Genomic DNA, 87,228 nt, shown 5'->3' on the forward strand with positions numbered 1-87,228 from the left:
TAAGAATAACACACAGAGATATAAATAATCAGTAAGGCGGTTTGAAAGTTGGAGGACGTATCCTTTTCATACAGAGCAAAAGAAGAAATAATCAGCAAGATAAATTCAAAGCCAAAGGCTGACGTGTGCATGATGGGTATGCTCACGTACTGTAACTGCCTGTCAGATGATGAGATATCTTTTCTCACTGAAAACAAAGCGGTAGCAGACTTTTTCGTGTTGAACACCGGCAGGATAACCGGTAATGAAAACGCAGTGTTAGTCACAGAGCAGAAAAAGCGAAACGGCGTTGTGCTTTATGCTTTGGATATTCCTGAGCGTGAGGACAGGCTCACACTTCTTGACTATTTCAGAATGGATAAGAGCAGGCGTTTGGAAGAAGCTGACCTGCCTAAAGAGAAGTTTTATCCACAGCTCGTGGCAGGTATATTTCTTGCCTGCGGTTCGGTGAACAATCCTGAGAAAAAATATCATATGGAGTTCGTTATGCCAACGCTGGAGCTTTGCAATGATTTTGGTATGCTGCTTATAGATAATTACGATATCACTCCAAAGCACGTTGAACGTAAGAACGCACAGATAGTTTACATAAAAGAGTCTGAGAATATCATAGATATGCTTACTCTTATGGGTGCGCCTATGTGTTCGCTTGAACTTATGAACGTAAAAATGATGAAAGATATGCGCAACAAGATAAACCGAGCGGTGAACTGCGATAACGCCAATATAGAGAAGTCGCTGAAAGCAGCGGAAAAGCAGATAAGCGATATCGAGCTTATAGACGAGACAGTGGGGCTTTATTCTCTCCCTGATAATTTGCAGGAGATAGCTGAGCTTAGATATAATAATCCTGACTTCAATCTTAAAGATCTTGGTGCAGCCATAGATCCTCCTATCTCACGTTCGGGGGCAAACCACAGATTGCAGAAGATAGCAGAGATAGCTGACAGGATAAGAGTTGAAAAAGGTCTTGCACTGAAAGAGGAATAAAAATGCCTGAGTTTGTACATCTACATCTTCATAGTGAATATTCGCTCCTTGACGGCGCCTGCCGTATCAAGGAGCTTGTTTTGCGTGTAAAGGAGCTTGGACAGAAAGCCGTTGCGGTCACAGACCATGGAAATATGTTTGCGGCAGTGGAATTTTACAACGAATGTCTTGCTCAGGGCATAAAGCCTATAATAGGCTGTGAGGTGTATGTTGCACCAAGAACACGATTTGACAAGCTAGCGAAAATAGACAGTTCGCCTTACCACCTTGTGCTTCTGTGCGAAAACAACGAGGGTTATCAAAATCTTATAAAGCTTGTGTCGTCGGCATATACAGAGGGCTTTTACAGCAAACCGAGAGTAGATGTTGAATTGCTTGAAAAATATCATAATGGGCTTATCTGTCTGTCGGCTTGTCTTGCGGGTGAAATACCAAGAAAGCTTACCAATGGCGATTATGAGGGTGCGAAGCAGACCGCTCTTAAATATCGTGATATATTTGGCAGGGATAATTACTTTATAGAGCTTCAAAATCATAAGTTTGCAGACCAGCAGAGAATATTGCCTATGCTTATAAAGCTTTCACGAGAAACAGGAATACCGATGGTTTGCACCAATGACGCACACTATCTCAGACGTTCAGACGCTAATGCGCAACGTGTGCTAATGTGTATCTCAACAGGCACGACGCTAGACGACCCAAGCAGGCTTGAATTTCCGACAAACGAGTTTTATGTAAAGTCAGCAGAAGAAATGGCGGAGCTTTTTCCCTCTCAGCCTGAGTCGCTGGAGAATACAGTAAAGATAGCTGACAGATGTAATGTAAGCTTTGAGTTTGGCAAAACAAAGCTTCCGTATTTCCATATAGACGGTGTTTCAGATAACGAAAAGTTTCTTCGTGATATGTGCATGAAAGGGCTTTATAAACGTTATGAAAATCCTACAAAAGAGGCTTTGAAACGTGTTGACTATGAGCTTGACGTTATAACGAGAATGGGATATACTGACTATTATCTTATAGTATGGGATTTTGTTCACTATGCAAAGACCCACGGTATACCTGTTGGCTGCGGACGTGGTTCAGGTGCAGGAAGCCTTTGCGCTTATTGCATAGGCATAACGGGTATAGACCCGCTGAAATATGACCTGCTTTTTGAACGCTTTCTCAATCCTGAAAGAGTTTCTATGCCTGACTTCGATATAGATTTCTGCATGGAGGGCAGACAGCGTGTTATTGATTACGTTGTGGAAAAATACGGCTCTGACCATGTGGCGCAGATTGCGACCTTTGGCACGCTTGCGGCAAAGCAGGCAGTGAGAGATGTGGCAAGAGCAATGGGTCTGCCTTATCAGACAGGAGATATGCTTGCAAAGAAAATACCGAGAGGTCAGCCACTTAAATATTCCATAGAGAATATACCTGAGCTTAGTTCCCTTTATAAGACAGATATGAAGATACGACAACTTCTTGATATTGCCATGAGCGTCGAGGGTATGCCACGAAATGTATCTACCCACGCAGCAGGCGTTGTTATCACAAAAGAGCCGGTTGACTTTTACGTTCCTCTCTATTCTCGTGACGGACAAGTTTCCACACAGTATACAATGACAGTGCTTGAACGATTGGGACTTCTTAAAATTGATTTTCTCGGACTCCGCAACCTTACCATTATAGACCACTGCCGAAAGCAGGTGATAGAAACTCACCCTGATTTTGACTTGGAGAAGATACCTCTTGATGACAAGAAGGTATATGAAATGCTGTCACAGGGCAAAACGGAGGGCGTTTTCCAGTTTGAAAGTGCAGGAATGACGGCGACTGTCATGAAGCTTCGCCCTGAAAGATTAGAGGATCTCATTGCTGTTATCTCTCTTTACCGCCCAGGACCTATGGACTCGATTCCAACATATATCCGAAACCGCCATGAACCTGACAGGATAGTGTATAAGCACCCATTGCTCAAAGGCATACTTGAAGTGACATACGGCTGTATAGTTTATCAGGAGCAGGTAATGCAGATATTCCGCACGCTCGCAGGATATTCATACGGCAGAGCCGATATCGTAAGGCGTGCAATGGCTAAAAAGAAAGCGGCTGTTTTGGAAAACGAGCGAAAAGCATTTATCTACGGTGAGAAAGGGCAGTGCTGTGGTGCAGTGGCAAACGGTGTGCCAGCTAATGTAGCCAATGAGATATTTGACGAAATGACCTCTTTTGCAAGCTATGCCTTTAACAAATCCCATGCGGCGGCTTATGCAACTATCGCATATCAGACAGCGTATTTAAAATGTCATTTCTATAAAGAATACATGGCAGCACTTATGACTATCACGCTTCTTGACAGCACCGATAAGCTTTACGGATATATCGCAGATGTTGGCAAAAGCGGCGTTAAAATTTTGCCGCTGGATATAAATAAGAGCGAAAGTGGCTTTGTGGCAGAGCCTGAGGGAATACGTTTTGCGCTTCTTGCGGTTAAGTCGCTTGGCGAGGGGGCTATCGACAGGATAGTTTCTGAGCGTAAATTAGGTGGAGCGTTTCGTTCGCTTCAAGACTTTTGTACACGAGTTTCGGGCAGAGATATCCACCTGAGAACAGTGGAAGCACTTATAAAGAGTGGGGCTTTTGACGGTTTTGGATACACCAGACGTGAACATCTCAATGCCTGCGAGGACATAATGAAAAGCGTAACTCGGTCAGACGGAAGTGTGATTGAGGGTCAACTTGACTTGTTTGGCATGGGTGCTGCTTTGCCAATGGAAAAGAAGATAGAACGCTGCGGCGAGTTTGACGAACAGCAGCTTCTTGAATTTGAGCATGAAGCTCTTGGTATGTATATATCAGCCCACCCTATAGACCGCTTTGAGTGTGTGATTTCAGCCACAAGGTGCGTCACCTCTGCACAGCTCATAAAAGCCTGTACAGACGAGGGCGGAATGGCTGATAAACGTTTCGCTGATGGGGCGGAAGTAGACTATGCAGGAATGGTCAGGGGCAGAAAAATGCTAAAGACCAAAAAAGGCGATATGATGTGTTTTGTGGAGCTTGAAGACAAGTTCGGAACATTAGAGATAGTGGTTTTTCCGTCAGTTTTTCAAACTATGGGAGGCCTTATAAAAGACAGAGCGCTTCTACACGTCAAAGGCAAGATATCATGCAAAGAGGAAGAAGAACCTAAGATACTTGCGGATATGCTCGAGCCTGTCGATAGATTTTGCTCATTACAGCTTCAAAGGGATATTTGCGTAAGGCTTGTTTCAAGAGATGCAGAGGGCATAAAGGCTGTTAGAACTATAGCCGAGAAATATAGAGCACAGACTGGTTCAAAGTTTGCGGTATTTTTCAGCGATATACGCAAAATGACAGGCATAAAGTCTGTTCATGCTGTGAAAATGTGTCCTGAACTGCTTGTCGAACTAGAAAACAGACTGGGCGCTGAAAATGTGGTATTTATGGACAGAAAAGGAGAATAAAAATGGAGCCAAGAACATATAAGGTAACAAAAATTGACGGCGATTATGCACATCTTCTCAATGTGGACACAGGTGAAGATCTTCTTATGGCAAGAGCGCTTTTGCCTGACGAAACAGACGAGGGAACAATGCTTCACTGGGAAAATTTCATTTATACGGTAATAGAATAAGTGTATTTATGAAATTCTTGTGAAAAGTATGGAAATCTGCACAGGAATGTGATATACTATATTATTATCGTGTTATCACGAAAAAATTTTAGCGTGAAAACGCTTGAAGGAGTAATCAAATGGCTGTATCTTATAGTAGGGAAGAACTCGGCAGAGGGATATCTCTTACAAGAATATATGACAAGAAATTCAAGTCAAACTGCGTGAAGATAGCATTTATATCACCGCTGGACGAAAAAACAGCCTGCGTAAATGCAATGCTTCAAACAGTGCTTGTGACATCAAATGCGGAGATACCTTCACGAACAAAGCTTACATCTACACTCACAGGGCTTTACGGCTCAAGTATCGGCACCAACTGTGGTACCATAGGCGATTATCAGTCTGTCGGTCTGTCTGCGAGCTTTATCGGCGACGATTATACTATAGACGGCGAGGTAATATCCGTTCAGGTGGTAAGACAGCTTTTGAACTGTCTGCTCAGACCGCACCTTGTTGACGGAAAGTTCTGTGAGAAGTATTTTACTTTGAGAAAGCAGGAGCTTATCGACGCTATTGTTGCCACTGTCAATGACAAGCGTGGCTATGCACTTTTGCAGGCTAAAAAGCTTATCTTTGAAGGCGAGCCTGCGGCTGTGTCTGCAATCGGAACTGTGGAGCTTGCGGAGAAAATAACTCAGGAGGATTTGTTAAGACAGCATAAAAAGCTTCTTGAAAGTGCAAAGATAGAGATAACCATATCAGGCGGTGGAAACACTGTTGCGGCTGAAAATCTTATAAGAGATGAAATGGCTGCCCTCGAAAGAGTTTCGCCTGTGGAGAAGATAGACTACAGACACAATTCACCTGCAAAGGCAGAGCCTGTTTATAGAGAGCTTAAAATGCAGGTAAGCCAAAGCAAAATGGTCATGGCATTCAAGTCTGATTATGAGGATATCTACACCGCAAAGCTTTTCTGTATGCTTCTCGGAGCAACGCCTTTTTCAAAGCTTTTTGCGAATGTGAGAGAAAAGCTCAGCCTTTGCTATTATTGTTCCTCTGCATATGTCGACAGAAAGGGCACGCTTTTTATCGATAGTGGCGTTGAAAGCTGTAACATAGAAAAGGCAAAAAAAGCTATCGAAGAACAGCTCGAAGCCATATGTAATGGTGACTTTACAGATGAGGAGCTTGAAAACACAAAGAAATCTCTTTGCGGCGGCTTCAAGTCGAACTATGACAGCATATATGATATCATGGGTTGGTATGCAGCACAGAACACACGAAACACAGCTTTCACCCCTGAGGAGATAAACGAGCGGATAGCAAAGCTTACCCGTGAGGACATAATAAGCTGTGCAAAGACTTTTAAGCCTGATACTGTTTTCGTTATCAGGGGAGAGGAAAAGGAGGACTGTGATGAATAAGGAGATCGTAAAGAGCGAGCGACTGGGCGAGAGCTACAGCGTTTTTCATCACCCGTCAGGACTTGACGTGCTTGTGTGGAAAATGGAGGGCTTCACAACTACAGAAGCCATATTTGCCACAAAGTACGGCTCAATTTACAACTGTTTCAAGACCAAGGACAGCAAAGATTTCATCACTGTGCCTGAGGGCATAGCCCATTTTCTTGAGCATAAGCTTTTTGAAAACGAGGACACAGATGTTTTTGACTTATATGCAAAAACAGGTGCCAACGCAAATGCTTTCACGTCTTTTGATGAAACGGCATATACGTTCAGTTGCTCGGAAAACTGGGAGGATTCTCTTGAAATACTTCTTGACTTCGTTCAGAAGCCATATTTTACGGAGCAGTCTGTAGCTAAGGAGCAGGGAATAATCGGTCAGGAAATAAAAATGTGTGCAGATTCTCCTGAAAGACAGTGCTTTTATAATCTGCTGAGAGCAATGTATGTAAATCACCCTATAAAGATAGATATTGCAGGAACTGTTGATACTATTGCTGAGATAACCCCTGATCTTCTTTATAAGTGTTACTACACTTTCTATAATCTTCACAACATGGTCCTTGCCATTGCAGGAAATGTTGACGAGGATAAGGTCATGGAAATATGCGATAAAATGTTGAAGCCATGCGAGAATATGGAGCTTGAAACAAAGCTTCCTGATGAGCCTGAGAATGTAGCGCAGAAAAAGATATTTCAGAGCTTCCCTGTGGGTCTGCCGCTTTTTAATATCGGCTTCAAGTGCAAGCCTTATGAGGGCAGAGAACTTTTCAAAAAGGCTGGAACAGCTTCAGTTGCGCTTCATCTGCTTATAGGCTCGTCTTCGCCACTTTATAAACAGCTTTTTGATGACGGACTGATAAATTCGCAGTTCGGCGTGGAAGTTTTCACAAGCGGTGGCGTGTTCTCGCCAATAATTTCAGGCGAATCCCATGACCCCGAAGAGCTTTATCGCCGTTATCTAGCTGAGATAGAGCGTGTAAAGACAGAGGGCTTTGACAAGTCGCAGTTTGATATGATAAAGCGTTCTATGTACGGCGAAATAGTAAGAGGAATGAATAATCCTGAAAGAGCAGCAGATTATCTTGCAGAAAGCTATTTTGAAAACTCTGACGCTTTCTATGAAGCACAGGTTCTTGCAGAAATGACTGTGGAGGATTGCGAAAACGCCGTAAGAGAAATGTTCGACCCTGAAAAGTCGTCTATCTCCGTGGTGGATAATAAGTAGGTACTTTGAGCCATAGGCTTAGTGAAAGGAATGATAAATTTATGACAGCATTGCAGTTTCTTGCCGACTCTTCGGCAAATGACGCAATAAGGGAAAAACTCAGAGAGTTTCCAAACAGAGTTTATTTCCCCAATTTCGGAAAGGGTGACAATATCTTCAAAGAGGGTATTGATATCGACAGAGTGCTTTTTACAGTGCCAGGCACGAATTTCAAGATATATTGGTATGGTTTTTTAATAACCATCGGTATTCTTCTTGCGATGATATACGGCTTCAGAAGAATGAAGACCGTAGGCATCGACCCTGACAGAGCGACAGATGCCGTTATCGGCGGACTTATTGGAGCTATCTTTGGCGCAAGATTTTATTATATCATCTTTAATACAGAGGGCATGAAATTCTCAGAGTTTTTCGATATTCGTGACGGAGGTCTTGCTATCTACGGCGGACTTATCGGTGCGATACTTGTAGGTGGAATAATCGCAAAAATAAGAAAGCTGAAGCTTACTGCACTTCTTGACGTGGTCGCACCGTGCTTTCTTATCGGTCAGTGTATCGGACGCTGGGGCAACTTCTTCAATCAGGAGGCCTTCGGTGCGAATACAAAGCTTCCTTGGGGCATGATAAGCAACACCACAATGGAATATATCTCAAATCATTATGACGAGCTTGGCGGCAAAGTGTCGGCTCTTGACCCTATCCACCCATGCTTCCTTTATGAATCTATTTGGTGTCTTATTGGATTTATAATTCTGCATTTCTATCTTAAACACCGCAAGTTTGACGGCGAAGTATTCCTTATGTACACAGGCTTGTACGGTCTGGGAAGGTTTTTCATCGAGGGTCTGAGAACAGATTCGCTCTATCTTGGAAACATAAGAGTATCACAGCTTGTTGCAGGCACTTGTGTTCTTGCTTCACTTGTACTTATAATCGTGTTCAGAGGTATCACAAAGAGAAACAGCGACTATAAACTGTTCGTTGACACTGAGCTTTCAAAGGCACAGCTTGAGCAGTATAACAGCTATAATGATATGCAGCAGGAAAAGAAAGAGCTTAAACACAAGATAAAAGAGGCTAAGGATAAGGGCGAAAGCTTTATCGAGCTTCAAAAAGAATATGACGAAAAGTTCGGCAAGCAGGCTCAAAAAGACAAGCTTAAAGAAGCCGAGGAAAAGGACAAGGAGTCACACACCAAAGCCGAGACAGAGTATAAGTCTATCCTTGGTGACGATAACGACGAGGACAGCGAAGTAAAAGATACAGATGAAAAGGATACGGAGGAAGAATAAATGGGACAGATAATTGACGGCAAGGCAGTATCAGCCAAGGTCAAGGAAGAAATAAGACTTGAAACTGAGAAGCTTAAAGAGCAGGGCATAGAGATAGGTCTTGCAGTGGTCATCGTAGGTGATGACCCTGCTTCACAGGTCTATGTAAGAAACAAGGAAAAGGCTTGCGAAACTGTGGGCTTTAATTCATTCAAGTATGCTCTACCTGCGGAAACAACAGAAGAAGAGCTTCTCGACCTTGTCAAAAAGCTCAATGATGACGACAGAGTGGACGGAATACTCGTTCAACTCCCACTGCCAAAGCACCTTGACGATAAGGTGATAATAAATAACATCAGACCTGACAAGGACGTTGACGCTTTCCACCCTGTAAATGTGGGTAAAATAATGATAGGCGATTACAGTTTTCTTCCATGCACACCTGCCGGCGTTATGGAGCTTATCAAGTCAACAGGCACTGACATTGCAGGCAAGGAGTGCGTAGTGGTTGGCAGAAGCAATATCGTTGGTAAGCCACAGACTATGTTGTTGCTGCACAATAATGGCACTGTTACTATCTGCCATTCAAAGACAAAGAACCTCAAAGAGGTCTGCTCAAGAGCAGATATCCTGGTTGCGGCTGTTGGCAGACCAAAGATGATAACCGCTGATTATATCAAGGAGGGCGCAGTAGTTATCGACGTTGGTATGGATCGTGATGAAAACGGCAAGCTTTGCGGTGACGTTGATTTTGAAGACTGCAAGGATAAGGCTTCATTTATCACACCTGTTCCGGGCGGAGTTGGCCCTATGACCATTGCAATGCTTATGAGAAACACACTCACAGCAGGCAAGGCTCATCACGGCATAGAATAGTTGTAAAATTTCTGTTAAGACTATTTACAATTTGTCTGAAATAATGTATAATATATGAGTTGCTTACTGCAACATATCCATGCAACAGAATATGGGTCACGCCCGTAAGTGGGAAAGTTACCTGCCATATTCTTTTACATCGGAAATATTTTAACGAAAGAGGTACAAAAAAATGCTAAGAAAAGACGAAAAGACAGCTGTTATCGAAGCTAACAGAACTCACGAAACAGACACAGGTTCACCTGAGGTACAGATCGCTATCCTTACAAAGAGAATCAGCGACCTTACAGAACATCTTAAGACACACAAGAAGGACAACCACTCAAGAAGCGGTCTATTCAAGATGATCGGTAAGAGAAGAAATCTCCTCAACTACCTCAAGAAGAAGGATATCGAAAGATATAGAGCTACTATCGAAAAGCTGGGTATCCGTAAGTAATCATGTAACTGACATCAAGGCAGAGGCATTTATTGCCACTGCCTTTTGGTGTTTATTTGAACTGTTGGTGAAAGGTAACTTAGCATTAAACAGAATGTATGAAGCTCGTATGTCCTGTTTATTGCTAATGCTTTCACCATACAGAAAAAACTAAATTTCTAAAATGGAGGAAAGACAATGTTTGAGAATTTCAAAACTTTTGAAACGACATATGCAGGCAGACCTGTAGTAGTTGAAACAGGTAAGACCTGCGGACTTGCTAACGGCTCTTGCTGGGTAAGATACGGTGAAACGGTTGTAATGGCTAACGTTACAGCTTCCGCAAAGCCAAGAGAGGGTGTTGACTTTTTCCCTCTTTCAGTTGACTTTGAGGAGAAAATGTATGCAGTAGGCAGAATACCAGGTTCTTTCACAAAGAGAGAAGGCAAGGCTTCTGACAAGGCTATCCTTGCTTCAAGATGTGTAGACAGACCTATCAGACCTCTTTTCCCAAAGGATATGAGAAATGACGTTTCAGTTGTTATGACAGTTCTTTCTGTTGACCCTGACAACTCACCTGAGATCACAGGTATGATAGCTACATCTATTGCACTTTCTATCTCTGATATCCCTTGGAACGGACCTGTTGCTTCTATCAACGTAGGTTACGTTGACGGCGAGCTGGTGCTCAACCCAACTCTTGAGCAGAGAGCTAAGAACAGACTTAACCTTACTGTTGCAGGTTCAGCTGAAAAGATCGTTATGATCGAAGCAGGTGCTGACCAGATTCCTGATGACCTTATGCTCAAGGCTATCATGACAGGTCATGAAGAGATAAAGAAAATGGTAGCTTTCATCAACGATATCAAGGCTCAGATCGGTAAGCCTAAGTTCGAGTTTGAGTCAATGGAAGTTGACCACGATCTGTTCGACGCTGTTGAAGCAATGGTAGGCGAGCAGGTAAAGGTTGCTCTTGATACAGATGATAAGAATGTAAGAGACGCAAGACTCCAGCCAATAATTGACGCTGTTCATGAGAAGTTCGACGAGCAGTGCGAGGATAACACTGCTGTTCTTGACGAAGTTATGTATAAGCTCCAGAAGAAGATAGTTAGAAACTGGCTATATGAGGGCAAGCGTGTTGACGGCAGAGGTATAGACGAGATAAGACCACTTGCTGCTGAAGTTGGCGTTCTTCCAAGAGTACACGGTTCAGGTATCTTCACAAGAGGTCAGACACAGGTAATGACTATCGCAACACTTGGCCCTGTTTCAGACGCTCAGAAGCTTGACGGTATCGACGAGGAAACTTCCAAGAGATATATGCACCAGTACAATTTCCCTTCATATTCTGTTGGTGAAACAAGACCTTCAAGAGGTCCTGGAAGAAGAGAGATAGGTCACGGTGCACTTGCAGAGAGAGCACTCGTTCCGGTTATTCCTTCTGTTGAAGAGTTCCCATATGCTATCAGATGCGTATCTGAGGTGCTTTCTTCAAACGGTTCTACATCACAGGGTTCTATCTGTGGTTCTACACTTGCACTTATGGACGCAGGCGTTCCTATCAAAGAGCCTGTTGCAGGTATTTCATGCGGTCTTATCACTAAGGAGGACGGCAGCTGGATGACTATGGTAGACATTCAGGGTCTTGAGGACTTCTATGGCGATATGGACTTTAAGGTAGGCGGTACAAAGAATGGTATCACAGCTATTCAGGTGGATATCAAGGTAGACGGTCTGACACCTGAGATAATCGCAAGTGCTTTTGAAAAGACAAGAAAAGCAAGAATGTATATTCTTGATGAGATAATGCTCAAGGCTATCCCTGCTCCTCGTGCTGAGGTAAGCAAGTGGGCACCTAAGATGCTGGCAACAAAGGTACCGGTTGACAAGATCAGAGAAGTTATCGGTTCAGGCGGAAAGGTAATTCAGAAGATCTCTGCTGAGTGCGACGTTAAGATAGACATATCTGAGGACGGCAGCGTATTCGTTTCAGGTATCGATAAGGAAAAGGCTGAACAGGCAATCAATATCATCAATACTATCGCTAATGACCCTGAGATAGGTGCTATCTACAGAGGTAAGGTAGTAAAGATCATGAACTTTGGTGCTTTCGTTGAGATAGCTCCTGGTAAGGACGGACTTGTTCACATTTCTAAGCTTGATAAGTCAAGAGTAGAAAAGGTGGAGGACGTTGTTTCTGTTGGCGACGAGATCGTTGTTAAGGTAATGGAGATCGACGATCAGGGCAGGATCAATCTTTCAAGAAAAGACGCTCTTGCTGATATCGAAGCTAAGAAGAACGCTAAGTAATAAGTTTTTAAGAGCGGGCGGCTATGTGCTGTCCGCTTTTTTTTGTTGACAAAAAAGAAGAAGTATGTTAATATAAAAGTAATAAATTTTTATAGGGGGTATCTTTATGAGATGTACAGTATGTGGGTGCGATATTCTGCCTAACAGCATTTGCTGTCAGAATTGTGGCACAAGAGTTATTGAAATGACAGGGGTAAATTCGGCACAGCCGAGGTATGGCAATAGTTTCAATAATAGCTTCAACAATAGCTTTGACAATGGTCTTAACAGCAATGTGAGGGCAGTGGGAAAGAATATGTCTATAGGCAAAAAGGTGCTTATCCTTTTGCTGGCATTGTTTGTGGGCGCAGCTATCGGTTTTGGATATTGGTACTATCGCAATGTTTCAACCCATACCATTAGAGAGGAGAACTTTAGCGTTGAACTGCCAAGGTCACTTGAAAAGGAAACCACAATAGATTATGCGGCACAGAGCAGTGATGGAACTGTAAAAGCCAACGGAAAGTACGCCGATGCTGATAGCGATTTTCAGTATATGATCCTTGATTACTCTTCACTTGCCGGCGAAACAACGGATATTCTTACTGAGAAACTGTTTGTCACCTACATGAAGGGCAATTTGAAAAGTCAGTTTGGAAGCAGCTATAAAGAAGTGTATGCTAGTGGTAACAAGCTTAAAATGACCTATCGTGCAAAAACGGGCGACGAAGTTTATAACTATGCTTTATGCAAAAAGTCAGGTTATAAATATTATTGGTTTGTTTTTGGCTGTAAGGCTGATGAAAAGGATTTCTATGACCCGAAATTTGAAAAGTGGGCAAGCACTATCCATATCAATTAATACAAAATTTATAAAACCGATTTGTTAAATTATTGACATAATAAACAGCATATGTTAGAATAAGAATATAAATTATATGAGGGAGAAAAGAATATGAAATGTCCTATTTGTTCGGCAAAGATCAGTGATACTGACGCTTTTTGTCCTAATTGTGGATCGGCTGTGAAGTCTGAAACAAGCGGTTATATGGATTCTATCGACACATCAAACCTTGGTGAGAATGTTGGCTTTGGCAAGCGCAACACTACGGGTGCACAGCCTGTGAATGCAGTACCTCAGCAGAATTATGCTCAGGGTCAGCAGTCTTATGGTCAGCCACAGAACGGCTACGCTCAGCAGAGTTATCCGCCTCCGCAGAATGGCAATGCTCAAACTCCATACGGCAGTGCATATGAGCCTTATAAGATAGCGCCTGTTACATCTGCTAAAAAGGGTATACCAAAGCCTTTGATGACAGTTCTTGTGTTTATCCTTGCGTTCTTGGTGGCTTTTGGTGTGAGATATTTTTACAAAAACACAGCTACGAAAACATTGCAGGGTACGGGATATACAATGACCGCTCCTGCGGATATTGAGAAATCCAGCAGTAAAAATTTGTATGCCCTTGATAACTTCTCCAACAACGAGGTGGGCATAAACGCTGTTAAGCTCTCATATTCTGATTTGGCACTTTACGGCTATGGCAAGGGTGAATCTGCTTCTGATATCTTTGATTTTTTTCTTGAAAACGGCACAACTACTTTAAAAATAACAGGCAGGGATTCAAAATATATTTATTATACCCAGAGCATAGGAGATAAACATTATTACGGCATGAGTTCTATAACAGAAGGCAACGGTGGCTACTACATTTTTGATTTTCTCTGCGAGCAGAAAAATAAGTCAAAGTATGAAGATAAGTTCAAGGATTGGGCTGCTTCAGTTGAGATAAAGTAAATAATTCAAGCTGTCCTTCGGGGCAGCTTTTTTGTTTTGCATAAAAATCTTGCTTTTTTCGTCAAAAAGGTGTAAAATGAATCATATGACACAAAATCTGCTTTCCGCATAAAATGTACTAATAATATGTGGAGGTGATCTTGTGTTGAATCTTATACTTCTTCTGGCTCTTGTGCTGGCGGTCGTTATTTGGTTTTGGGTGAAATGGTATAAGGTGCGAAATGTTGGCAAGCGTGGAGGATATTTGCTTATCCCATGCAAAAAGAATACACATGAGCTTGAACATATGGTAAAAAGCTGTTATTGGGAGGAGTTTTTTCAGCCTGAATATTATGGAAGAGAAATAATCCTCGTTCAGCTTGACAAAAGCGAGATAAATTATGTTTCAAAACGTTTGGAACAGGATTATAGCATCGTTCACTGTGTTGATATAACTGAACTTGCAGATTTTATCAAGCGCAGAGAGCTGAAATGCCATGAAAAATAGATCATTCGGAGAATAATATGGAAGATTTAAAGACCCTCAAGGGTGAGGTTGACAGCATAATATTTAAAAGTGAGGACACAGGCTTCTGTGTGCTTATGCTTAACTGTGACAATGACCTTATCACAGTTGTTGGCGAAATGGGTGACGTTGAGGAGGGCGAAGATCTCGTTGTAACAGGGGAGTTCACTTCACATCAGAAGTTCGGTGAGCAGTTCAAAGTGCATATCTTTGAGCGTTCTTTGCCTACTACCTCTGCAGCGATCCAGCGTTATCTTGCAAGCGGTGCTATATCAGGCGTAGGACCTGTACTTGCAAAAAAGCTTGTGAACAAGTTCGGGGACGATACCCTTGACATAATAGAAAATACGCCCGACAGGCTCACGGAGATAGACGGGATAACAGTGAAAAAAGCGGAAAAAATATCTCAGGAGTTCAAAACCACTTTTGCCGCAAGGTCTCTTATGTCATATCTTAACAAATTCGAGATAGAAACTTCTTATGGCATAAAGGCGTGGAAGCGTTGGGGCAACACTGCCGAGCAGATCATAAAATCAAACCCTTATGTGCTTTGTATTCAGGGTGTCGATCTGTCATTTTCCCGTGCGGACGCAGTTGCGGCAAAGTCTGATATCCCTGCTGACAGCGAGTGCAGGATAAAGGCAGGTATTACATATATTCTAAGACAAAACGCTGACCAAGGTCATACCTGCCTGCCTTTAGACAGTCTTGTGAAAACAGCGGTGAGTTATCTTGATGTTGATGAAAAGCTTATAAAAAAAGTAATCGAGGATGAAACTGAGGAGGAAAACCTCTACTATTACGATAAGCAAGGCAGATGTTTTGTTATGCTTGCAGATTTTTACAAAGCTGAGGACTACATAGCAAGGCGACTTGCCATAATGAGGCAGATCTCTTATGACAATAAGATAGATTTTTCCGAAGTAATTGATCTTGAAGAGGAGAATAATGGCATACAATATGAAAAAATACAGCGTGAAGCCATAAATCTTGCACTGTCAAAGGGTTTTCTTGTGCTGACGGGAGGGCCGGGTACAGGAAAGACCACAACGCTCAACGCTATAATTTCTCTTTATCAGCAGCAAGGGCTTAACGTTATGATATGCGCACCAACAGGCAGAGCCGCCAAAAGGCTATCTGACCTTACGGGATTTGACGCAAAAACTATCCACAGGCTTCTTGAAGTGAAGCATACAAGCGGTGATACACTTGCGTTTATACATGATGAAAACAATCTTCTCGATTGTGACGCTTTGATAATCGACGAGATGTCAATGGTGGATTCCTGCCTTTTTGAAGCCGTTTTGAGAGCCATAAGCGTTACCTGCAAGCTCGTTCTGGTGGGGGACAGCGATCAGCTTCCGTCAGTAGGTGCAGGAAATGTGTTAAAGGATATTATTGACAGCGGAGTGATGTCTGTTGTAACACTAAAAGAGATTTTCAGACAGGCACAGGAGTCTGAGATTGTTATGAACGCCCATAAGATAGTAAACGGCGAGCATATCGACCTAGCCAGCAAGGACAAGGATTTCTTTTTTATGCAACGGCTTGAATACGGAGAACTTCAGGATCTTGTGGTGGAGCTTTGCAAAACAAGGCTGCCAAAAGCCTATGATTACTCGCCTATAGACGACATTCAGGTGCTTTCGCCTACACGTAAAGGTCCTGCGGGTACTGTGGAGCTAAACAAGCGTCTACAGCAGGAGCTTAATCCTCCTGCCGCAGGAAAATCAGAGGTCAAGACCCCTGTTTATACTTTCAGAAAAGGTGACAAGGTCATGCAGACCAAGAATGATTATGAAATTCTTTGGAAAAAGTATATAACCGAGGACAAGACCGAAAGTGGCGCAGGCATTTTTAACGGCGATATAGGCATAATAATTGCAGTGAACAAGATACTTAAAACTGTGACTATAGATTTTGAGGGCAGAATAGCTGTCTATGACAAGCAAATGCTAGATAATCTGGAGCTTGCCTATGCCATAACAGTGCATAAAAGCCAAGGTTCTGAGTTTGATGTTGTCATTCTCACTGTATTCGGTGGATTTGACAAGCTTTATTACAGAAATCTGCTTTATACGGCTGTGACAAGAGCCAAAAGAATGCTTATAATAGTTGGCTCGAAAAAGCGTGTTGATTTTATGATAGATAATAATAAACGCACTTTGAGGTATACTGCGCTTAAAAATATGCTAATGGAGCTTGTGGAGGGTGACGACAGTGGTCAGCAGACGCTTGATATATAAATTTCTGCTTGATTTTGTTTATCCTAATCGTTGTCCTATATGTGGAAGTTTTATAAAATGGGACGAGCTTTTGTGCAAAAATTGTGAATGTAAGCTGCCTTTTCATAAAGAAATATTGTGCGAAAAGTGCGGCAAGGATAAGTGCCTAGATCATGATTCACTACATTTTGATAGCATTTATACTCTTATGAGATATGAGGATATCTGCGTGAAAGCAATACATCAGCTTAAAGACGACAGACAGCTTAATTTTGCAGAATATTCTGCGAAGCTTCTGGGTAATATGCTCAGAGAAAATGGTATCTCACAGCAGGCGGATATCATCACATCAGTGCCAATGCACAGATCAAAACGCCGTAAAAGGGGATATGATCAGGCACAAAAGCTTGCACACTTTACGGCTATGGAGCTTGGGATAAGAGAAGATCATCGTCTGCTTGGACGGACAAGGGATACCGCAGAACAGCATACTTTGACTGCCGCTCAACGAAAAACTCATGCGGAGGATATTTATTATTCTCTAGCGAAACACGCTGATATAAAAGGTAAAAATGTCCTGCTATTTGATGATGTTTACACAACAGGTGCAACTCTCAATGTCTGTAGCAGGTTGTTAAAAGAGATGGGTGCTAAAAAGGTGTTTTGTGCAGCAATAGCCACAACGCTTCTTGATGAAAAGCATAAAGAATAAAACAGACCGCCTTCGGTATAATAATATCGGGAGGCGGTCTTTATGATAACTGAGGAACAGTTTGCGGCGATAAAAAGACTTATCGTGTCTGAAAACTGCATGATAGACAGGTTTGAGCATTATGTGAGTGAGATAAAAGAGCCGCAGCTAAAAGAAGATATGCAAAAGCTTACAGCGGCTTTGAAAAATCAGCGTTCAGGGTTGCTCACAAGTCTGGAGGATAACAATGGTAACTGACGGAAATATAATAAAAGAAGCAAGATTTTTTGTCAAGGCGTATTCAAAGGAGTTTTGTCAGACCTACAGTGATCTGTGCGGAAGTCCTTTTGCGGAGTGTATAAAAAGTGCGCTTGACGGTCAGCTTAGAATAGCAGAGAAGCTTGAAAGTCTTGAAAAAACATACTGTGACAAAACCAAGCTGCCAATTGCAGACAGTATTGATGTGAACAGATTTTTATATAAGAACAGGGAAGATATGAGGTAAAAAGTCCGCAGATGCTCGTCTGCGGACTTTTGTTATTTTGATATGTGTACGTCAAGTTGGTCGAATGGTATGGAAATGCCGTTTGCGTCAAAACGTTCTTTTGCTTCTTTGAGAAATTTGTATCGTATCTCCCAGTAAGCATCGGTCGGTATCCATACACGCATGATAAGGATTATAGCGCTTGCACCATGTTCGCAGACAGCCACAAGCGGCTTGTCAGGCTCGTTTATTACCCTTGGCTCATCATCAAGCATTTCTCTAAGAATAGCCATTGCCTTGTTGTGGTCGTCATTGTAGCTGATAGAGAATTTCAGTTCAAGGCGACGTTTGTCGTCAGCAGTTATATTCGTAATAGTCGATTGTGAAACAACTCCGTTTGGTATAAATATCATCTTATTCTCAAGGGTCTTTAGGGTGGTGTAAAGTATAGAGATAGCGTCAACAGTTCCCTCTGAGTCGCCTATTTTTACATAATCACCGCATTTAAAAGGCTTTGAAAAAAGTATGATAAAGCCGCCTGCGACGTTTGAAAGACTGTTTTGAAGAGCAAGACCGATAGCAAGACCTGCTGCACCGATAGTTGCGACTATTGAGGACATAGGTACTTGAAGTGCAGAAAGTGCCATTACTATTATTATAATAAGCAATACAGTGTGTACCACAGATGTGAGAAATTTATGTATAGTCACATCTGTTCGACGCATGCTCAAACCTTTGTGCATGACCTTCAAAACAAGCTTGTCAAGAAGTATTCCTAAGAGAAAAATAACAGCCGCCGCTATAAGATGTGGTGTAAATTCCTCAAGCCAATTCAAAAATTTCTCAGACAAAAAAATCATCTCCGTAACATTATTATGTAATGATATTATAACATCTTAACATGATATTTGCAAGTGTGCCCAATACATAAGTTTTTTTGCGTATTTATGCACTTTTATCAGAAATCATAACAAAAATAGGTGTTGACTTGGAGATAATTTTGTGAAAAAAATGTGGGAAAAAGTCTTGCTATTTGTGTGGCTTTGGTGTATAATAATATTAAGTTTTATTATACTTACAGTAAGGAGAATTTTTATGATCAATTTTCTTAACACTGCAGCTCAGATGGTTGCGGCAAAGAGTACGATCAGTCCTGATCAAAAAGATCTGGGTGCTGGAACTGTTGCCTCTGTCGTTATCACGGGTATAGTTGTGGTATTTATCGGACTTGTTCTGCTTATTCTGCTTGTGTCGATATACGGCAAGATATTTGACGTTATCAACAGCAGAGCTGCAAGAAAGGCTGAAGAGGCAAAAAAAGCTGCTGAAGCTGCAAAGGCTGTTGCTAAGCCAGAGCCAATAAAGGCTGCTGCTCCTGTTGTAGAAGACGGCATTGAAGAAGAAACAGTTGCTGTTATCATGGCCGCAATTTCGGCTATGAGCAGTGCAGAGGGCAAGAAGCTCGTTCTTAAGAGCGTTAAAACTGCCAAGCCTCAAAGACCTGCATGGTCTACAGCAGGCATAATAGACAATACAAGACCATTTTAGTGCAGTTGACGTGAAAGGAACGTGATAATAGATGTCAATAATTAATTCATTTCTTGATACCATGGCGTCTTTGGCGTCACAGTCGGGTTTTGCGGGTTTCCTCGTAGACGGCGGCTGGAAAAATATCGTAATGATACTTATTTCATTCGTATTTATGTATCTGGCTATTGCAAAGGGCTTTGAGCCACTTCTGCTTTTGCCTATCTCATTCGGTATGCTGCTTACAAACCTGCCATACGCTGAGATGTATCATCCAGACTTCTGGAACTATAAAACGGTCGCAGGCAATGACCACTATATAGATTATGGTCAGATACTTCAAAAGGGTGGTCTATTGGATATTCTTTACATGGGCGTTAAGCTTCAGATCTATCCACCACTCATATTCCTTGGAATCGGTGCTATGACAGACTTTGGTCCGCTGATCGCAAGCCCTAAGAGCTTTCTTATGGGTGCTGCTGCACAGGGCGGTATCTTCTTTACATTCATCGGTGCGGCTCTCTTTGGAATGAGTGCAGCTGAGTGTGGTTCTATCGCTATCATCGGCGGTGCTGATGGCCCTACATCTATCTATGTATCTTCAAGACTTCTTACCTCAAACAGTAATATCGGCGTTGGTACTATTGCACTTGCAGCTTATACATATATGGCTCTTGTTCCTATTATCCAGCCGCCTATCATGAAGGCTCTTACAACAAAGAAAGAGCGTTCAATAGTAATGGGTCAGCTAAGACCTGTTTCTAAGGTAGAAAAGCTTATTTTCCCTATCCTCGTAACTATCGTTATCTCACTCATGGTTCCTTCAGCAGCTCCACTGGTTGGTATGCTCATGTTTGGTAACCTTCTTAAAGAGAGTGGCGTCTGCGACAGACTTGTTAAGACTGCTCAGAATGAGCTTATGAACATCATCACAATCTTCCTTGGTGTAACAGTTGGTGCAACGACTCAGGCTGATAAGATCATGAACATTCAGTTTGCAGAAGTTATGGCACTTGGCGTTGTGGCGTTCTCGCTTGGTACAGCCTGCGGCGTACTTCTTGGTAAGCTTATGTATGTTCTTTCTGGTCACAAGATCAATCCTCTTATCGGTTCAGCAGGTGTATCTGCCGTTCCAATGGCAGCTCGTATCTCTCAGAAGGTCGGTCAGCAGGAAGTTCCTACAAACTATCTGTTGATGCACGCTATGGGTCCTAATGTTGCCGGCGTTATCGGTTCAGCCGTTGCTGCTGGTGTTCTTCTTACAATTGTAAGATAAGATCAGAAATTTTTCGGGACGATGAAAAGCATCGTCCCGATTTTTGTGTATAGTTTAGGAGTGTTGATATGTCAGAAAGTAAATTTTTCGCAGTGATATCCCGTATGAAATATATAAATCGTTGGGCACTTATGAGAAACACGATCAATGAGAATATTAGCGAGCATTCCCTTGAAGTTGCTTTTATCGCACATGTGCTTGCTCTTATCAGAAATAAGCGATTTGGCGGTAATGTTTCTCCTGAGAGATGTGCGCTGCTTGCTATGTATCATGATGTAACCGAGATAATCACAGGTGACTTGCCTACGCCTATAAAATATTACAGCCATGAGATAAAGGGCGCATATGATGAGATCGAGCAGAAAGCCAAAAATACTCTGGTGTCTTATCTTCCTGATGATCTGAAAGAGGACTTTGAGCCGCTTTTCTGTAAAACTCCACAGGAAGAAGAAGCATGGACTCTTGTTAAAGCGGCTGATAAGCTTTCTGCACTTATAAAGTGCCTTGAAGAAAGGCAAATGGGAAATACTGATTTTGCATCAGCTGAAAAATCTACACTTGAAGCTATTGTCGCAATGAATATTCCAGAAGCAAATGTTTTTCTTGATGAATTTATTCCAGCTTATACATTAACTCTTGACGAACAAGCTTGACAATGCCCCAGTGGTGTTGTATAATAGAAATTGAAATTATAGGACAATATTAAGTGGGAAAATATTGAATTAACGGAGGTTTTCAATTGGATATTATCGTTTCTGCGTCGCTGCTTGCCTGCGACTTTTCAAACCTTGCGTTCGAGATAAAGCGTGCTGAGGACGCTGGTGTTGACTGGATTCATTATGATGTCATGGACGGAATGTTTGTGAGAAATATAAGTTTTGGCGAACCGCTTTTGAAAAGTGTGGGCAAAAGCATAACTGTTCCAGTAGACGTTCATCTCATGATTTGTGATCCTATCAGATATATTGATAACTACGCAGATCTTGGAGCTGATCTTATAACTTTTCATTATGAGGCGGCTGATGATCCGCAAGCTGTTATTGACAAAATACATTCGAGAGGGATCAAGGCAGGAATCTCCATTAAGCCTGCAACACCTGTAAGTGCGATCCAGCCATTTCTTAAATCTGTTGATATGGTACTCGTTATGACAGTAAACCCAGGTTTTGGTGGTCAAAAGTTTATTCCTGACACTCTTGAAAAAATAAGCGAAGTGAGATATCTAATTGACCAGACGGAAAGGAATATTAGACTTCAGGTTGACGGTGGCGTAAATCTCGAAACTGCCGGTTTGCTTAAAGAATCGGGTGCAGACACTTTAGTAACGGGAACATACGCTTTTAAGGCAAACGATATGCCAGAGGCTGTTAAGCTTCTAAGAGAAATAGTTTAGTTTATCAAAAGGAGTACTGCTCAATAATGGGCTGTACTCCTTTATTTTGTTTATAATCACGTTGTCAGTAGCACAGGTTTTCAGTAAAGCTTTTTTCGCAACTGTTGAGCGTGCGTATCCTATGGTGAAGATTAGAGCATAACCACTAGGAAGCTGATACAGACTGCTTTTTATAATCTTTTCGGAGTATTTTTTGTGTATTTCAGTAGCTTTTGATATTAGCTCGTTTGGATCGTAGCTGATTATGGCAAGTTCAGTGGTGTGATGATTGTCGTTTTTAGGTAGTATAAAATATATGTTTATTGTTTCTTCACTTGTCAAAGCAACATCAACTTCAATATTTCCTTCGGATATTTTTAAAAGTCCTGTCTCCTTGAGTATAAACATGAGTTCAGATAAAAAATCTTTGCTTCTTTTGTTGCTTTTCTCAAAATCTTCAAAGGATATATTCATTATCCGCATATCCTTTTCGTTAAGAATAACTTTTATTTCATACTCTGACAGCCTTTTTATCTCCAAAACAAACACCCCTTATGTATAATGTAAGTCTGTGCTGTATCATTATACTCATAAGGGGTGATTTCTGTGAAAATTTGTTTATGAAAGCTGATCTGAAAGCTCAGCCCATTCGTCCATTTTCTGGTCAAGGGCGGTTTTGGCTTCTTCAAGCTCTTTGCATTTCTCGCTCATTTTGCTGTAGTCAGAAGCTATCTCAGGGTCAGATATGGCATTTTCAAGTTCAAATATCAGAACTTCTGTGTCTTCGATCTCCTTTTCAAGTTCTCTTATGCGGTTGCGTTTTTGAGCGTCAGCGGCACGCTGTTCCTTACTGCGATATTGTCTTGCTTTGTTTTCTTTGTACGCTTTTTCCTCTTCAGCACGCTTTATCTCTGCTTCGCTCTGCATCTTGAGCTGACGGGCAGCGTTCACCGCTTCGCTGTATGCGTCAAAGTTGCCCTCGTATGAGTTCACCTCGTCATGCTTTATCTCTATTATCCTGCTTGCTACCTTGTTGAGTAGATATCTGTCATGAGATACAAGGATTATCGTTCCACCAAACTCTGCCAAAGCGTCCTCCAGCACTTCTTTTGTGTTTAGGTCAAGGTGGTTTGTAGGCTCGTCAAGCACAAGTACATTTCCACGATTGAGAGCCATTATGGCAAAGCAAAGCTTCGCCCTTTCGCCACCGCTGAGAACAGAAATAGGCTTGAACACATTCTCGCCTGTAAGCAGAACTGCACCTAGCACGCTTCTTGCCTGTTGTTCTGATAATCTTGGATAGCGATCCATTATTTCTTCAAGCACTGTCTTACGAGGATCAAGTATAGCGTGTTCCTGTTCAAAATAGGATATCTTCACGTTTCCGCCCCAGCTTATATTCCCACCCTCGTGTGGAATAATGCCTTGGATAAGTTTCAGTATGGAAGTTTTTCCGATACCGTTCGCACCGATTATCGCAACGTGCTCTCCACGGCGAATGTTCATGGTAAGTGACTTTATAAGCTCCTTTTTGTCAGCACCCTCGCCAACGACCAGCGGACAGTCAACAACTCGCACTATATCCTTTGTTGGCTCAATATCATATTCAAGCTTTATCTTCGGCGGCTTTGAGTACATAAGCGGTTTGTCGATACGCTCGATACGGTCAAGCATATGCTGTCTTGACTTCGCCATTTTTGAGGTTGACGCCCTGACGAGATTTTTCGCCACATAGTCCTCAAGCTTTGCTATCTCTTTTTGCTGTGCCTCATATTCTTTGAGCTGACGCTCTGAGTTCATTTTCTTTTGCACAAGATAGGAGGAATAGTCCCCTCGATATGATGTGAGCCTGCCTTGTTCTATCTCACATATTCTCGTACAGACCTTGTTTAGAAAATATCTGTCGTGTGAAACTATGATTATTGCACCCTTGTAGCCTTTGAGATAGTCCTCTAACCACATGAGCGTTTCAAAATCAAGGTGGTTGGTAGGCTCGTCAAGTATAAGCAGATTAGGCTCTTCAAGAAGAAGCTTAGCCAGTGCAAGACGTGTTTTTTCACCGCCTGAAAGGGTAGAGATTACTCTGTCTGTAGGTGTTGAGCCAAAGCCCATGCCGTTAAGCACCTGCTTTATTTTTACATCTATCCTATAGCCGTCCCGAGCCTCAAAGTATGAAGAAAGCTCGGCATATTCGTGGCTTATACTGTCAATATCTCCGTCATCTGCCATTTTCTTTTCAAGGGCTTTCATTTTATCCAGTGTTTCAAGGAGGGGAGCGAAAGCGTTCTTCATTTCCTCACCTATGGTAAGTTCAGAATTAAGTCCGCTGTTCTGCCTTAAAAAGCCAATGGAAGCCTTGCCTGCGATATTCACAGAGCCTTGTCCCTCTGGTGTCTTGTCAAAGCCCTCACTGCCTGTAATGATATTAAGCAGGGTGGACTTTCCGCAGCCGTTCACGCCGATAAGACCAACGGCTTCTCTGTCTTCAACTGTGAAATTTATATCCTTGAGCAGTGCCTGCCCATTGAAATATTTGTAAAGATGTTCAACATTCAATAACATTGTATATTTCTCCTGTAACAATTATCAGAACTTATTATACACTATTTTCTTCTTGATTTCAACCTTTTTTATTTTATTGCCGCACTTATGCCATGCTTAATAAAAAAATATGAAAAAAGTGCGTAAAACTATGTACTTTTTGATCGAGATGTGGTATAATGAAAACAAGTCTATAATTTTAGTCTTGATAGGCTGATTATTTTATCCGAAAGGACGGGTGATGTTAGGGTTGGAGCAGAAGCTTTCTTTGTATGGTTTTAATAATCTAACCAAGACCCTTAGCTTTAACATATATGATGTATGTTATGCCAAAACTGAAAGAGAACAAAAGGAATATATTGCTTATATTGACGAGCAGTATAATTCAGAAAGACTTACGAAAATTCTTTGCGACGTTACTGAGATGATAGGCGCAAGGATACTTAATATATCAAAACAGGATTATGAGCCGCAGGGTGCGTCTGTGAACGTGCTTATTGCGGAGAAAGCCCTCGATGAGGACAGTATCGACCCTTCGTGCAATCAAGGAAAAATAGGCGGCGATGTGCCTGAAATGATACACGCTCACCTTGACAAAAGTCATGTAACTGTTCACACATTTCCTGAGTATCACCCGGACAACTCTATATCCACATTCCGAGTGGATATAGATGTTTCTACCTGCGGAACTATTTCTCCTCTGAACGCACTGAATTATCTTATCAGCAGCTTTGACTCTGATATCATCACTATTGACTACCGTGTAAGAGGATTTACCCGAGATGTTTTGGGAAAGAAGTTTTTTATTGACCATAAGATAACTTCTATTCAGGATTATATAGATAAAAATACGCTGACTAAATATGACGCAATAGACGTCAATGTTTATCAGTCAAATATTTTCCATACCAAGCTTCTCATTAAGGATATCGACTTGCAGAATTATCTTTTCAAGCAGGACGTATATGAGCTTACGCCGAAGCAAAGGCTTGACATAACAGATAGTCTGCGCCGTGAGATGATAGAGATATACAGCGGCATGAACATATACTGATAAGGTAGTGATAGATTTGAACTTAACACAGAATAATGCACCTGTGTATGAGGCTTTAAAAAAACATATGAGGAACAGAGTGGTGCGTCTTGACGTACCTGGTCACAAGGGCGGAAGAATGAATAAAGAGCTTCGTGACTTTTTGGGCGTGGATTGTCTGAAGTGCGATGTAAACTCCATGAAGCCACTTGACAACCTTTGTCACCCTGTTTCTGTGATAAAAGATGCTGAAATGCTTGCCGCTGAGGCTTTTGGTGCAAAGCACGCTTTCTTTATAGTAAATGGTACTACTGCTGCAGTACAGACGATGATATTTACAAGCTGTAAGGCAGGAGATAAGATAATAATGCCGAGAAACGTTCACAGAAGTGCTATCAATGCACTTGTTGTGTGCGGTGCTATACCTGTTTATGTAAACCCAGGCACAAACAAACAGCTTGGAATACCTCTTGGAATGTCCGTTAAGGACGTTGAAAAAGCTATCAAGGAAAATCCTGATGCAAAGGCTGTTTTGGTGAATAACCCGACTTATTACGGAATTTGCTCTGATATAAAAAGCATCGTCAAGCTTGCCCATGAGCATGGTATGTTGGTGCTTGCGGACGAAGCACATGGCACTCACCTTTATTTTGGTGAGGGTCTGCCTTGCTCTGCAATGGCGGCAGGAGCAGATATGGCGGCAGTTTCAATACACAAAACAGGCGGAAGCCTAACACAGTCATCGCTCCTTCTTTGTGCAGACACTGTTTCAGAGGGTTATGTAAGACAGATAATTAACCTCACTCAGACCACAAGCGGCTCTTATCTGCTTATGGTATCCCTTGACCTTGCAAGAAAAAATCTTGCGCTCAACGGCAAGGAGCTTTTTAAAAAGGCAGTTGACTATGCCGATTATGCAAGGGAAGAGATAAATAAGATAGGCGGCTATTACGCATTCGGTCGGGAGCTTGAAAACGGTGACGATATCTTCGCATTTGACAGCACAAAGCTTTCCGTTCACACAAGAGCCATGGGATTGGCAGGTGTTGAGGTCTATGACATTCTCCGTGACGATTACGACATTCAGATAGAGTTCGGTGATATCGGAAATATACTTGCTATAGTTTCCGCAGGAGATAGAGAGCTTGAGATAGAGCGTTTTATATCCGCACTTTCCGAAATTAAAAGGCTTTATTCAAAAGACCCGTCAGGAATGTTTGACCACGAATATATCAATCCTATCGTTGAGATACCGCCGCAGCAAGCTTTCTACAGCGAGAAAAAATCAGTGCCTATCGAAGAAAGCAACGGTATGATATGCGGAGAGTTTGTTATGTGCTATCCGCCGGGAATACCTATCCTTGCCCCTGGTGAGAAGATAACTTCCGACATACTTAATTATATCGCATACTGTAAAGAAAAGGGCTGTTTCCTTACAGGTACGGAGGATCTTGAGATAAACAACATAAACGTAGTGGTAAATTCATAGAGAGGAGATACATTTTATGGATCTTTGGTTTACTGAGAAACATACGGACGATGTTAATTTCACCATTCGTGTAAAAAAACAGCTGTATTCTAAAAAAAGCTACTATCAGGAAATAGACGTTTTTGACACATATGAGTTCGGCAGGGTATTGGTGCTTGACGGCTTTATAATGCTTACCGAAAAGGACGAGTTTATCTATCATGAAATGGTAACTGCAGTTCCTATGGCGGTCAATCCTGAGATAAAAAAGGTGCTTGTTATTGGTGCAGGCGACGGCGGAACTATCCGTGAGCTTTGCAGATATAACACTATTGAAAAGATAGATATGGTGGAGATAGATGAGCAGGTAGTAAATGTGTGCAAGGAGTATCTTCCACAGACAGCCTGTGCATTTGACGACCCTAGACTTACCCTCTATATTGAGGACGGTCTGAAATTCGTTCGCCGAAAGGAAAATGAATATGACCTTATTATAGTTGACTCCACCGACCCGTTTGGACCGGGAGAGGGACTTTTTACAAAAGAATTTTACGGCAACTGCTCAAAGGCGCTCACCGACTGCGGAATACTTATAAACCAACATGAAAGCACTTATTATGATTCCTATGTTGATATGGTAAAGCGCACACACAGAAGAATAGGCAGTGCGTTCCCAGTTTCAATGGTCTATCAGACGCATATACCTACCTATCCGTCGGGTCATTGGCTTTTCGGCTTTGCCTCGAAAAATCTTCACCCTATATATGACCTTAAGGCTGATGAGTGGAAAAAGTTCGGCATAAAGACAAGATATTATAACACAGAGCTTCACAAGGGCTGTTTCGCACTGCCGAATTACGTCCTTGATGTACTTGAGGACTGTGACTAAAGGAGAGAAGTATGGAAAAGAATGTTCATACCTTTATAGGCTGTGATTGTGAATATGATGACGCAAAGATAGTCCTTTTCGGCGCACCATATGACAGCACGACTTCGTTCAGACCGGGTACAAGATTTGCAAGCTCTGCAATGCGCAATGAGAGCTTCGGCATTGAGACTTATTCACCATATCAAGATAAGGACCTCCTTGATGTGAATGTGTTCGACAGCGGCGACCTTGAACTGCCATTTGGCAATCCTGAGGGCGCACTGAGGGATATCCAAAGCCGTACATCAGAAATACTTGATGACGGCAAAGTGCCTTGCATGATAGGTGGCGAACACCTTGTCACTCTCGGTGCGGTTAGAGCTGTGGCAGAGAAATATCCAGATCTGCATATCGTTCACTTTGACGCTCATGCCGATCTTAGGGACGATTACCTTGGCGTGAAAGAGTCACACGCCTGCGTGCTCCACAGATGTTGGGATATTGTGGGCGACGGAAAGATATATCAATTTGGCATTAGAAGCGGTGACAGGGACGAGTTCAGGTTTGCGAAAGAGCATACTTTTATGGAGAAGTTCGGCTTCTTCAGACTTGACAGCATAGTAAAAAAACTTCAGGGAAAGCCTGTTTACTTTACACTTGACCTTGATGTGCTTGATCCTTCAGAGTTTCCCGGCACTGGTACTCCAGAGGCAGGCGGAGTTACTTTTAAGGAGCTTATGTTCGCAGTGGAGGAAGTTGCAAAGCTCAATATCGTGGGTTTTGATGTGAACGAGCTTTCACCTGTGTACGATCAGACAGGACGCTCAACGGCACTTGCCTGCAAGTTGCTGAGAGAGATACTTTTGTATTTTTATAAATAAAAGGGGAAAACATGGGGCTATTTGATATTTTTAAGAAAAAGAATACTGACGTCAATGTGCAAAATGAATCAGTGGAGGAAACTTTAGACCACGAAACAGAACTTAAAGTTGCCGAGCAGGCACTTAAAGCTGTTGAGAAAAAGACGTTAACACCTTGCGTGAGGCTAGAACTTGTGGATAATAGACCCTCTATTTTTGAGAGCAAGGTTGGCGGAATGGGCTATGTTCCACATGACGGCACTATCCCAGAGGACAAAAAAGGCAGACAGTTAAGGCTGCTGGCTCAGATAGTTTGTTCGCAGGTGGTTGGTATCGAAGATTTTCCTAAAAGTGGACTTTTGCAGTTTTGGATATTAAATGATGATGTTTACGGAATGTCTTTTGATGATATTACTTGTCAAGATACGTTCAGAATAGTTTATCACAAGGATATCGACAATACCGTTACTGAGGAAGAAGTCAAAGCTAAGTTCAAGGAAAACGGACTTGACGGAGAGTACAGTATGCCTGTAAATGGCGAGTTTGGCTTGAAATTCACTTCAAGTGCTGATGTTATGAGCGAATCTGACGTAAGGTTTGAGAAGATGTTTTGTGAGTACTATAATGCTGCTCAATCGAAAAAGAAAATAAATTCTCTTATGGACATGGATATCGCTCCTGCTGACGAGATAGAGGCTTATGAGCAGAACTATCAGAACGCTTATGGTCATAAGATAGGCGGCTATCCTGCTTTTACGCAGTGGGACCCTCGTAAGGAAGATACCAAGTATGACTTTTTGCTTTTGCAGCTTGACAGCGAATTCGGCAATGGCGATGAGAAGATAATGTGGGGAGATGCAGGTATCTGCGGATTTTTCATAAACAGACAAAAGCTTAAAGATCTCGATTTTGATGATGTTATTTATAATTGGGATTGCGGTTGATAATAATTAATTCAGAAAGGAATGATCTAATATGTCAAGAGCATTGATAATCGGTGCAGGCGGAGTTGCAGGTGTAGTTATACACAAGTGCTGTCAGAACAGCGAGGTATTTACTGATATCTGTATCGCCAGCAGAACAAAGTCAAAGTGCGATAAATTCAAGGAGGAACTTCAGGATAAGACAAAGACAAATATCACAACTGCACAGGTGAACGCAGACAACGTGCCTGAGCTTGTGGCTCTCATGAAAGAATATAAGCCTGATATTTGTATCAACGTGGCTCTGCCTTATCAGGATCTTCACATCATGGACGCTTGCCTTGAATGTAAAGTAGATTATGTTGACACAGCGAACTATGAGCCAGAGGACACTGCAAAGTTTGAATATAAGTGGCAGTGGGCTTACAGAGAGAGATTTGAAAAGGCTGGTATCACAGCACTTCTCGGATCTGGCTTTGACCCAGGTGTAACAGGTGTTTTCTGTGCATATGCTCAGAAGCATTATTTTGATGAAATAAACTATATAGATATCCTCGACTGCAATGGAGGCGATCATGGCTATCCATTCGCAACGAACTTCAATCCTGAGATAAACATAAGAGAAGTTTCCGCAAAGGGTTCTTATATTCAGGACGGCAAGTGGGTAGAAACTGAGCCAATGGAGATAAAGAGAGTTTATAACTTCGATCAGGTGGGCGAAAAGGATATGTATCTTCTCCACCACGAAGAGCTTGAATCACTGGCGCTCAACATCAAGGGTATCAAGAGGATACGTTTCTTCATGACATTTGGTCAAAGCTATCTTACACATCTTAAGTGCCTTGAGGACGTGGGCATGACATCTATCGAGCCTATCGACTTTGAGGGCAAGAAGATAGTACCGCTACAGTTCCTTAAAGCAGTTCTTCCTGATCCAGCTTCACTCGGTCCAAGAACAAAGGGTAAGACAAATATCGGTTGTATCTTCCAGGGCAAAAAGGACGGCAAGGACAAGACATATTACGTTTACAACGTATGCGATCATCAGGAGTGCTATAAGGAAGTCGGTTCACAGGCTATCTCCTACACAACAGGCGTGCCTGCAATGATAGGCGCAATGATGATACTCACAGGCAAGTGGAAAAAGCCGGGCGTACACAATATAGAGGAGTTTGATCCGGATCCATTCATGGACGCACTTAACAAGTGGGGTCTGCCTTGGACAGAGAACTTTGATCCTGTTCTTGTTGACTAATAGGAGAACAAAAAATGAAGATCGAAGAAGCTTTTGCGAGATACCTCGGACAAGAGGTGCTTGTTTATACAGTTTCGCAGGGAGGCTCGCTTTCATCAGTTATAGACTGCACACTTGAAGAGATAGGCGATGGCTGGGTGAGAGTTACTCAGGGTGATGACAGAAACGAAAGTATCGTGAATACAGCCAATATCATCAGGATAAGAGAGTATCCACGAAACAAAAACGGCAAAAAGAAAATGGTTTTTGATTAAAGGTGACGAAAAGTGAAAACCAAAACAAAAAAAATGATAGCACCAGTTGTGATAGTTGCTTTGATATCTATTTATTATATAGCTATTGGCGTTATTTTTGCATATATGAATGGTGTTCCTATGCTTGCAAAGATAATTGCTCTGGTAGTTCCTGCCTTGCTGTCAGGCGTTGCGATAACGGTGCTTATTCAGCGTATAAAAGAAATAAAGAAAGGCGAAGATGATGATCTTAGTAAATACTGATTATATTTCCGGCAAAAAGCTTGAAATGCTTGGGCTTGTCAAAGGCTCAACTATCCAGACCAAAAATGTGGGCAAGGATATCATGCAGAGCTTTAAAAATCTTGTTGGCGGAGAACTTACAGCCTATAATGAGATGATGAATGATGCAAGAGCTCTTGCCACGAAGAGAATGGTGGTTGAAGCTGAACAAATGGGTGCTGATGCAGTAGTTAATATAAGATATGCTTCATCTGCTATTGCGGCAGGCGCGGCTGAGGTCATTGCATACGGAACAGCAGTAAAATTTATGGGGGACGAGTAAATGATATTGATGATAGACGATGTTAAAATGGTAAATGCTGATATGTTTTACCCATATGTCAGCAAGGCGCTTGCTCATGATATGGATTCTATAGCTAACGGCGACAAGCTTTATGAGAAGCTCTGTGAAGTCGAAGAGCCATTGGAAATAATGATACATGACTTTGACGATATTCCTGAGGAGAGTCTTGAATTTGCCAAGAGTGTTCTTAGTGTTTTTATGGACGCAAGAATGAAAAACAAAAATATTACAGTAAACTTTATCAACGATGGTTCATATAGATGAGCTGTGGAGGAAAAGAATGTTTGATATTTCTAAGGTGAAAACCCCTTGTTATGTTGTTGACGAAGCAAAGCTTCTAAAAAATCTGACTATCTTGGATAATGTCATGGAGAAAACGGGTTGTAAAATACTTTTGGCACAGAAAGCTTTTTCCATGTATAGCACATATCCTATGATATCACAGCACTTGAAAGGCACTACCGCAAGCGGATTGTATGAAGCTAAGCTAGGTAGGGAGGAGTTTGACGGAGAAGTTCATGTTTATTCTCCTGCATACACAGAAAAGGACATGAATGAGCTTGTTCAGATATGCGACCATATCGTGTTCAATTCACCAAAACAGTGGCACAAATTCAAGGGCATTGTTGAAAAAAGCGACAGGAAGATATCCTGCGGAATAAGGTGCAATCCTGAGTATTCGGAGATCGAAACGGATATCTATAATCCATGTTTCAAAAATTCAAGGCTCGGAACAACTTTAGATAATTTTGATGACAGTCTTATCGACGGCATAGATGGTCTGCATTTTCATACTATGTGTGAGCAAGGCTCTGATGTGCTAAAAAGAACGATACCACATATTGAGGAGAAGTTCGGCAAGTATCTTTACAATATGAAATGGATAAATCTTGGTGGTGGACATCACATAACCCGTGATGACTATGATTTAGATACTCTTATCGAGTGTGTGAATTATCTACATGACAAATATGGTATTCAGGTTTATCTTGAGCCTGGTGAAGCTGTGGCACTTAATGCAGGATATCTTGTTTCAGAGGTTATCGACACTGCAAAAAACGGCATGGATCTTGCTATCCTTGACGCATCAGCAGCCTGTCATATGCCTGACGTTCTGGAAATGCCTTACCGACCGAATATCATCGGTTCAGGGCAGGCAGACGAAAAGGCTTACACCTATCGTCTTGGCGGTCCAACCTGTCTTGCAGGTGATATAATCGGGGATTATTCCTTTGACGAGCCTCTTAAAGAGGGTGACAGGCTTGTTTTCTGTGATATGGCTATATATTCCATGTGTAAAAACAACACTTTCAACGGAATGCCTTTGCCGTCAATATATCTTCAAAAGCTTGACGGCGAGTTGGAGCTTATAAAAGAGTTCGGCTATGATGATTTTAAAATGAGATTATAAGAAAAAGCGGTCTGATTTTTGGTCAGATCGCTTTGTTTATGTTTTATTTATGTAAGGCAGTGTTTTTCGATTTCTTTCATAACGCTGTTGTCATTGTTTGAGCCTGTCATGAAATTTGCTACCTTTTTAATAGACTCATGAGCATTTGACATTGCAAAGCTGTAGTAAGAATTGTTGAGCATATCAACATCGTTAAGATAATCACCGAAAGCCATGGTTTCTTCATATCGTACTCCAATGCGGTTTTCTATGGTTCGCAGTGCAGTGCCTTTTGTTACGCCCTTATTCATTATATCTGTCCAGTATTTACCTGAAAGCTGCACATTGAAATTTTCACCGAAGCGTTCTTCAAGCTTGCTGTAGCCGTCATTTTCAATGCCGCTTTCTTCAAAAACGGCTATCTTGAAAACATCATCGTCAACAAGGGTGAGATCCTCCATCTTTACTTGATTTACATAGTATGAAGCTATTTCTTGGTGCTGACTATCATTTTTTGAGTTATGCCATGTGCCATTTTTTCCGCAAAGAAGGACTGTAAGTCCTAATTTCTCGCAAAATCTAACAGCTTCTTTAACGGTATCCTTTGGCAACACTGAAACCGAAAGAAGTTTTCCTTTATCAACAACATATGCACCATTGTCGCAAATAAATGTCATGTCGTCAAGATATTCTGAAAACTGTTTTTTTAGCGTGCAGTAGCTTCTGCCACTTGAAATAACAAATCTGATATTTTTATTAAACAGCCGTTTTACTATGTTGTCAAAATTTTTGGGAAGCTGCTTGTTATCGTCAAGCAAAGTGCCGTCCATGTCAGTTGCAATAAGTTTTATCATTGTTTTCCTCCGTGATCATTGTTATGCTCAGACATTCATATTATAATGTATTTCTATACTATTTTCAATTATTTTTGATTTTTGACAAAAAACTTTGTCGATTTTAATATATTTATTCCATATAAACAAAAGCACATTGAGATTATTGTACAGTTAAATTATTTGAACATACATAAAATGTAAATTGTTTTACGCGATTATTACAAAAGTGAAAAATAGCTGAAATTTCAGCTTAATTTGTTGACATTAAGGTTCAATGGGAGTAAAATATACTTTGTTCAAGGAATATTGCCTTTAAATTAGTTGGCTAGTTTGAGGAAAGTTTTGTGTATTTCACTGAAAAGGTTTTAATATGCTTGACTTTTATCAGAAAAAATTATACAATATTCTTTGCGACTGAATAAAGTAAATTGAAAAGGAGATATAAATGAATAAGGTCATAGCAAAGATCCGCAGCGGAATAGGCGGATATCTGAAAGATAACATCTTGTTTCTAACATTTGTATTTGCATCTGTTCTGAATGGATTTCTTCTTAGAGCATTTACTGTTAAGTTTAATTACAGCCAGATAAAACCGCTTATGGCTGACTTTGCGGTAATACTGCTGCTAGCTCTCATATCATATGTGTTCAAAAAGCCAAGAAAGCAGTTTGTCTATCTTTTGATACTGACAATAATTTTCTCTATACTTTGTACGGCAAACTCAATTTATTATACAAACTATAAATCATTCATCTCAGTGTCACTTGTTTCCACGGCATCACAGCTGGGCGGAGTAATGGACGCCGTTACTGAGAATATCATGGAGCCTAAGGATCTTATCTTCCTGTGGGATATCCCTGCTATCATAGTGGTATATATACTTATCAAAAGAAGAACAAGAGATTATATCACTCAGGTAAAGGAAAAGAGAAAACGCCGCAGATATGCACTTGGAACATTCTGCGTTTCTATAGGTCTTGCGGGTATCTTCTGCTCAACACTTACCGGTACTGATTATTCAAGACTTGCAAAACAGTGGAACAGAGAGTATGTCCTTGGAACTTTCGGACTGTATACATATCAGTTCAGCGATGTTATATCCTGCACTCATGCGAAGATAAACATGATGTTCGGATATGAGGAAAGCGAAGAGGTTTTCAATAAGTTCTATGACGATAAGTCGAAAACTGAGGAAACTTCCGAAAAGAGTAACAAGTACACAAATATTTTCAAGGATAAGAACATTATAGTTATCCACGCTGAAAGTTTTCAGCAATTCTGTATGGATACATATATAAACGGAGAAGAGCTTACACCTAATATGAACAAGCTTGCGAGAGAGGGTCTTTATTTCTCAAATTTCTACGCTCAAGAGAGCGTGGGAACAAGCTCAGACAGCGAGTTTACCTTTGCTTCTTCACTTATGCCAGCTTCAAGTGGTACAGTTGCTATCAACTATTGGGACAGAGATTACACAACTACCCAGAAAATGCTTAAGAAGAAGGGCTATTATACTTTCAGTATGCACGGCAACAACGGCTCTTACTGGAACAGACTTAATCTACATCATTCCCTTGGTTATGATGATTTCTTTAACTATAACAAAGATTTTAACATTGATGAAACTATTGGTCTTGGTCTGTCAGACAAATCGTTCTTCAGACAGGCAGTGCCAAAAATCGAGAAGATAAACAAGGAGCATGATAAGTGGTATGGTGCGTTCCTTATGCTCACAAACCATACGCCGTTTACTGACATTGAGCGTGTGAGCGACTATGAGGTAGATTTCAAGTATAAGATGTACAACGAAGAGGACGGGATGTATGAGGAAAAATCTGCACCGTTCCTTGAGGGCACAAAGCTTGGATCTTATTTTAAGTCTGTTCACTATGCAGATCAGGCTATCGGTCAGTTCATGACAGAACTTGACAATGCAGGACTTCTTGATAACACTGTAGTTGTTATTTATGGTGACCATGACGCAAAGATAAAGGCAGAGGAGTATGACCGATATTTCAACTATAATCCTTTCACCGATTCTGTGCTTACAGAAGATGACGAGGGCTATGTTCCTGTTGACGATTTCTACTACAATCTTAACAGAAAAGTGCCTTTTATAATCTGGTCAAAGGACGGCGGATATGAGCCTACAGAGGTCAAGCAGATAATGGGTATGTATGACGTTCAGCCAACACTTGGAAATATGTTTGGCTTCTCAAATGTCTATGCACTTGGTCATGATATCTTTTCTGTTGCTGATAACGAGGAAAATGTTGTTATCTTCCCAAACGGCAATTTTGTAACAGATACTGTTTACTATGATAGCCAGAAAAACACATATTTTGATCTTACGGATTACAAAAATGTGGCAACGTCGGTGTCATGCAATCAAGTATATAAAGATGATCCTAACCCAGTGTATATGGACAACGATCAGGGTCTGTTCAAGACCACTGTGAATGAAACGTACTGTCAGGATTCTTGTAATGCACGAATAAACGATGGTGTTGTGGACGAGGATTATATCAGTAATTATTCAAATTATGCCGAGGAGCGAATTAACATCTCCAATGCTATAATCTACTATGATATGATATATAAGACCGACCACGGTTTCAGCGACAACAATATGAACGGTGACAATTCATCGTCAGGTGCTAATTCTGTTTTTGCACCGCCTGAGAATAAGAGAACATTTGGAAGACACGCTGCACCTCCTTTACCCTTAAAAATGCAATACTATTATTCACAATATTTAATATTATAGCATAACTGAAAAGAAATTGCAAGGGCTTTTTGAGATTTTTTTTGAAATTTCCGTAAAATCGCATATATTTATCGTTTTCGATTAAAAATAAAGACAAAATGCCTTGAAATTTCATTGAAAATAGTGTATAATTACACTTGTGATTTGTGTAATTTTGTTTTGAAATGACAGGAGGTCATGAAAATATGGATCCGCAGAAAATTCTTGATTACGGTGCAAAGCTCATCGTAATTTTCATGTGTATACCTATCCATGAGTACGCTCACGCATGGGCGGCAACAAAGCTTGGGGATGATACTCCACGTTATCAGGGTAGACTTTCCCTTAACCCTCTTGCACATCTTGACCCTATTGGTGCATTGTGCATATTCTTCATAGGTTTTGGTTGGGGTAAACCTGTTCAGGTAAACCCTATCAGGTTTAAGAATTACAGGAAGGGCATGGCACTCACGGCAGCCGCAGGTCCTATCTCAAATATCATAATGGGACTTATCGGAATAGTTCTTTATAAGCTTTTCTATGTGCTTTATATAGTGCATTATTCTATAGCTCTTTACTATGTGTCGCTTATATTATATTACTTTACAGCTATAAATGTGGGACTTGCAGTGTTCAACCTTATACCTATCCCGCCGCTTGACGGTCAGAAGATACTTTCTTACTTTACAAGCAGTAAGGTAGATCGCTTTATGGCACAGTATCAGAACTATATCGCTATTGCATTTATGATACTTGTTGTAACAGGCGTTCTTGATACGCCTATAGGTTGGTTACAAAATGGTATGTTCTGGATAATGGATAAGCTTACGTTCTGGGTTGACCCTATACTAAAAGCGATATTTTTGAAATAAAACTGTTCATGAAAGGAAAAACGTAAATGAGTGCTGCTCAGTTCAAGCTGGATATGTTTGAAGGACCGCTTGACTTGCTTCTTCACCTTATCAGCAAGCACAAACTGAATATTTACGATATTGAGATATCTTTGCTCCTTGAACAGTATATGGACTATATCAATGATCTTGACCACGAGGATTATGAGGATGCCGCTGATTTTCTTGAAATGGCGGCACGCCTTATATACATAAAGACCTGTTCGCTGTTGCCTCATGACGAGGAGTCAAAAGAGCTTAAAAAAGAGCTTGAAGGCAGGATCATCGAGTATTCTCTGTGCAAACAGGCGGCACAGACTCTCCGTGAAGTTTACGTTGGTGACCTTGTTTTTATAAGGACGGCGATAAAGCTTCCTATAAACAAGACCTATACCCGTGAGCATGACCCTCAGTGCCTTTACGACGCTTATATGGGCATATCAAAGAAAGCCCGTGAGAGCGTTCCGCTGAAAGCGAAGATGTTCGAGCCGATAGTTTCACATAAGATAGTATCGGTCACATCGAAGATAATCCATGTCCTTAAAAGACTTTATAAGCATGGTGAATGCGATATGGGCGACCTTTATGACGGCATGACAGAGAAAAGCGAGAAAGTCGCTACTTTTCTTGCTATATTGGAGCTTACAAAGTCTGGCAGGATATTTCTCAATGACGATAACTCAAAGATTTTTTTCAACAAGGCTTCAAAGAACAAAAAAGTCGAGTCCGACTTCGATAAGCCTGTTGTTATCGAAAGCGAAACGACAGAAGCTGTCCCCGAGCCTGAGCCTATAGAAAATATACTTGACGATGAGCCTGCAGATGAGATAGAAGAAGTTGCTGATGTTGACGCAGAGCGTGAAGAAGCTTCTCAGTCAAAGCGGTATATATCTGCAAAATCCGAGCGCATATCAGGTGAAGTTATTGCGGCGTATGCTCCTGTGAAGTCAGCTGAGGAGGTCATGGCAGAAATGGAGCAGATATCTGAAAAGATAGACAGTGTTGATGTATATACCGAGCCTGTTATGGCAAAGTCTGAGCCTGAACAGCCTGATGAAGCCGCTATGGAGGAAATTAAGCTCTTGGAACAGCTTGCGGATATCACCCCTGACACAGTGTTCAAGCCTAATTACTGGGCAAAAAGAAGATATTATTGGGGATATTCACCTGTTGGCGATGACGGAGGCAATAATTACTGGTGCTACGGATAAAATAAGAAAAGGGATAATCTATGGAACATTCAAATATACAGGCAGCCGTCGAGGCTGTGCTTTTTGCAAGCGGAGAGCCTGTGGAAAGCGAGAAGTTATGCGAGGCAGTTGGTATCGTCAAAGATCAGCTTGAGGAAGCTCTTGGCTCTTTGGCGGATAAATACAGCAAGGCTGAAAGCGGAATTACGCTTCTGAGCCTTAATGGGTCATATCAGCTTGCCACAAAAGAAGAGCTTGCGACATTCATAAAGGCGGCTTTGGAGATAAAGAAAAACTCTGTTCTTAGCCCTGCGGCAATGGAGGCTCTGACAATAGTCGCATACAATCAGCCTGTAACAAAAGGCTTTGTGGAGCACGTCAGGGGAGTTGATTCGTCAGGTGTTGTTAATTCACTGGTGGACAAGGGCTTGCTTGCTGAGGCTGGCAGACTTGACCTGCCTGGCAGACCTATTGCATACAAGACGACGGACAATTTTCTCCGTTGTTTCAGGCTGTCAAGCCTAGACGATCTGCCGCCTATCCCTGATAAGCAGGAGCAGATAACCATTGACGAGATAACAAAAGAGAATGATACGGAAGAATAAAGTATGACCGTGAGGGGAGATGATAACGATAATTGTTTTATGGATACTGCTTGGTATTATAGCGGTTATTGTTATCCTGCTTCATTTTTCCATTACGGCACAGATAGATCTGAATAAAAAAGGCTTTGATCTTAGAGTACGGTATATGTTTTTTGACATTTACCCACGAAAGCTTAAAAAGAAAAAACAGAAAAGATCAAAAAAAGCTGAACTGCCTGAGGATAGTTTTGATGATTTTGAGGAGTTTGAGGACAATATTGAAGAAAGCTTACCTGTCCCACAGACTGATGATACGCCTGATAAAACAGGAGAAGTGTCCGAGCAAATTGTTGAAGTTAAGCCTGAAAAAATAGAAAAGAATGAAGCAGATGAAAATGTCAGCGTGGCTGAGGTAGAGGATAAGCAGGAAGATATCGCTGATATTGATACTGATACCAATGTTGAAACTGGTGCAGAGGACAAACCCGAGAAAATAACTGTGAAGCAGGAGAAAAAGGGCTTTGCCGGAAAGCTTTTTCATAAAAAGGATAAGGGTGAAAAGAAGTCGGTTTCTAAGTCTAAAGAAAAGAAAAAAAGCAAGTTCTATGAGCTGAAAGCGCAGTATAAAAAGGTGAAGCCTTACATTCCAATGGGCTGGAAATATTTTAAAAAGCTTCTGAAAGCTATACGCTTTACAGACACAAGGATAGTTCTTGACGTTGGAAAAGAGGACGCTTACGAAGCGGCTATGCTATACGGCAAGGTGCAGGCAGGGCTTTTCAATACCATTGCAATACTTGCGGGTGTTTTTACAGTAAAGCTTAAAAAAGCTGATGTGAACTGCATTTTTGATGAAAAAAAGTTCGGATATGACGTTCATACCTTAGTCAGGGTAAGACCAAGCACTTTGATAGCAATAGGGTTTTGCACGGGCGTTAATTTTCTAAAAATATATCTTTCAGGCAGACGTAAGAAAAAGCGTGCTGCCAAGCGTCGCAGTAAAGAGTTTGCGGCTAAGAAGAATGAAGTTAAAGCAACAAATTGAAATACGAAAGGTTGAGAAAAATGAGCGAAAGTACAAAGATCGAGGGTCTTGTTAAAACTGCAATGGACAAGGTCCGTGAAATGGCAGACTGCGAAACTGTTGTGGGCAAGCCTATCGTTACCGCAGATGGTACTACTATAATCCCAGTTTCAAAGATATCAGTTGGCTTTGCGTCGGGTGGCTCCGACTTGCCAACAAAAAGCACAAAGGAAACGTTTGGCGGTGGCTCAGGCGGAGGAGTAACTATCCAGCCTATCGCTTTTATCGCTGTTTACAAGGGCGAAGCAAAGCTTTTACAGCTTTCAATGAATGCGACAAAGGAAAACGCTATCATAAATATGGTACCTGAGGTAATAGATAAGATAACAGATTTTCTTGGCAAAAAGTCTGACGACGAGGACGAAGACGAGGAATAATTTTACTGAATTTTAAAAGCACAAGTGAGCAAACTAATCCTTGAAATTGATTTTAAGGGTGTGGTTTGTTTGAAATGCGTGACGGTATTTATTTGTACGGTCATGATGATGTGCTTTTGCTGTATGAATGTCAGTGCTGACGATCTCAGTGAGATATCCGCGAAGAGTGCTATAGTTATAGACGGTGAAACAGGAGATGTGCTGTTCGAGAAAAACGCCTATGAAAGGCGTCCGATGGCAAGCACTACCAAAATAATGTCTGTGCTTCTTGTGCTTGAAAGTGGTGAAGATCTTGACAAGCAGTTCGTGGTAGACAGCGAAGCTATAAAGGTCGAAGGCTCGTCCATGGGTCTTCAAGTTGGTGACAAAGTCACTCTGCGCGATCTATGCTGTGGCATGCTTCTTCCAAGCGGAAATGACGCTGCAAATGCTGCTGCGGTAAGAGTGGCAGGAAGTATCGGCAAGTTCGTTCAGCTTATGAACAAAAAGGCTGAACAATTGGGGCTTAATGATACTCATTTTGTAACGCCGTCAGGGCTTGATGATGATACAGATGAGCATTATTCCACTGCAGCGGATATGGCAAAGCTTGCAGCGGAAGCAATGAAAAATGAAGATTTCAGGGCTATATGCCACCTTGAAAAGGTTGAGTTGTGCTATGGAAACCCACCGTATGACCGCTGGCTAATTAACTCAAACAAGCTTTTAAAAAACTGTGAGGGTATTGTGGGCGTAAAAACGGGGTTTACGGACAAGGCGAGGAGATGTCTTGTTTCAGCCTGTGACAGAAAGAATAAAGAGCTTATATGCGTTACCTTGAATGCTCCTGATGATTGGAATGATCACTCAAAGCTCTATGATTATTGCTTTGATTTTGTATCTAAACAGAAGCTTCCACTGGATAAAAGTAGTTTTGATGTTGCAGTTGTTGGCGGAGTGAGCGACAGTGTGAAATGTAAGGTAGGGCATGCAAGTGCTGTGCTTTTGAACGGCAGGGCTTACAAAGTCAAGACAAAGATATATCTGCCAAGGTTTGTTTATGCGCCTGTGAAAAGTGGAGATAAAATAGGGCTGGCATTGTTTTACTACAATGATGTGGAAATAGCCCGAACTGATATCACGGCGGTGGAAGATGTGATGCTTGCAGAGCCTGAAAAGCCAGATATATTCCACTATTATCTAGATAAGCTGAAAAAATTGTTTGCATAACGGCTCAATGTGAGCCGTACATAAATAAGGAGAAAATATGGAAAAGATTCGTATACAGAAAATAATGTCTGACAGTGGTGTTTGTTCAAGAAGAAAGGCAGAGGAGTATATCTCAGAGGGAAGGGTAAAGGTCAATGGCAGACCTTGCAAGCTTGGCGACAAGGCTTTGGCAGGCAAGGATATAATCACCCTTGACGGGGAAAAAATATATGTTGCCAAGAAAAGACAGCTTTATTATATCATGCTCCACAAGCCAAGAGGATATGTTACCACAATGAGTGATGAGCTTGATAGAAAGTGCGTAACCGAGCTTCTAACAAAAGTGCCTGAAAGAGTTTACCCTATTGGCAGACTTGACAAAAACTCAGAGGGTCTGTTACTTTTCACAAATGACGGAAATTTTGCCAATGATATCATGCACCCTTCAAGGCATATCGCTAAGACTTATCGTGTTACAGTAAGACCTGACATAAATGATGAACAGCTCATAAAGCTTGCTTCAGGAGTTGAAATAGACGGCAAAATGACGCAGGAGTGTTCAGTTGTCGTGCTCGACAAACAGCCTGGCAGGGTTGTGCTTCAAATGACTATCCATGAGGGCAGGAACCGTCAGATAAGAAAAATGTGCGAAGCTGTGGGACTTGAAGTTGCAAGACTAAAGCGCACTGCCATCGGTCCGATTAAACTTGGTATGCTAAAACCAGGTGAGTATAGAGAGCTTAAACCTGACGAGCTAAGGGCTTTAAGAAATGCTATCACCAAAAAATAACGCTTATCGAGGGTCTCTTTTTGTCAGGAGGCCCTTTGCTATTGTGCAAAATGCTTAATAATATGCGTGTATCGATATTGATTATGCTACTAAACGTAAAATATGCGGAAATAGGTCAATTTACTCTTGTAAATTTGGCGAAAAAATAGTATAATATTAAGTGTATAAATATGATAAAATCCAGTAGTTTTGCGTTATTTTATCACAAAAATTATTTGAATGGAGGAAACTGTATGTCTGATTCAATTTCTACTCTTGCAGAGCTTAAAGCTGCGTCACAGACTCCTACTGCTGCAAGAAACAGGCTGACATATTTGTTTGACGAAGGAAAATTTACAGAGCTTGACGCTTATGCTGCTGCGGGTGACTCCCTTGCCGGAGTTATTACTGCTTTTGGCTATGTTGAGGGTAATCCTGTATATGCTTTTTCTCAGGACGTGACTGTTAAGGACGGTGCTTTGACAGAGGCACAGGCAAAGAAGATAGCAAAGGTTTATGACCTTGCTGCTAAGACAGGAGTTCCTGTTGTCGGAATATTCGATTCTTATGGTGCTGACGTAAGCGACGGTTCAAAGGCTCTCAATGCTTATGGTGAACTGCTTATGTGGACTTCTAACCTTTCAGGTGTTGTTCCTCAGATAGCTGTTGTCGCTGGCACTTGTGCAGGCTGTGCAGCAATGCTCGCTGAGTCTGCTGATTTCACTGTTATCGCAAAGGACGCTGAGCTTTATGTTGCACCAAATGCAAACATAAAGAACTCTGCTGAAAATGCTGCTGAAAACGGCACTGCTGCTGTTGTTTGTGAGGACGATAAGGCTGCTGTTGAGGCTGCTAAAAATATACTTACAAAACTTCCACAGAACAACCTTTCACCAGTACCAATGTATGAATTTGCTGATCCAACTGAGGCTGTTGGTGATGACGCTGATGGCATTGCAAAGGCTGTTTGCGATGGCGACAGTGTAACTGAGCTTAATGCTGAGTATGGCAAGGCTTCTTATACAGCACTTGCAACACTTGGCGGTGCTACAGTCGGCGTTGTTGCTACTAACAAGACAGGCGACAAGCTTACATCTGCTGATTGCTCAAAGATCGCAAGATTTGTAAGAACTTGTGACGCTTATGCTATCCCTGTTGTAACTTTTGTTGATACTGAGGGCTTTAAGGCCGATGATGATACTGAGGCTTACGGCGCTGTTAAGGATATGGCAAAGCTTTGCCACGCTTACGCTGAGGCTACTACTATTAAACTTGCTGTTGTTACTGGTAAGGCTTATGGTCCTGCATTTATTGCACTTGCCGGTAAGGGTTCAAATGCTGATCTGTCATTTGCTCTTGATACCGCTGTTATCTCTGCACTTGCTCCTGTTACTGCTGTTGAATTCCTTCAGCATGACGAGCTTAAGGGTGCCTCTGATCTTACTGCTGCAAGAAACACTCTTGCTGATAAGTTCGCTAAGGAGAATGCCTCTGCTGCTGTTGCTGCAAAGAATGGCTGCGTTGACGGCATAATCGCTAAGAACGAGATCAGACAGACACTTATGGATTCTATCGAGGTAATGGCTGGAAAGAGAATTTCCAGACTGCCTAAGAAACACAGCAATATTCAGTTGTGATAAACATATCAAATTAAAAAGATTGGTGGTTTTTTAAGATGAAAAGATATAATATTACAGTAAACGGAAAAGCTTATGACGTTGCAGTTGAAGAAGTTGGCGGAAGCACCGCTGCTGCTCCTGTAGCCGCTGCCCCTGTTGCAGCCGCTCCTGCTGCTCCAGCTCCAGCCGCAGCACCTGTTGCAGATGGCACAAAGGTAACAGCTCCAATGCCTGGTACTATCCTTGACATCAAGGTAGCTGTGGGCGACACTGTTAAGTCTGGTCAGGCTATCTGCGTACTCGAGGCTATGAAGATGGAAAATGACGTAAACGCCCCTTGCGATGGTAAGGTGCTTAGCATCAATACAACTAAAGGCTCTGCTGTTGAGACTGGTGCAGTTCTTGCTGTTATCGGCTAATAACATTCCTGAAAAATAACGAAAGGATCGATTGAAAATGGCAAAGCTTAAAATAACTGAAACTGTCCTCCGTGACGCTCATCAGTCACTTCTCGCTACAAGAATGTCAATGGACGATATGCGTGAGATACTCCCTGAAATCGACAAGATCGGTTTTTATTCTGCTGAGTGTTGGGGCGGTGCTACATTTGACTCATGTATCAGATTCTTAAATGAAGATCCATGGGAAAGACTTCGTATACTTAGAAAAGAAATGCCTAACACAAAGCTCCAGATGCTTTTCAGAGGTCAGAATATGCTTGGCTACCGTCACTATGCTGATGACCTTGTTGAGTATTTTGTACAGAAGTCTATTGCAAATGGTATTGATATCATCAGAATTTTTGACGCACTGAACGATATCAGAAACCTTGAAACAGCTATCAAGGCTGCTAAGAAGGAAAATGGTCACGCTCAGGTTGCTATCTCGTACACACTTGGCGAGGTATTTACTCATGAGTATTACATGAACTATGCAAAGCAGATCGAGAATGCAGGTGCAGATTCTATCTGTATTAAGGATATGGCGGCTCTTCTGACTCCATATGAGGCTGAAACACTTGTTAAGGATCTCAAGTCAGCAGTTAAGATCCCGATCCAGTTGCATACTCACTACACATCAGGTCTTGCTTCCATGTGTATCCTTAAGGCTGTTGAGGCTGGTGTTGACGGCGTTGATACTGCAATGTCACCACTTGCTCTTGGTACATCTCATGCACCAACTGAGTCTATAGTTGCTACATTCAAGGGCACTGAGTATGACACAGGTCTTGACCTTGTTAAGCTTAACGTGATAAGAGATTACTTCATGAAACTCAGAAAGAAGTACATCGACAACGGTCTGCTTGACCCATCAATGCTCGCTACAAATACAAACGCACTTCTTTATCAGGTTCCTGGCGGAATGCTTTCAAACCTCCTTTCACAGTTGAAGCAGGCTGGCAAGGCAGATCAGCTTGACGACGTTCTCAAGGAAGTTCCAAAGGTTCGTAAGGACGCAGGTTACCCACCTCTGGTTACACCTACATCACAGATCGTTGGTACACAGGCTGTGTTCAACGTAATCATGGGCGAGAGATACAAGACAGTTACTAAGGAGTTCAAGGGACTTGTTAAGGGCGAGTATGGTAAGACACCGGTTGCTATCGACCCTGAGTTCCAGAAGAAGATTCTTGGCGACGAAGAGCCTATCACTTGCCGTCCTGCTGACCTTCTCCAGCCAGAGTTTGAAACAATGAAGAAGGAGGCTGCTGAGTGGACAGAGCAGGAGGAAGATATCCTCACATATGCAATGTTCCCTAAGGTTGCACCTAAGTTCTTCAAGGACAGACGTGATAGAAAGTACGGCGTTGACGGTAAGCACTCAGACGCTGAAAATAAGGTTCACCCAGTTTAATAACAATTATCCCACAGTTTCGGCTGTGGGATTTTTTTGTCTGTGGCTCTTGAAAAATCTGTACATTTGTGCTATAATTAATATACATTTTTTCGGGAGGACGCCAAGATGAACAAAAAGGAAATAAATGAAATTAAGAAGAATTTCAGCGATGACTGTGGACTTTTCACAGTAAACCACGTTGTTACGGCATTTGTGGACGCTGAAAAGAACATAAAGTGCAAGACCAATCAGCTTTACAACACCATTCCGCAAGACGAGGCGGAGCTGATAATGATAAACCTGAAAAAGGTGCTCAGCGGCTCTATCGGCAAAAATCTGCTGGAATATTCGTTTCCAAAGGACGCATATCTTGAGGGTGGGGCACAGCCTTTCATGTATGAAACACTGCAAAGCAAGCTGCTTGATGAGGGAAAGGTGGACAACTTCCTGAACGCCATAGTTGAAAAGGTTGAGTATGTGTCTACATATACCATTTTTGCGGCACACTGTACATATTCCGTGCTGAAAAAGAACAAAATGGACGAGTTTGAGGACGAAGCTGACACAGATTACAATTTCATAGTGACAGCTCTTTGCCCTGTAAATCTGCGTATTGACGGGCTTGTGTATGATGAACAGGACAACTCTATCGCTAAGAAAGAGTCATGCGACAGAATTGTTGAGCTTCCAAGCGATGGCTTTTTGTTTCCTCTTTTCAATGATCGTGCGCCTGATATCAACGGAGTGCTTTACTACACGAAAAATGCAAAAAAGCCGAACACTTCCGTTGTGGAAGAGCTTTTGGGCTGTGAGTTCTCAATGACCTGTCAGAACGAAAAGGAAACTTTCAAGGATATCCTCACAAGCGTTGTGGGTGATGAGCTTGACTATGATCTTATCACTACTGTGAATGACAAGATTTCCACATTTGTTGACCAAAATGCTCATGAAACTGAGATACCGACAATTGACGAACATAAACTTTCGTCCATTCTGTGGGAAGCTGGAGTTAGTCAGGATAAGCTTGATAATCTTCCTAAAGTTTTTGACGCTGCGGCTGGCGGGAAGCCACTCACAGCGGTAAACCTTGTGGAGAAAAGGACCGTAGTTTCTGCTCCAAGCATAACCGTAAATATCGGCAAGGACGCTGTTGACAAGGTAAAAACTCAGATAGTCGATGGCAGAAAATGCCTTATAATCAATCTTGATGACCCTGAGATAGAGGTCAACGGGCTTGAAACTACAATAAAATAGGCACAAAAAAGGCAGCTCAACGCTGCCTTTTCTTTATATAAGCTCGCCAAACGAGAACTTGCCGTTTTCCAGTATCAGATAGCTGTGTGCTGAATTTTCTTTCGGTATGGAAACAGAACCGGGGTTTATATAGGTGTAATCGCCCTGATCTTTTATTACCGGCACATGAGTATGACCGTGAAGAAGAATGTCGCCCTTAGACAGCGGTGGCAGATTGTCGCAGTTGAATTTGTGACCATGTGTGGCGAATATCCTCAGTCCGTCACAGCATATATAAGCATATTCCGCCATAACAGGGAAGTCAAGCACCATTTGATCGACTTCTGTATCACAATTACCACGCACGCACAGAAGCTTGTCTTTTAGCGGATTGAGCATGGCTATCACCTGCTTTGGTGCATATTCCTTTGGAAGGTCGTTTCTTGGTCCGTGATAGAGGATATCACCCAAAAGAATTAGTTTTTCCGCGCCGTTTTGCTCAAAGGCTTCAAGCATTTTTTTGCACCAGTAAGCCGAACCATGAATGTCTGACGCTATCATAAGTTTCATATTTTACACTCCTTTATTTTATGATCTCAGATGCAAGCTTGTGCAAAGACACATACTCTGGCTTTATTTTGTTATATATATCGCAGCCTTTTTCCTTTTTGAACTCTTTTACCATTCTGATATAAAGCTGCTGTTTTGTTGTGGCGTCAATGACTGCTTCTCTTATAAGCGCCAGTTCGTCTTTGTTGCATTTGCCGTCGAGTAGCTCATCAAGTTTTACGGATAGTACATCATGGTAAACAACCTTTTCAGTTTTCTGAGCCGTCATCGGTTTATCTTCATCAGCGGTGCATGTATTTTCGGATTCCTGTAGTCCTTTAAGTCGCAGATATCTTGGTCTGAGAAGCTTGTAAAAATCTGTAGCCTGCTTTTTATATACCTTTGCAAGAGAGTTGTGAAGCTCCTCTTTTGTGTTAGACTCTGCTATAAGCTTGCTGATCTCTTCTATTTGCTCTTCGCTGCAAATGTTTGCAAGTATGCTTTGGAGATCGTTGTTTTTTTGTGCGGTACACTTTTTTCTATTCTTTTTCACTTTGACGATAGTTTCAACAACAGGATCACTTTCTGCTTCGACAATATCAGGTGCACAGGCTTCTGGTCCTTCTTCGACTTCTTCTGTATTACCATTCATATTTTCGTTTAGTGTAACAGAATAATCTATAGCCGCAGGCTCAGGGTTTGGCTCATCAGCTTCGTCAAGAGTTATCTCTGACTCTGTCTGAATTTCTTCTGTTTCTTGTATTTCCTCTTCTTTTTCGACTATATGTTTAGTCGATTCCTCATCTTCATTGTTTTCGGTCGGATTAACCTTATGATTAGCGAAATTAATAGCGGTTTGTATTGTCCTGGTTCTGTAGACCATTGCATTTGGGCTGTCAACATACTTACCGTGCCAGAAATCATGAAGAAAGTCAAAACCTCTGTCATTGCTGATAACAAAAATATTCGTATAAGTATCCTTGGCTACCAGATAACCCAGAAGTGTTGAAAGCTGAAAATCCAGGGCATTTTTGCCACCAACGTTTACCTTGAAGTATTCAATATCAGCCTTTGATGTAAGAACTTTCTGGTGCATTTCGAAGTTAATGGTGTCGGAATTTTCACTGTAAAAAATTATGACGGTATCAGTTTCAGTTAAATTGTCTATGCCTTGAAGTCCTTTGGATTTGACATTTTCAAAGTCTACCAAATAAATTTTCATGTTGATCTATCCTTTCTTTTTGTGTCGTATAAGTGTCGTGGCAGCAATAATCACAATTAGTCCCCCTGCCGCAGTTGCTGTCATAAGTATGGCATTTTTGCCTTTTTCATCGTTCTTGCTGCTGTCAGGAACGACCTCCTCATAGGTATAAGTTTTTGTCCTTAACACCTTGTCTATACAAGAAGCAATAAGTGCATGACCTTTTTTATTAGGGTGTATATCAAAGTCATTTATGTTGGTCAGTTCCTTTCCGTGACCGCTGAATTCACTAAAAACATCTGCCACTATGTATCTCTCATTTTCATTTTCGTCAGTGGAGTGTTCTTTGATAATGTTGTTAAGTTTTGAAATTTTATCCTTTGATATACTCTGGAAAACAGCAGCCGCAGTGAAGTTATCAAGCGGGTCATATAGTGTCTGAACGATTATTTCACCCCTACTTTTAGCTTCAACAGCGTTAATTATATCATCTAGAGTGCTCGTAAAATTTTTCAGCGCCTTATCCATATCACCAGACATATCCTTCATATCCATTGCAATGCCAATAATATCCTTGGTTTTATCCATCAAATCAGACATTGTGCTTTTAGAAGTAATGCCAAGATCGTTCATCAAAAAATCTATGAAAAGACCAAGAATGTCATTGCCACCTATGGATATAATAACAGCGTCGCTGTCTGCAAGGTCGGCGTCAAATTCGCCTGAATTAATGCGGTCAAGAAGCTGTTGTGAAGTGTCGCCCACAACAGCAGAGTTCACAAGCTTACAGCCGCCAGCGTCTTTAAGCTCAGCGTCATACTGGTCGTGAAGAAGATTTGCATAAGACGCACAAGAATATCTGTTTTCACTGTAGCCTTCCAGACCATAGCCAGCGGCGATTGAATCCCCAAGCACAAGTATATTAGGCGGAACATTTACTTCATGCTTTATAACTTCAGCGTTACAGGCAAGGGGTGTGGCACATGCCATAACGGCTGCCGTGAAAAAAGCCGTTAATTGTTTTAACATCTTATCATCTCCTATATGAGTATATTAACCTTATTATATAATATATTGTACCACATTCAGGACAATTGTACAACATATTTTTTTGAAATTTCTTGACTTTTTTAGCGTGTTGTGATAATATATAATAAAAGAATATGAAATCAGTTTGGAAAGCGAGATTTATTATGACTGACTATTATTACCCTGTCCTCAGCGATGAAACGAGCCTGCCTTTGTATGTGCTTGGAATCGGTGCGAGAGATAGAGAATTTCATTTTGTAAGAGAAGATGGCTATCCTAATCATCAGATAATATACTGCACTCGTGGTCAGGGTCACATTATATTTGATGGTCATGAGTATGATATAAAGCCGGGGGACGCATTTTATCTGCCGCCTTCTGTGCCGCATGAGTATTATCCTGTTGGTGATATATGGGAAACCCACTGGATAACCTTTGAGGGCAGGGAAGCAATTGAAATGCTCAAGCATATCAAGCTTGAGAAAGCTAAAGTGTTTCATATAAATGATATCAATGCTGTTGATGCCATATTTAAGAAGATACTTTACCTTATGAAGACTAATTACTACTACTGTGGTCACCAGTGTTCGGCATATCTATATCAGTTTCTTATTGAGCTGCACAGAGTCGTAAACCTACAAAATGGTAGTCAGGATGGACAAAAACTCAATCAGCTGCAGCCTGTAATTGATTATATTGATAAGAATTTCAGAAAAGAACTTACACTTGTGGAGCTTGCTGATCTTATTGACCTTTCACCGCAGTATCTTTGCAGACTTTTCAAGGAGTGTCTTAGTCTAAGACCTTTTGAGTATCTAGCAAGAAAGCGCATACAGCAGGCAAAGCTGCTTTTATTGGAGGATAAGCTTAACATTAATGAAATCGCTGCGGAGGTAGGTTATAACGATTGCAGTTATTTTTGTGCGGTGTTCAAAAAGCATGAAATGCTTTCCCCTGCAGAATTTCGTTCTCTTCATAAAAAAGCTGGCAGCTAAAATATAAGACCCACGGGAAAAACCTGTGGGTCTGTTTTTTATAATATAGTTCCGCCTCCGATAACGTATTCACCGTCATAGAAAACCACTGCCTGTCCCTTTGAGATAGCTTTATGAGGTTCTTTAAAAGTCACGAGTACCTTGCCATCATTCATTGGTGAAACTGTACATTCAGCGTCCTTTTGATGATAACGTGTCTGAGCAGTGCAGGTTATAGGCTCTGTGAGGGTGTCAAACGGAATAAAGTTCACATCTCCTGCCACAAGGCTGTCACTGTATACTTCATCAGCCTTGCCCATAATAAGCCTGTTATGCTCCATATCTTTTTTAATAACAAAAAGCGGTTCGCTATATGAAATGCCTACGCCCTTTCGCTGTCCAATAGTATAGTGTATCAGACCTTTGTGTTTACCAAGCTTTGTGCCGTCAGAAAGAACGATATCTCCCGACTGCTGTTCACCGCAGCGTTTTGTGATAAAGCCTGCGTAATCACCGTCAGGGATAAAGCAAATGTCCTGAGAGTCAGGCTTGTCTGCATTTATAAGCTTGTTTTCTTCTGCGATATCACGGATCTTGTCCTTGTGCATCTCGCCAACGGGGAAGAGAGTGTGAGCAAGCTGTTCCTGCGTCATACTGTAAAGCACATAACTTTGATCCTTTGACCTGTCAGGTGAGCGTTTCAGAAGCCACCTGCCTGACTTTTCGTCAAACTCTCTGGCAGCGTAATGCCCTGTAGCTATATGGTCAAAGCCCAGCAGCTTTGCACGCTCATAGAATTTTGCGAATTTCAGATGTTTGTTGCACTCGATACACGGATTAGGCGTGCCGCCTGCCAGATATGTATCAACAAAATTGTCGATAACATAGTGCTTAAAATCATCAGAAAAATTGAATACATGGAAATCAATGCCTAGTTTAAAAGCAACAAAACGTGCGTCCTCTACATCATTGAGAGAACAGCACGTTCTTGTTTTATCCAGACCGATGTCCTCATTGCTGTAGAGCCGCATGGTAGCCCCTGCCACGTCATAACCCTCATCAAGAAGGAGCTTGACCGAAACAGAGCTGTCAACGCCGCCGCTCATTGCCACAAGAACTCTATCAGCCATTGCAGTTCTCACAATCAGGAGCAGACTGCTTGCCTACAAACGGAGTTGGATCGATGCCCTGTCTTTTATAGTAGTCAGAAACAGCAGCCTTCATAGCCTCTTCGGCAAGAACAGAGCAGTGAAGCTTTGCTGGTGGAAGACCGTCAAGAGCTTCAACAACTGCCTTGTTTGTAAGTTTCAAAGCGTCTTCAAGCTTTTTACCCTTTATCATTTCTGTAGCGATAGAAGATGTAGCAACAGCCGCACCGCAACCAAAAGTCTTGAACTTAACGTCAGTTATAATGCCGTCATTGACCTTGATGTACATTTTCATTATATCTCCGCACTTAGCGTTTCCTACCTCGCCGACACCGTCAGCATCTTCAATCTCGCCGACATTTCTCGGATGCGCGAAATGATCCATTACCTTTTCGCTGTATATCATTTTTTATTCCTCCTAATCAAGTGTATAGTCGTGAATATTCTCAGTTCTGCAAATTCTTTCCCAAAGTGGTGACATACTTCTCAGGTGCTTTACGATAGGTGGAAGAACCTCAAGAATATAATCAACGTCCTCCTCTGTGTTCTCGTCATTGATAGAAAGTCTGAGTGAGCCATGTGCTACTTCGTGTGGCAGACCAAGTGAAAGCAGAACGTGTGACGGGTCAAGTGATCCGCTTGTGCAAGCTGAGCCTGATGAAGCTGCAACGCCTTGAAGATCAAGTGAAAGAAGCAGGCTCTCGCCTTCTACTCCGCGAACAGATATGTTTACATTTCCTGCAAGTCTGTGTTCTGTGTCACCATTAAGCCTTGACTCAGGTATCTTGAGCAGACCCTCGATAAGTCTATCTCTCATCTTTCTAACACGCTCATTCTTTGCAGGGATATCCTTTACAGCATCAGTGATAGCAACGCCGAGAGCCACGATAGAAGGTACGTTCTCGGTACCTGCACGTTTATTTCTCTCCTGTGCTCCACCGTAGATAAGGTTAGGAAGGTTAATGCCTGTTTTTACATAAAGCGCGCCAACGCCCTTTGGAGCGTGGAGCTTATGTCCTGAAAGTGAGAGCATATCAATGTTCATATCTTTAACATTGATGTCAATATTTCCTACAGCCTGAACAGCGTCAGTATGGAACCATACGCCATGCTTGTGGCAAACTTCGCCGATCTCAGCGATAGGCTGTATAGTACCGATCTCGTTGTTAGCTGTCATTATTGTAACAAGGCAGGTATCATCACGGATAGCGTCCTCGACCTGCTGTGCAGTAACAAGACCCTTGTCACCTACAGGAAGATATGTTACCTCAAAGCCAAGCTTTTCAAGATACTGACAAGTGTGCAGAACCGCATGATGTTCAAAAGCAGTTGTGATGATATGCTTCTTGCCCTTTTTTTCTCCAAGCTGTGCACAGCCTCTTATAGCCCAGTTGTCAGACTCAGAGCCGCCAGCAGTGAAATAGATCTCGTTGACCTTCGCACCAAGAGCGTTTGCGACCTGTTCTCTTGCTTTAAGAACGGCTTTTGCACATTCCATTCCCAAAGAATATATACTTGACGGATTTCCGTATAGCTCAGTGAAATAAGGCAGAGCGGCGTCAAGAGCTTTCTGAGATACTCTAGTCGTAGCTGAGTTATCTGCATAGACAAATCTCTTTTCCAATTAAATCATACCTTTCATATATAGATTTCTATTTTATTATATACTAAATTACTACAAAATGCAATAGTTTTCCCTAACTTAATAAAAAATTAATATTTATTTAATTCTATTTATACTGTTTAGAGCCCATTACTGCAAGTTCGTCACAACGTTCGTTTTCCGGATGTCCTGCATGGCCTTTTACCCAGTTGAAATTGACCTTATGCACCTCCAGCAGATCAAGAAGCTTTTCCCACAGATCACTGTTTAGAGCTTTTTTCTTGTCCGATTTCACCCAGTTATTTGCACGCCATTTTTTTGCCCAGCCTTTTGTAACAGCGTCGATTATATACTTCGAGTCGCTGTAAAGCTCTACCTCACATGGCTCTTTCAGTGCAGAAAGAGCAGTGATAACAGCGGTAAGCTCCATGCGGTTATTGGTTGTAGAAGGATCACCGCCCCAAAGCTCTTTTGATGTGCCTTTATATCTTAGTATCGCACCGTATCCACCCGGTCCAGGATTTCCAGAGCAAGCACCGTCAGTGAAAATTTCTATTTTCTTCATTTATTTATCTCCGTTTTTGTGATGATTATTATGCAAAACATATTATACTACATTTCTCTCTTTTTTTCAAGTACCTCTCAAGGTTTAATATTTTAATATTTATTACTTTTGAAATGTTCAAATTATACAAATGACTTGAATGTCTTTGTATAAAATGAGAATTGACTTAAAGGACATTAAGCTTTATAATTGTAGTGTAACATTGGTTGTTAAGACAGAAAATCATTTGATTTGGAGGTCAATTATTTTATGAAGATCAAGAAGATTCTTGCATTGGCAGTAGCGCTTACATCTGTTTTTGCAGTTGCAGGTTGCGGCTCCACAGGCGACAGCAGTTCAAAGGTATCAACAGTAAAGAAAGTTAAGGTCGAGGACACACAGGAAATAGAGGCTATCCCTGACGACGCTCAGAAAACTATCCGTTGGATGGGTACATATGACCTTAACCCTGACGAGAAAAAGGGCGAGGATAAGTCCGTTGAGATGACCCTTTTCAACAACAAGGGTGGTAAAGTAGAGTACACAAGAGTAACTGATAGCGAAAAATTTGACCAGCTCGCTAGTGCTATCATGGCTCAGCAGAATGTGCCTGATATCTTCAAGTATGAGTGGATGGCTTTCCCTGCACAGGTGCTTAAGGATATGTATCAGCCGGTTGACGATATTGTGAACTTTGATGATCCGTTGTGGGCTGATGTGAAAACAGCGGCTGACAAGTTCGTTATGGGCGGCAAGCATTATGTTGCTCCTATAAGCTTCACAGTCGGTACGCTTATGATGTACGATCAGGACGTTATTGATGCTGAGGGTCTTGACGATCCATATGAGCTTTATCAGAACAACGAGTGGAATTGGGATAACTGGTATGACATGATGTCGGAGTTTGTTTCAAACGCTCCTGCTGATGTTGAGAGATTTGGTATCAATGGTTGGTTCCAGACACAGGTCATTCAGCAGACCGGTAAAACAATGGTAAACTATGACGGAGAGAAGTTCACAAACAATATAAATGACCCTGATATCGAAAGAGCAGAAGATCTGCTTTATCAGGTAGGTAAGAACAACCTTGTAAACGGAAACTGGCTTGGCAATGCTAAGCAGGCGCTTAAAGACGGCAATCTGTTGTTCTACTGCATGGGTACATGGGCTATGACAGGAAATAACGGACCTTCTGACGCTGACACTTGGAGAGTGGTCCCTGTTCCGTCTGATCCTAACACTGATGAAAAGTACATGACATCTGATATGACGGCATATATGTGGGTAAGAGGTTCAACAGCTAAAGAGGCTGTAAAGTGTTGGTATGAGTGCTGCAGAATGGCTAACACAGATGAAACATATAAGGAAAACGGCAAGGAGAAATTCCTCAACGCTAACCCTAACTGGACAGAGGATATGTATCAGGTGATCGTTGATTGCTCATCTTCTGAATACAATCAGGTATTTGACTACGGCTACGGAATTTCTTCCACAATGTCTGACGACAATGCAAATGAGGACGGCAACTGCGTAACAAGAAAGCTTTATGAATACACAAACAAGGCTGACGAAAATGGCAAACAGTTCTCATGGACAGAGCTGAGAGAATCATACTCCGCAACTGTTGACGCTGAGCTTAAGACTATCAATGATGCTGTTGTTGCATTCAATAAGAAAAATTCATAAGAATACTTTACAAGACTTCGATTTTATCGGGGTCTTGTTTTTGCATAAAAATATGGCTCTGAGTTTTTGCTCAGAGCCTTGCTTTGTTATATTTAGCTGTCCATACCCTCACGAACGGATTTGATAAACTTGCCCACATATTCAGGAGCGTCTTTGCCGTGTTCCTCAACTATCTTGACAACAGCACTTCCCATTATAACGCCGTCAGCGTACTGGGACATTTTCTTTGCCTGCTCAGGATTTGAAATTCCGAAACCAATACAGCAAGGACAGTGATCGTTGTTTCGGATAGGTGCAAGCAGCTCGTTGAAATCAGTGGTTATCTCTGAACGCATACCAGTAACGCCCAGTGAAGATACAACATACAAAAAGCCCTTTGATTTTTCAGCTATCATTTTTACACGCTCGTGTGAGGTTGGTGCAACAAGGAAGATAGTGTAGATACCATTTTTTTCAGCTTCGCTCTGAAGCTCTTCACGCTCCTCAAAAGGCATATCTGGAACAATAACTCCGTCTATCTGAGTTTCTTTGCAAAGCTCAAAGAATTTCGCTGTTCCGTACTTGAATATAGTGTTTATATACATCATCAGAAGCATAGGCTTGTCAGTCTGTGTGCGGAGTTTTCTCACAAGGTCAAATATCTTGTCAAGATTCGTTCCGCCGCTCAGTGAACGCAGTGACGCTTTCTGTATAGTCGCACCCTCTGCGATAGGGTCTGAGAATGGCACGCCTATCTCGATAATGTCAGAGCCGTTATTGTACATTTCAAGAACGCATTTTTCTGTTGTGTCCATGTCAGGGTCGCCTGCGGTGATAAATGTCACAAGCGCCTTTTTATTTTCTGCTTTGAGCTTTTCAAAGCAAGCATCTATCCTATTCTTCATTGAGCTCGACCTCCCTGTATCTTGCTATTGAGTAAACGTCCTTGTCGCCTCTGCCTGAAAGGTTTATGACAAGTATTGAGTCCTTATCCATTGTAGGAGCGATCTTAAGCGCAGCGGCAACTGCGTGTGATGACTCGATAGCAGGGATTATACCCTCTGTTCTTGAAAGGTACTCAAAAGCACAAACTGCTTCTTCATCGGTTATGTCAACATACTGCGCTCTGCCGATAGAGTTAAGATATGCGTGCTCAGGCCCAATACCTGGGTAGTCAAGACCTGCTGAAATTGAATAAACAGGGTCGATCTGACCATATTCGTTCTGCAAGAAAAGCGACTTCATGCCGTGGAATATACCAAGTGAGCCTTTTGCAACTGTAGCCGCATGGTCAGGTGTGTCAATACCTCTGCCGGCTGCTTCTGCACCAACAAGCTTGACTGACTTGTCTTCGATAAAGTTGTAGAATGCACCCATAGCGTTTGAGCCACCGCCTACGCAGGCAACAACACAGTCAGGCAGTCTGCCTTCCTTTTCCATAAGCTGTGATTTTATTTCAGCACTGATGACCTTCTGGAAATCTCTTACCATTGTAGGATAAGGGTGAGGTCCCATTACAGAGCCTATGCAGTAGAAAGTTGTGTCGATGTTTGATACCCAATCTCTGAAAGCTTCATTGATAGCGTCTTTCAGCGTAGCAGTACCGCTTGCAACGCCTGTTACCTTTGCGCCAAGAAGATTCATTCTGTAAACGTTAAGGGATTGTCTTTTCATATCGGTCTCGCCCATGTAGACCTCACATTCCAGACCCATAAGAGCGCAAACTGTAGCTGTAGCAACACCGTGCTGACCTGCACCGGTTTCAGCGATTATACGCTTCTTGCCCATTTTCTTTGCTAAAAGTATCTGACCCAGAACGTTGTTTATCTTGTGTGAACCTGTGTGGTTAAGATCCTCACGTTTGATGTATATTTTAGCTCCGCCAAGATCTTTGGTCATCTTTTCTGCATAATAAAGCATTGACGGTCTGCCTGCATAATTGTGGTAAAGCTCTTGAAGCTCTTTGTTGAACTCAGGATCGTCCTTGTATTTATCGTAAGCTTTTTCAAGCTCGTGAACAGCAGTCATGACAGTTTCAGGAATATATTGTCCGCCAAATTCGCCAAATCGTCCAATTTTACTCATTTATATCCTTCTTTCGGTATTATTTCTGATAGTTTCAACTATCCTTTTTATCTTGTTTTTGTCCTTGAAGCCATCGGTTTCCACTGAACTTGAAAAGTCAACGCCATAAGGTTGTACCTTTTCCATAGCAGAGCAGATATTATCCTCGTTCAGTCCACCTGCAAGGAAAAACGGCTTTGATATGTTTACCTGTGAAAATATATCAAGGTCAACACGCTTACCTGTCCCACCGTAGCTGCCTGCTGAAAAGCTGTCTATAAGCAGTTTGTGGACGGGAAGTGCGTCAGCTTTTGCAATATCATCAGCATATTTCACACGAACGGCTTTCCATATCTCACAGTCGCAGTTTTTACGGAGTTTGCTGATATACTCTGCGCTTTCCTCACCGTGAAGCTGAATAACATCAAGCTTCTGTGCAAAGCTTTTCAGAATATTCTCTATAGGCTCGTTTACAAAAACGCCCACTCGTTTGATTTCCTTATTAAGAAGAAGTTCAAGATCGTAGAATGTGTCAATGTCTACCGTGCGTTTAAAACCATCTGACAGTATAAAGCCTGCATAATCAGGGTGGTATGTGTTCACATAAAGAATATCGTCCACACGGCGCATACCACATATCTTGATTTTTGTCATTTATACGCCCTCTCTCAGTTCATGGAGAGTTGCGCCGATGTTGCCGCTTCTCATAAGCGTTTCACCTATAAGCACGGCGTCTGCACCAAGGCTGCGTACCTTTTTCATATCGGCATTTGTTTTTATACCGCTTTCTGAAACAAGCACTGCATGGTCGCCTACTATATTGCTGAGCCTGCCCGTGGTTTCAAGGTCAACGTCAAAAGTGTAAAGATTTCTGTTGTTTATGCCAAGCATATCAGGCTTAAAACCAAGCGTCTTTTTATACTCTTCCTCGTTGTGCACCTCTACAAGACATTCAAGTCCAAGCTCGTGTGCAATGTCAGAATATTCTTTCATTTGACCCTCGCTGAGTATAGCCGAGATAAGCAGCACTGCATCAGCACCTATAGCCCTTGCCTCGTAAAGCTGATATTCGTCGATGATAAAATCCTTGCGGAGTATCGGCAGATTCACAGCCGCTCTAATTGCTTTGAGATATTCCCCGGAGCCTTGAAAATAATGTTCCTCAGTAAGACAGGATATTGCATTCGCACCGTTTTTCTCATACTCGCAGGCGGTTTTCACAGGGTCAAAATCAGGGCAGATAAGTCCCTTTGACGGCGAGGCTTTCTTTACCTCGCTTATGACTGAAAGGGTATCGCGCTTGATAGATTTTGAAAAGGAAACTGTCTGATACTCTTTTTCGGCTGCCATGTATTTGATATCTTGTCTTGAAATTATTGATATATCTCTTTCAAGCTGTTCTTTTCTTTTGTCGCAGATATTGTCTAGTATCATTATTTATCCTCTGTTAGTAAGTTCAACAAGTTCTTCAAGCTTTTTAAGAGCCTTTCCGCTGTCTATTATTTCAGCTGCGGTCTTTACGCCCTCTTCGATGCTGTCGCATTTGCCGCAGATATAAAGTGCACAGCCTGAGTTGAGAAGAACGATATTTCTCTTTGCACCCTTGATTGTGCCCTCGAGTATACCTCTTGTGATAGCTGCGTTGCCCTTTCCGTCCTCGCCAACGATGTCAGCAAGCTTTCCTCTTTTCAGACCAAAGTCCTCAGGCTTTATCTCATACTTGATAAGCTTTCCACCGTTTATCTCGCAAATAGTTGTAGGAGCTGATATAGAAACTTCGTCAAGTCTGTCGTTGCCGTAAACGAGCATTGCTCTCTTTATGCCAAGATTCATAAGCACCTTAGCCATTGGTTCGAGTAGATCAGAATCATATGTGCCGAGTATCATGAAGTCTGCTTTTGCAGGATTTGCGAGAGGTCCGAGAATGTTGAAAACAGTTCTTACACCTATCTGCGCTCTTGTAGGTCCTACAAATCTCATTGCTGAGTGATATGACTGTGCAAACAGGAATGAAAGACCGATCTCGTCAAGGGACTTTTCAGCTTGTTCATGTGTTGACTGAATTTTAACTCCAAGAGCCTCGAGAACATCAGCCGCACCACTCTTTGAAGAAACGCTTCTGTTGCCGTGTTTTGCGACTTTCTGTCCTGCTGCCGCAATTACGAATGAAGAGGTTGTGGAAATGTTGAAGCTGTTTGAAAGATCTCCGCCTGTGCCAACTATATCAAGAGTACCCTTGACATTGACCTTTGACATTTTTTCTCTCATTACCTTTGCAAAGCCTGTTATCTCGTCAATAGTTTCGCCCTTCATTCTCAGTGCCGTGAGCAGGCAGGCGATCTGAGCATTAGAAGCTCTGTCGCTCATGATGATATCCATTGCTTTATAAGCTTCGTCCTCAGTTAGTGACTTTCCATCACATACTATTTTGAGATACTTTTTAAGCTCAACTCTTTCGCTGTCAGGAAGAGCTGCAGACTTTGTTTTTGTGGTCTTTATGCCAGCGATATCGTTCAGGAAGTTTTCGATTATCATGTTTCCAACTTCGCCAGTGAGAACTGACTCAGGGTGGAACTGAACGCCGTAGGTCGGGTGTTCTCTGTGTCTTATTGCCATTATCTGAGCTTTATCGTCAGTTGCGATAACAGACAGGCAGGTAGGAAGTGAAATGCTGTCAACAACAAGTGAGTGATATCTTGCGGCTTTTATTGTGCTTTTCAGACCGCTGAAAAGTGGGTTTGCAGTGTTAAGATTGATATCTGTCTGCTTGCCGTGAAGCTGCTGCTTTGCGTGAACTATCTTTCCACCGAATGCTTCGGCTATCGCCTGGTGTCCTAGACAAACGCCAAGTATAGGGATCCTGCCACTGAATGTCTTTATGACCTCTTCAGAAATTCCTGCGTCCTTTGGATAACCAGGACCAGGGGAGATGATGATAGCCGCAGGTGACATTTTTTCGATCTCATCTATGGTTATCTCATCGTTTCTTGCTACTGTAATGTCTTTTGTGAGTACGCCTACAGCCTGATAAAGATTGTAGGTAAAGCTGTCATAGTTGTCAATAAGTAAAATCATAGTAATCTTCCTTTACAGTACAAACTTATCAATGAAAGTTTTGTCGTTGAAGTAGTTTATGCCGATAGCATTCCTTATTTCTGAAACAGTTTCGTTTGAAACCTCTATTGCACGTTGTGTGCCTTTTTTAAGTATCTCTATGAGCTGCTCTTTGTCTTTCTCATATTCCTCACGTCTTGCTCTGATTGGTGCGAGAAATTCCTGCATAACGTTGTTAAGGAACTTCTTACATTTCATATCGCCAAGGCCGCCGCGCTCATAATGTTCTTTCATCTCTGCGAGGTTCTTATAGTCAGGGAAGTATTTAGCAAAATCTTCGTCCTTGCTGAATGCGTCAAGATAGATAAATACCGGATTGCCCTCTGTGTGACCAGGGTCGCTTACATTGATGTGTGTAGGGTCAGTGTACATTGACATTATCTTGTTTTTCAGCGTTTTTTCATCGTCTTTAAGGTAAATGCAGTTGCCAAGAGATTTGCTCATCTTTGTGTTGCCGTCTGTACCAACAAGTCTGTTGCAGCTTGCGTTGTCTGGGAGAACAGCCTCAGGCTCAACAAGTATATCGCACTTATAAATTCTGTTGAAGCTGTTTACTATCTCTCTTGCTTGTTCGAGCATTGGAAGCTGATCTTCGCCAACAGGAACATACTTAGCCTTGAATGCTGTGATGTCTGCTGCCTGGCTGATAGGATATGTCATAAAGCCAACAGGAAGGTTTCTTTCAAAGTTTCTCATTTTTATCTCAGACTTGATAGTAGGGTTCCTTTCAAGTCTTGACATTGTAACGAGGTTTGAATAGTACATTGGAAGCTCATAAAGTGCTGGGATATGTGACTGAACGAAGAATGTTGTCTTGTCAGGTTCAAGCCCTACCGCAAGATAGTCAAGCATTACCTCAAGAATGTTTTGTCTTATCTTCTCCGGATTGTCAGCGTTATCTGTAAGTGCCTGAAGATCGGCTATCATAACGAACTGATCAAATTTTCCTGTGTTTTGAAGTTCAACTCTTTTTCTGAGAGAACCTACATAATGGCCAAGATGAAGTGATCCTGTTGGTCTGTCGCCTGTAAGAATAATATTATTGCTCATGTTATTTATCTCCTTAAAAATTATAATTTACTTGCTTCTTTTATTGCATTTATAACAGCCATTGCCTTGTTGCATGACTCCTGATATTCGTTCTCAGGAACTGAGTCTGCGACAACTCCGCCTCCTGCTTGGATATAAGCCTTGTTATTTTTGAAAAGCACTGTTCTTATAGCGATACAAGTATCCAGCGAACCGTCAAATGCAAGATAACCAACTGTTCCGCCATAAAGGCCTCTTTTTGTTGTTTCAAGCTCGTCGATTATCTCCATTGCTCTTACCTTCGGTGCGCCTGAAAGAGTGCCAGCAGGAAGAACTGCCATAAGTGCGTCAAGAGGTTTCTTATCTTCTCTCAGTGTACCCTTTACATTCGATACAAGGTGCATCACCTTTGAATATCTTTCAACTATCATCATGTCTGTAACGGTTACGGAGCCGAACTCAGAAACCTTTCCTATGTCGTTTCTTCCAAGGTCAACGAGCATTGTGTGTTCAGCTCTTTCCTTTGGATCGTTGAGAAGCTGTTGTTCATTGCGGATATCTTCGTCGTAGGTCGCTCCACGCTTGATAGTGCCTGCAATTGGTCTTGTTACTACTGTTCTGTTTTCTACTGATACAAGCATTTCAGGTGAAGCGCCTGCAACAGCATAATCATTGTGCTTAAAGTAGTAAAGATAAGGTGACGGATTAGTGGAGCGGAGCATTCTGTAAACGTCAAAGCTGTCAGGTGGATTGTCTATCTCAAATCTCTGTGACGGAACTATCTGGAAAATGTCGCCCTCTTTGATGTATTCCTTAGCCTTTTCAACGTTTGCGAGATAATGTTCCTTTGTGATGTTTGATTTTACTGTGATGTTGTCCTCCATTGTCTTTGGAGTTTTCATAACAGGCTTGTAATTTCTAAGAGTTTCAACTACTTCGTTGCATATCTTTTCACATTCTTTGTATTTAGTTTCAAGATCATCGCTCTTATTGATGTTGAGGATTATTACAGCCTTGTTTGAAAGGTGATCGTAAGCAACGATCTTTTCAAAAAGGTGCAGGTCAGCGTCAGGAAGCTTAAGATCGTCCTCAGGTGGGTTGCACAGTGTTTTCTCAAAGTATCTTATCATATCATAAGCGAAAAATCCTATTAGACCACCTGTGAGCTTTGGATAATTATTGAATCTCGGTGACTTGTGGCCTTCGATTATCTCAGAAAAGAAAGCGATAGGATCATCGACTTTTACGCTTTCATCAGCCTTGCCTTTCTCCTTGACAGTAACAACGTGCTTGTCAAGAATATATTCGCATTTAGGATCAATGCCCACATATGAATATCTGCCCCACTGGTCTTTATTATCTACAGATTCAAGAATGAAACAATCATCATACGCCTCGTGCAGACAGTTAAAAAGTTGTATTGGCGTACATGAATCCATGAGAAGCTCATAGAATACAGGCACAGTCTTGTAGTTTTCAAAAAGTTCCTTTACTTGTTCAATAGCAGGGTACAGCATAAATATTCCTCCTAAATGCTTTTTTGTCGTAAAATTGACAATAAAAAAAGTCCTGTCATCACACATAACATCTAGTTATGGGACGATAGAACCGTGGTGCCACCCAATTTCCCGATAATAAATTATCGGCTCACAGATACGCATTCTGACTGGCAGAAATCAATATCCTGTCCTTTAACGCAGGAATCACGGCGAATGATACTTGTAAAAACTTTCACACCGCTCCTCACAAATCCATTCATCTGAAGAAAATGTATCAGCTCACACCTACCGCTGACTCTCTGTGACCTTTTGCATCAAACTACTTACTTTTGCTCATAGGATTTATCGTATTAACTTTAGTCTTATTATATTCCTCTGTTTCTGAAATGTCAATATCAAAAAATGTAAATATTATTGCTATTATGTAAATATTCTTTTGCGATTTGGATTTATACCAAAATAAATAATTTTAAATTTTCAATATTCCTTGCATTTATAAATAATGTAGTGTATAATAAAGTAATAGTTAAGGTAATTGAGAAAGGAAAATATATGAAAGTACAAACTAATAAGAAATACACCACAATTGCATTTTATGCAGTTATCGTTATTGCTATAAATGTGCTTTTGGTAGTGGCTGTATTTAAATTTAATACGATCTTAAAGCTTATTTCCACACTTGTTTCTGCACTTACGCCTGTTATAGTTGGCCTTGTGATCGCATTTCTTATAAATCCTATAATGGTGAATTTTGAAAAGCTGTTCAGAAATAAAGTGGTAAAAAATCCGGCTAAGAAAAAGCTTACCAGAGCCTGCTCAGTAACTGTAGCGTCACTTGTTTTTCTGGGGATAGTTGTTGGACTTACTTATGTTGTTGTTCCAGAACTTATAAATTCCATAATTGATATTTTTAACAATGCATCTAACATCGTTGTTAAAGTGCAGGGTTGGATAAATAAGCTGTTTAAAAACTATCCTGATATCGAAACAATGGCTACGGAGAAGCTCAAAGCTTTTTCAACTGATTTGGGAACCGTTATCGAGAAGATACAGCCGATGTTTGAAAATATTCTTTCGGGTGCATGGGGCGTTATCACTGTTCTTAAAAACTTTGTATTTGGATTTATCGTTTCTATCTATATGCTTTGCAGCAAGGAAAAGCTTCTTGCTCAGGCTAAGAAGATAATCATTGCAAACACAAAAAAGTCTACATGTGAGAAGATCATGAGAGTTTGCACTGAAACAAATAAAGTTTTTGCAGGTTTTTTGAGCGGAAAGATCATTGACTCGGCAATAATCGGAGTTCTTTGCTTTATAGGTCTGACTATCATGAATATGCCTTACAACATCATGATAAGTGTTCTAGTGGGTGTAACTAATATTATCCCATTTTTTGGACCGATAATCGGTGCGATACCATCAACTGCACTTATGCTTTTTATTGATCCTAAAAAAGCCATTATACTTCTCATTTTCATAGTTATTCTACAGCAGTTTGACGGCAATATCCTTGGTCCTAAGATACTTGGTGATTCTACTGGGCTTCCGGGTTTTTGGGTGCTGGTATCACTGTTCTTCTTTGGAAATTTGTTCGGGTTCATAGGTATGGTCATTGCAGTTCCGACTTTTGCATTGCTTTATACTTTTACACGAGAGAGCGTTGTTCAGCGGTTAAGAAAGAAGAAGCTCCCTGTAGATACCGACTATTATATGGAGGATGTTGAGCATTTGTATAAGAAAAATGAAAAGCGTATTCCGCTTACGCCTGAACAGCTTGACGCCATGGTCATTCCAAGTGCTGATGAGGTAAATGAGGTCAACAGAGAGGATGATCCAGAAATAGTTGACGATCACAACGAAAATAAAGATCAGTAAACGCAAAAGAGCGGCCTGTTCACAATTCATAGTGAGCAGACCGCTTATTTTATTTCATGTATTTTTTCTGTATTTTTGCAATATGTATCACAGAGTATATTACTATAAGTGCAATAAGTATTGTTAATGTGACCTTGAAAACAGACGACTCAAAGTATGACTTAGCTATTTTAACCTTCGCTTTGACTTGGGAACGCTCTACTTTAGTTGTGGAAACGAGATCTATAGTTGCAAGCACCTCACCTTTGTAGACAAGTTCCATTTTACCAAGCACATCGCCAACTTCAACAGGTGCAACAACGTTGTCATAAACGGTTATTTTCTTTTCCACATCATTTACTGATATATCTACAGGCCACAGCCTTGTAAAACCATTTGCAGGTTTTAGATTTGCATAATCTATGCCGTCACCGTAGCTTACCTTTACATCACGGACTTCGCTGTTTTTGTCCACAAAATCCGTTGCTACAAGACTTGAAAATGCCCATTTGTAAAGATTGATGTGATCAAGGAGGTTGTAGTAAACATTATCTCCACCATATATGGAATCAGGATCTTCCTCGCCCTTCTTCACATCTTCTTCAAGCTTTTCCATTGGTGCACCCATTGTCACAATAAGATATGAGGTGCCTTCATATTCCGCATATGAAGCTAAACATCTTCCAGCGGAGTCAAGGGTGCCTGTTTTTATGCCTTTAGCATAGGAGTAGTAATAATCGGTCATTGAGTCAAGCATAAGGTTTGTATTATAAATATCTGTACCATCTGAGTGATAAGAGGTGGATGCCATATGATAGCTTGGCAGACAGACAATATCACGGAATACCTGATATTTGCTTATGGCATATTCACAAAGAGTTGCCATATCCTTGCAGGACGAATAATTCTGTTGCGCCCACAGACCATGTGCATTTGAAAAGTGTGTATTTTCCATGCCGAGTTTTTCAGCTTTTTCATTCATAAGGTCTGTAAATTCTGTTATGGAATCGGACACATTCAAAGCGATTATATTCGCTGCTTCACATGAGGATGGGATAAGCAGTGCCGCCAGGAGATCATAACAGCTTACTTCTTCGCCTGGTTGTATATCAGCTGTTGAAGCACCAGTATCATATAGTTCATCAAATGCTTCCGAGCCTGCTGAATAGTATGTATCTTTCAGTTTTTGTTCATCACCTTTGAATTTGTCCAGAAGCACCACAGCAGTCATTATCTTTGTTAGGGAAGCAGGCACACGCTCGTCCTCACCGTTTATGTCAACGATAGCTTCACCGCTGTCAAGATTGACCATATAGACCGCTTCAGAGTAAAGCTCCAATGGTATCGCTTTTCCGTCATCGTCATAGCCTGATGTAGGTGTAAAATTGAATGCGTCTGCACACATCGCAGGCACAAGCAGCATTATTGCCAGCGTCATGGATAATATCCTGCTGATTTTTCGTTTTAGTTTCATTGACAGCTTCCTTTCGCACTGTATGTAAAGAGTCTTGCTCATTCAGTTTTCTCATAAAGTATATTAGCACCCTGTTTGCCCACACGTTTCACTCTTTCAAGATATGTGAGTATATTAAGCGTTACCTGTGCATATTCACGAGATATCTTTGCATTAAGGGCAAAGTCTTTAGAAGTGAACTGCTTTGGCATGTCCTCCGGGAGGAACATATCAAAGTCGGCAGGGCAGTCGATATGTATTTCGTCAATAAGTCCCTTTGGTATCCTGTCATGGCGTGAAGATCCACGCTTTTTGTTCTTTGACCAGCCGTTAAGCAATCTTATCTCCTCTGTTTCAAGCATACAAAGGCACAAATGAAATCGGGGGTTATCAAGGGTGTATTTTATTTTGTACAGTTCGGGCATGACTTCATAGATAGTGTATTTTCTCGGCGATTTGTGCTTTTCTGACAACTCTCCTGTTTCAGTATCTATCCAACGGACATATTTGACCGCAGGGATAGGGTAGACCACTGTCACGTCACAGTAGTCAAGAAAGGCTTCAAGTTTTTTCAGCAGTTTGTTGAACTGTCTTGTTTGTATCTCGATAACACCGTTCTCGCCTACGATATCAGCCACATATCCGCCAATGCGTATCTCTTGATTTTCACCATATGGCTCAAAATAGTTTTTCAAAACAGCATGAAGCGTTTTCTCGCCTAGAGTTCCGATGCCGTTGCGTTCACGGCTTTTGCCTATGATTTTATCGCAAGCATCTTGAAATTTCAGCCTGTCCGTAAGATCACCTCAGTTTTTATTATATCAGATATTCACTCTCACGTCAATCACAAAAACGCATAAAAAGAGCCTGAGATCTGCTCAGGCTCTTTAATCATACCATGACCCATCAGGTTATGCTGTCCGCAGTTATCTTGTCCCACTGGTCGCAATACTTGACTTCCATTTTGTCCATTCTTTCGTTGTAAAGCTTTGAGATAGCAGGTGTATCATATGAATAGATCATATCGTCTATGTTCTGTTCTACATAATCCATATCAACCGGCAAACGCTTGATTATGAAATATCCATATGTGTCGTTCTCTGTAAGTTCAGTGGAAATGCCGTTTTCTTTCAGCGTGAAAGCGTCTTTTACAAGCTCCTCAGGATATCCAGTCGTATCTTTATTGAAATAATATCCTGTTGAAGGATCTTCAAGACCGAGATCCCAGCCGTACTCTTCAATAAGCTTATCAAAGTCTTCTCCGTCCTGAGCCTTTTTCAGAACTTCTTCTGCAAGCTTCTTAGCATTTTCCTTAGCTTTCTTTACACCGTCATCATCAAGCTTCGCATAAGCTGACTGCTTTGCGCTCGCTTTGTCTGAAAGTGACATACTGTCATAACTGTCAGCGGTACTGTCATCAAGATCTACCTGTGCATAGAAAGGGATCATAACGTGAATCTCACGGCAATACTCGCTTGTATCCTTGACTATTTTTCTAAAGTCTTCTTTTTTTGTTGCATATTTGCCGTCATTCTTAAAAAGAGTATCGTTTACTTTAGTATAGATAGTAGCTGTTTCAAGCATTTTTCTGTAAAGATCCTCTGTGAGGTAAGCTGACTTAAGGTCATTAAGATAAGCTTCATCAGAATCATATTTCGCTTTTGCATTAGCTATCTGCCCATCAATTGTCTTGTTGTCATCGTCTGTAAGCTTAATTCCGTTTTCTTCTGCAAGCTCAGGTGCAACAAGTTCCTGCTTAAGTGCAGTGATAACGTCCTCCATAAGAAGCTCAAAACCACCGTCAGTTGACTTGATAGTGTCAAGGGTAGCTCCGTAAGTGGAAGTGTACTTGCTTATAGTATAATAATAGTAGTATCTGAAAGTATCAAAATCTATATCCTTGCCGTCAATGGTGCAAACGATAAAGTCCTTAGTATCAATGGTCTTGCCGTCAATTGTAAGTGATGGCTCAGGTGTCTGCTTTTCAGTTGTGCTGTCAACAGCTGAAACAGAAGAATCCACTGTGGAAGATACGGTTGATGAGCTGTCGTTATTTTTGCTGCATGAAGTAAAGCTGCAAATAGCTATTGTGAGAGCTGCTGTAACAGCGGCTAATTTCTTTATCATAATAATTGTCCTTTCCTTTGAGAGAAAATCCTCTGCATAACATAAATTTAATTATATCTTATTATTGTGATGATACTGTGTGATAATTCTTAAACTTTCTGTGAATGAAATATATATTATCCGGCGTGATACAGTTGACAATCTAAGTCTGGGAGAGTATAATATAAATGACTTTAATACGAAAAGAGGTATCCCATATGGATTTTGGTAAATATATTGCTCACAGAGGTCTTCACTCAGAACTTGTTCCTGAAAATTCTCTTACCGCATTCAGGCTTGCGGTTGAAAAATGTCTTTCTATCGAGCTTGATGTACGTCTAACAAAGGATTGCCGCATTGTGGTTTTCCATGACAATGACCTTATGAGAATGTGCAGCGTTGAGGGCAAAGTGTTTGATTACACATATGAACAGCTTTCTGCCTTTAAACTTAAAAACAGTGATGAAAAGATACCACTGCTGTCTGAGGTGCTGAAAACTGTTGACGGCAAAGTGCCACTTCTTATTGAGCTTAAAGGCGGTGCGCCATTTGGAGAGCTTGAAAACCGAGTTGACCATATGATGAAGAAATACAAAGGCGAATTTGCAGTACAGAGCTTTAACCCGTTCTCAGTGATGTGGTTTAGGTTTCATTCACCAAAAGTCACAAGGGGTCAGCTTATCTCAAAATACAAAAAGAATATAGACCTTGAATATATCGAAAGGTTCATTTGTGCTCAGCCATTTATCTGGAGAATTATTTCAAAGCCTCAGTTCATTGCTGCCGACCTCAGATCTATAAGCCTTGAAACTGCCTTTCAGGCCGTTGATATAGACGCAGACCTGCTCACATGGACAGGAAGAGGCAAAGATCTTATAGAAACTGCTTCACAGTTTTCAAAGACAGTTATAGCAGAGCAGTTTCCTGATGATTTTGATTTTTCTGACAATTGGGAGGAAAGCTGTGAATAAGATGCAAGACCTTCCATTGTGCGACCTTAACGAAGTCAAACGTACTGCAAAACGCACTGACAGCGATATTTCAGGCTGTAAATTTAGCGGAGAATATCTTGAAAGCGAAGATCTCTCCTGCCTGTCATTTATAAACTGTATGTTTGAAAACTGCACCTTTACCGATTGCGATTTTGAGCGTTCCTCATTCGTTGATGTGACGTTCATATCCTGCGATCTGTCAAATTCATCACTGGACTCATCCTACCTCAGCAGATGTGAGTTCAGCTCCTGCAAGCTCGTTGGCGCAGAGTTCAAGGATTGCTCCATTCAAGGTGTAGCCTTTGAATCCTCAAACTGCGGATATGCCATATTTGATAAATGCAAGCTGTCTGAAACCCAGGTGAAAAACAGTGATATGTCCTCGGCTGAGCTTGTTTCCTGCAATCTCAAAGCATTCAAGACCAGCGGCAGCAAATACCTTGGCACATCATTTTTCAGAACGGCTCTCGGCGGCGTTGATTTTTCTACCTGTCTTGTAAGTGGACTGCGCGTTTCTGATACATTCAGAGAACTCCGAAACGCTGTTTTTTCAGCCGATCAAGCTGTGGAGCTTTCAATGCTCCTTGGAATAAGAATAAAATAATTTTAGCCGCTATGACAATAAACGTCACAGCGGCTTTTTTTATCACTTTTTATCCTGTTCTATCAGTATTTTCACAGCGTTCACCGCACAGTGGATACCTCTTGTGGTGTCGTCGCTCACATTGTCTTCAAGGTCTGCCTTTGAACGCTCCACGTTCCATATAGCTGTTATAACAGCTCCACAACGGACGTGTCTTGTGATACCTACTGAAAAAACTGCGGCACATTCCATTTCGGAAGTCATACAGCCGCACCTTAAATATGCGTCCCAGCGGTAATTTATATCGTCGCTCACAGGCATTGAGTCAGGCTCTACTTCTCCATAAAAGCTGTCCTTGCTGTGAACAACGCCCACATGATAACGCTTGCCAAGCTTATCTTCTGAAAGTACAGCCGCAGCTTTTGCAAGGGCAGTTGTTACAGTGAAATCTGCTACAGCAGGGTAGCCCTCGGGGAGATATTCTTTTGACGTACCTTCGCCACGGACAGCCGCCGAAGCTATAACAAGGTCGCCACCGCTAACGGAAAGATCCATTCCTCCGCTTGTACCGATACGAATAAATGTGTCTGCACCGCACTTTACCAGTTCCTCCACTGCAATTGCCGCAGATGGTCCACCGATACCGGTCGAGCACACAGTTACCTTTTCACCGTCAAGATAGCCTGTATAAACATTGTATTCTCTGTTTTGAGCCACCTGCTTTGCGTCATCAAGAAGTGCCGCTATTTTCGGCACTCTTCCAGGGTCGCCCGGCATAATAACATATCTGCCCACTTCTTCAGGGATAGTTCTGATGTGAAATTGTCTTTCACCGTCCATAATGCTTGCCATAAAAATTCCTCCTCTCAGAATTATTCGTCGTATGGATAATTATTTTCTTCGTATAATTCATTTTCTGCAAAATTTTTTCCGGATTTCTGCTTTTTCTTTATATGTATAAGCACTATGATAAGCACTATTGCTATAATCGCAAACAGCCCGCCTAATCCACAGAAAACAACTGTTAATATGGTATTGGTTGTATCGTTTGGTGCATAAAACGTTTCAGGGTCGTCAGGGTCACAGAATATCTGGATCGTTTGTCCTCTTCTGTATCTGATGTTACTGGAATATGTATTGCTGTGAGTGGTGTAGAGCTGTCCGTCAACGTTATATGAATACACTGGTGTGTAAACTGTGCTATATGATACGTGTCCGTCATCGTTCTCGTGTCGTTCATCTTTGCTGAGAATGTCTGATATTATAGCATTGACTTCAAGAGTACATCTGTTTTTGAGTTGAGTTTGGTGTATTGCAAAACCTATTCCAACTGCAAGAAATGTCACGCCAACCAACATGAAAACTAACGCTATTATTTTCATTGCTGATTTGCTGTAATGCACATGAGATCTTTTGTAATAACGCATATTTTTCCCCCATTTAAGCATAAAAGCCAACACCTTAATATGGTGTCGGCTTTTGTTTTATCTTACTTTTCCATTTTCATTGAAATGTCAAATGCCTTGACTGAGTGTGTGATAGCACCGATAGAAATGATATCAACGCCCGTTTCAGCTATTGCACGGATTGTTTCAGAGGTCACGTTTCCTGAAGCTTCTAAAAGTGCTTTGCCATTTGTCATTTCAACAGCCTTTGCCATATCTTCATTTGTCATATTGTCAAGCATGATTATCTCAACGCCAAGTGTAAGAGCTTCTTTGAGTTCTTCAAGGTTTCCGACTTCAACTTCTATCTTGACTGTATGCCCCATTTTTTCTCTGAGAGCGTTTACTGCACCAGTCATGCTGCCATATGCGTCAAGGTGAGTATCTTTGAGCATTGCGCAATCTGAAAGATTGTATCTGTGGTTTTTTCCACCGCCTACTGTAACTGCATATTTCTGCAAAACTCTAAGACCCGGGAGCGTTTTTCTTGTATCCGCAACAGACGCCTTTGTACCCTTTACAAGCTCAACGCATCTGTTTGTTGCAGTTGCAACGCCTGACATATGCTGAACGATATTCAGTGCCGTTCTTTCGCCTTTGAGCAAGGCTCTTGTTGAGCCTGTTATTTTTGCGATAATGTCGCCTTTCTTGACCTTTTCACCGTCATGGATAAATATCTCACATTTAACATTGCTGTCAAGAAGCTGAAAAACTCTCATTGCAACATCAATTCCACAAAGAACGCCTTCGTCCTTTGAAACATACTTTGCTGTTGAAACTGAATTTTCGTCAACAAGATAATCCGTTGTAACGTCTATATAGTTGATATCCTCCAGCAGAGCTGTTTTAATGATATCGTCGATCTGAAACTGCATTAATTTCATTTGTTTTCCTCCATTTTTTCTTTGGATTTGAGCTTTTCGATAGCGTCCTTTAATACGATATAAGCGACAGTTGTAAGAGACCTTGCTTCAACATAATCTCTGTCTATTTTGAAATTACCGTCACAAAGGAAATTTTTTAGCTTTGTTACTTCTTCAAGATCAGGCGGCAAAGCCTCCTTATCAGGGATAACGAAATATGCACGCTGCATTATATCTCTTATCTCTGTTCTTATGCCATGAGGAATGTGCGGGGCTTCATTGTCTATCTTGAAATCGTATGTTTCAAGGTCACCACTGTCAGATTTTATCTTCTCATTGATGTCAGCCGCAGCACGTCTTGAAAATACCAAAGCTTCAAGAAGGGAATTGCTTGCAAGTCTGTTATTGCCATGAACCCCTGTATGTGAACATTCACCGCAGGCATAAAGCCTGTCAATGTTAGTTCTTGCATATGTATCAACATTTATGCCGCCCATAAGGTAATGATGACAAGGGAAAATAGGTATCATATCCTTAGTCATGTCATAACCTGCTTCGAGAAGCTTTTCATTTATCATAGGGAATCTGTTTCTGACAAACTCAGGGTCTTTGTGAGTGATATCAAGATAGAATTTGTCAGAGCCTGTTTTCTTGGCTTCAGCCATGATCGCATGAGAAACAACATCTCTAGGTGCAAGCTCCAGCCGATCGTCATAGTTTTGCATAAATCTTTCGCCGTTGCAGTTTTTAAGATAAGCTCCCTCGCCTCTGACAGATTCAGAGATAAGGAAAGTTTCACGAGTGTGCTTGTTGTTAAAGCCTGTTGGGTGGAACTGGATATAGCTGAGATTTTTTATCTCTGCACCAAGCTCATGAGCAATAGTTATGCCGTCGCCTGTTGCGATAGCGGAGTTTGTAGTGTATTCGTAAACTCTGCCTATTCCACCAGTTGCAAAAATGGCGTATCTGCAATTATATGTCGTATATTCGTTGTCATTAGTCAGCACAAGAATGGAAAAACCTGTTTTGGTTTTCTTTGCGTTGCACATAACGGCATTTTCGAGTATCTCAACATTATCTAGCTGTTGAACATTTCTTAGTAGAGTTGTTTCGATCTCCAGACCTGTGGTATCGGCATGATGAAAAATCCTGTTCATACCGTGTCCACCTTCGAGAGTGCGGTGATAAGATCCATCAGGACACTTATCAAAGTCAGCGCCAAGCTCTATGAGTTTTCCGATGTCAATATAGGCTTCGTCAACAAGGACCTGAGTGGACTCAGGATCATTTTCAAATCCGCCTGCTACAAATGTATCATGTTTGTGATATTCAGGCGAGTCCTTTGGATTGTCGTAAACGCCTGCAATTCCACCCTGTGCAAGGGAAGAGTTACACAAGGTCAGCTCTCTTTTGGAAAGCACAAGTACATTTAAATCACGGGAAAGGTTAAGTGCTGCATATAGACCTGCCGCACCGCAGCCAGCGATAATAACGTCATAATTTTTGTTGTTCATATTTGTAACCTCTTTGTATGGCGGAGTGTCGCCAAGTGTTATGTAAAAATCACACCAGATATTGCTCTGAAATAATTTATACTTATTTCATTATACCATATATTTTTCCCTTTTTCAACTGTTATTTGCATATATAATGCACATACCTTAAATTATTTTAAGTGCAACTTAACAAAAAAATGACTGCCTGCTCCCAAAAGGGAACAAGCAGTCGGAGGTTTATTATAGATCAACTAATAATCAAATATTAGTCACTCTGCAAATTGCTTTGTCAGCAAATATTATTTGCCGTAGTAAGCCTTGAGGTACATTTCCTTCAGCTCGCTCATGAGTGGGTATCTTGGGTTAGCACCTGTGCACTGGTCATCAAATGCGTCCTCAACCATGTTGTCAAGAGTCTCAAGGAAGTGCTTCTCGTCTACGCCGTAATCAGCGATAGTCTTCTTGATACCAACTCTTTCCTTGAGTGCCTCGATAGCGTCAATGAACTTGTTGAGTGTATCCTCATCGTTCTTACCAACAATACCAAGTGAATGTGCACACTCGCAGTATCTCTCAAGAGTATGTGGATACTGATACTGTGAGAAAGTACCCATCTTTCTAGGTGTTGGGTCAGCGTTGTATCTCATTACCATTGTGATAAGGAGAGCGTTAGCAACGCCGTGTGGCAGGTGATGATAAGCACCGAGCTTATGAGCCATTGAGTGGCAAACACCGAGGAATGCGTTAGCGAATGCCATACCAGCCATTGTAGATGCTGTAGCCATTTCCTCACGAGCCTTAACGTCTGTCTGACCGTTGTCATATGCATCTGGCAGATACTTAAAGATAAGTTTCATAGCTCTCAGTGCAAGACCGTCAGTGTAATCTGTAGCCATTACAGATGCATAAGCCTCAAGAGCGTGTGTCAAAGCGTCGATACCTGATGCAGAAGTCAGACCTCTTGGAGCAGACATCATCATATCTGTATCAACGATAGCCATGTTAGGCATGAGCTGATAGTCAGCCAGAGGATACTTAGTACCTGTCTTTTCGTCAGTGATAACTGCGAAAGGTGTTACCTCAGAACCTGTACCAGAAGATGTTGGGATAGCAATGAAGTATGCCTTCTCACCCATCTTAGGGAATGTGTAAACTCTCTTACGGATATCGATATATCTCATAGCCATATCGAAGAAGTCAGCGTCTGGATGCTCGTAAAGAACCCACATGATCTTACCAGCGTCCATTGCAGAACCACCGCCGATAGCGATAATTGTGTCAGGCTCGAAAGCTCTCAACTGAGCAACACCCTCAAGTGCACAAGCAAGTGTTGGGTCTGGAGCAACATCGAAGAATGTTTCGTGGAGAATACCCATTTCATCGAGTTTATCTGTGATAGCCTTTGTATAACCATTCTTATAAAGGAACTGGTCTGTTACGATGAATGCCTTTTTCTTGCCCATAACAGTCTTCAACTCGTCAAGAGCAACAGGGAGACAACCCTTTTTGAAGTATACCTTTTCAGGTGCTCTGAACCAAAGCATATTCTCTCTCCTCTCAACGACTGTCTTAATGTTCAGCAGGTGCTTAACGCCAACGTTCTCAGAAACTGAGTTGCCGCCCCATGAACCGCATCCGAGTGTGAGGGAAGGAGCAAAGTCAAAGTTATAGAGGTCACCGATACCGCCGAGTGAAGAAGGTGTGTTTACGATAAGACGGCAAGTCTTCATTCTTGCAGCGAACTTATTGAGCTTTTCTCTCTCGTTTATGTTATCTACCCAAAGAACTGAAGTATGACCAAGACCACCGTTGTTTACGAGAAGTGCCTCTGCGATGTCAAGAGCGTCGTCAAAGTTCTTTGACTTGTACATACCAAGGATAGTTGTGAGCTTTTCGTGACCGAAAGCCTCTTCTGGAGCTGTGCTTGTAGCCTCGCCGATGAGTACCTTTGTATCCTCTGGAACTTCAAAGCCAGCCATTTTAGCGATAGTTACAGGACGCTGACCAACGATCTTAGCATTAAGAGCACCGTTGATGAGCATTGTCTTTCTGATCTTGTCAGCCTCTTCATCGTTGAGGAAGTAGCAGCCTCTCTTGATGAATTCCTTCTTAACATCGTTGTAAACTGTCTTATCAGCAATAACTGTCTGCTCTGTAGCACAGATCATACCGTTATCAAATGTCTTAGAATGAATGATAGAGTTTACAGCGTTTACGATATCAGCAGAAGAATCGATGATAGCTGATGCGTTACCGGCACCAACACCGAGAGCTGGTGTACCAGATGAATAAGCAGCCTTTACCATTCCAGGACCGCCTGTAGCGAGAATAGTGTCAGACTCTCTCATGATCATGTTTGTGAGTTCAAGAGAAGGAACATCGATCCAACCGATGATACCCTTTGGAGCACCTGCTGCAACAGCTGCATCATAAACGATCTTAGCAGCAGCGATAGTTGACTTCTTTGCTCTTGGGTGTGGTGAGATTATGATACCATTTCTTGTCTTAAGACAGATAAGTGTCTTGAATATAGCAGTAGAAGTTGGGTTTGTTGTTGGGATAACAGCAGCGATAAGACCGATAGGCTCGTAAATTCTCATTGTGCCGTAAGCCTTGTTCTCCTCAAAAACACCACAAGTCTGAACATTCTTGTACTTATTGTAGATGTGCTCAGCAGCATAGTTGTTCTTGATAACCTTGTCTTCAACGATACCCATGCCTGTTTCCTCAACAGCCATCTTTGCAAGTGGGATTCTTGCCTTGTTAGCAGCGATAGCGGCAGCCTTGAAGATCTTGTCTACCTGCTCCTGTGTGTAGGTAGCGAAGATTGCCTGCGCAGCTCTTACTTCAGCGATCTTAGCAGTCAGAGCTTCCTCTGTATCGACGATGCCGACTGTTTTAGCTTCACTCTTTGCCATAAAATAAACCTCCAATAAATTAATTATTGTTTTTTACTCTTGATAACTCCCGCTCGGGTTTTATCTTACTTATATTATATACGATTGTTATTTTTTTGTCAATCTTATAAAGTTACAGCTTTTTTGATATTTTACGTCGCTTTATTATGCAATATACATAAATATTGAACATTGTTTTATGATAGATTAACAATTCATGACCGTCAAACTGCACAATAAAAATCAGATTGATAAAAATTTATCATATATGCCGCCTGAAAAAAGATTAATAAATATAAGATAAAAACTAAACAAAAATAAAACAGTTGTGAAAATAACGAAAATGTGCTTGACATTTAGAAAATCTGTAGTATAATATAGACATAACAGAGATACATAGAAAGCACGGAGATGTAAAGGTAATTTTACACAATAAGGCTGTTGAAAAATCAATGTATACTCTGAAACTCGACTTAATACCATATTTTAAAATAAAAGGAGATATGACTTATGAAACTTGATAACTTTGTAGCATCCAGCGACATCTATGATGTTTATGAATCTGATGGAATGGCAGTCAGGATCTATAAGAAGCCTGAATACAAGGAAAAGTGTCTGTATGCAGCTCTTACACACGCAAGAGTTGAAACAACACTTGGCAATTCCTTTATAAAGATGCCTGTTCTTCACGAGGTTTCCGTTATCGACGGCAAATGGGCTATTACAATGGACTTTATAAAGGGTAAGACTCTTCAGCAGCTTATGGACGAAAATCCAGACAAGAAAGACACGTATCTTAACCAGTTTATCGACATTCAGTGCGAGATACACGCTCAGTATATGCCACTTCTTTCAAAGCTGAAAGATAAGATGGCAAGACAGATCAAGACTCTTGGTCAGATCGACGAGATAAAGAAGTATGAGCTTCTCACAAGACTTGATTCAATGCCAAAGCACATCAAGCTTTGCCATGGTAACTTTGAGCCAAAGAACGTTATCATCAATGACGAAGGTACTTATGTTATCAATTGGGGTTCTGCTAGACAAGGTAATGCGTCTGCTGACGTTGCAAGAACATACCTGCTGTTCTGCCTTAACAATCCTGATCTTGCTGAGGCTTATCTTGATAAGTATTGCGTAAAGAGCGGAACATCTAAGCAGTATGTACAGGCTTGGTTGCCGATCGTTGCAGCAGCACAGCTCATTAAGGGCAAGCCGGAAGAGAAGGATCTGCTCATGAAGTGGATCGACGTTGTAGATTACGATTAGTCTTTTTGTCAGGTTGTAACAAATTTGTAACCTCTTATTGTGCAAATAGCTAAAAAATGATTTATCCCGATTATGAGTTTCGTCATAATCGGGATATTTTGTTACAATTCTTTATAATCTCTTTACAGAGTAATTTTCATGTGATATAATGTGAAACTGTTGAAATATGACATAATGATTTAGGACTACAGAGGTTATTCGGAGGATCAATATGAAAAAGCTAATGATAGCTGTTGCTATAGTTTGCACTATGTTTACTTTGCCGGCTTGTGGAAAAAATGCCGATAATAAAACAGAAAATAATGTTAATCTTACAAATAATGACGTAACGACAGCTCAAACAGAGGTTACTGATGAAGTGCCAGACGAAACTACTTCACTCCCTGACAGAAGCACTCTTGAAAAGATACCAGATGAGGCTGTTGATTCGTTTAATCAGGTCGTAGATGTCTGCAAGGAGATATATCCTTTGGCTGAAAAAACAAAAAGGCTTTATGGTTATACAGGCACTAAGACTGTGAACAAAAAGAATTGTTACATTTTTGTTATATATGATAAAAATGACGATGTGTTGACAAAGGTGGCAACTGTCGCTGCCGAGGTTGCATCAGATAAGCTTTACGTTCTTGATGATGAAACAGGAAGTGCTGAAAAAATCAATACCGAGGATGTTAAAACTCAATCTACAGAGTCATGGGCAGATCAAGTAACTGAGTCTTTTGCTGAATACTATCAGAGCAAAGAGGTTAACGACCATCTTGCTGCAGTTGTTGAAACAGCCGCGGTTAAAACAGTTCGCTAATACTTTATATAAAAAAATCACACCAGAGAATTTTCTGGTGTGATTTTTTTATTCGATCTCTTCGCTGTTGTCAGTATCAGTGCTTGTGATGATATTTGTTGCATATGTAAGTGTAAGCAGGCTGTCACCTAAATGGACATTTTCCACAACTATGTTTTCATAGTCGATGCTAAGATCATAATGTGAAAAATTCCAGAACGCTTTCAGACCAAGATTTACAAGCTGGTCTGCAATAGCCTGAGTGTTTGCTTTCGGTATACAAAGCACAGCTACAACAGGGGAGTTTGCTTCGCAAAAGCTTTCTATATCATTAGTGTGACGAATCGGTATGTTTCCTACCACTTCACCAGTGAGCTTTGGGTTTATATCAAATATGCCTATGAGATTGCAACCCCTTGTTTCAAAGTTAATATGTGTGGCGATAGCTTTACCGAGGTTTCCTGCACCGATAAGTATGGTCTTGAAATGCTTGTCTACTCCGAGTATCTTGCCTATTTCCATTCTAAGCTCGTCAACGTGATAGCCATATCCCTGCTGACCGAATCCGCCAAAGCAGTTAAGGTCTTGTCTTATTTGTGAAGCCGTGAGCTTCATTCTCTCAGAAAGCTCCCTTGAAGATATTCTTTCAAGTCCTTCTTTTTGAAGCTCACCTAAAAATCTATAATAACGTGGCAGTCGTTTTATTACTGATGCGGATATCGAACCGTCTTTAGACATATATTTACACTTTCCTTTACTAAAAAACATGATTGATAAATAAATAACAATATCACATAATATAATAGCACTAATCTTTTCTTTTGTCAAGGACTTGTAAACTCTCTGCGGTCTAAAAAAGCAGCCTCGTTTTACAGAAGCTGCCTTATGTACATTAATTTTATTCTAGATCTTTTTTCTTTACAGAAGCAACACAGAAGTCGATGCGTTCTTCATCATCTTCTTCATTTCCTGAACCTGTGAGAGGAACTCCTTTTGTTGGATCGATCCCGTCAACGGCTGTAACAAGCCCTGTACCCTCGCCAATAGAAGCACCCGGTACTCTGAACTTTGTAATGTCGATAGGCTCGATAGAGGTCTCAACAGGCTTTTCAAGCTGTGGTATCCACTCGTATGGTACACGATAAGCTCTGTAGATCATGTTGCTTTTGAATGTGCCGGCAAAATTCTTGAAATAAGGGTTTACAAATTCCCAAACTATTTCATGGTCAGGTGTGACTTCAAGAAGATGTCCATCTGAACCTTCCGTAATAAGAGTGTTTCCGTTCGGAAGTCGCTGTGCAGAGCTGATGTATGAGCTATAGAACTTAGAAGCGTCAGTAAAAAGCAGATTTCCTGCTTCAAGGGGAGTGTACTGCCATGTTATTTCAAGTGTAACAGGATTGAATTGAAGTACTCTTGAGTAATCTCTGTGTGCATTGTTCACGCCTGTGAGGGAAGCAGGGTTAGGTGTGCCGTAGCCACCCTCGCCACCGTTATCGAATACCAACAGGTCGCCCTCTCCAGGAAGTCCCTTTGGTATCATGTGCAGGTGGTGCTGACCAATTATCCAGCCAAGCTTCTTTGTGGCTTCGCTTTCGTTGAAGTTAGGACCTACACGCCATACTATCTTACCTGTTGATTTCTCGATAATTCCGAGTATGTTTGAGTTTCTTGCGTCAAATATGATATTGTCTGGGTGGAAGCGTTTGTCGCCTGCGTCATACCACTTATTTTCGCCAAGGGTAGAGAAGTTGTTTATGTGCATCCAATCTCCACCTGCCTCACCGTGAAGACCGGGGTTTCTGAACAATGCGTTCTTTGCGGCCTCGTCAAAGCCAAGCTCATCAAAGTGGTCGCTTGCACGCCAGCTCCAAATTATATTGCCTTCCCAATCCACTTCGATGATCTTATCGTCGATAAGTCTTTTGTCTGAAATATCGTGGTTGTAAAGGTTCTCGTGAGTAAGGATAAGTGTATTGCCACTGTCTGTCTTTGGCTCGCCATTTGGATAATAGTAACCCACAGTGCTGCCCTCACGCTGAAAATCATGGTGCTGTCTAGCCATATAGACCGGTTCCTTACCCGGGTCGGCAACAAGTTCAGTTTTGTCGAATTTCCATACGATATGACCGTCCCAGTCTACCTGAACAAGATCAAGTTGATCCTGATATGCATATTTACCTCCTCTTGCTCCTGTTGTGCCCATTACATATCCGCCTGGGAGTATTTTGTTAGGAAATCCTCCCAGTCCAGCCCAAAGCTTTACTTCATTGCCATTCATATCTATGAGCAGAGCACCTTTAGCGGACGGGAAGATCGTATAGCCGCTGTAGGCTTTTTCTTTGTTGTATATTGTAACTCCTGTTGGATAAATGCTTGGATAACCCATGTCTGATTCCTCCTTGTTTATTTGTCTGCTTTTGTCAGGTCTGCCGTAACGTTATCTGGAAATGCTTTTTTTGCTGAGTCTGGATAATAAAATTTCCTTATGTTGTAATTGTTTGAATATTTACCATTCTCATACGCCCACTTATTTATTTCATCAAGATGAGATGCAGCTTCCTCAGAAAGTCCCAGTTTAATACTGTACTGTTCCCAGTTTGTTTTGAAATCATCTGGTTCGATTCCATATTTCTTTGATATTTTTTCAGCCGACTCATCTAAGTTGTCATTTATGTATTTAACGCTTTCATCAAGTGCTTTAAGATAGTTCGTAAGAGTTTCAGTATTGTTCTTTGCAAAGTCGCTTGATGTTATAAGATAAGCAGATACATTTATCCCTATATCTTTTGCAGATGCGACCTGAGTCCAGCCCTCTGCTTCATATTTTTTTATAGCTGAGCCTGTAACGATAGCGGCTGATGCCTCACCGTTATGTGCAACTGCTATCTGAGTTGATATGGAATCTGTGTTGACGTTTTTCTGCTTTGACGGGTCAAGTCCTAAATAAGTCTGAGCCTGCCAGTTGAAGTATTCTGAAACTGTTCCAATAGAAGTTATCCATCCTTCACTTTCATCTAAAGCATCAAGATCATCTTTGTATTTTGGTGCAACAAAAAGACCGCCGTTATATGAAACGCTAGAACTTAGATCTGAAAAAATCACAAGATTAGTGTTATCGAGAGTATTTCCAATTCTGTTTACAGCAGCAAAATCTGCAAGAAGTCCTGTATCTGCTGTGCCTGTTGCAATAGCGTCAACTGTGTTAATGCCGGCAGCGTATTCTGATGTTTCGAGAGATATACCATATTTCTCAAATATTCCTTGCTCCATACCGATATAGTCGGCGTACTGATCTGGCTGACCTGTCATGTTCGCAACTCTCAAAACGCTAAGCTCTTTACCGTCTTTGGTAACCTTCTTTGCGGTTTTTCCGCTTGATGAACTACCGCATGATGCAAGAAGAGTTGCTGTCAATGCTGTCGATGCTATTATTGCGATTATCTTTTTTATGTTCATTTTTAAATCTCTCCTGTTAAATTAATTATTTTACGTCAAAGTGTTTAAGTTTTTTCTTGCCAATAAACTGTAGGATCCTGTCAGCAGCAAAGCCAATCACAGCAAGTGTGACGATTCCTGCAAAAGCCCAGCTTGTTTTGTAATAAAGCTTCGAGCTGTTTATAAGATAACCAAGGCCATCACTGCCGACCAGCATTTCAGCTGCCACAACACAGATGATAGCTGAGCTAAGTCCTAGTCTTATTCCAGTGTAGATATTAGATACCGCTGATGGTACAACTACCGTGAAAAAAACTCTTGCTTTTTTTGCCCCCATACAGGAAGCTGCTTCCACGAGCTGCTTATCAGTTGAAGCCACACCCGCTATAGTGTTTACGAACATAGGGAAGAATGACGCGTAGAAAATAAGTGCTACTTTTGATTCTTCGCCTACTCCGAACCACATTAGAAAGAGTGTCGTCAATGCAATAGCAGGCACAAATCTGAAAAAGCTAAGTATAGGTTCAACGAGCCAGCGTACAGGTCTGAAATTTCCTACAATAAGACCCATAGGAACAGCAAAAATTATTGAAAGTAGCCAGCCTTTTATTACTCTTCCGACGCTTGCAACAATGTCACTCCAAAGAGTTCCGTCTTTGATAAGTTCCTTCATGCTGTCGATCGTTTCCTTTGGGCTTGGAAGAAAATATTCATCATATTTCAAAGATCCTATTCCCCAAAGGACAATTATTGCTACCCATGATATGATGCCACATTTTAGTATCTTCTGTATAGCAGAGGACTTTGTTTTATTATTTTCCATCTTTAATGTCCTCCTTATTAAATATAGTACAGCTCTGAGTCATCAAGAGCTTTGTTTACGAGAATATTTGTCGTGTTTTCATCAATAGTGTAAAGCTTCTTGATAAGTACTTTTACCTTATCACCTTTTTTCAGACGGGAAGCGTTCAGCGGATATCTGCCTGTTACTGAGATACCGTCTATGGAAGCTTTAACCTCAAAGGCGTTTCCTCTGAATGAAACTTCTTCCACAACGGCATCCTCCATTGAGCTTTCAAACTGGTGATACTCGCTGTCTTCAAATTTGTTTATCTCGATAAACTCAGGTCTGATTATAGCTGAAGTCTTGCCCTCTGCTGTTTCAAAGCCTTTGAGCTTGCTGTAGTCCTCGATAACTGCGGACTGACCGATAAACTGAGCAACAAAAGGAGTTTTAGGTTCAAGGTATATCTCAACTGGATTGCCTATCTGCTCGACTCTGCCTTTGTTTGTGATAACAATTTCGTCTGCGACCTCTATTGCTTCGTCCTGATCGTGTGTAACGAAAATGCTTGTTATGCCTATTTTATCAATAGTATCACGAAGCCATGTTCTCAGTTCTTTTCTTACCTTTGCGTCGATAGCTGCAAAAGGTTCGTCAAGTAGAAGTAGTTCAGGCTGAGGTGCTAGTGCTCTTGCAAGAGCGATACGCTGCCTTTGACCTCCGCTAAGCTGGTCAGGATAACGCTTGCCAACGTCAGGCAAGCCAACAAGTTCAAGAAGCTCAGCCACACGTTGTTTAATAAACTTCTTATCTTTTTTCTGAACCTTCAGACCATAAGCTATATTATCGTAAACTGTCATAAAAGGGAAGAGCGCATAGCTTTGAAAAACAAATCCGATACCTCTTTCATTTGATGGAAGTTTGTTGACATTTTTACCATCTATAATAATATCGCCGCTATCCTGTTTTTCCAAACCTGCAAGCATACGCAGGATAGTTGTTTTACCGCTGCCGCTCGGTCCAAGCAGACCGATAAGCTTTCCCTTTTCAATACCAAAACTTACGTTATCCGAAGCTTTAAAATCGCCAAAGCTTTTATTAATGTTTTTTAATTCTATATACATAGCTGACAACTCCAATTAAGATATATTGCTGTGATAGTTTCAGTGTCAACATCGCTGCATTCGCTTATTGATCTTTGACAATTTAAGTTCCTCACTTTCAATTCATATCAAGTCGATATGATTAGTATGCTTTTATTATACATGATTTTATGGAAATGTCAATAGTTATAAATGATTTTCGTGAAATCATACATATATGATAGGAATACTTTATTATTGTTGTACATTTTATTCATAACTTACATATATGAGAAATATGATATACAGAAATGTTTGATAATACTCTTGACAAAGTGCGCAAATAGTGATATAATCACTATATTCATAGTAAAACTATATGAATAATATAATATATATTGGAGGAAATAAAAAATGCTTACAGAACTGACAAACCAGAATTACAACGAGCTGATATCAGCAGACAAACCGCTTGTTATAGAATTTTACTCACCTACCTGTGTTCACTGTAAAAGAACAGAGGCAGAGCTTAACGAAGCTGCAGAAGAGCTTGGAGAAACCGCTATCATAGCTAAGTGTGATATCACCTCTCAGCCAGATCTTGCGAAGAGATATGACGTTACAGCACTGCCAACACTCCTTTTTATAAAGAATGGTGATATCAAAAACAAGCTTGAGGGTTTTACACACAAGCTGATAATTCTTGACAATATTAAGAGATTATAAAAAAATCAGTCCGATGTTTTGAGCATCGGGCATTTTTTTTGAGCAAAAAGTCTTGACAAAGTAGGGAGTTTATGATAAAATAATAATGTTGTTTTGTATGCGGGTGTGGCGGAATTGGCAGACGCGATAGATTTAGGTTCTATTGGCAACACCGTGCAGGTTCAAGTCCTGTCACCCGCACCATATTGGTGAGACTAAATGGATGCTCACCTCAAAAAGCCCGTATTTACGGGCTCTTTTCATGTTTTTCAGTCGAAAAATTTTAGTGTAAAACCATGGATGCTTTTTCATGATTTTCACCGACTGGAAGGATTTGAACCCTCGACAAATGAATATTGTCAAATAAATCGGCAAGCTTTGAGCAGATTTCGCTCTGAGCCTGCCGATTTTTTATAAAAAAACATTCACAAAGTTTAGAAGGCTGTTTTGTCAAATATCACGAAATGTGATAAACGACAAAGCGGCCTTTTTTTATTTCTCAAGAAAGGACGTGATACCCATTTGGCAGATGTACTATATAAAAAGGAAACAAAACGAACGGAGGAAAAGTCAATGAATGAAAAATTGATAATCAACACTAACCTGCTTCGCAAAGAGGCAGAATTTAAGACAAAGTCCTGTGCGGTGGAAAAAGCGATAGCAGTTTCTCATGCTGAGTTTGATAATTTAAAAAGGCATCCCTTGCAGGACAATGACCTGATCGCTGAGAACACAGATTTGATGTACTGCGACAGAGATGATATTTATCATTGTCTGCTGATCTACGATGAGGAACAGGGTGACGGTCTGCTGATCGAAGCTGAAGGCTCATCCTACGCTAGATACGTTCAGTATATTCCAAACGCAAAGCTGTTGTACGAAAATCATATTCAGACGCATTTGCAGGAAATGAAATTTTACTGTCCCCTTGAGATCAGCAGAGTACCTGAATGTTGGTCTGATGAGGAATACGAAAAAATCTCCTCCTATGAAGCTTCTGCTTACAAATCGGAGATAAATCATTTTATCAGCGATTTCAATTTGCCCGAAGAAAAAGAGCGAGGTCTGATGCATTGGTACGATAGAGGCAATTCTGTTGACCGAAAGGTGTTTTCCGCATTTATGTCGGTCGAAGAACATAACGGAGAACTTGTGGGAGTGGTCACAGCAAACGTTCACGGTCAGCTTACGGAAGATGAACTTGAGGATCTCCGTGAATATTGTACCGGGCAGTTAAGCGACGGCGCAGGAGAGAGTCTGGAGCAAAGACCGATAAAAACTCCCGACGGAGAAATTTATATCAGCTTTTGGAATTCCGACAAATGGTTTTTGCAGACGGAGTGGTTTTGTCAATATCACTTGACACATTTTATTCGAACAAGAATTATGCAGCGAGAAAGATATGATCATAGTAGAGCTTTCTTCGAACTGCCGGAGGCAGCCCACCGTTGGCGGTGCAGATTCTTCTGTTAGCCCAGTAACTCATATAATATCTCCAGATCATAGTCTTC

General features: G+C 41.4%; 84 protein-coding genes, 1 tRNA gene and 1 other annotated feature (1 of these 86 cut by a window edge). Of the genes, 54 read left to right on the top strand and 31 right to left on the bottom strand.

Annotation, left to right across the window (positions count from 1 at the left end):
• From rapZ to KQH97_RS04750, 17 genes are all read left to right on the top strand, one after another.
• Positions 1-35, top strand: the final stretch of a protein-coding gene (rapZ, locus tag KQH97_RS04670; protein WP_216553135.1) for an RNase adapter RapZ. It extends 823 nt beyond the left edge of the window; only the last 35 of its 858 coding nucleotides appear in the window; the start codon falls outside the window, past its left edge; it ends in the stop codon at positions 33-35.
• 13 nt (positions 36-48) lie between these two features.
• Entirely contained in the window at positions 49-990 is a 942-nt protein-coding gene (gene whiA / locus KQH97_RS04675) for a DNA-binding protein WhiA (protein ID WP_242993774.1), read from the top strand.
• A gap of 2 nt (positions 991-992) precedes the next feature.
• Positions 993-4,463 carry a DNA polymerase III subunit alpha gene (locus tag KQH97_RS04680; protein ID WP_216553010.1) on the top strand — a complete coding sequence of 1,157 codons (3,471 nt, stop codon included), beginning with the start codon at positions 993-995 and terminating at the stop codon, positions 4,461-4,463.
• A 2-nt stretch (positions 4,464-4,465) separates the two neighbouring features.
• Positions 4,466-4,633 carry a hypothetical protein gene (locus KQH97_RS04685; protein WP_022286737.1) on the top strand — a complete coding sequence of 56 codons (168 nt, stop codon included), beginning with the start codon at positions 4,466-4,468 and terminating at the stop codon, positions 4,631-4,633.
• Between the two features lie 119 nt (positions 4,634-4,752).
• Complete coding sequence (locus tag KQH97_RS04690; protein ID WP_216553013.1) at positions 4,753-6,039, top strand: pitrilysin family protein; 1,287 nt, start codon at positions 4,753-4,755, stop codon at positions 6,037-6,039.
• The gene (locus KQH97_RS04695) at positions 6,032-7,306 is read left to right on the top strand and encodes a pitrilysin family protein (RefSeq protein WP_117938603.1); all 1,275 of its coding nucleotides are present in this window, start codon (positions 6,032-6,034) and stop codon (positions 7,304-7,306) included. Before KQH97_RS04690 ends, KQH97_RS04695 begins: the two co-directional genes overlap by 8 nt.
• 41 nt (positions 7,307-7,347) lie before the next feature.
• Positions 7,348-8,598 carry a prolipoprotein diacylglyceryl transferase gene (gene lgt, locus KQH97_RS04700; protein ID WP_117897442.1) on the top strand — a complete coding sequence of 417 codons (1,251 nt, stop codon included), beginning with the start codon at positions 7,348-7,350 and terminating at the stop codon, positions 8,596-8,598.
• A complete protein-coding gene (gene folD, locus KQH97_RS04705) occupies positions 8,599-9,453 on the top strand; it encodes a bifunctional methylenetetrahydrofolate dehydrogenase/methenyltetrahydrofolate cyclohydrolase FolD (protein ID WP_216553014.1) in 855 nt (284 codons plus the stop codon).
• A gap of 172 nt (positions 9,454-9,625) precedes the next feature.
• Positions 9,626-9,892: a 30S ribosomal protein S15 gene (rpsO, locus tag KQH97_RS04710; protein WP_022286742.1), complete on the top strand. Its 267-nt coding sequence runs from the start codon at positions 9,626-9,628 to the stop codon at positions 9,890-9,892.
• A 177-nt stretch (positions 9,893-10,069) separates the two neighbouring features.
• The gene (locus tag KQH97_RS04715; RefSeq protein ID WP_022286743.1) at positions 10,070-12,184 is read left to right on the top strand and encodes a polyribonucleotide nucleotidyltransferase; all 2,115 of its coding nucleotides are present in this window, start codon (positions 10,070-10,072) and stop codon (positions 12,182-12,184) included.
• A gap of 106 nt (positions 12,185-12,290) precedes the next feature.
• The gene (locus KQH97_RS04720; protein ID WP_216553016.1) at positions 12,291-13,025 is read left to right on the top strand and encodes a hypothetical protein; all 735 of its coding nucleotides are present in this window, start codon (positions 12,291-12,293) and stop codon (positions 13,023-13,025) included.
• 93 nt (positions 13,026-13,118) lie between these two features.
• The gene (locus KQH97_RS04725) at positions 13,119-13,961 is read left to right on the top strand and encodes a zinc ribbon domain-containing protein (protein WP_117897439.1); all 843 of its coding nucleotides are present in this window, start codon (positions 13,119-13,121) and stop codon (positions 13,959-13,961) included.
• Positions 13,962-14,103: 142 nt separating this feature from the next.
• Positions 14,104-14,448, top strand: a complete 345-nt coding sequence (locus KQH97_RS04730; RefSeq protein ID WP_117876122.1) for a hypothetical protein — start codon at positions 14,104-14,106, stop codon at positions 14,446-14,448.
• 17 nt (positions 14,449-14,465) lie between these two features.
• Positions 14,466-16,712 (top strand): ATP-dependent RecD-like DNA helicase, encoded by a 2,247-nt coding sequence (locus KQH97_RS04735; protein WP_216553019.1) that lies wholly within the window; start codon positions 14,466-14,468, stop codon positions 16,710-16,712.
• Positions 16,687-17,403, top strand: a complete 717-nt coding sequence (locus tag KQH97_RS04740; protein WP_216553022.1) for a double zinc ribbon domain-containing protein — start codon at positions 16,687-16,689, stop codon at positions 17,401-17,403. The genes KQH97_RS04735 and KQH97_RS04740 overlap by 26 nt, the downstream gene beginning before the upstream one ends.
• Before the next feature lie 42 nt (positions 17,404-17,445).
• The gene (locus tag KQH97_RS04745; RefSeq protein WP_022286749.1) at positions 17,446-17,640 is read left to right on the top strand and encodes a hypothetical protein; all 195 of its coding nucleotides are present in this window, start codon (positions 17,446-17,448) and stop codon (positions 17,638-17,640) included.
• Entirely contained in the window at positions 17,630-17,887 is a 258-nt protein-coding gene (locus KQH97_RS04750) for a hypothetical protein (protein ID WP_022286750.1), read from the top strand. Before KQH97_RS04745 ends, KQH97_RS04750 begins: the two co-directional genes overlap by 11 nt.
• Positions 17,888-17,919: 32 nt before the next feature.
• On the opposite strand, the gene KQH97_RS04755 is transcribed toward KQH97_RS04750, so the two are convergent.
• A complete protein-coding gene (locus KQH97_RS04755) occupies positions 17,920-18,726 on the bottom strand; it encodes a mechanosensitive ion channel family protein (protein WP_216553025.1) in 807 nt (268 codons plus the stop codon).
• 235 nt (positions 18,727-18,961) lie between these two features.
• Between KQH97_RS04755 and KQH97_RS04760 the strand changes: the two genes are divergently transcribed.
• The 4 genes from KQH97_RS04760 to rpe all read left to right on the top strand — a co-directional run bounded on the left by KQH97_RS04760 (position 18,962) and on the right by rpe (position 22,062).
• A complete protein-coding gene (locus tag KQH97_RS04760; protein WP_117856387.1) occupies positions 18,962-19,414 on the top strand; it encodes an OadG family transporter subunit in 453 nt (150 codons plus the stop codon).
• 31 nt (positions 19,415-19,445) lie between these two features.
• On the top strand, positions 19,446-20,669 hold the full coding sequence (locus KQH97_RS04765; RefSeq protein ID WP_216553028.1) for a sodium ion-translocating decarboxylase subunit beta: 1,224 nt from the start codon (positions 19,446-19,448) through the stop codon (positions 20,667-20,669).
• A gap of 68 nt (positions 20,670-20,737) precedes the next feature.
• On the top strand, positions 20,738-21,322 hold the full coding sequence (yfbR, locus tag KQH97_RS04770; RefSeq protein ID WP_216553031.1) for a 5'-deoxynucleotidase: 585 nt from the start codon (positions 20,738-20,740) through the stop codon (positions 21,320-21,322).
• Between the two features lie 86 nt (positions 21,323-21,408).
• Positions 21,409-22,062, top strand: coding sequence for a ribulose-phosphate 3-epimerase (gene rpe, locus KQH97_RS04775; protein ID WP_117856388.1), 654 nt, complete (start codon positions 21,409-21,411; stop codon positions 22,060-22,062).
• On the opposite strand, the gene KQH97_RS04780 is transcribed toward rpe, so the two are convergent.
• Together KQH97_RS04780 and KQH97_RS04785 are read right to left on the bottom strand one after the other, a co-directional pair.
• A complete protein-coding gene (locus tag KQH97_RS04780; protein ID WP_216553034.1) occupies positions 22,045-22,581 on the bottom strand; it encodes an adaptor protein MecA in 537 nt (178 codons plus the stop codon). The genes rpe and KQH97_RS04780 overlap by 18 nt on opposite strands.
• A gap of 78 nt (positions 22,582-22,659) precedes the next feature.
• Positions 22,660-24,603, bottom strand: coding sequence for an ABC-F family ATP-binding cassette domain-containing protein (locus KQH97_RS04785; protein WP_216553036.1), 1,944 nt, complete (start codon positions 24,601-24,603; stop codon positions 22,660-22,662).
• A 217-nt stretch (positions 24,604-24,820) separates the two neighbouring features.
• On the opposite strand from KQH97_RS04785, the gene speD reads away from it, so the two are divergent.
• Genes speD through nspC form a run of 11 tightly spaced genes read left to right on the top strand, consistent with a single transcriptional unit; the run spans position 24,821 to position 33,219 of the window.
• A complete protein-coding gene (gene speD, locus KQH97_RS04790) occupies positions 24,821-25,636 on the top strand; it encodes an adenosylmethionine decarboxylase (protein ID WP_171028812.1) in 816 nt (271 codons plus the stop codon).
• Between the two features lie 16 nt (positions 25,637-25,652).
• The gene (locus KQH97_RS04795) at positions 25,653-27,104 is read left to right on the top strand and encodes an aminotransferase class I/II-fold pyridoxal phosphate-dependent enzyme (RefSeq protein ID WP_038671728.1); all 1,452 of its coding nucleotides are present in this window, start codon (positions 25,653-25,655) and stop codon (positions 27,102-27,104) included.
• Positions 27,105-27,120: 16 nt separating this feature from the next.
• Positions 27,121-27,972, top strand: a complete 852-nt coding sequence (gene speE, locus KQH97_RS04800) for a polyamine aminopropyltransferase (protein ID WP_117905208.1) — start codon at positions 27,121-27,123, stop codon at positions 27,970-27,972.
• An 11-nt stretch (positions 27,973-27,983) separates the two neighbouring features.
• Entirely contained in the window at positions 27,984-28,832 is an 849-nt protein-coding gene (speB, locus tag KQH97_RS04805) for an agmatinase (RefSeq protein WP_117938594.1), read from the top strand.
• An 11-nt stretch (positions 28,833-28,843) separates the two neighbouring features.
• Positions 28,844-29,755, top strand: coding sequence for a YwqG family protein (locus tag KQH97_RS04810; RefSeq protein ID WP_216553040.1), 912 nt, complete (start codon positions 28,844-28,846; stop codon positions 29,753-29,755).
• Positions 29,756-29,786: 31 nt separating this feature from the next.
• The gene (locus KQH97_RS04815; protein WP_022288393.1) at positions 29,787-30,989 is read left to right on the top strand and encodes a saccharopine dehydrogenase family protein; all 1,203 of its coding nucleotides are present in this window, start codon (positions 29,787-29,789) and stop codon (positions 30,987-30,989) included.
• Between the two features lie 14 nt (positions 30,990-31,003).
• Positions 31,004-31,243: a hypothetical protein gene (locus tag KQH97_RS04820; protein ID WP_022288394.1), complete on the top strand. Its 240-nt coding sequence runs from the start codon at positions 31,004-31,006 to the stop codon at positions 31,241-31,243.
• 12 nt (positions 31,244-31,255) lie between these two features.
• Positions 31,256-31,486 carry a hypothetical protein gene (locus tag KQH97_RS04825; protein ID WP_022288395.1) on the top strand — a complete coding sequence of 77 codons (231 nt, stop codon included), beginning with the start codon at positions 31,256-31,258 and terminating at the stop codon, positions 31,484-31,486.
• Positions 31,467-31,787 carry a YbjQ family protein gene (locus KQH97_RS04830; protein WP_022288396.1) on the top strand — a complete coding sequence of 107 codons (321 nt, stop codon included), beginning with the start codon at positions 31,467-31,469 and terminating at the stop codon, positions 31,785-31,787. The genes KQH97_RS04825 and KQH97_RS04830 overlap by 20 nt, the downstream gene beginning before the upstream one ends.
• A complete protein-coding gene (locus tag KQH97_RS04835; RefSeq protein WP_118054001.1) occupies positions 31,788-32,072 on the top strand; it encodes a hypothetical protein in 285 nt (94 codons plus the stop codon). It abuts the gene before it with no gap.
• Positions 32,073-32,088: 16 nt separating this feature from the next.
• Positions 32,089-33,219, top strand: a complete 1,131-nt coding sequence (nspC, locus tag KQH97_RS04840; protein ID WP_216553043.1) for a carboxynorspermidine decarboxylase — start codon at positions 32,089-32,091, stop codon at positions 33,217-33,219.
• A gap of 47 nt (positions 33,220-33,266) precedes the next feature.
• Here the strand turns inward: nspC and KQH97_RS04845 are convergent, their stop codons facing one another.
• Complete coding sequence (locus KQH97_RS04845; RefSeq protein WP_216553046.1) at positions 33,267-34,052, bottom strand: HAD family hydrolase; 786 nt, start codon at positions 34,050-34,052, stop codon at positions 33,267-33,269.
• Between the two features lie 427 nt (positions 34,053-34,479).
• Here KQH97_RS04845 and KQH97_RS04850 point away from each other — a divergent pair, with 427 nt between their 5' ends.
• The 12 genes from KQH97_RS04850 to KQH97_RS04905 all read left to right on the top strand — a co-directional run bounded on the left by KQH97_RS04850 (position 34,480) and on the right by KQH97_RS04905 (position 47,571).
• Entirely contained in the window at positions 34,480-36,801 is a 2,322-nt protein-coding gene (locus tag KQH97_RS04850) for an LTA synthase family protein (protein WP_216553049.1), read from the top strand.
• Positions 36,802-36,986: 185 nt separating this feature from the next.
• Positions 36,987-37,652: a site-2 protease family protein gene (locus tag KQH97_RS04855; RefSeq protein WP_038671741.1), complete on the top strand. Its 666-nt coding sequence runs from the start codon at positions 36,987-36,989 to the stop codon at positions 37,650-37,652.
• A 26-nt stretch (positions 37,653-37,678) separates the two neighbouring features.
• A complete protein-coding gene (locus KQH97_RS04860; RefSeq protein WP_216553052.1) occupies positions 37,679-38,881 on the top strand; it encodes a ScpA family protein in 1,203 nt (400 codons plus the stop codon).
• A 20-nt stretch (positions 38,882-38,901) separates the two neighbouring features.
• Entirely contained in the window at positions 38,902-39,465 is a 564-nt protein-coding gene (gene scpB / locus KQH97_RS04865; protein ID WP_046440628.1) for an SMC-Scp complex subunit ScpB, read from the top strand.
• 19 nt (positions 39,466-39,484) lie between these two features.
• A complete protein-coding gene (locus KQH97_RS04870) occupies positions 39,485-40,489 on the top strand; it encodes a hypothetical protein (protein ID WP_216553056.1) in 1,005 nt (334 codons plus the stop codon).
• A gap of 20 nt (positions 40,490-40,509) precedes the next feature.
• Entirely contained in the window at positions 40,510-40,905 is a 396-nt protein-coding gene (ytfJ, locus tag KQH97_RS04875) for a GerW family sporulation protein (RefSeq protein WP_022288406.1), read from the top strand.
• A 123-nt stretch (positions 40,906-41,028) separates the two neighbouring features.
• Complete coding sequence (locus tag KQH97_RS04880; protein ID WP_253286369.1) at positions 41,029-42,114, top strand: D-alanyl-D-alanine carboxypeptidase family protein; 1,086 nt, start codon at positions 41,029-41,031, stop codon at positions 42,112-42,114.
• 37 nt (positions 42,115-42,151) lie between these two features.
• Positions 42,152-42,883 (top strand): pseudouridine synthase, encoded by a 732-nt coding sequence (locus KQH97_RS04885; protein ID WP_022288408.1) that lies wholly within the window; start codon positions 42,152-42,154, stop codon positions 42,881-42,883.
• A gap of 233 nt (positions 42,884-43,116) precedes the next feature.
• A complete protein-coding gene (locus tag KQH97_RS04890; protein ID WP_216553060.1) occupies positions 43,117-44,499 on the top strand; it encodes a carboxyl transferase domain-containing protein in 1,383 nt (460 codons plus the stop codon).
• Between the two features lie 38 nt (positions 44,500-44,537).
• Positions 44,538-44,900 carry a biotin/lipoyl-containing protein gene (locus KQH97_RS04895; RefSeq protein WP_117856405.1) on the top strand — a complete coding sequence of 121 codons (363 nt, stop codon included), beginning with the start codon at positions 44,538-44,540 and terminating at the stop codon, positions 44,898-44,900.
• 37 nt (positions 44,901-44,937) lie between these two features.
• Positions 44,938-46,335 (top strand): oxaloacetate decarboxylase subunit alpha, encoded by a 1,398-nt coding sequence (locus tag KQH97_RS04900; protein ID WP_022288411.1) that lies wholly within the window; start codon positions 44,938-44,940, stop codon positions 46,333-46,335.
• A gap of 108 nt (positions 46,336-46,443) precedes the next feature.
• Positions 46,444-47,571 carry a DUF4317 domain-containing protein gene (locus tag KQH97_RS04905; protein WP_216553063.1) on the top strand — a complete coding sequence of 376 codons (1,128 nt, stop codon included), beginning with the start codon at positions 46,444-46,446 and terminating at the stop codon, positions 47,569-47,571.
• Between the two features lie 33 nt (positions 47,572-47,604).
• On the opposite strand, the gene yfcE is transcribed toward KQH97_RS04905, so the two are convergent.
• From yfcE to KQH97_RS04920, 3 genes are read right to left on the bottom strand one after another with little or no spacing between them, the layout of a single operon-like run.
• Entirely contained in the window at positions 47,605-48,120 is a 516-nt protein-coding gene (gene yfcE, locus KQH97_RS04910) for a phosphodiesterase (protein ID WP_216553065.1), read from the bottom strand.
• A gap of 13 nt (positions 48,121-48,133) precedes the next feature.
• Positions 48,134-49,321 (bottom strand): PIN domain-containing protein, encoded by a 1,188-nt coding sequence (locus KQH97_RS04915; RefSeq protein ID WP_216553068.1) that lies wholly within the window; start codon positions 49,319-49,321, stop codon positions 48,134-48,136.
• Between the two features lie 6 nt (positions 49,322-49,327).
• Positions 49,328-50,329 (bottom strand): SGNH/GDSL hydrolase family protein, encoded by a 1,002-nt coding sequence (locus tag KQH97_RS04920; RefSeq protein ID WP_216553071.1) that lies wholly within the window; start codon positions 50,327-50,329, stop codon positions 49,328-49,330.
• A gap of 164 nt (positions 50,330-50,493) precedes the next feature.
• Between KQH97_RS04920 and KQH97_RS04925 the strand changes: the two genes are divergently transcribed.
• The gene (locus KQH97_RS04925; RefSeq protein WP_138337517.1) at positions 50,494-51,324 is read left to right on the top strand and encodes an AraC family ligand binding domain-containing protein; all 831 of its coding nucleotides are present in this window, start codon (positions 50,494-50,496) and stop codon (positions 51,322-51,324) included.
• A gap of 38 nt (positions 51,325-51,362) precedes the next feature.
• On the opposite strand, the gene mnmA is transcribed toward KQH97_RS04925, so the two are convergent.
• The 4 genes from mnmA to rnhA all read right to left on the bottom strand — a co-directional run bounded on the left by mnmA (position 51,363) and on the right by rnhA (position 54,619).
• Complete coding sequence (gene mnmA / locus KQH97_RS04930; protein ID WP_216553075.1) at positions 51,363-52,433, bottom strand: tRNA 2-thiouridine(34) synthase MnmA; 1,071 nt, start codon at positions 52,431-52,433, stop codon at positions 51,363-51,365.
• Positions 52,426-52,857: a Fe-S cluster assembly scaffold protein NifU gene (nifU, locus tag KQH97_RS04935; protein WP_117876098.1), complete on the bottom strand. Its 432-nt coding sequence runs from the start codon at positions 52,855-52,857 to the stop codon at positions 52,426-52,428. The genes mnmA and nifU overlap by 8 nt, the downstream gene beginning before the upstream one ends.
• A 12-nt stretch (positions 52,858-52,869) precedes the next feature.
• Positions 52,870-54,075 carry a cysteine desulfurase NifS gene (gene nifS / locus KQH97_RS04940; RefSeq protein ID WP_038671763.1) on the bottom strand — a complete coding sequence of 402 codons (1,206 nt, stop codon included), beginning with the start codon at positions 54,073-54,075 and terminating at the stop codon, positions 52,870-52,872.
• 106 nt (positions 54,076-54,181) lie between these two features.
• On the bottom strand, positions 54,182-54,619 hold the full coding sequence (gene rnhA, locus KQH97_RS04945; protein ID WP_118164685.1) for a ribonuclease HI: 438 nt from the start codon (positions 54,617-54,619) through the stop codon (positions 54,182-54,184).
• Between the two features lie 249 nt (positions 54,620-54,868).
• On the opposite strand from rnhA, the gene KQH97_RS04950 reads away from it, so the two are divergent.
• Entirely contained in the window at positions 54,869-56,284 is a 1,416-nt protein-coding gene (locus tag KQH97_RS04950; RefSeq protein WP_117864059.1) for an ABC transporter substrate-binding protein, read from the top strand.
• Between the two features lie 92 nt (positions 56,285-56,376).
• Here KQH97_RS04950 and trpA read toward each other — a convergent pair whose 3' ends face one another.
• From trpA to trpE, 7 genes are read right to left on the bottom strand one after another with little or no spacing between them, the layout of a single operon-like run.
• Complete coding sequence (trpA, locus tag KQH97_RS04955; protein ID WP_216553078.1) at positions 56,377-57,168, bottom strand: tryptophan synthase subunit alpha; 792 nt, start codon at positions 57,166-57,168, stop codon at positions 56,377-56,379.
• A complete protein-coding gene (gene trpB / locus KQH97_RS04960) occupies positions 57,158-58,348 on the bottom strand; it encodes a tryptophan synthase subunit beta (RefSeq protein ID WP_118059567.1) in 1,191 nt (396 codons plus the stop codon). Before trpB ends, trpA begins: the two co-directional genes overlap by 11 nt.
• Positions 58,349-58,981 (bottom strand): phosphoribosylanthranilate isomerase, encoded by a 633-nt coding sequence (locus KQH97_RS04965; protein ID WP_216553081.1) that lies wholly within the window; start codon positions 58,979-58,981, stop codon positions 58,349-58,351. It lies immediately after the preceding gene.
• A complete protein-coding gene (trpC, locus tag KQH97_RS04970; protein WP_216553084.1) occupies positions 58,982-59,761 on the bottom strand; it encodes an indole-3-glycerol phosphate synthase TrpC in 780 nt (259 codons plus the stop codon).
• 3 nt (positions 59,762-59,764) lie between these two features.
• Complete coding sequence (locus tag KQH97_RS04975; protein WP_216553088.1) at positions 59,765-61,402, bottom strand: bifunctional anthranilate synthase component II/anthranilate phosphoribosyltransferase; 1,638 nt, start codon at positions 61,400-61,402, stop codon at positions 59,765-59,767.
• Positions 61,403-61,414: 12 nt separating this feature from the next.
• Positions 61,415-62,491, bottom strand: a complete 1,077-nt coding sequence (gene trpS / locus KQH97_RS04980; protein WP_022288427.1) for a tryptophan--tRNA ligase — start codon at positions 62,489-62,491, stop codon at positions 61,415-61,417.
• A 20-nt stretch (positions 62,492-62,511) separates the two neighbouring features.
• The gene (gene trpE / locus KQH97_RS04985) at positions 62,512-63,987 is read right to left on the bottom strand and encodes an anthranilate synthase component I (RefSeq protein ID WP_117927361.1); all 1,476 of its coding nucleotides are present in this window, start codon (positions 63,985-63,987) and stop codon (positions 62,512-62,514) included.
• 75 nt (positions 63,988-64,062) lie between these two features.
• Positions 64,063-64,315, bottom strand: a binding site (T-box leader).
• 206 nt (positions 64,316-64,521) lie between these two features.
• On the opposite strand from trpE, the gene KQH97_RS04990 reads away from it, so the two are divergent.
• Positions 64,522-65,844, top strand: coding sequence for an AI-2E family transporter (locus tag KQH97_RS04990; RefSeq protein WP_117927360.1), 1,323 nt, complete (start codon positions 64,522-64,524; stop codon positions 65,842-65,844).
• 49 nt (positions 65,845-65,893) lie between these two features.
• Here the strand turns inward: KQH97_RS04990 and KQH97_RS04995 are convergent, their stop codons facing one another.
• From KQH97_RS04995 to KQH97_RS05005, 3 genes are all read right to left on the bottom strand, one after another.
• On the bottom strand, positions 65,894-67,297 hold the full coding sequence (locus KQH97_RS04995) for a D-alanyl-D-alanine carboxypeptidase family protein (RefSeq protein ID WP_216553089.1): 1,404 nt from the start codon (positions 67,295-67,297) through the stop codon (positions 65,894-65,896).
• A 38-nt stretch (positions 67,298-67,335) separates the two neighbouring features.
• Positions 67,336-67,971 (bottom strand): hypothetical protein, encoded by a 636-nt coding sequence (locus KQH97_RS05000; protein WP_253286370.1) that lies wholly within the window; start codon positions 67,969-67,971, stop codon positions 67,336-67,338.
• A gap of 211 nt (positions 67,972-68,182) precedes the next feature.
• Positions 68,183-69,403, bottom strand: a complete 1,221-nt coding sequence (locus tag KQH97_RS05005) for a peptidylprolyl isomerase (RefSeq protein ID WP_216553094.1) — start codon at positions 69,401-69,403, stop codon at positions 68,183-68,185.
• Positions 69,404-69,600: 197 nt separating this feature from the next.
• On the opposite strand from KQH97_RS05005, the gene KQH97_RS05010 reads away from it, so the two are divergent.
• Positions 69,601-70,353: a glycerophosphodiester phosphodiesterase family protein gene (locus KQH97_RS05010; RefSeq protein ID WP_216553098.1), complete on the top strand. Its 753-nt coding sequence runs from the start codon at positions 69,601-69,603 to the stop codon at positions 70,351-70,353.
• A 1-nt stretch (position 70,354) separates the two neighbouring features.
• Positions 70,355-70,978, top strand: a complete 624-nt coding sequence (locus KQH97_RS05015) for a pentapeptide repeat-containing protein (protein ID WP_253286376.1) — start codon at positions 70,355-70,357, stop codon at positions 70,976-70,978.
• A gap of 42 nt (positions 70,979-71,020) precedes the next feature.
• Here the strand turns inward: KQH97_RS05015 and udp are convergent, their stop codons facing one another.
• The 5 genes from udp to adhE form a co-directional block, all read right to left on the bottom strand.
• Positions 71,021-71,809, bottom strand: a complete 789-nt coding sequence (gene udp, locus KQH97_RS05020; RefSeq protein WP_216553103.1) for a uridine phosphorylase — start codon at positions 71,807-71,809, stop codon at positions 71,021-71,023.
• A 20-nt stretch (positions 71,810-71,829) separates the two neighbouring features.
• The gene (locus tag KQH97_RS05025; protein ID WP_022288436.1) at positions 71,830-72,384 is read right to left on the bottom strand and encodes a DUF3592 domain-containing protein; all 555 of its coding nucleotides are present in this window, start codon (positions 72,382-72,384) and stop codon (positions 71,830-71,832) included.
• 62 nt (positions 72,385-72,446) lie between these two features.
• Positions 72,447-73,286 carry a carboxylating nicotinate-nucleotide diphosphorylase gene (gene nadC / locus KQH97_RS05030; RefSeq protein WP_117905239.1) on the bottom strand — a complete coding sequence of 280 codons (840 nt, stop codon included), beginning with the start codon at positions 73,284-73,286 and terminating at the stop codon, positions 72,447-72,449.
• Positions 73,283-74,779 carry an L-aspartate oxidase gene (locus tag KQH97_RS05035; protein WP_216553105.1) on the bottom strand — a complete coding sequence of 499 codons (1,497 nt, stop codon included), beginning with the start codon at positions 74,777-74,779 and terminating at the stop codon, positions 73,283-73,285. Before KQH97_RS05035 ends, nadC begins: the two co-directional genes overlap by 4 nt.
• A 281-nt stretch (positions 74,780-75,060) precedes the next feature.
• On the bottom strand, positions 75,061-77,679 hold the full coding sequence (gene adhE / locus KQH97_RS05040) for a bifunctional acetaldehyde-CoA/alcohol dehydrogenase (RefSeq protein ID WP_117898028.1): 2,619 nt from the start codon (positions 77,677-77,679) through the stop codon (positions 75,061-75,063).
• A gap of 489 nt (positions 77,680-78,168) precedes the next feature.
• Between adhE and KQH97_RS05045 the strand changes: the two genes are divergently transcribed.
• The gene (locus KQH97_RS05045) at positions 78,169-78,927 is read left to right on the top strand and encodes a phosphotransferase family protein (protein ID WP_022288440.1); all 759 of its coding nucleotides are present in this window, start codon (positions 78,169-78,171) and stop codon (positions 78,925-78,927) included.
• A gap of 211 nt (positions 78,928-79,138) precedes the next feature.
• A complete protein-coding gene (locus tag KQH97_RS05050; RefSeq protein ID WP_216553108.1) occupies positions 79,139-79,729 on the top strand; it encodes a hypothetical protein in 591 nt (196 codons plus the stop codon).
• 48 nt (positions 79,730-79,777) lie between these two features.
• Here the strand turns inward: KQH97_RS05050 and KQH97_RS05055 are convergent, their stop codons facing one another.
• The 5 genes from KQH97_RS05055 to KQH97_RS05075 all read right to left on the bottom strand — a co-directional run bounded on the left by KQH97_RS05055 (position 79,778) and on the right by KQH97_RS05075 (position 85,054).
• On the bottom strand, positions 79,778-80,446 hold the full coding sequence (locus KQH97_RS05055) for a redox-sensing transcriptional repressor Rex (RefSeq protein WP_038671796.1): 669 nt from the start codon (positions 80,444-80,446) through the stop codon (positions 79,778-79,780).
• 160 nt (positions 80,447-80,606) lie between these two features.
• Positions 80,607-82,097, bottom strand: coding sequence for an aryl-sulfate sulfotransferase (locus KQH97_RS05060; RefSeq protein WP_117856430.1), 1,491 nt, complete (start codon positions 82,095-82,097; stop codon positions 80,607-80,609).
• 17 nt (positions 82,098-82,114) lie between these two features.
• On the bottom strand, positions 82,115-83,167 hold the full coding sequence (locus KQH97_RS05065) for an ABC transporter substrate-binding protein (RefSeq protein ID WP_216553111.1): 1,053 nt from the start codon (positions 83,165-83,167) through the stop codon (positions 82,115-82,117).
• Positions 83,168-83,192: 25 nt separating this feature from the next.
• On the bottom strand, positions 83,193-83,969 hold the full coding sequence (locus KQH97_RS05070; protein ID WP_216553114.1) for an ABC transporter permease: 777 nt from the start codon (positions 83,967-83,969) through the stop codon (positions 83,193-83,195).
• A 17-nt stretch (positions 83,970-83,986) separates the two neighbouring features.
• Entirely contained in the window at positions 83,987-85,054 is a 1,068-nt protein-coding gene (locus KQH97_RS05075; protein ID WP_046441881.1) for a sulfate/molybdate ABC transporter ATP-binding protein, read from the bottom strand.
• Positions 85,055-85,426: 372 nt separating this feature from the next.
• Here KQH97_RS05075 and KQH97_RS05080 point away from each other — a divergent pair, with 372 nt between their 5' ends.
• From KQH97_RS05080 to KQH97_RS08870, 3 genes are all read left to right on the top strand, one after another.
• Entirely contained in the window at positions 85,427-85,738 is a 312-nt protein-coding gene (locus KQH97_RS05080) for a thioredoxin domain-containing protein (protein WP_216553116.1), read from the top strand.
• A gap of 99 nt (positions 85,739-85,837) precedes the next feature.
• Positions 85,838-85,921, top strand: a tRNA-Leu gene (locus KQH97_RS05085).
• Positions 85,922-86,290: 369 nt separating this feature from the next.
• Positions 86,291-87,190, top strand: a complete 900-nt coding sequence (locus KQH97_RS08870; protein ID WP_216553119.1) for a DUF6329 domain-containing protein — start codon at positions 86,291-86,293, stop codon at positions 87,188-87,190.
• Positions 87,191-87,228: the final 38 nt, after the last annotated feature.

Source organism: Ruminococcus sp. MSJ-25 (assembly GCF_018917825.1).
In the GTDB taxonomy this organism is placed as follows: domain Bacteria; phylum Bacillota; class Clostridia; order Oscillospirales; family Ruminococcaceae; genus Hominimerdicola; species Hominimerdicola aceti.

What these genes read in the sequence shown, in the direction of transcription:
- KQH97_RS04765 (WP_216553028.1), top strand. Translation starts at nt 19,446, where the DNA reads ATGTCAATAATTAATTCATTTCTTGATACCATGGCGTCTTTGGCGTCA.
- KQH97_RS04950 (WP_117864059.1), top strand. Translation starts at nt 54,869, where the DNA reads ATGAAGATCAAGAAGATTCTTGCATTGGCAGTAGCGCTTACATCTGTT.
- KQH97_RS05025 (WP_022288436.1), bottom strand. Translation starts at nt 72,384, where the DNA reads ATGCGTTATTACAAAAGATCTCATGTGCATTACAGCAAATCAGCAATG.
- KQH97_RS04900 (WP_022288411.1), top strand. Translation starts at nt 44,938, where the DNA reads ATGGCAAAGCTTAAAATAACTGAAACTGTCCTCCGTGACGCTCATCAG.
- KQH97_RS04965 (WP_216553081.1), bottom strand. Translation starts at nt 58,981, where the DNA reads ATGACAAAAATCAAGATATGTGGTATGCGCCGTGTGGACGATATTCTT.
- KQH97_RS05060 (WP_117856430.1), bottom strand. Translation starts at nt 82,097, where the DNA reads ATGGGTTATCCAAGCATTTATCCAACAGGAGTTACAATATACAACAAA.
- trpC (WP_216553084.1), bottom strand. Translation starts at nt 59,761, where the DNA reads ATGATACTAGACAATATCTGCGACAAAAGAAAAGAACAGCTTGAAAGA.
- KQH97_RS05010 (WP_216553098.1), top strand. Translation starts at nt 69,601, where the DNA reads ATGGATTTTGGTAAATATATTGCTCACAGAGGTCTTCACTCAGAACTT.
- KQH97_RS04690 (WP_216553013.1), top strand. Translation starts at nt 4,753, where the DNA reads ATGGCTGTATCTTATAGTAGGGAAGAACTCGGCAGAGGGATATCTCTT.
- ytfJ (WP_022288406.1), top strand. Translation starts at nt 40,510, where the DNA reads ATGAGCGAAAGTACAAAGATCGAGGGTCTTGTTAAAACTGCAATGGAC.
- KQH97_RS04995 (WP_216553089.1), bottom strand. Translation starts at nt 67,297, where the DNA reads ATGAAACTAAAACGAAAAATCAGCAGGATATTATCCATGACGCTGGCA.
- KQH97_RS04895 (WP_117856405.1), top strand. Translation starts at nt 44,538, where the DNA reads ATGAAAAGATATAATATTACAGTAAACGGAAAAGCTTATGACGTTGCA.
- KQH97_RS04695 (WP_117938603.1), top strand. Translation starts at nt 6,032, where the DNA reads ATGAATAAGGAGATCGTAAAGAGCGAGCGACTGGGCGAGAGCTACAGC.
- yfbR (WP_216553031.1), top strand. Translation starts at nt 20,738, where the DNA reads ATGTCAGAAAGTAAATTTTTCGCAGTGATATCCCGTATGAAATATATA.
- KQH97_RS04925 (WP_138337517.1), top strand. Translation starts at nt 50,494, where the DNA reads ATGACTGACTATTATTACCCTGTCCTCAGCGATGAAACGAGCCTGCCT.
- KQH97_RS04880 (WP_253286369.1), top strand. Translation starts at nt 41,029, where the DNA reads ATGAATGTCAGTGCTGACGATCTCAGTGAGATATCCGCGAAGAGTGCT.
- KQH97_RS05075 (WP_046441881.1), bottom strand. Translation starts at nt 85,054, where the DNA reads ATGTATATAGAATTAAAAAACATTAATAAAAGCTTTGGCGATTTTAAA.
- KQH97_RS08870 (WP_216553119.1), top strand. Translation starts at nt 86,291, where the DNA reads ATGAATGAAAAATTGATAATCAACACTAACCTGCTTCGCAAAGAGGCA.
- speB (WP_117938594.1), top strand. Translation starts at nt 27,984, where the DNA reads ATGGAAAAGAATGTTCATACCTTTATAGGCTGTGATTGTGAATATGAT.
- udp (WP_216553103.1), bottom strand. Translation starts at nt 71,809, where the DNA reads ATGGCAAGCATTATGGACGGTGAAAGACAATTTCACATCAGAACTATC.
- KQH97_RS04750 (WP_022286750.1), top strand. Translation starts at nt 17,630, where the DNA reads ATGGTAACTGACGGAAATATAATAAAAGAAGCAAGATTTTTTGTCAAG.
- KQH97_RS04975 (WP_216553088.1), bottom strand. Translation starts at nt 61,402, where the DNA reads ATGATTTTACTTATTGACAACTATGACAGCTTTACCTACAATCTTTAT.
- KQH97_RS04715 (WP_022286743.1), top strand. Translation starts at nt 10,070, where the DNA reads ATGTTTGAGAATTTCAAAACTTTTGAAACGACATATGCAGGCAGACCT.
- KQH97_RS04860 (WP_216553052.1), top strand. Translation starts at nt 37,679, where the DNA reads ATGAGTGCTGCTCAGTTCAAGCTGGATATGTTTGAAGGACCGCTTGAC.
- speE (WP_117905208.1), top strand. Translation starts at nt 27,121, where the DNA reads ATGGATCTTTGGTTTACTGAGAAACATACGGACGATGTTAATTTCACC.
- nadC (WP_117905239.1), bottom strand. Translation starts at nt 73,286, where the DNA reads ATGAAATTAATGCAGTTTCAGATCGACGATATCATTAAAACAGCTCTG.
- KQH97_RS04725 (WP_117897439.1), top strand. Translation starts at nt 13,119, where the DNA reads ATGAAATGTCCTATTTGTTCGGCAAAGATCAGTGATACTGACGCTTTT.
- mnmA (WP_216553075.1), bottom strand. Translation starts at nt 52,433, where the DNA reads ATGGCTGATAGAGTTCTTGTGGCAATGAGCGGCGGCGTTGACAGCTCT.
- KQH97_RS04920 (WP_216553071.1), bottom strand. Translation starts at nt 50,329, where the DNA reads ATGTTAAAACAATTAACGGCTTTTTTCACGGCAGCCGTTATGGCATGT.
- adhE (WP_117898028.1), bottom strand. Translation starts at nt 77,679, where the DNA reads ATGGCAAAGAGTGAAGCTAAAACAGTCGGCATCGTCGATACAGAGGAA.
- KQH97_RS04720 (WP_216553016.1), top strand. Translation starts at nt 12,291, where the DNA reads ATGAGATGTACAGTATGTGGGTGCGATATTCTGCCTAACAGCATTTGC.
- KQH97_RS04885 (WP_022288408.1), top strand. Translation starts at nt 42,152, where the DNA reads ATGGAAAAGATTCGTATACAGAAAATAATGTCTGACAGTGGTGTTTGT.
- KQH97_RS05015 (WP_253286376.1), top strand. Translation starts at nt 70,355, where the DNA reads ATGCAAGACCTTCCATTGTGCGACCTTAACGAAGTCAAACGTACTGCA.
- nspC (WP_216553043.1), top strand. Translation starts at nt 32,089, where the DNA reads ATGTTTGATATTTCTAAGGTGAAAACCCCTTGTTATGTTGTTGACGAA.
- trpE (WP_117927361.1), bottom strand. Translation starts at nt 63,987, where the DNA reads ATGCTGTACCCTGCTATTGAACAAGTAAAGGAACTTTTTGAAAACTAC.
- KQH97_RS04990 (WP_117927360.1), top strand. Translation starts at nt 64,522, where the DNA reads ATGAAAGTACAAACTAATAAGAAATACACCACAATTGCATTTTATGCA.
- trpB (WP_118059567.1), bottom strand. Translation starts at nt 58,348, where the DNA reads ATGAGTAAAATTGGACGATTTGGCGAATTTGGCGGACAATATATTCCT.
- KQH97_RS04915 (WP_216553068.1), bottom strand. Translation starts at nt 49,321, where the DNA reads ATGAAAATTTATTTGGTAGACTTTGAAAATGTCAAATCCAAAGGACTT.
- folD (WP_216553014.1), top strand. Translation starts at nt 8,599, where the DNA reads ATGGGACAGATAATTGACGGCAAGGCAGTATCAGCCAAGGTCAAGGAA.
- scpB (WP_046440628.1), top strand. Translation starts at nt 38,902, where the DNA reads ATGGAACATTCAAATATACAGGCAGCCGTCGAGGCTGTGCTTTTTGCA.
- KQH97_RS04745 (WP_022286749.1), top strand. Translation starts at nt 17,446, where the DNA reads ATGATAACTGAGGAACAGTTTGCGGCGATAAAAAGACTTATCGTGTCT.
- KQH97_RS04905 (WP_216553063.1), top strand. Translation starts at nt 46,444, where the DNA reads ATGAACAAAAAGGAAATAAATGAAATTAAGAAGAATTTCAGCGATGAC.
- rnhA (WP_118164685.1), bottom strand. Translation starts at nt 54,619, where the DNA reads ATGAAGAAAATAGAAATTTTCACTGACGGTGCTTGCTCTGGAAATCCT.
- KQH97_RS05005 (WP_216553094.1), bottom strand. Translation starts at nt 69,403, where the DNA reads ATGATAAAGAAATTAGCCGCTGTTACAGCAGCTCTCACAATAGCTATT.
- KQH97_RS04855 (WP_038671741.1), top strand. Translation starts at nt 36,987, where the DNA reads ATGGATCCGCAGAAAATTCTTGATTACGGTGCAAAGCTCATCGTAATT.
- KQH97_RS04870 (WP_216553056.1), top strand. Translation starts at nt 39,485, where the DNA reads ATGATAACGATAATTGTTTTATGGATACTGCTTGGTATTATAGCGGTT.
- KQH97_RS04890 (WP_216553060.1), top strand. Translation starts at nt 43,117, where the DNA reads ATGTCTGATTCAATTTCTACTCTTGCAGAGCTTAAAGCTGCGTCACAG.
- nifU (WP_117876098.1), bottom strand. Translation starts at nt 52,857, where the DNA reads ATGATATACAGCGAAAAGGTAATGGATCATTTCGCGCATCCGAGAAAT.
- KQH97_RS04850 (WP_216553049.1), top strand. Translation starts at nt 34,480, where the DNA reads ATGAATAAGGTCATAGCAAAGATCCGCAGCGGAATAGGCGGATATCTG.
- KQH97_RS04685 (WP_022286737.1), top strand. Translation starts at nt 4,466, where the DNA reads ATGGAGCCAAGAACATATAAGGTAACAAAAATTGACGGCGATTATGCA.
- KQH97_RS04680 (WP_216553010.1), top strand. Translation starts at nt 993, where the DNA reads ATGCCTGAGTTTGTACATCTACATCTTCATAGTGAATATTCGCTCCTT.
- yfcE (WP_216553065.1), bottom strand. Translation starts at nt 48,120, where the DNA reads ATGAAACTTATGATAGCGTCAGACATTCATGGTTCGGCTTACTGGTGC.
- KQH97_RS04735 (WP_216553019.1), top strand. Translation starts at nt 14,466, where the DNA reads ATGGAAGATTTAAAGACCCTCAAGGGTGAGGTTGACAGCATAATATTT.
- KQH97_RS04845 (WP_216553046.1), bottom strand. Translation starts at nt 34,052, where the DNA reads ATGATAAAACTTATTGCAACTGACATGGACGGCACTTTGCTTGACGAT.
- KQH97_RS05035 (WP_216553105.1), bottom strand. Translation starts at nt 74,779, where the DNA reads ATGAACAACAAAAATTATGACGTTATTATCGCTGGCTGCGGTGCGGCA.
- KQH97_RS05080 (WP_216553116.1), top strand. Translation starts at nt 85,427, where the DNA reads ATGCTTACAGAACTGACAAACCAGAATTACAACGAGCTGATATCAGCA.
- KQH97_RS05070 (WP_216553114.1), bottom strand. Translation starts at nt 83,969, where the DNA reads ATGGAAAATAATAAAACAAAGTCCTCTGCTATACAGAAGATACTAAAA.
- KQH97_RS05050 (WP_216553108.1), top strand. Translation starts at nt 79,139, where the DNA reads ATGAAAAAGCTAATGATAGCTGTTGCTATAGTTTGCACTATGTTTACT.
- KQH97_RS05045 (WP_022288440.1), top strand. Translation starts at nt 78,169, where the DNA reads ATGAAACTTGATAACTTTGTAGCATCCAGCGACATCTATGATGTTTAT.
- KQH97_RS05055 (WP_038671796.1), bottom strand. Translation starts at nt 80,446, where the DNA reads ATGTCTAAAGACGGTTCGATATCCGCATCAGTAATAAAACGACTGCCA.
- KQH97_RS04835 (WP_118054001.1), top strand. Translation starts at nt 31,788, where the DNA reads ATGATATTGATGATAGACGATGTTAAAATGGTAAATGCTGATATGTTT.
- KQH97_RS04760 (WP_117856387.1), top strand. Translation starts at nt 18,962, where the DNA reads ATGATCAATTTTCTTAACACTGCAGCTCAGATGGTTGCGGCAAAGAGT.
- KQH97_RS04830 (WP_022288396.1), top strand. Translation starts at nt 31,467, where the DNA reads ATGATCTTAGTAAATACTGATTATATTTCCGGCAAAAAGCTTGAAATG.
- KQH97_RS04810 (WP_216553040.1), top strand. Translation starts at nt 28,844, where the DNA reads ATGGGGCTATTTGATATTTTTAAGAAAAAGAATACTGACGTCAATGTG.
- trpA (WP_216553078.1), bottom strand. Translation starts at nt 57,168, where the DNA reads ATGAAGAATAGGATAGATGCTTGCTTTGAAAAGCTCAAAGCAGAAAAT.
- KQH97_RS04755 (WP_216553025.1), bottom strand. Translation starts at nt 18,726, where the DNA reads ATGATTTTTTTGTCTGAGAAATTTTTGAATTGGCTTGAGGAATTTACA.
- KQH97_RS04815 (WP_022288393.1), top strand. Translation starts at nt 29,787, where the DNA reads ATGTCAAGAGCATTGATAATCGGTGCAGGCGGAGTTGCAGGTGTAGTT.
- KQH97_RS04785 (WP_216553036.1), bottom strand. Translation starts at nt 24,603, where the DNA reads ATGTTATTGAATGTTGAACATCTTTACAAATATTTCAATGGGCAGGCA.
- KQH97_RS05065 (WP_216553111.1), bottom strand. Translation starts at nt 83,167, where the DNA reads ATGAACATAAAAAAGATAATCGCAATAATAGCATCGACAGCATTGACA.
- KQH97_RS04820 (WP_022288394.1), top strand. Translation starts at nt 31,004, where the DNA reads ATGAAGATCGAAGAAGCTTTTGCGAGATACCTCGGACAAGAGGTGCTT.
- trpS (WP_022288427.1), bottom strand. Translation starts at nt 62,491, where the DNA reads ATGAGCAATAATATTATTCTTACAGGCGACAGACCAACAGGATCACTT.
- lgt (WP_117897442.1), top strand. Translation starts at nt 7,348, where the DNA reads ATGACAGCATTGCAGTTTCTTGCCGACTCTTCGGCAAATGACGCAATA.
- rpsO (WP_022286742.1), top strand. Translation starts at nt 9,626, where the DNA reads ATGCTAAGAAAAGACGAAAAGACAGCTGTTATCGAAGCTAACAGAACT.